The organism is Pseudomonas fluorescens, assembly GCF_002837185.1.
GTDB classification, from domain to species: Bacteria; Pseudomonadota; Gammaproteobacteria; order Pseudomonadales; family Pseudomonadaceae; genus Aquipseudomonas; species Aquipseudomonas fluorescens_AM.
Genome location: NZ_KZ477987.1, coordinates 169,270 through 265,395, shown reverse-complemented (window position 1 = coordinate 265,395; position 96,126 = coordinate 169,270). Strand labels below are relative to the sequence as shown.

Below are 96,126 nucleotides of genomic sequence, written 5' to 3'. Positions count from 1 at the left end.
TTTTGGTTACTTTTGGGGCTCTTTTCCAAAAGTGACCCGCTGTAAAAGCGGAACCCATAGCAGCCGTTACTGCAGAAACGGATATGTACTCGTTCCAATCCAGCATCCTGGTCGGCCCAGAGGCCGCCATCGGGGGCAAGCCCCCTCCCACATTTGGACCTCGGAGTGTCAGGTAGAACCGCGTCGGCTGTCCGGCCGTCACAGGGGCAAGCCCCTCCCACATTTGGACCTCGGAGTGTCAGGTAGAACTGCGTCGGCTGTCCGGCCGTCACAGGGGCAAGCCCCTCCCACATTTGGACCTCGGCGTGTCAGGTAGAACCGCGTCGGCTGTCCGGCCGTCACAGGGGCAAGCCCCCCTCCCACATCTTGGATCGGCGTAAGGCTGCTAGTCTTTTTTCAGCTTTGGATTGGGGAAGAACTGCACCGCTTGCACCTTAGGGTCGGCCGGCGCTTTCAAGGCCGAGGTATTGACCCGCGTACCCAGCTCCCTGGGCACTGACAGCCCCTGGTCATTGAGCGTATCGGTATAGCCGCAGGCCACACATTCGCGGTGCGGCACGTCGTCTTCGGTCCACATCTTCAGCTTGTCCGGCTCGCTGCACGCCGGGCAGACCGCCCCGGCGATGAATTGCTTTTTGGTAATCACAGGCCCTTCACTCATGCTGCCGCGTCCTCACTCAGGCCGCTGTGGCGCAAGAGTGCGTCAATCGACGGCGCCCGTCCGCGGAAGTCGACGAACAACACCATCGGTTCCTGGGAACCGCCCCGTGCGAGAATCGCTTCCCGGAAGGCGCGGCCGGTCTGGGCATTGAGCACGCCGTCTTCTTCGAACTTGGAGAAGGCATCCGCCGAGAGCACTTCGGCCCACTTGTAGCTGTAGTAACCCGCCGCATAACCGCCGGCGAAGATATGCGCAAAGCTATTGGGGAAACGATTGTAGGCCGGCGGACGCATCACCGAGACCTCATCGCGCACACCTTCCAGCACCTGCGCCACACTGCGACCGTCGCCGTGGGTGGCGTGCAGTTCGAAGTCGAACATCGAGAACTCCAGCTGGCGCACCATCATCAGGCCGGACTGGAAATTCTTCGCCGCGAGCATTTTTTCCAGCAGGTCCTGGGGCAACGGTTCACCGGTTTCGTAATGACCGGAAATCAGCGCCAGGCCTTCAGGCTCCCAGCACCAGTTCTCCATGAACTGGCTCGGCAACTCCACCGCATCCCAGGCCACGCCGTTGATACCGGATACGCCGGCGTGTTCAACGCGGGTCAACAGGTGGTGCAGGCCATGGCCGAATTCGTGGAACAGGGTGGTGACTTCATCGTGGGTCAGCAGGGCAGGCTTGCCACTGTCGGCCGGGGTGAAGTTGCACACCAGGTTGGCCACCGGGCTTTGCAGCACGCCATCGACGGTGCGGCGGCGGTCGCGGGCGCCGTCCATCCAGGCACCGCCACGCTTGTTGGCGCGGGCATACAAGTCAAAGAAGAAGCGGCCGACGTGCTGGCCGTTTTCCTTGATCTCGAACAGGCGCACGTCCGGGTGCCAGGCGTCGAAACCTTTCTGCTCGGCGATTTCGATGCCATACAGGCGCTGCACAATGGCGAACAGGCCGCCAAGCACCTTGTCGATCGGGAAGTAGGCGCGCAGGGCTTCCTGGGACACGCTGTAGCGCTGCTCGCGCAGTTTTTCGCCGTAGAAACCGCTGTCCCAACTTTGCAGGTCGGCACAACCTTGTTCGGCGGCGTAGGCCTTGAGCTGCTGCAGGTCCTGGGTCGCGAACGGCTTGCTGCGCCGGGCCAGGTCGCGCAGGAAACTCAGCACCTGATCGCTCGACTCGGCCATTTTGGTGGCCAGGCTCAGTTCGGCAAACGACGCGTAGCCCAGCAATTGAGCCAGTTCCTGACGCAAGTCGAGGATCTGTTCCATCACCGGGCCGTTATCGTTCTGACCGGCATTCGGGCCCTGGTCCGACGCGCGGGTGCAGTAGGCCGCGTAGACTTCTTCACGCAGGGTACGGTCCTGGGCGTAGGTCATTACCGCGTAATAGCTCGGAAATTCGAGAGTGATCAGCCAGCCATCGAGACCTTTGGCCTGGGCGGCGGCGGCCATTTGCGCGTTGGCCGAATCGGTCAGGCCGGCGAGGGTGGCTTCGTCGCTGACGTGCCGGGTCCAGGCCTGGGTAGCGTCCAGCAACTGGTTGGAGAATTTGCTGCCCAGCTCCGACAGCTTGCTTTGCACTTCGGCGTAGCGCTTCTGCTGCTCGGGCGGCAAATCGATACCCGACAGGCGGAAGTCGCGCAGGGCGTGTTCCAGGATGGTTTTTTGCGCCACATCGAAACCAGCGGCCTCCGGGCTGTTGGCCAGGGCTTCGAAGGCCTGGAACAGTTCACGGTTCTGCCCCATCTCGGTGGAATAGGCGCTCAATGCCGGCAGGCACGCCTCATAGGCTTCGCGCAGCTCGGCGCTGTTACACACCGCATTGAGGTGGCTGACAGGGCTCCAGGCCGCGCCGAGGCGATCGTTGAGCTCGTCCATGGCCAGGACCAGACCCGCCCATGTCGGATTTTTGCCCTGGCTTTGCAGGATGTCTGCGATCGCTGCACGGTTGTCGGCCAGGATCTGTTCGATGGCCGGCTGGACATGCTCGGCACGGATCGCCGAGAACGGCGGCAGGTCGTAGGGCTGCAGAAGGGGGTTGTTCGCGCTCACGGTTGGCACCTTGGCTGAAGAAACAGATAAGACAAAGATGGGGCCATCTTAATTACAATCAACACCCACCGCAGCTATCAGTACAACAGAGAGAGGCTATCGTGACCCTTCGCACCTATCAGAATCACACGCCAACCCTGGGCACCGGGGCTTTTGTCGATGTTTCGGCGGTGGTGATCGGCGATGTCGAAATCGGCGCCGACAGCTCGGTCTGGCCATTGACGGTTATTCGCGGCGACATGCACCGTATCCGTATCGGTGCGCGCACCAGCGTGCAGGACGGCTGTGTCCTGCACATCACCCACGCCGGCCCGTTCAACCCGGACGGTTTCCCGCTGTTGATCGGTGACGACGTCACCATCGCTCACAAAGTCATGCTGCATGGCTGCACCGTGGGCAGCCGCATCCTGATTGGCATGGGCAGCATCGTCATGGACGGCGCAGTGGTGGAGGATGACGTGATCATTGGGGCCGGCAGTCTGGTGCCGCCGGGCAAGAAACTCGACAGCGGCTTTTTGTATGTCGGCAGTCCGGTTAAACAGGTCCGCCCACTGACCGACAAGGAGCGTGCCTTTTTCACCTACAGCGCGGCGAACTACGTGAAGCTCAAAGACCTGCACATCGCGCAAGGATTCGACCAATGACCCTGCACCACCAGACCGTGCTGTTCGACCTGGATGGCACCCTCACCGACCCGCGCGAGGGCATCACCCGGTCGATCCAGTACGCCCTCGGCAAACTGGGCATCGACGAGCCGGACCTGACCCGGCTCGAACACTTCATCGGCCCGCCGTTGCTGCAGGCGTTCATGCAGTTCTATGGCTTCGACGAGGCCAAGGCGTGGGAAGCGGTGAATTTCTATCGCGAGCGCTTCAAGGTCACCGGACTTTATGAAAACCAGATATTCGACGGCGTGATGCCCTTGCTGGAAGAACTGAACCGCCAGGGCCGCCAACTGTATGTGGCGACATCCAAGCCGTGGGAATTCGCCCGCGAGATCGCGCGGCATTTCGACTTTGCCAAGCACTTCAAGGTGATTTACGGCAGCGAGATGGATGGCACGCGCACCAACAAGGTCGAGCTGATCGCCCACCTAGTGCGTGAAGAAGGGCTGGACCCGGCCACCACCTTGATGATCGGTGATCGCAAGCATGACCTGATCGGCGCGCGCAGCAATGGGCTCGACTCGGCGGCGGTAGGCTATGGGTTTGGCAGCTTTGAAGAGCTGAATGCCGAAGCGCCGACCTGGCATTTTGAGACGTTGGCAGACATGCATCAGGCATTTTTGCAGCGGCCTTGAGGCCGCCATCGGGGGCAAGCCCCCTCCCACAATTGACCTGTGTACACCGCTCAAAATGTGGGAGGGGGCTTGCCCCCGATGAGGCCCTAAAGAGCAGCTTTCTCCAACTGCCTCAACACCGCCCTGCGCTGCTCCACCGGCAACCCTCCCAACTTCTCCACCGCCCCATAGAACTTCACCCAATCCCGTCCCTCCTGCGCAAACAACGCCGCAAACGCCGGCACCCACTGGTCGTACAGCCCGAACGGCAGCAGCCGCGCGTTGTTCATCGGCTGGTTGATCCACGCGTCGTAACGCTTGTCGCCGCCCCACTGGCTGTCGCGCAGTTGGCGGTACTCCCTGCGCAGGCGTTCGAACTGCGCGGCCTTGGCCTGGCGCATCACATCGGCCGCCAACGGCTGGGCGTAGAGGTTTTCCAGGCGTTTGCGGGTATCGAGTATCAACTGGGTAAACTGGTCGCGCTGCTGCAACGTCGCATCGCTCAGCGGCGCCAGGCCACGGGCGGCGCGCCATTGTCGCGTACCTTCCTGCTCGACAAAGCTGGCGAATGACTCATTGAATTCGGTGTCGTCCTTCACGTAGACGCGCTGATGCGCCAGCTCGTGGAAGATCAGCGTGGCCAAACGCTCATCGCCCCAGTTCATCATCGAACTGATGATCGGGTCGTTGAACCAGCCCAGCGTGGAATAGGCTTCGACGCCGCCAATCGCCACGTCCATGCCTTGTTGGCGCAGCAACGCCGCCTCGCCACGCGCCGCACCCTGGCTGTAATAGCCGCGGTAGGCCACGCAACCGGCGATGGGGAAGCAGTGGTTTTGCGCAGACAAAGAAAATTCCTGCGTGGCGAAGACATTCCACACCACATAGGGTCGACCAATATCGGCATACAGCCGGTAGCTTTGATTGTCGGGCAAGTGCAGCTGTTCGCTGGCGAACGCGCGGGCCTTCTGGGATTGAAGCAGATGCTCACGCAACGATTGAGGACGGGCCGGATCGGCGATGACCTCGGCCACCGGTTCCCGCGCCCGCAGCAGTTGCCACTGGCCACTTGCTAACTGGCCGTAGTAACTGACGCTGGAGCAGCCGCTGAGCAACATAACCATCAACCCTGGAAGAAAACGCCTGATCATGCCGCGACTGCTCCTGGGTAGTGGGTGCGCTTGAATTGAATTTGAATGTTCCGCGTGATGGCGTGTTTATACTCAAAATATCTTCTCGCGTTGAGTACCTGCCATGCGCCAGCTTTTGTATCCCGTCGCCGCCCTGTTGCTCAGCGCTTGCGCATCGACGCCGATCCCACCCGTGGACCCGCAGCAGGCCTGGGTGGATTTCACCACACCCACCCCGGGCGCCAAATTGGTCATGGCTCAGCGCCTGGACGGGAAAAACCTCGAAGACGGGCGCTATTTCCAAATGCCGCCCGGGGCCCACGAACTGATGGTGCGCTTCGACTTCGAAGTGCCCGCCGGTGGTGGGTTGGGGGGGCTCAGCCAGATGATGTACCGAACCTGCTTCATGACCTTGCAGTACGACCACTTCCAGGCCGGCCAGCGCTACGTACTGGAAGGGCGCTCACTGGCGTTCACGCCCAACATCCGCCTGTATGACTCGACGCGCCAGTTGCTGGCTGAAGAGCGCAGCGTGAACTGCATCTGATCAGTCGTTGTTCTTCTGGTAGAGGATGCGCTTGGTGCCGTTTTCGCACGTGCCGACGATCATGGCGCTGTCGTGATTCTTGGCTTCCTCGGCCGTGATGATTTCCAGGGTATAGGACGGGATCGCCTTGGCCTGGATGTTTACTTCGATTTCCTTGCGGAGCTCTTCGCAGTCTTTTGGCGCGGCCACAGCCGAAGTGGCCAATACGCCGCAGATGACCGCCAAAGCAAAACGTTTCATGTGTGTAGCTCCCTGAATGCATTGCGCACGGGTGTGCGTCTAGGCTGCATAGGCTATAGGACCACATTTAGGAAACACGAGTTCTTATTTAACGCAGAACAAAAAATGTGGGAGAGAGCTTGCTCCCGACAGCGGTGCATCAGTCATATATGCGTCGACTGACACTCTGCTATCCGGAGCAAGCCCCCTCCCACACGATCCTGGGGTTAGCTCACCAGCGTGGCATCCAGGGTGATGGTTGCGTTCAGCACTTTGGATACCGGGCACCCTTCCTTGGCCTTTTTGCTCAGTTCGTCGAACTGCGCCTGGCTGGCGCCCGGAATCTTGGCTTTAAGCACCAGATGCACAGCGGTAATCGCAAAACCGCCCTCGACCTGATCGAGCGTCACCTGGGCTTCGGTGTCGATGCTGTCAGCCTTAAGGCCTGCATCGCCGAGAATCATGGAAAACGCCATAGAGAAACAGCCGGCGTGGGCCGCACCGATCAGCTCTTCAGGGTTGGTACCCTTGCCGCCTTCGAAACGTGCCTTGAAGCCATAGGGCGCTTCGCGCAGCACGCCGGTCTCGGTGGAAATGGAACCCAGGCCGGTCTTCAGATCACCTTCCCAATGCGCGGATGCCTTTTTAACGATACTCATAGCTTTCTCCTCGAACGGTGGTTTTGCGTCGGTAAGGTTCTGAGGATAGACGCCATGGCAAAGTTCATCTTGTCGGAAAGACCTACCAAATAAGTAGGAAATTTCATAACTGCTATTGAATCTCGGGTATATGCCCTCATTGCATAGAACATGCACATGAAGCGGCAGGTTTTGGTTCGTCTAAGAAGCCTGCGCCCCTATTGGAGAAGCAGGCTATGAAATCGCTGTCCGACGTAAAGTTCTCGACCCTCGACCTGGTGCCCGTGCGCGCCAATGGCAGTGCGGCGCAATCGCTGCGCAATTCCCTGGACCTTGCCCAGCATGTGGAAAAGCTCGGCTATAACCGTTTCTGGGTGGCCGAACACCACAATATGGACGGTATCGCCAGCTCGGCCACGTCGGTGTTGCTCGGCTACCTGGCCGGTGGGACCTCGACTATCCGTGTCGGCTCCGGCGGGGTGATGCTGCCCAACCACGCGCCGCTGGTGATCGCCGAGCAGTTCGGCACCCTGGAGAGCCTGTACCCTGGCCGTATCGACCTGGGCCTTGGCCGTGCGCCCGGTTCCGACCAGATGACCGCCCGCGCCCTGCGCCGTGAACGCTCCGGCAGCGCGGACGACTTCCCGCAAGACGTGGCCGAGCTGATGGCCTACCTCGGACCGCGCACGCCCGATCAGCGAGTGATCGCGGTACCGGGCACCGGCACCAACGTGCCGGTATGGTTGCTGGGCTCGAGCCTGTTCAGCGCGCAATTGGCCGGTGAACGTGGCTTGCCCTACGCCTTCGCCTCACATTTCGCACCGCGCCTGATGCATGAAGCGATTCGGGTGTACCGCAATCACTTCACGCCGTCGGCCGTGCTGGACAAGCCCTACGTGATGCTCGGCATTCCGCTGGTCGCCGCTGACACCGATGAACAGGCCGACTACCTGGCCACCTCGGTGTACCAGCGCATTCTCGCGCTGATGCGTGGGCAAAGCCTGGTGCAGCGCCCGCCGGTGAAAAGCATGGACGGCCTGTGGCTGCCCCACGAGAAAGAGGCGGTGGGCAGTTTCCTCGGCCTGGCGATGGTGGGCAGCCCGGCGAAAATCCGCGCCAAACTGCAGGTGCTGATCGAACAGACCGGCGCCGACGAACTGATCTTTACCTGCGACCTGTATGAGCATGCCGATCGGATTCATTCCTACGAGCTGCTGGCGCAGGTGATGAAGGGCTAAACCCCCAGACGAAAAAAAACCGACGCGCCTGCGTCGGTTTTTCAGGTCTGCAACACGGGATTAACCGCGCTTGTAGACGATTTCCTTGGTGCCGCCTTCGCAACTGCCAATCACTTGGCCATCGGCGGCAGCGCCTTTGTCCACAACATCCAGCGAATAGTGCTGAACGCCCTTGGCATCAAGCTTTGCCGTGAGGTCGCTTTTCAGCTCGTCACAAGGTTTGCCCGCCGCCAGGGCCGTACCTGCAATGCTCAACAAACCTACCGCCAACAAGAACTTCTTCATCCGATACTTTCCTTGCGCTGGTCGAAAAGAGCATGCCGACGCTTAAGGCGTCGGCATGCATTGGGTGTAGCGCAGGTTATGGCAATCGGCCAGCGATCAAAGTTCCACGCGCCCGATCAACTAGTGGCAATTCGGAATCCCACCTTGAGAGTGACCTGATAGTGCGCGACCTTGCCATTCTCGATATGCCCACGTGTTTCAGTCACTTCAAACCACTCCAGATGCTTGAGGCTTTTGCTGGCTTCGGCCAGGGCATTCTGGATCGCATCTTCGATGGTGGTGGTGGATGAGCCGACCAATTCGACTTTCTTGTAGGTGTGATGTTCACTCATGGCATTTCTCCTAGGGTCGTCAATCAAGACTAGCAGTGAATATTCGTACTGCTTGAGGCGACCGCTTGGCTACGAAAGTTCAGATTTAATGCACTTTCTGAAACGGCCGCAGTCGGTATCTACACACGCCACTCAATCACTTCAGGAGATGTCCACATGGCCAACACTTCTTTACGCAAAGCGTCGCTGGAAAGCATGGAAGCCGAGATTTCGAGCCTGCTCAAATCCCTCGAGAGCCTCAAGGACGACGCATCCGATGAGTCGCGCAAAACGCTGAAGGCCCTCAAAAGCAATGCCGAGAATGCCCTCAAGCACTCTCGCCACCTGATCAGCGATGCCTACGAAGAAAGCAAAGTCAAAATCCGCGAAACCGGCGTTGCCACTCGCGACTACGCACAAGAGCACCCATGGACCACAGCCGGCGTCGCTGTCGGTGCACTGGGTCTGCTGGCGGCTTACCTGCTGTGCAAGCGCGGCGACTAAACGATTTGGCGCGCCAGCTCAGCCTTGAGCCACTGCGCCAATTGCCCGGCGCGCCCATCTGCGGCGCGCTTGGGTAGCCACAACGCCAGGTGCGCCGGAGTTTCACTGAAGCCCCACGGCGCTACCAGCCGACCCGCTCGCAGGTCCTCTGCCACCAGCGGTTGTGGCGCAATCGCCACGCCCAGGCCCGCCACGGCTGCCTCCAGCAAATAATACAAATGTTCAAAACCCTGGCCGAATTTCAGCGCGCCGGGCTCGATCCCGTGTTGCTGCGCCCAGCTGGGCCAGGCCTGCGGGCGCGATGTGGTGTGTAACAAAGGCTCGCCACGCAAGGCCTGGGCGGGTGCCTGGCGCAGGCGCTCGTAACCGGCGAATCGTGGACTCATGACCGCGCCGATGCGCTCGCTGGCCAGCTCATACACCTGCATATCCGCCGGCCACGGTGGCTCGGCGAATACCAGCAAGGCATCAAGGCCGGGGCGCCTGGGGTCGAGATCGCCGTCACCCGCCGACAGGTGCAGACGCAAGTCCGGCAAGTCGGCATTCAAGCGCCCCAGACGCGGGATCAACCAGCGGGCCAGCAGGCTGCCCGAGCATCCCAGTACAAACGGTGCGTCGGCGCTGCGCTGGGTGAGTTCGGCACACACATCGCGCAGACGCTCGAACGCCTCGGCGCTGGCGTCGCGCAACCTTGCCCCCGCATCTGTGAGTTTAAGGCCGCGCCCGTCTTTGACGAACAGGCTGACCCCCAAGTGTTCTTCCAGCACTTTCAACTGGCGACTGACTGCGCCATGGGTGACATGCAATTGCTCCGCAGCTTGGCTGACGCTGCTGAGACGGGCGGTGGCCTCAAACGCGCGCAGCGCATTGAGCGGCGGAAGATCTCGACTCATATGTGAGTTTTCCTGACAGGTTGCGGCGATCTTATCGGTTTTCAGCCCGCAGCGGCAGGGGTAGAGTGGTCCTCATTGTTTTCCACACCCCTTCATTCCTGGAGCGTCCCATGACTCAGTCCCAGACCGACCTGCGCAACGGCCCTGACGTCAACGGCCTGTTTGGCGCGTTCGGCGGCCGCTACGTCGCTGAAACCCTGATGCCGTTGATCCTCGAGCTGGCCCGTGAATACGAAGCAGCCAAGATCGATCCGGCGTTCAACGAAGAATTGGCCTACTTCCAGCGCGATTACGTCGGACGCCCAAGCCCGCTGTACTTCGCTGAACGCCTGACCGAGTTCTGCGGCGGCGCCAAGATCTACCTCAAGCGCGAAGAGCTGAACCATACCGGGGCGCACAAGATCAACAATTGCATCGGCCAGATCCTGCTGGCTCGACGCATGGGCAAGAAGCGCATCATCGCCGAGACCGGCGCCGGCATGCACGGCGTGGCCACTGCCACCGTCGCCGCGCGCTTTGGCCTGCAATGCGTGATCTACATGGGCACCACCGACATCGAACGCCAACAGGCCAACGTGTTTCGCATGAAGCTGCTGGGCGCTGAAGTGATCCCGGTGGTCGCCGGCACCGGTACCCTGAAAGACGCAATGAACGAAGCCCTGCGTGACTGGGTCACCAATGTCGACAGCACCTTCTACCTGATCGGCACCGTGGCCGGCCCGCACCCGTACCCGGCCATGGTGCGCGATTTCCAGGCCGTGATCGGCAAGGAAACCCGCGACCAATTGCAAGCCCAGGAAGGCCGCCTGCCGGACAGCCTGGTGGCGTGCATCGGCGGCGGCTCCAATGCGATGGGCTTGTTCCACCCGTTCCTGGATGACACCAGCGTCGAAATCATCGGCGTTGAAGCAGCCGGCCATGGCATCGAAACCGGCAAGCATGCCGCCAGCCTCAATGGCGGGGTACCCGGTGTATTGCACGGCAACCGCACCTTCCTGCTGCAGGACGATGACGGCCAGATCATCGACGCGCACTCGATCTCCGCAGGCCTGGACTACCCCGGCATCGGCCCTGAACACGCCTGGTTGCACGACATCGGCCGCGTCCAGTACACCTCGGTGACCGACGATGAAGCCCTCGACGCCTTCCACAAATGCTGCCGCCTGGAAGGGATCATTCCAGCACTGGAAAGCGCACACGCCCTGGCTGAAGTCTTCAAACGCGCACCGACCCTGCCCAAGGACCACCTGATGGTGATCAACCTGTCCGGCCGGGGCGACAAAGACATGCAGACCGTCATGCACCATATGGAACAGTCCCAGCAGGAGAAACATTGATGAGCCGCCTGCAAACGCGCTTCGCGCAACTCAAAGAGCAGAACCGCGCCGCCCTGGTGACCTTCGTCACCGCCGGCGACCCGGGTTATGACGCCTCGCTGGCGATCCTCAAAGGCCTGCCCGCTGCCGGAGCCGACGTGATCGAGCTGGGCATGCCCTTCACCGACCCGATGGCCGATGGCCCGGCCATCCAATTGGCCAACATCCGTGCGCTGGAGGCCAAGCAGAACCTGGCGAAAACCCTGCAGATGGTTCGCGAGTTCCGCAAAGACAACAACGACACGCCGCTGGTGTTGATGGGCTACTTCAACCCGATCCACAAGTACGGTGTGCCGCAATTCATCACCGATGCCAAGGCAGCTGGCGTAGACGGCCTGATCGTGGTGGACATGCCGCCTGAACATAACGGCGAACTGTGCGATCCGGCCCAGGCGGCGGGTATCGACTTTATCCGCCTGACCACGCCGACCACCGACGACGTACGCCTGCCGACGGTGCTCAACGGCAGCTCCGGCTTTGTGTACTACGTGTCGGTGGCGGGTGTGACCGGTGCCGGCGCGGCCACCCTGGAGCACGTCGAAGAAGCCGTGAATCGCCTGCGTCGCCACACCGACCTGCCGATCAGCATCGGCTTCGGCATCCGTACGCCGGAGCAAGCGGCGGCCATTGCGCGCCTGGCGGACGGGGTGGTGGTGGGGTCTGCGCTGATCGATCACATCGCCAGCGCCGGCAGCGACCAGCAAGCGATCGATGGTGTATTGAGCCATTGCGCAGCGCTATCGGAAGGCGTGCGTAACGCTCGTCGGTAAGCGCGCCTGTCTGGATTCTTGCGCTAGGCTTGTGGGGTGACATGCAGTCATCCCACAAGCACTTCATGCGTCTTGTCGTCTAACCGCCTCCGCAAGCCCCCCGCAGTTCTTGCCTCTCGGTTGTTAAGTTAGCTGCATCAGAAGTCATCCTTGGCTCTTAAGGAGTACATCATGGCATTTGATCTCATCACGTCTTCAGACCCCCGTCATTCCACCTTGCAAAAAGGCTTCAACCTGCGCTGGCCATTGGGCAACCAGCAGGGCGAGTCGTCGCCCAATGGCGCCAATCGCATCTACCTCTGCCACAGTCCCCAGGACATCGTCGACGCCGCCGCCGAGGCGCTGGCCGTCACCGATGGGCGTATCACGGTTCGAAGCGGTGGTCACTGTTACGAAGGTTTCGTCTCCAACAAGATGCCCGGCAACGGCGACGAGGTGTTATCGATCCTGGATATCAGCCCTCTGAACCAAGTGGTCTACGCTGCCGATGGGCAAATCGCTTCCCAGCTGGTGCCGGCGCGGCCCGAGCGCTACGGTTTTCGCCTGGAGGCGGGTGCGCAGAACTGGGACGCCTACGTCAGGTTGTACAAGCTGGCCAATAAAACACTGCCGGGGGGCTCATGCTATTCGGTCGGGCTGGGCGGGCATATCTGCGGGGGCGGCTATGGGTTGTTGTCACGCAAGCATGGCCTGGTGTGCGATTGGCTGCACGGTGTGGATATGTTGGTGCCCAATGCACAGGGAACCGGCCTGACACCTGTGCATGTCTCGCGAGACAGCACAGACCCTGACGAGCTCGACCTCTTCGCGGCGTGCTGCGGCGCAGGCGGTGGTCAATTCGGCATCATCACCAGCTACTACTTCAAGGCACTGCCCGAGGCGCCGAAGGAAGTGCTATGGCTGGTGCTGGAATGGGATTGGTCGCTGCTGACCGATAAGTCCAGGCTCGACAACCTGCTTATCGCCTATCAAAACTGGTTCGCCGTTAACCAACGCAATCCCGACACCTGGGGGTTGGCCACCAAACTGGAAATGCGCCATCTGCACACCGGTAATGTGACCCTGGGCATCCACTACGTCGATCGGGACGGAGGGCTGGAGGACCAGGCGCCCTTCGTGGATTTCGTCGCAAAAATGCTCGCGGCCATTGGCCTGCCCGCGACGGAATGCCTGGTGCCGTTTTACGTTGTGCATATGCCAAGCGGCGGCGCCAGCGGACGCACCATCAGTGCATTGCCAGACGCATTAGCGGCCACGCGGCGCCTGGATTGGCTGGTGTGCCAGCAAACCTTGAATGGTTCAGGGGACAATCTGCGAGGGCGCTACAAGTCGGCCTATCAGAAGGGTGAATTCACCCCTCAGGTGCTCCAGGCGATCTGGGACACGCTGCACCTGGACGCCCCCGAGGAACACTTGACCCAGAGCCTGATACAAATCCAGTCGTTTGGCGGGCGCATCAATGAGCCCTCACCGGCGGTGCGCAAGGAGTCGTCGGTTTCGCAACGCTCCTCCTATCTGAGGTGGCAGCCCCAATGTTATTGGCACGATGCCAGCGAGGCGGCGGATCAGGCCCACGCCCGATGGATTCAGGGACTGTTTTTCCAAGCGTTCGTCAATGACCAGGGAGTACCGATCAATGACCAGTTCGAGGGCTGCTATATCAACTATCCGGACCTCGACATGACCCACGTCGGCGGTGATCCGGCCAACCCTAAAAACCCCTTTTGGTACAAGATTTTCTGCCCCGAGACGCCGATAGAAAGTCGCCTGCGCCGCACCAAGCGGCATTGGGACCCGCACAATGTGTTCCGTAACGAGATGTCCGTGCCGTAGACAAATAAAAAAAGGCGACCTTACGGTCGCCTGATTTCACAGCTCAATGCGCTCGACCTTGCCCACCAGCAACACGTAGGAAAGCGCGCCAAGCAACGCCAGCACTGCGATATAGGTAATCGCCGGCGCAAACGAATCACCGCTGGCGAGAAAACCAATCACGATCGGCGTGGCAATGGCTGACAAGTTGCCGATGAAGTTGAACACGCCACCGGTCAGCCCCAGCAAGCGCGCAGGCGCCAGCGTGGACACCAGCGACCAGGTGATCGATGCCAGGCCATTGCCGAAAAACGCCACCGCCAGGAACGCAATCACCCAGGCGGTGGAGTCCACGTAGTTGGCGCCGATGATCGCGGTGGAAATCAGCAGCCCGCCAATGATCGGCAACTTGCGCGCAAAGCCCACCGACGCGCCCCGGCGGATCAGCCAGTCGGAAAAAATCCCGGAGCACAGGACACCGACGAACGCCGCCAGAAACGGCAGTGAGGCGAGCAGACCGGACTTGATGAAATCCATGCCGCGATACTTCACCAGGTAGGTCGGGAACCAGGTCAGGAAAAACCACAGGGTGGAGTTCAGGCAGAACTGCCCCAGGTAGATGCCCCACAATTTGCGCTTGCTCAGCACAATGCCCAGGTCAACCCAGCTGAACGGCGCCTTGGCCGTGTGTGCCTGCATATCCACCAGGCCACCGCCGTCACGGATCAGCTGGATTTCCGCCGCGTTGGCGCCTTTGAAATCCTTGGGCTCGCGGTACACCGCGTACCAGATCACCGCCCATAAAATGCCGACGCCACCGGTGGCGACGAACACCATGTGCCAGCCGAACGCATGCTGCAGCCACGCCAGCACGGGGGTGAGAAACGCCAGCCCGACGAACTGCCCGGAGGTGTAGACGCCAATCGCCGTGGCGCGCTCACGCTCGGGAAACCAGGTGGTCACGACCCGGCTGTTGATCGGATAAGCCGGGGCTTCCAGGGCGCCGACAGCCATGCGCAACACGAACAATGCGATGAAGCTTGCGGCAAAGCCAAGCATGACGGTGGCGATGGACCACAACAGCAGGGCGACGGTGTAGAGAATGCGCGGGGGCACACGGTCGACCAACCAGCCGCCAGGGATCTGCATCGCGGCATAGGTCCAGCCGAACGCCGAGAAAATCAGCCCGACATGGACCGGGTCGATGCCCAGCTCGCTGGTCAGCGCGGGAGCGGCAATCGACAGGTTGCTGCGGTCGAGGTAGTTGATCACCACGGTGATGAACAGCAGCACCATGATGAAGAAGCGCTTTCGGCTGGGCGTGACTAAAGAAGCCTGTCCGGTGAGGGGTTCAGGGTGCATGGGGAAGTGCCTCTTTTTATGTTTATTGAGGTCTGAAAAACTGAGCTGTCTGAAAAAACCGAATCAAATGTGGGAGGGGGCTTGCCCCCGATTGCGGTGTGTCATCCACTGATGTACTGGCTGTTCCACCGCCATCGGGGGCAAGCCCCCTCCCACATTTTTGACCACATTTTAGCCAGTCAACATCACCACTCGGCGAAACTGCCGTCGGCATGGCGCCAGATCGGGTTGCGCCAGCGATGGCCGATGGCCGCGCGCTCGACCACGTATTCCTCGTTGATCTCGATGCCCAGGCCCGGCCCGTTGGGGATCTTCACGAAGCCCTGGTCATAATCGAACACGCCCGGGTCGCGCACGTAGTCGAGCAGGTCGTTGCTCTCGTTGTAGTGAATGCCCAGGCTTTGTTCCTGGATAAACGCGTTGTAGCACACCGCATCCAATTGCAGGCAGGCCGCCAGCGCAATCGGGCCCAGCGGGCAGTGCAGGGCCAGGGCCACGTCATAGGCTTCGGCCATGTTGGCGATCTTGCGGGTTTCGGTGATGCCGCCGGCGTGGGACGCATCCGGCTGAATGATGTCGACATAACCTTCACTGAGCACTCGCTTGAAATCCCAGCGCGAGAACAACCGCTCGCCCAGGGCAATCGGGGTGCTGGTCAGCGGTGCCAGTTCCTTGAGGGCCTCGTAGTTTTCGCTGAGCACCGGCTCTTCGATGAACATCAGCTTGTACGGGTCCAGTTCCTTCATCAGGACCTTGGCCATGGGCTTGTGCACGCGACCATGAAAATCGACGCCAATGCCGACGTTAGGTCCGACCGCATCACGCACGGCAGCGACGTTGGCCAGGGCCAGGTCGACCTTTTCGAAGCTGTCGACAAACTGCAGCTCTTCGGTGCCGTTCATTTTCACCGCAGTGAAGCCACGGGCCACGGCCTCTTTGGCGGCGCGGGCGGTGTCGGCGGGGCGGTCGCCACCAATCCATGAATACACGCGGATCTTGTCACGCACCTGGCCGCCCAGCAGGTCGCTGACGGACACGCCCAGGGCCTTGCCCTTGATGTCCCACAACGCCTGGTCGATACCGGCGAGGGCGCTCATGTGCACAGCGCCACCGCGGTAGAAACCGCCGCGATAGAGCACAGTCCAGATGTCTTCGATATTGCGTGGGTCTTTACCGATCAGGTAGTCGGACAATTCTTCGACGGCAGCGGCCACGGTGTGGGCGCGACCTTCAACCACGGGCTCACCCCAGCCGGTGACGCCCTGGTCGGTTTCGACTTTGAGGAAGCACCAGCGCGGCGGGACGATGAAGGTCGTCAGTTTGGTGATTTTCATCTGTTGTCTCTCTTATAGATGCAGCGCCAGCAGGCGCGGAACTTGAAATCAGCTCAGGGCTTTCCAGGCCGCGACATAAGCCTGGGCGCGGCTCGCAACCTGCTCTACGGTCATACCCGGCTTGAACAACCCGGACCCCAGCCCGAAGCCCTTGGCACCGGCGTCGGTGAACACTTGCATGTTGTCCGGCGTAATACCGCCCACCGGCAGCAGCAACGTGCCCGCCGGCAATACCGCAAGCCACGCCTTGATGACCGCCGGGCCCATTTGCTCGGCCGGAAACAACTTCAATACATCGGCACCTTCGGCCAGTGCGGCAAAGGCTTCGGTCGGCGTGGCGACGCCCGGCGACAGATACAAGCCGGCTGCTTTCGCCGCCCGCAATACCTTGGCATCGCTGTGGGGCATCACGATCACCTGGCCGCCGGCGGCCTTGACCTGCTCGACCTGCTCGGGCGTCAGCACCGTCCCGGCACCAATCAGGCAATCGGCGGGCAGGCTGTCGCGCAGGGTGCGGATGCTGGTGTAGGGGTCCGGCGAGTTAAGCGGCACTTCGATGACGCGAAAACCGGCCTGGTACAGCGCCTGGCCGACGGCTTCGGCTTCGTCCGGGCGCACACCGCGCAGGATCGCGATCAGACCGTTTTGTGCAAGTGCTCTTTTAAGCATGTCAGGCCTCCGTTACAGGTTGAGTGAGCCCGGCCGCCACGGCCAGTTGCCACAAACCGCGCTCGCTGGCTGCCTGCGCCAGGCTGACGTCGGCGAAGCCGCAAAGCGCGAGGGCACGTTGATAGCGGGCGCAGAGGGGGGCGGCACCGACCAGGACGATCGGCTTGGGTTTTGCGCTGTCGGGTAAACCGGCGAGTTCATGACCGATCAGCAGGCCGGACAGGTAGTCGGGCTGCTGCTCAGGCGTCAGTTGGGCGGTCAGGCCGAGGGTGCGGGCACTGAACAGGGTCGAGAGCACGCCGCGCTGGCCGTCCGCCGAAAGCGCCACATGCACGCCGCGATCAAACGCCTCGGTCTGGAAATGTTCCGATGATTTCTGGGTGCGTCCCAGGATGCTGTGCTGGCTCAATACGGCGAACAGCTCACCGGTCATGAACGTGTCGAAGTGAGTGATACATCCCTCGACCACCTCGACCCATTTGGAATGGCTGCCCGGCAGGCCGATCAGCACTTCGCTCGCAAGCCCGTGCAGCACACCGAGCACCTGGGTTTCTTCGCCGCGCATCACATTGGGCAGGCCGACCTGTTCGATCACGCCCGGCACAATATGCACATCAACGCCACGCACGCTGCGCACCTTATGCAGCGCCTGGCCCAGGCTGGCCACATCCACCGGGGTGTTGCGATAAGCCGCTTCGCTCCACCCCTGTGCGCTGCCGACCATGCCGCAGGCAATCACCGGCAGTTCGGGCTGGGCGTCGAGCCAGTCCCCACACGCGGTGTCGAAGGCCAGCTCGAAACCATTGCTGCAGCGCACGCCCGCAATGTCACGCGGTTCGTTGGGCAAATGCATGATGCCCGACGCCAGTGAGCGTTGCTCCAGCACCACGCCGGCGGGGCCTAGTTTGTAAGCACGAAGGGAGCTGGTTCCCCAATCGAGCGCGATCAATTGCGCCTGCATCGCTTCACCTGAAATGAGTGGGTGCTGAAAAAAGCAGATGGGCGAATATAAACCTAAGCTTTGTAATATCTCAATATATAAATATCAGTCCCATATATTGGGAGATTGCCGCAAGAAATCCTACGCATTCTTGGGAAAATGAGCATTGCAGCCGCCTGGACAGGTTAAAAAATCGACAAATCCAGCTCGCGCATCGCACCCATCCAGATCGCGTAATCGGTGTGATCCTTCAGGTCATCGCCAGTCTCGGGGTGCAGGAACACCACCAGGCCGTTGCGATGCAGCGCCAGCCACGGCAATACCACGCCAATGTATTCCGGCTCGAATGCCAACTGGCAGCTCCAGTCCGGGTGCGGGCCCACCGGACGCTCATGCACACGCCCCATGCGCAGCGGGAACAGCGCTGCCGCGTCTTCACACAAGGTGCGTGCCTGGTCGAGGGTGTTGGCGTCGAAGTAGATATGGGCGTGGTAGCCCTTGATACGTTGCATGACGGACTCCGGATCCACTGTGCGCCGATCCTAGACCGCAATCGACGGCAGGGCCAGCCCGGTCAATGACTGCGCACTGCTGGCCTGCTCTGCCATCAGCCAATCGACAAACCGTTCGACCAACTGCCCGCGACGCTTGCGCTGGGGCTGCACCACGTAATAGCCCAAGCGCGAGACCACCGTGTCGCTGATCGGTCTGCACAGCCAGTTCTGCTCCAGCAGGTTATCCACCAGGTGGCGCCAGCCGATCGCGACGCCCTGGCCGGCAATAGCCGCCTGAATCAGCAGCGTGTAATTGTCGAAACGCAACTGGCCAGGGGTGGGCGCGGCGCTGATCCCCAGCTCGCGAAACACACCGGCCCAATCGAACCATTGACGATTGTTTTCCTGACGCAGGTGCAGCAGGGGGTAGTCCGGCAGGGTCTGTACGGTCAGCGCAGTGGCCTGGTTGTTGAGCCACTGCGGGCTGCACACCGGGAACACTTCCTCGTTGAACAACCAAAGGCTGTCGCCTTGCTTGAAGCGTCCATCGCCAAACAGCACGGCGACGTCGATGTCGCTGCGCAGGCTGGCGTGGTTGCGCTCGCTGGTCACCAGGCTCACGTCAACCTGCGGGTTGTCCTGGTGGAAGCGATGCAGGCGCGGCATCAGCCAGTAGGCGGCAAAGGCGAAGTCAGTGGCCACTTGCAGCACTTCGTGCTGGTCCTGCTGGGTGACGGTGCCCAGGCCCAGGTGGATGGTTTGCAGGCCGGCCTGCACGTGTTCGAACAGCAGGGCGCCGGCGTCGGTCAATTCGATGCCACGGTAGATGCGATCGAACAAGCGGATCGCCAACTGCTCTTCAAGCCGTTTGATCTGCTGGCTGATGGCCGGTTGGGTGGTACCCAGTTCCATCGCCGCGGCGGTGAAACTGCGCCGCCGCGCAGCCGCTTCGAACGCGCGCAGCAGGTCGAGTGAGAGGTCACCCAGCGCTTCATACATAAGCTGTGCTTATCCTAGGCATTGTTCTTCATGGGCTTTACCACGTTTTTCATGGACCGCATGCTCATTGGCATAAACACCGCCTATGGAATGCCGAGAAACCATGAAGCGCAAGAACATTCTTTTCATCATGGCCGATCAAATGGCCGCGCCGCTGCTGCCGTTCTACGGACCTTCCCCGATCAAGCTGCCGAACCTGAGCCGCCTCGCCGAGCAGGGCGTGGTCTTCGACGCGGCCTACTGCAACAGCCCGCTGTGCGCGCCTTCGCGCTTTACGTTGGTCAGCGGCCAGCTGCCGAGCAAGATTGGCGCCTATGACAACGCGGCAGATTTCCCCGCTGATGTGCCCACCTACGCCCACTACCTGCGTCGCCTCGGCTACCGCACGGCGCTGTCGGGCAAGATGCATTTCTGCGGTCCCGACCAGTTGCACGGCTATGAGGAGCGCCTGACCAGCGACATCTACCCGGCCGACTATGGTTGGGCGGTGAACTGGGACGAACCGGATGTACGCCCCACCTGGTATCACAACATGGCCTCGGTGCTGCAAGCCGGGCCATGTGTGCGCACCAACCAGCTGGATTTCGACGAAGAAGTGGTGTTCAAGGCCCAGCAATATCTGTTCGATCATGTCCGCGCGGACGGCGCGCAGCCGTTCTGCCTGACCGTGTCGATGACCCATCCCCATGACCCCTACACCATTCCCAAACCGTTCTGGGACCTGTACGACGACAACGACATCCCACTGCCTGAAACACCGGCACAGGGCGATCTCGACCCGCACTCCCAGCGTTTGCTCAAGGTCTACGACCTGTGGGACAAGCCGCTGCCTGTGGATAAGATCCGCGATGCACGCCGTGCCTATTTCGGCGCGTGCAGCTACATCGACAGCAATGTTGGCAAGCTGCTGCAAACCCTGGAAGACACCGGGCTGGCCGATGACACCATCATCATCTTCTCCGGCGATCACGGCGACATGCTGGGCGAACGCGGCCTCTGGTACAAAATGCACTGGTTCGAAATGGCCGCCCGCGTGCCGCTGTTGGTCAGTGCGCCGGGGCAATTTGCGGCGCACCGTGTGTGCCAGGCCGTCTCGACCGCCGACCTGTTGCCCACCCTGGTAGAGTTGGCCGGCGGCGAGCTGGACCCGCGCCTGCCCCTGGATGGCCGTTCGTTGCTGGCGCACCTGCAAGGCGAGGGCGGGCACGACGAAGTGTTTGGCGAATACATGGCCGAAGGCACCATCAGCCCGCTGATGATGATTCGCCGGGGCGCCTACAAATTCATCTACAGCGAAGACGACCCTTGTCTACTGTTCGATGTACACAACGACCCGCACGAGCGGGAGAACCTCGGTCAGTCACCTGAACACCGGCCACTGTTCGAGGCGTTTTTGGCTGAGGCGCGGGCCAAATGGGACATCCCGGCGATCCACCAACAGGTGCTCGCCAGCCAACGCCGCCGTCGCCTGGTATTCCAGGCACTGTCCCAGGGCAAGCTCAAGAGCTGGGATCACCAGCCACTGGTGGACGCCAGTCAGCAGTACATGCGCAACCATATCGACCTCGACGACCTGGAGCGCAAGGCACGTTATCCACAACCCTGCCAAAACCAGTAAATACAGAGGGAAGGCCATGCAAAAGTTAACGGTAGTGCTGGGCATGCTGGCGTTGAGCAGCGCCAATGCATACGCGGACCCCAGCTGTGAAACGGTAAAAATGGCCGATCCCGGCTGGAGCGACATTGCGGCGACCAACGCCATCACCGGTTTTCTGCTGACCGGCATGGGCTACAAGCCCAAGGTCGACACCCTCGCCGTGCCGATTACCTTTGGCGGGCTCAAGGATGGTCAGGTTGACGTGTTCCTGGGCAACTGGATGCCGGCGCAGCAGGGCTTCTATGACAAGTTCGTGGCCAATGGCGATGTCGTACAGCTGGCGAAGAACCTCGACGGCACCGAGTTCACCCTTGCCGTACCGGACTACGTGTGGGACGCGGGTGTGCATGATTTTGCCGATCTGAATAAATTCGCCGACCAGTTCGGCAAGAAGATCTACGGCATCGGCTCCGGCGCGCCGGCGAATATCTCGCTGCAGGAGATCATCAAGAAGAATGACTTTGATCTCGGCCAGTGGAAGCTGGTGGAGTCGAGTGAACAGGCGATGCTCGCCGAAGTCTCGCGAGCGGTGAAGAAACAGCGCTTCGTCACCTTCCTCGGCTGGACGCCGCACCCCATGAACGTGCAGCTGAAAATGCACTACCTCAAAGGCGGCGAGCAGTATTTTGGCAGCACCGGCAGCGTCTATACCCTGACCCGCAAGGGCTATGCGCAAGCCTGTCCGAATGTGGGCAAACTGCTGACCAACCTGAGTTTCACCCAGGAGATGGAGAACAGCATCATGGCTGACGTGGCCAACAATAAGGTCAGCAATGCCGAAGCAGCCAAGGCGTGGATCAAGGCCAATCCGGCGGTATTGGACAAATGGCTCGATGGCGTGAAAACCGTTGATGGCAAGGATGCGTTGGCAGCGGTAAAAGCCAACCTCTAAGACACACCACGATCCAAATGTGGGAGGGAGCAAGCCCCCTCCCACAAGGATCAGCATGTGCTGATACCCTGAGCCCAACCTTTGAATCCGAGCCTGCGATGCCCCGGCCCAACCGCCACACCCTGTTCCCTTTCCTCGATTGGCTCCCGCGCCAAACCTGCGGCAGCGTCGGCCGGGATGCCATCGTCGGCCTCAGCGGCGCCGTACTCGCGCTGCCACAATCGATTGCCTACGCGCTGATTGCCGGGCTCCCACCGGAGTACGGCCTGTACGCGGCCATTATTCCAGTGTTGATCGCTTGCCTGTGGGGCTCGTCCTGGCACCTGATCTGCGGTCCTACAGCGGCAATTTCCATTGTGCTCTACGCCAGCATCAGCCCGCTGGCGGTGCCGGGTTCCCAGGATTACATCACCTTGATCCTGCTGCTGACCGTCCTGGCCGGCGTGTTCCAGTGGTTGCTGGGTCTGCTGCGCTTCGGCGCGCTGGTGAATTTCGTCTCCCATTCCGTGGTGCTTGGTTTCACCTTGGGTGCCGCAGTGGTCATCGCCCTCGGTCAGTTGCCCAACCTGCTGGGGCTGGACCTGCCGAGCCAGGCCACCGCGATCAACAGCCTGCTGGCGCTGCTCGAGCATGCCGGCGAGTGGGATCACGCCTCGCTTGCCCTGGGCATGAGTACCTTGCTGGTGGGCGCGCTGCTCAAATACCTGATGCCACGCTGGCCGAGCCTGTTGATCGCCCTGGCCCTGGGCAGCCTGGCCACGTGGCTGTGGCCGGCGCTGTTCGGGCATGTGGCGCTGGTCAGTTCGTTCATCGGCAAGCTGCCACCCTTGCGCCCGTTGCCAATGGACCTGGATACGATCCTGCGCCTGCTGCCGAGCGCGGTGGCGGTGGGCATGCTGGGACTGGTGACCAGCCTGTCTATTGCCCGTTCATTGTCGGCCCGTTCGCAGCAACTGCTCGACGCGAATCAGGAAGTTCGCGCCCAGGGTTTATCCAATATCGTCGGCGGGTTTTTCTCCGGGTATTTGTCGGCAGGCTCCTTCACCCGTTCCGGCCTCAGTTATGAGGCGGGTGCCCGCTCGCCATTGGCCGGCGTGTTTTCCGCACTCTGGGTGGCGCTGTTCGCGCTGTATGGCGCAGGGTTGATCGCCCACATCCCGATCCCGAGCATGGCGGCAAGTATCCTGTTGATCTGCTGGGGGCTGGTGGACCACCGAGGCATTCGGGCGTTGTTGCGCGTGAGCCGCGCCGAATTCGTGGTGATGGCGCTGACGTGTGTCGCTACCTTGCTTCTAGAACTGCAAACGGCGATTTATGCCGGGGTACTCGCGTCGCTGTTTTTCTACCTCAAGCGCACCTCGCAACCCCGGGTGCAGCAATGGCGCGACGGCGACGAGGATGTCTTGCGCGTGGGTGGCTCGATCTTTTTTGGCGCCAGCCACTACCTGCAGGTGCGCCTGCAACGTTTGCAGGGCGAGCGGGTGGTGATCGAGGCCCAGCAGATCAACTTTATCGACTATTCCGGGGTGGAGATGCTGCACCAGGAAGCGCGGCGGCTGGCGGGGTTGGGGCGTAGCCTGAGATTGCGCGGGGCTCGGCCGCAGGTGGTGGATGAGTTGAAAAAGCTGGAGGGGCCAGACAGGTGCCCCATCCATTTCGAGGACTGAATACGGTCAAAACTGTGGGAGGAGGCAAGCCCCCTCCCACAGTTGGATGTATGTCAGGCCAACTGGCGGCGCAGCTCGGCCAGTACCGGCGCCGACTCCGGGCGAACGCCGCGCCACAGGAAGAAGGCCTGCGCCGCCTGTTCAACCAGCATGCCCAGGCCATCCATCGCTACCGCTGCACCTTGCTCATCGGCCCAGCGACAGAAGGCGGTCGGCTCCTTGGCGTACATCATGTCGTAGCAGAACGTCTTGCCCGGTTCGATCAAACTGCCCGCAATCGGCGGTACGTCGCCTGACAAGCTGGCGGACGTGGCGTTGATAATCACGTCCACCGGCTCACGCAGCCAATCGAAACCACTGGCGGACACCGGCCCCAGGTCGTCGAACAGCTCGGCCAGCCCTTCGGCTTTTTCCACGGTGCGGTTGGCAATGATCAGCGAGGCGGGCTTCTCGGCCAGCAACGGCTCCAACACGCCGCGTACCGCGCCACCGGCGCCCAGCAACAGGATGCGCTTGCCTTGCAGGTCCAGCCCGGCGTTGACCTTGAGGTCGCGCACCAGGCCTGCGCCGTCAGTGTTGTCACCGATCAACGTGCCATCGGCCAGCTTGCTCAGGGTATTCACCGCGCCGGCGCGTTGGGCGCGTTCGGTGAGCGTGTCGGCCAGCCGGAAAGCGTCTTCCTTGAACGGCACGGTGACATTCGCCCCACGGCCATGTTGAAAGAATTCACGGGCGCAGCCGATGAAATCCTCCAGCGGCGCGAGCAACGTGCTGTAGTCCATCTGCTCGCCGGTCTGCTCGGCGAACAGGCGGTGAATCAACGGTGATTTGCTGTGGCCGATGGGGTTGCCGAAGACGACATAGCGATCCATCACACCACCACCTTGGGCGCAGCCAGGCCGAGCCAGTCGCGGTCTTGCAGAAAATAGTCGGTAAGGCGCGCTTCTTCGCTGCCGGCTTCGGCTTTCCAGTCGTAGCTCCAGCGCACCTGCGGCGGCAGCGACATCAGGATCGACTCGGTACGCCCGCCCGACTGCAGGCCGAACAGGGTGCCACGGTCATAGACGAGGTTGAACTCAACGTAGCGGCCCCGGCGGAACTCCTGGAACTGGCGCTGCTGTTCGGTGTAAGCCATCGCCTTGCGGCGCTGCATGATCGGCAGGTAGGCGTCGATGTAGGCATCACCGATGGCGCGGATGAAGGCAAAGCAGGTGTCGAAGCCCCATTCGTTCAAGTCATCGAAAAACAGGCCGCCGATGCCACGCGGCTCGTTGCGGTGCTTGATATGGAAATAGGTGTCGCACCAGGCTTTATAACGCGGGTAAACGTCCGCACCGAACGGCGCACAGGCCTGCTCGGCCACGCGATGCCAGTGGATGCAGTCTTCGTCGTTGCCGTAATAGGGCGTCAGGTCAAAGCCGCCGCCAAACCACCACACCGGCTCTTCGCCTTCTTTTTCGGCAATGAAAAAGCGCACATTGGCGTGGGAAGTCGGCACGTGCGGGTTGTGGGGATGGATCACCAGCGACACGCCCAGCGCCTCGAAGCCGCGCCCGGCCAGTTCAGGGCGATGCGCACTGGCGGACGGTGGCAAGCCGCTGCCAAACACGTGGGAAAAGTTGACGCCGCCTTTTTCGATGACCGACCCGTTCTCAATCACACGGGTGCGACCGCCACCACCCGCAGGCCGGGTCCAGGCGTCTTCGATAAAGCGCGTGTCCGTTTCGAAGGTTTCCAGGGCGCTGCAAATGCGGTCTTGCAGGTCGAGCAGGTAGGCTTTTACAGCCTCGGTGCGAGTAGTCATGGCATCACCTTGAATCGGGCAAAGCTACGCGAGGCCATTGGGCGTCGGCGGCAAATGGGCGCACAGGATACCACCCCACCCCGTGTCGTCGCAGTTGACGAAGATCAAGCTTAGGAGTCCGATAGGAGCCTTCGTTTATTCGACCCAAGGAGAAGGTAGATGGCCAAACGTATCCAGTTCAGCGCCCACGGCGGCCCCGACGTGCTCGAGTATGTGGACTACACACCAGCGGAGCCAGGCCCACAGCAGGTTCGGGTGCGCAACGAAGCCATTGGCCTGAACTTCATCGACACTTATTTTCGCAGCGGCCTCTACGCGCCACCGTCCTTGCCCTCGGGACTGGGGGCCGAAGGCGCCGGTGTGGTCGATGCCGTGGGCAGTGAAGTCAGCCAATTCAAGGTCGGCGACCGCGTGGCCTATGGCAGCGGCCCGCTCGGCGCCTACAGCCAGCTGCACGTGTTGCCCGCCGCCAATCTGGTGCATCTGCCGGACGAGATCAGCTTCGAACAGGCCGCCGGTGCCATGCTCAAGGGCCTGACCGTGCAGTACCTCTTACGCCAGACCTATGAGTTGAAGGGCGGCGAAACCATTCTGTTCCACGCCGCCGCAGGCGGTGTGGGCTCCCTGGCTTGCCAATGGGCCAAGGCGCTGGGCGTCAAGTTGATCGGCACGGTGAGCTCACCGGAGAAAGCCGCCCTGGCCAAATCCCTCGGCGCCTGGGAGACCATTGATTACAGCAAGGAAGATGTCGCACAGCGCGTGCTGGAACTGACTGACGGTAAAAAGGTGCCGGTGGTGTATGACGGCGTTGGCAAGGACACTTGGCTGACGTCGCTGGACAGCGTGGCACCGCGTGGCTTGGTGGTGAGTTTCGGGAATGCGTCGGGCGCGGTGGATGGGGTGAACCTGGGGATTCTGTCGGCGAAGGGGTCGCTGTATGTCACCCGGCCGACGCTGGCGACCTACGCGAGCAATGCGAAGGATTTGCAGGCGATGGCCGATGACCTGTTCTCGATGATCAAGAGCGGCAAGGTGCGCATTGATATCAACCAGCGCTATGCACTGGCGGATGCGGCCAAAGCGCAGACCGAGTTGTCGGCGCGGCGCACGACCGGCTCGACCATTCTGCTGCCTTAAGCAAGTCATCGGGGGCAAGCCCCCTCCCACCCTTGACCGAGGTGTCACGACGAACACCAATCAAATGTGGGAGGGGGCTTGCCCCCGATAGGCGCGACTCGGTCTCAGGAAGGCCGCACCACATCCCCCGTCGCCAGGTCACGGATCAGGCTCGGGTTCTTGCGCCCCCCCAGGGCGCCGCCCAACACAAGGTCCACCTGCCCCCGGAAATACTTCTCCACCCGAATCCGCGTACGCGCGGCCGGGCGGCCCTGGGGGTTGGCCGACGTGGAAATCAACGGCCCGACCTGGGCGCACAAATCCCGTACCAGCGGATGGTCACTGACCCGCAGCGCCACGGTGTCATGCACACCCGTGACCCATTCCGGCAGCAAGTCCTGATGGGGCACCAGCCAGGTATTCGGCCCAGGCCAGGTGCTGGCCATGCGCTCGATCCAGGTGTCGGGAAAGTCTTCGAACAGGAAGTCGAACTGGCGAATATTATCGGCCACCAGGATCAGGCCCTTATCCACTGAGCGATTCTTGATCGCCAGCAACCGGTCCACCGCTGCTTCATTCCACGGGTCGCAGCCCAGGCCCCAGACCGCTTCGGTCGGATAGGCAATCACCGCACCAGCGCGAATTTCTCGTGCGGCTTCCAGCACACGCCACCTGTTGACCATTGTTTACTCTCCGAACTAAAGCTCTGGGCAGTTTACCGATCTTCGTTGCAAAACCCAGCTACAACCGCTCGCCACGCGCAAGCCAGCGCCCACTTTCACAGATCACCTGGCCTTCGAGTTCCAGCTCGGTAAGGCTCGCCAGCACCTGGGCCAGCGGCCGTCCACTGGCAAGCGCCAGGGCTTCGCTGGTATGCGGGGCCGCATGCAACAGGGCCACCAGTGGATGCACAACCGGCACCGGGGCCGGGCGTGACAATGCCTGCCAACCGCGCAAGCCTTCAAGAATATGCTCGATGGTTTCCACCAGCACCGCGCCATCGCGGATCAACTGATGACAGCCCTTGGCCGCCGGATGATGGATGGAACCCGGAATGGCGTACACCTCGCGCCCTTGTTCCGCCGCCAGCCGTGCGGTAATAAGCGAACCGCTGGCGATGCTGGCTTCCACCACCAAAACGCCCAGGGACAAACCGCTGATAATACGATTGCGCCGTGGAAAGTTACCGGCCTGGGGTGGCGCGTCCAGTGGAAACTCGGAAACCACGGCGCTGCCCTGGGCGATCATGGTGGCGGCGAGCGTCTTGTGGCGCTGTGGATAAAGTTTTTCCAGGCCGGTGCCGAGTACACCGATGGTATGACCGCCCACGTCCAATGCCGCCTGATGGGCCGCACCATCGATACCCAACGCAAGGCCGCTGGTGATGACGAAACCGGCGCTTGCCAGGCTGCGGGAAAAGGCGGCGGCGGTGTCCATGCCGGGGCGGGAGGCACGACGACTGCCCACTACGGCCAACTGCGGTTTTTCCAGCAGCGTGGGGTCGCCGGCAACGAATAACAGCGGCGGAGCACCCTCAATCTGGCCTAGCAGCGCAGGGTAATCGGGCTGGTCCCACATCAGTAAATGCTGGCCCGGACGGGCCAGCCAGGCCAATGCCGCACTGGCCCCATCGCGAATATCCGGACTGCGCCGGGCATCGGCACTGACCGCCGGCAACCCGAGCGCACGCCAGGCACTGGCAGGTGCACTGATGGCTTTGGACGCAGAGCCGAACGCCTTGATCAACCGGTGAAAACGCCTGGGGCCCAGTTCCGGCAACCTGTGCAAGCGTAGCCGGGCTTCCAGCTCTGCCGGGGAAATCTGAGTGCTGTTTATCGGAAACATCTGATCATCCTTGATCGGAACAAGCTGTGGATAACTCTGTTGGTAACTTATTTAGCAGGCTATTTATTGCGATTGATCGTCAGTCTCGAAACGATCCATGACCGCCAACGGGCGGGACGCGCTGAGAACCAGGGCGTAGCTGAGTTTTTCATAGGTGCGAAATACCAGCAGGGTGCCAGCACGCACATCCGGGAGTCGGGTCGGGGCACCTGTAAGCGCATCGCGTACCGAGGCGCCAGCCCTGATCACCGTGAGCAATTGGCCTTCGACTACGCCGTCCCGGCGCCCCTTGTTCAAGGTCACCGCATCCAGCACGCCGATTTGCGTGACGCCCTTGGGGATATCGATGATGTGACCCTCAACGAAGGGTGCATGGGCAGCCGTTTTCAGATCGGCCAGGCTGACGCCAGGTTCGGCGCGAAGCAAACGGTCGCCTGGACGCACTTCCTGGGTAACCCTTTGCACGGCCAGGGTGGTGAGATCATCGGTCAGCAAAAAACGCGCGGTGCCGATGTCGTCGGCATTGATTCCAAGCAGTTCCCGGGTGTCGGGGTCGGTATAGACCCTGCCTCGGCGGAAGATCCCGTAATTCGGCTGGGTCGGGTCCAGACTGCCCCTGGCGTAGACGCGCTCGCCATTGGCGCCCAGCACGCGTCCGGCCTCGGCGGCGACGATATAGGGTGCGTTGTCCAGGTCCTTGGGGGAATCGAGCAGGCGATTGTGCAGCAAGAAGCTCTGTATCGCCTTTTGCGTGACAGGGTCCAGGCGCTGGCCGGGCTGTGGAATCAGCGCCATGGCCAGCGGGGCCCATAGCAGCAAGACGAGTAGCGATTTCCTCATGGGGTCAATCTCCTTTATTATGTGCGTTCGCGTGAAACGCCATAGCCTTCGCGGCTTTCGAACGTTTCACACCGGCTGCCTGGGTCCATCCCACCGCCGATTTGCCTCTACCTCACATGTGCAGCAATTACGCTTATGGCTATTTTGAACATCCTCGAATTTCCCGACTCGCGCCTGCGCACGATCGCCAAGCCGGTGGCCGTAGTGGACGACAAGGTTCGTCAGTTGGTCGATGACATGTTTGAAACAATGTATGAAGCTCCGGGCATCGGCCTCGCCGCGACCCAGGTCAACGTGCATCTGCGCGTCGTGGTCATGGACCTGTCCGAAGATCGCAGCGAACCCCGGGTGTACATCAACCCCGAGTTCGAAGCGCTGACCGACGAGATGGGCGAATACCAGGAAGGTTGCCTGTCGGTGCCGGAGTTCTACGAGAACGTCGAACGCCCATTGCGCGTGAAGATCAAGGCTCTGGACCGCGACGGCAAGCCGTTCGAGTTGATTGCCGAAGGCCTGTTGGCGGTGTGCATCCAGCACGAGTGCGACCACCTCAACGGCAAGCTGTTTGTCGATTACCTGTCCACGCTCAAACGTGACCGGATCAAGAAGAAGCTGGAAAAAAAGCATCGCCAGCAAGCTTGATGCCCTCCTTCCAAAGGCTTGCTGCGGCAAGCCTTTTTCTTTTGTGACTGCTTTTAACCGAGAACTCCGATGACCGAGCCACTGCGCATTGTTTTTGCCGGTACACCCGAATTTGCCGCCGAACACCTCAAGGCGCTGCTTGCCAGCCCCTATGAAATCGTCGCGGTGTACACCCAGCCGGATCGCCCGGCCGGGCGCGGGCAAAAACTGATGCCCAGCCCGGTCAAGCAACTGGCGCTCGAGCACAGTATCGCCGTGCTGCAACCACCGACCCTGCGCAATGCGGATGCCCAGGCGGAACTGGCCGCGCTCAAGCCGGACCTGCTGGTGGTCGTCGCCTACGGCTTGATCCTGCCTCAGGCCGTACTCGATATCCCACACCTGGGCTGCATCAACAGCCACGCTTCGTTGCTGCCACGCTGGCGCGGAGCGGCGCCGATCCAGCGCGCCGTGCAAGCAGGCGACAGCGAAAGCGGCGTGACGGTCATGCGCATGGAAGCAGGGCTGGACACCGGCCCGATGCTGCTCAAAGTCACCACGCCGATCACCGCCGAGGACACCGGCGGCAGCCTGCACGACCGTCTGGCTGAAATGGGCCCGCCCGCCGTCATCCAGGCCATCGCCGGGCTTGCTGCGGGCACCCTGGAAGGCGATGTGCAGGACGACAGCCTGGCCACCTACGCGCACAAACTGAACAAAGACGAAGCCCGCATTGACTGGAGCCGCCCGGCCGTGGAGCTTGAGCGCCTGGTGCGTGCGTTCAACCCATGGCCTGTCTGCCACAGCACGCTCAACGGCGAAGCCTTGAAAGTGCTGGCTGCCACCCTGGCCGACGGTGAAGGCGCGCCCGGAGAAATCATCGGCGCCAGCAAGGACGGCCTGCTGGTCGCCTGCGGTGAACAGGCGTTGTGCCTGACACGTCTGCAACTGCCCGGTGGCAAGGCGCTGAATTTCAGCGACCTGTTCAACAGCCGCCGGGAGCAATTCGCTCCGGGCACGATCCTCGGGGTGAGCGCTCAATGAACCCACGTCTGGCCGCCGCCAAGGCGCTCGCCGCCGTACTCAACGGCAAGGCTTCGCTGAACAGTTCACTGCCTGTGCAGTTGGACAAGGTCGAAGACCGTGATCGCGGTTTCACTCAGGACCTGGCGTTTGGCACGGCGCGTTGGCAGCCAAGGTTGTCGGCGTTGGCGGCCAAGTTGTTGCAAAAACCGTTCAAGGCAGCTGATGCCGATGTTGAAGCGCTGCTGCTGGTCGGTCTCTATCAACTGCTCTATACCCGCGTACCGGCCCATGCCGCCATTGGTGAGACGGTGGGTTGCGCCGACAAACTGAAAAAACCCTGGGCCAAGGCCTTGCTCAATGCCGTGTTGCGCCGCGCCCAGCGCGAAAGCGAAGGGCTGTTGGCCGAGCTGGAACATGACCCGGTGGTGCGCACCGCGCATCCGCGCTGGCTGCAAAAATCCCTGAAGGCGTTCTGGCCGCAGCAATGGGAAGCCATTTGCGCGGCGAACAATGCCCATCCGCCGATGATCCTGCGGGTCAACCGCCGGCATCACAGCCGCGACGCCTACCTGCAATTGCTCAGCGAAGCGGGCATCGACGCCGCGCCGTGCGTGTACAGCATCGACGGTATCGTGCTCCAGGCTGCCACAGACGTGCGCAGCCTGCCGGGCTTTGCCGAGGGCTGGATCAGCGTGCAGGACGAAGCCGCACAACTGGCCGCCGACCTGCTCGACCTGGCACCCGGCCAACGCGTCTTGGACGCCTGCTGCGCGCCTGGCGGCAAGACCTGTCACATCCTGGAAGTCGAAAAGGACCTGGGCGGTGTGGTAGCGGTCGACCTGGAAGCCAAGCGTCTGGTGCGCGTACGGGAAAACCTCGCACGCCTGGGTTTGAGCGCCGAATTGATCGCCGCCGACGGCCGCGACACCGCCACCTGGTGGGACGGCAAACCGTTCCAGCGCATCCTGCTGGATGCGCCCTGTTCGGCCACCGGCGTGATCCGCCGCCACCCGGATATCAAGCTGACGCGCCAACCCGACGACATCGCCGCCCTGGCCGTGTTGCAAGGCGAACTACTGGACGCGCTGTGGCCCACCCTGGAAGTCGGCGGCATTCTGCTTTACGCCACCTGCTCCACCTTGCCCACCGAGAATACCGAGGTTATCGAAGCCTTCCTCGCCCGCACCAGCGGCGCACGGGAACTGGACCTCGCGACCACGGCCGGCATCAAGCAACTGCACGGTCGCCAATTGCTTGCGCAGGAAGGCGGGCATGATGGCTTCTACTACGCCAAACTGATCAAGATCGCCGCCGCGCGCGGCTGAATGGTTTTAAGGGAGTGACCGGATGAAAATCATCATCCTCGGGGCAGGGCAGGTCGGTGGCACGCTGGCTGAACATTTGGCCAGCGAAGCCAACGACATCACCGTGGTCGATACTGACGCAGAGCGCCTGCGCAATCTGGGCGACCGCCTGGACATCCGCACGGTGCAGGGCCGTGCGTCGTTCCCGACTGTGCTGCGCCAAGCCGGTGCCGACGATGCCGACATGCTCGTCGCGGTCACCAACAGCGACGAGACCAACATGGTCGCCTGCCAGGTCGCCCACACGCTGTTCCACACCCCGACCAAGATCGCCCGTGTGCGCGAAGCCGCCTACCTGACCCGCGCCGGCCTGTTCGATAACGATGCCATTCCGGTGGACGTGCTGATCAGTCCGGAACAGGTGGTTACGCACTACATCAAGCGCCTGATTGAAATTCCGGGTGCCTTGCAGGTGATCGACTTCGCCGAGGGCAAGGCGCAACTGGTCGCGGTGAAGGCCTACTACGGCGGGCCGCTGGTGGGTCAGCAATTGCGTCAATTGCGCGAACACATGCCGAATGTGGAAACCCGCGTCGCCGCGATTTTCCGGCGTGACCGGCCCATCCTGCCCCAGGGCGACACCGTGATCGAAGCCGATGACGAAGTGTTTTTCATCGCGGCCAAGGCGAATATTCGTGCGGTAATGAGCGAAATGCGCCGGCTCGACGAGACCTATAAACGCATCGTCATCGCCGGCGGCGGGCAGATCGGTGAGCGCTTGGCGGAGGCCATCGAAAGTCGCTACCAGGTGAAGATCATCGAGATGAGCCCCACGCGCTGCCGGCACTTGTCCGACACGCTCGACAGCACCGTGGTGCTGCAGGGCAGTGCCTCGGACCGCGACCTGCTGATGGAAGAAAACATCGCCGATGCCGATATCTTCCTGGCGCTGACCAACGACGACGAGGCCAACATCATGTCCTCGCTGCTGGCCAAGCGGCTGGGGGCGAAGAAGGTGATGACCATCATCAACAACCCGGCCTATGTCGACCTGATCCAGGGCGGCGATATCGACATCGCCATCAGTCCGCAATTGGCAACCATCGGCACGTTGCTCGCTCACGTGCGCCGTGGCGACATCGTCAGCGTGCACTCCCTGCGCCGTGGCGCGGCGGAGGCTATCGAGGCGATTGCCCATGGCGACTCCAAATCGAGCAAGGTCATCGGCAGGGCCATCCGCGATATCGGCTTGCCGCCGGGCACCACCATTGGCGCGATCATTCGCGATGAAGAAGTGATCATCGCCCACGACGATACGGTCATCGCCACCGGTGACCATGTGATCTTGTTCCTGGTGGACAAGAAACATATCCGCGACGTGGAGAAGCTGTTCCACGTGGGCTTGAGCTTTTTCTGATCAAACGGAGTGACCGACATGCTCGAATCCCTGGAAAAAATGCTCGCCAAGGGCGTGGATAATTCGCTGCTGCGGTTTGGGCTGGGCAAGGGTTATCTAGACCTGAAGGACAACGCCAAGGCGGCGCAGCACCTACAGAAATGTGTCGAGTTCGACCCTAAGTATTCGGCGGCCTGGAAGTTGTTGGGCAAGGCGCAGTTGGGGCAGGATGATAACGCTGGCGCACGATACGCGTGGGAGAGAGGCATCGAGGCGGCCCAGGCCCATGGCGACAAACAGGCCGAAAAAGAGATGACGGTATTCCTGAAGAAACTCGACCGCCAGACCTGAGCAGAACCCAAATGTGGGAGGGGGCTTGCCCCCGATAGCAGTGTGTCAGCCAATACATAGTTGACTGAACCACGGCTATCGGGGGCAAGCCCCCTCCCACATTGTTTTTTGTGGTGATCTTGAGTCAGGTGTCAATCAGTACCACCGCGCCTCACCCGGCGGGCGTTTCTTGAAGCGTTTCATGCTCCACATGTACTGGCTCGGGTAGGCGCCGACATAACGCTCAACCACCTTGCTCATCGCCGCGCAGGACGTGGCGGTATCAGTGCTGTACATGTCTTCCGGGGCCGCTTCCAGGATCACCTTGTAACCCGAGCCGTCCGGCAAGCGCAGGGCATGCAGGAACACGCCCACCGCCTTGTGACCCGCAAGCATGTTCGGCACAAACTTGCTGGTCAGCGCCTGGGTCGCGAAGAACGGTACGAAGATGCCGGCGGATTCAGCCGGCTCGGGGTCGGCAGGGATACCTACCTGGCCGCCTTTACGCACTTCCTTGATCACACTGAGGATGCCTTCCTTGGTGGAGGCGGCCACGCGGTTGCCCAGTTGCACGCGTTGCTTGCGCAACAATTCGTCAACGGCCTTGAGCTTGGGTGGGCGATAGAAAATGATCGGTTTGCACTGGCTGCAATAAAAATGATTCAGCACTTCCCAGTTGCCCAGGTGGCTGGTGATACCCACCACCCCTTTACCCGAGGCCAGGGCCTCGTGGAGCACTTCCAGGCCTTCGACTTCGCGCACCAGGTCGATGGAACGCTGGGCCGGCCAGATCCAGGCGCAAGCGCTTTCGGTCAGGGACTTGCCGATGTCCATCAGGCTGCGGCCCACCAGGCGCTCGCGTTCGACCGGGTCCATGTCCGGGAAGCATTTGGACAGGTTGATCCGCACCGTGTCGCGGGAGCGGTTGGGGGTTTTCCACATGATCCAGCCGATGCCCGTGCCGACGGCCTGAACGGCGCGCCAGGGCAGCAGGGCAAACAACCGAAGAGCGCCTACCAGCAAGGCGCCTTTAAACTTTTCCACAGGTCACTCCTGATCGTGTGTGGTACGCAAAGCGCGCATTCTAACCGGCGTTGACCAGGTCCGCGTAACGGTCGCAGTCCTGGGTGTGGTCCATGACCATGCCCGAGGCCTGCATGAACGCGTAGCAGATGGTCGGCCCGACAAACGTAAAGCCGGCCTTTTTCAAGGCTTTGCTCATGGCTTCGGCTTCGGGCGTAATCGCCGGGACGTCGCTGCGATCCTTGAAGTGATTGACCTTGGGCTTGCCGCCGACAAACGACCAGAGCAACCCCACCGGGTCTTCCAGCGCCAGCCAGGCCGCGGCGTTGCGGCGTGTGGCGTTGAGCTTCAGGCGATTGCGCACGATGCCCGGGTCCTGCATCAGCGCTTCGATTTCAGCGTCGGTCAGCCTGGCCAGACGCTGCGCATCGAAGCCGAACAGCACCTTCCGGTAATGCTCGCGTTTGCGTAAAACGGTGATCCAGGACAAGCCCGCCTGGAACCCTTCGAGCAAAAGCAACTCGAACAGTCCCTGCGCATCGCGCAGCGGCGTTCCCCACTCTTGATCGTGATAAGCCATGTACAGCGGATCTTCAGAACACCAAAAGCAGCGTGGCATAAGGCTCCAGGGAGTGGTGGCGGGGCCGAATCGGGTATACTCCCGCTCTTTAAATCGCAGCCCAAGTAACAGGTGAATTTCGTGAGCCAGCCTACGCCAGCCGTGCGTACCTTCCAAGACTTGATCCTCGCCCTCCAGCAATACTGGGCCGAGCAAGGTTGTGTGGTACTTCAGCCCTACGATATGGAAGTAGGCGCCGGCACTTTCCACACCGCTACCTTCCTGCGGGCCATCGGCCCGGAAACCTGGAACGCCGCTTATGTGCAGCCCAGTCGTCGCCCGACTGACGGCCGCTACGGCGAAAACCCGAACCGTCTGCAGCACTACTACCAGTTCCAGGTGGTGTTGAAGCCCAATCCGGACAACTTCCAGGAACTGTACCTGGGCTCGCTGAAACATGTCGGCCTGGACCCACTGGTCCACGACATCCGTTTCGTCGAGGACAACTGGGAATCGCCGACCCTGGGCGCCTGGGGCCTGGGCTGGGAAGTCTGGCTCAATGGCATGGAAGTGACCCAGTTCACCTACTTCCAGCAAGCGGGCGGCATCGAGTGCTACCCGGTGACCGGCGAAATCACCTACGGTCTCGAGCGCCTGGCCATGTACCTGCAGGGCGTGGACTCGGTCTATGACCTGGTGTGGGCTGACGGCCCGTTCGGCAAAGTCACCTACGGCGACGTGTTCCACCAGAACGAAGTGGAGCAGTCCACCTACAACTTCGAACACGCCAACGTCGACAAGCTGTTCGAACTGTTCGATTTCTATGAAAGCGAAGCCAAGCGCCTGATCGAACTCGACCAGCCGCTGCCGTTGCCGAGCTATGAAATGGTGTTGAAGGCCTCCCATACCTTCAACCTGCTGGACGCGCGCCGTGCCATCTCGGTGACCGCGCGCCAGCAATACATCCTGCGTGTACGTACCCTGGCGCGTTCCGTCGCCCAAGCCTACCTGCTGGCGCGCGCCAAGCTGGGCTTCCCGATGGCACCCCCCGATTTGCGTGATGAAGTGTTGGCTAAGCTGGAGGCTGCACAATGAGTGCTCAAGATTTCCTGGTTGAACTGGGCACCGAAGAGCTGCCACCCAAGGCACTCAACACCCTGGCCGATGCATTCCTGGCCGGTATCGAAAAAGGCCTGCACGGCGCCGGGCTGAAGTTCGCCGCGAAGAAAGTCTACGCCGCGCCACGTCGCCTGGCGGTGTTGCTGACCGCGCTGGAAACCCAGCAGCCGGACCGCAACATCAACCTCGACGGTCCGCCGCGTCAGGCCGCATTCGACGCCGAAGGCAACCCGACTCAGGCGGCACTGGGCTTCGCCAAGAAGTGCGGCGTCGAGCTGAGCGAGATTGACCAGAGCGGGCCGAAACTGCGCTTCAGCCAGGTCATCACCGGCAAGCCGACGGCCAGCCTGTTGCCGACCATCGTGGAAGACTCCCTGAACGACCTGCCGATCCCCAAGCGCATGCGCTGGGGTGCGCGCAAGGAAGAATTCGTACGCCCAACCCAATGGCTGGTGATGCTGCTCGGTGACCAGGTCATCGATTGCACCATCCTCGCCCAGAGGGCAGGCCGTGATTCCCGTGGCCACCGCTTCCACCACCCGGAGAGCGTGCGCATCACCTCGCCGGCCAACTACCTCAATGACCTGCGCGCCGCCTACGTGCTGGCCGATGCCAATGAGCGTCGCGAGTTGATCAGCAAGCGCACCGAAGAGCTGGCCCGCCTGCAGGAAGGCACCGCCATCGTGCCGCCAAGCCTGCTCGACGAAGTGACCGCCCTGGTTGAATGGCCGGTGCCGCTGGTGTGCTCGTTCGAAGAGCGCTTCCTCGACGTACCGCAAGAAGCGCTGATCACCACCATGCAGGACAACCAGAAGTACTTCTGCCTGCTGGACGTGGACGGTAAGTTGTTGCCGCGTTTCATCACCGTGGCCAACATCGAAAGCACGGACCCGCAACAGATCATCGCCGGTAACGAGAAAGTCGTGCGCCCACGCCTGACCGACGCCGAGTTCTTCTTCAAGCAGGACAAGAAGCAGAAGCTCGAAGACTTCAACCTGCGTCTGCAAAACGTGGTGTTCCAGGAAAAACTCGGCAGCGTCTACGACAAAGCCGTACGCGTTTCCAAGCTGGCGGCCTACATCGCGCCGCGCATTGGTGGCGATGCCGCCTGGGCCGCCCGCGCAGGCCTGCTGTCCAAGTGCGACCTGGCCACCGAGATGGTCGGTGAATTCCCTGAGATGCAAGGCGTGGCCGGTTACTACTACGCCCTCAACGACGGCGAACCGGACGATGTGGCCCTGGCACTGAACGAGCAGTACATGCCACGTGGCGCCGGTGCCGAGCTGCCGAGCACCCTGACCGGTGCGGCCGTTGCCATCGCCGACAAGCTGGACACGCTGGTGGGTATCTTCGGTATCGGCATGTTGCCCACCGGCAGCAAAGACCCGTATGCGCTGCGCCGTGCGGCCCTGGGCGTGCTGCGTATTCTGATCGACAAGAAGCTGGACCTCGACCTGACCCAGGCCGTGGTGTTTGCCGTCGGCCAGTTCGGTGCCAAGGTCAAGCAAACGGGCCTGGCCGAGCAAGTGCTGGAGTTCGTGTTCGACCGCCTGCGTGCGCGTTACGAAGATGAAGGCGTGGACGTTTCTGTCTACCTGTCGGTGCGTGCCCTGCAGCCGGGTTCGGCGCTGGACTTCGATCAACGCGTACAGGCCGTACAGGCGTTCCGCAAGTTGCCGGAAGCCGATGCCCTGGCCGCCGTGAACAAACGCGTATCGAACCTGCTGAGCAAGGCCGACAACCTGGGCACTGCCGAAGTGGACCCAAGCCTGTTTGCCGATGCCAAGGAGTTCTCGCTGAACTCGGCCATCGTCAAGGCCGAGAACGCCGTGAAGCCGCTGATCGCCGAGCGTAACTACGCTGAAGCGCTGGCGCGCCTGGCGTCGTTGCGTGAGCCGGTGGATGCGTTCTTTGAAGCGGTGATGATCAATGCCGACGATGCCGGCGTGCGGAAAAACCGCTACGCCATGCTCGCGCGTCTGCGTGGCCTGTTCATCAATATCGCTGACATTTCCGTACTGGGCTGATCATGTTGAAACTGCTGATTCTCGATCGGGACGGGGTGATCAATTACGACTCCGACGCTTACATCAAGTCGGTGGCGGAATGGATTCCACTGCCCGGTTCGATCGAGGCCATCGCGCAGTTGAGCAAAGCCGGCTGGACAGTGGCCATTGCCACTAACCAGTCCGGCATCGCCCGCGGTTATTACGACATTGCCACCCTGGACGCCATGCACGCGCGCTTGCGCAGGCTGGTGGCCGAGCAGGGCGGTGAGGTGGGGCTGGTGGTTTACTGCCCCCACGGCCCGGATGAGGGCTGCGCTTGCCGCAAACCCAAACCTGGCATGCTGAAAACTATTGCAGAACATTACAAGGTGCCCTTGGCTGGGATATGGTTCGTCGGGGACAGTCTCGGTGACCTGGAGGCGGCCAAAGCCGTCGACTCTCAGCCAGTTTTGGTAAAAACCGGGAAAGGCGAAAAGACCCAGGCGAAAAACCTGCCGGTAGGCACTTTGATTTTTGACGATCTGGCGGCGGTTGCCGCAGAACTTATCAACAACTAGCCGCCCTCGACTTCCTGACCAGGGATTGTTCGGGAGTGCGCTTTTAACAGGCGGGCCGTGTCCCGCAACGGTAAATGCCGCCATGTCGATCTTGCAGGCCATCAGAACCTTTTTCTTTTACCTGCTACTGGGCACCAGTTCGTTTCTCTGGTGCACCCTGAGCTTTTTTATTGCACCTTTCCTGCCGTTCAAGGCGCGCTATCGCTTTATCAATGTGTATTGGTGCCGCTGTGCGCTGTGGCTGTCCAAGGTCTTCCTTGGCATTCGCTTCGAGATCAAGGGCGCGGAAAACGTCCCGGAGCAGCCCTGCGTGATTCTGTCGAACCACCAGAGCACCTGGGAAACGTTCTTCCTCTCGGCGTACTTCTCGCCCCTGAGCCAGGTGCTCAAGCGTGAACTGCTGTACGTGCCGTTCTTTGGTTGGGCCATGGCGATGCTGCGTCCGATTGCGATCGACCGTGACAATCCCAAGGCCGCGCTCAAGCATGTTGCCAAGAAAGGCGACGAGCTGCTCAAGGATGGTGTTTGGGTGCTGATCTTTCCCGAAGGTACGCGTGTGCCTTATGGCACCGTAGGCAAGTTCTCGCGAGGCGGCACTGCATTGGCGGTCAACGCCAACCTGCCGGTGTTGCCGATTGCACATAACGCTGGGAAGTTCTGGCCAAAGACCGGTTGGGCCAAACGCGCAGGCACCATTACCGTGGTGATCGGCGAGCCCATGTATGCAGAGGGCGAAGGCCCACGCGCTATTGCCGCCTTGAACGACCGCGCCGCAGCATGGAATGAAGCGCAGCAACGGGCGATGGGTTCATTGCCGCCGGAGCCGGTGGTGATTGATACACCCGTGATCTGATGATCTGTGGATAACCTGTGTATGATTTTCTCTCGAATGGCGCTTTTATCGTCACAACAAGCTGATTTCATTGCATATTTCCCAAGCTCATAAAATCACGTAAAAAGTGCATAAGTTTTTCTGTCGCAGCGTTGCCCGTTACAGGCACCTTTCTCAGAATGGCGCTACACCTATAAAAAAATGCCCCGCATCACTGATGTGGGGCATTTTTTTTTGGCGTGCGGCGTCGGCGCGTACTGACTGCCGTCTACCTCGCCAGCGCCACCCGGCTGGCGTCAACCATAGCGCTCGTCAGCAGCAGATAGCTGTCTTCATCAAGTTGCCCATTGCTCATTTTTTCCGCAAGGCCAGTTGATGCAGCGGAGAACTGATCCTGGTAGCGAAGTCCTAACGCTGCTACGTATCCGCGAGCTTCGTCTACGTTTTTTATCGTTGTTTTCGATGCCGCTTGAGGATCGCTGTTGATTGAAGGGCCAAGCGTTGGGAAGTTAAATTGCGTGTTTATTTCTTTCATGGAAAAACTCCAGGTTGGCAGACTTCATAAGTGGAGAAATCTGCACTTCAGTTCCCGAAGGGTTCTTCCAACAACGGCAGTTTCAAGGTGAAGGTAGTACCTTTTCCTACAACACTCTCGCACCCAATGTAGCCCTTGTGACGCTCTATGACGGCTTTGACCATCGTCAGTCCCAATCCCAAACCCTCGCTGCCCTGCGCAGAATCAAAACGCCGATACTGGCTGAACAGTTCCGGCAGGTCCGCCGCAGCAATTCCCGGCCCCTGGTCACTGATACGACATTCCAACCAACCCTCTACCGTGCTGTGCCTCAATCTGACGGTAGTCCCCGAGGATGAATACTTGATGGCATTCTCCAGGACGTTGAACAGCGCGCGAGTGAGCAGCGACTGGTCTGCCGACACCATGCCTTCGTCCGCTTCATCCAGATCGTGAACCAAACGAATGCCTTTGAGTTGCGCGATAACTGCCACTTGATCGAAAGCATCCATCACCAGCATGGCAAACAGGGTGGGCTGGAAGTGGTAACCGTCAGCCTCCGCTTTCGCCAGTTGCACAAAGGACTCGGTAAGGCTCAGCGCTCGGCGCACCTGTTGTTCGATCTGGCCAAACACGGGCGATTCACTTTCATGCAGATCCAATAGGGCGAGGATTGCCGAATGTGGCGCACGCAGGTCATGGGACAGGAAGCGCAGCATGGTTTCGCGATGCTGTTGGGCTTCGCGTTCCTTGCTTAGATCCGTGAGGCTCAGCAGCCAACCCAGGGCGATGTCACCTTCGGCCGGCAGCAGGGGTGCAAGCTCCATGCGCAAGCTGCGTTGGTGGATATCACGGAACTCGACCAACGCCAATTCGGACAGGGCAGGGCGCACGCCGTTATGCAGCGGCGGATAACCCAGGTCGGCGAGCTGTTCGAGGAGGTTTTCTTGAACCAGGTCGTTGCCGAATACCTCACGAGCAACGCGATTGGCCAACAGGACGCTGCCCCGGGGATCGGTGATCAGGGTCGCGACCGGCAGGCATTCCAGGCCATCCGCCATGAAACGCCGAGTATCGCGCGTACGACTGACCGCCTGCTCGAGGGCGAAGATCCGCCCTTGCAGCACATCGCCCTTGCTGGCCGGCGCACGGCGCCGCTCTGGCAAGACTTTGGGTTCGTTATCCAGGCGTGCAAGCTCCCAGCCGAAGTAGGCGAGGATCACACTCAGGCGTCGCCAGTTCCAGATCAGGTAGCTGAGCAGCAAACCAATCAGACAAGCCGCAGGCGACCACCAGTGGCCTAGGCTCAGCAGCGCCCACGCACCCAGTATCGACGCGACCATGCCGCTCAGGGTCATCCACAGCGCATATCGTGGGCGATACAACAGCAGGCCCAGCAGCAGTGCCACCAGGGACGTCGCCATCAGCGCCGCAAGCCAACCTGGCAGATCGACAATACTGCGCCCTTGCAGTAAGCCATTGAGCACATTGGCCTGAATCTCCACACCCGCTGTCGAGCCGATAGAGGAGAGCGGCGTAACGAAACTCTCGCCCATCCCATAGGCCGTGGCACCGACCAGAATCAGTCGACCGCGCAGCCACTCTGGAGACACCTCGCCACGTAGCACGCTGGCGTAAGAAACACTTGGGAAAGGGTCGTGTGTAGAGGTGAAAGGGACGCGGATCTGATGTTCCTGATGCCACTGCTGACTACCCGGCTCTTGAGGCATGCCCGGCATCCCTGATGTTTGCCCGTTCAACGTGAACGCCAGCCAGGCCAACTGCGGGAGTGCGCTGCCCGGGGGGCCTTCACGTAGATACAGGCTGCGCACGACACCATCATGATCCGATTCGACATTGATATGCCCGATGCCCCTGGCGCACTTGAGCAAGGGCGACAAGGACTCTCCCGTCTGCCTGGACCGTGCGCTGCTGTCCGTCACGATGGGCAGCAATACATTGCCTGCCTTGCATACAGCGTCGGCCAATCGTCGGTCACCCGTGCCTTCGCCGGGTTCACTGAAGATGACATCGAATAGAATACCTGCCGGCTTGGCGGCACTGAGGCGTTCTATCAGCTCCGCATGCACACTGCGCGGCCAGGGCCATGGGCCAAGTTCTTCCAGACTTGGCGCGTCAATGGTTACCAACACAATGCGCGGGTCTACCGGCAGCGGTGCCAACTGGCGCAGGCTGTCATAGAGCGGGTTATTAAGGGCCAGGCCCGGACTCAAGGATAAGTAAGCCGTGAAGGGCAATAAGACCAAGCCGATCAACAGCCACTCTCGTACCAACCCGTGAAACAGCAACTGCGCCCGGGTGGGCTGGCGTTTTTCAGCCTTGCCCCACAGTTTCACAGGGTCACCGCCGCAGACCCGACAAGGCATCGATAACCGTCAGATGAAAGTGTCATAAGCCCCGGTCTCCCTCCAGGTGGTCACGCTGAAACGCATCAGAGGTACTGATACCAGTGAAGCTTATTCCGGTCTTCTTGGAGTATCAGGCAATCACCATACCGTACATCGATCCTTTTCCTCATAGCCAGGAGCCGGTATCTTTCCCCTTGCGTACCGAAGACTTTCGATGGGCTACCGCGCTTCAATACCAGCGTAACGAGAGATTCGAGATTCGGTTTATCCGACCATAATTATTCAGATTCAGAGGCGAGTATCCGCACACGTTGCCTCTGATTAAGCTGCCGTATTTTTTGCAGGAAGGACCCACTCATGCGTGTCGCGATACTGGACGACGAGCCCGCCGAATTGAGACGGGTAGAACAGACACTGCGACAGATTCCCAGCACATTGGAACAGCCCTGGTCCCTGCATTGCTTTGAACGCGGTGAAGACCTGCTGCGCCAACTGCGCCGTGAAACCTTTGACCTGTTGATACTTGACTGGCAACTGCCTGATATCAGCGGAATTGCGTTGTTGCGCTGGACTCGCGAGCACATGGAGTCACCGCCCGCCGTCATCATGCTTACCAGCCGCGATGCTGAGAGCGATATCGTCACAGCGCTCAACAGCGGGGCGGATGACTACGTCGGCAAACCCTTTCGGCCTAACGAACTCAAGGCTCGCGTGACCGCCGTCCTGCGTCGGCATGGGCTGCATAAGTCCGCCAGTAATGAACTGCAAAGCTTCAATGATCTGACATTCGATGATGCCGAGCTGACCGTCACGCGAGCCGGAAAACCAATCAACCTCACCGAACGGGAATACCGCTTGGCCAGTTGCCTGTTTGCCAACCTGGCGCGGCCGCTTTCTCGCGAGTATTTGTATGAGCGATTCTGGACCCACGAAGAAATGGTTTCGTCTCGGCCGTTGGATACGCATATCTACCGTCTGCGCAATAAACTCGGATTGACGGCCGACCGCGGCTGGCAACTGCTGACTATTTATGGGTACGGGTATCGATTGGAGAGTGTGGCAACAGCGGCTGAACACTGAAAAGTGCGATGTTCCACGTGGAGCATTTTTCCGCGCTGACCAAACGCCCACAAAAAAGGCCAACGCTTAGCGTTGGCCTTTTTTGTTTTTGCCGGCTACCGGATCAGAAATCCAGGTTGGAAACCGCCAGGGCATTGCTCTCGATGAAGTCACGACGAGGCTCGACCGCATCACCCATCAGGGTGTTGAAGATCTGGTCTGCGCCAATGGCGTCTTCGATGGTCACGCGCAGCATACGACGCTGAGCCGGGTCCATGGTGGTTTCCCACAACTGATCCGGGTTCATTTCGCCCAGACCTTTGTATCGCTGGATGGTGTGACGCTTGGTGCTTTCAGCCATCAACCAGTCCAAGGCTTCCTTGAACTCCTTGACCTGCTTCTTGCGTTCGCCACGCTGAATGTATGCGCCGTCGTCCAACAGGGTGCTCAACTGCGCGCCGAGGGTGACGACCGTCTTATAGTCATTGCTACCGAAGAAGTCGCGGTTGAAGGTTACGTAGTTCGACAAACCGTGGGAGATCAATTCGATCTCTGGCAGCCATACGTTACGTTCACGGTCTTCGCGCAGGCTGGCTTTATACACCAGGCCAGACTTCTCTACCGTGCGCAGACGCACTTCGTACTGGGCCAGCCAATCCTGCATGTGCGCATGATCGCCCAGCTGTTCCAGGGTGATGGCCGGCAGGTAGATGAAGTGCTCGGTCAGCTCCTGAGGGTACAGGCGCGACAAGCGCTTGAGCGTCTTCATCACCATGCGGAAGTCATTAACCAGGCGCTCCAGCGACTCCCCGGAGATACCTGGGGCTTCGTCGTTCAAGTGCAGGCTGGCATCTTCCAGGGCCGACTGCGTCATGTACTCTTCCATGGCGTCGTCGTCTTTGATGTATTGCTCTTGCTTGCCCTTTTTCACTTTGTACAACGGCGGCTGGGCAATGTAGATGTAGCCGCGCTCGATCAGTTCAGGCAACTGACGGAAGAAGAAGGTCAGCAGCAGGGTACGGATGTGCGAACCGTCGACGTCAGCATCGGTCATGATGATGATGTTGTGGTAGCGCAGCTTGTCGATGTTGTACTCGTCACGGCCAATGCCGCAGCCCAGTGCCGTAATCAAGGTGCCGACTTCCTGGGAGGAAATCATCTTGTCGAAGCGCGCTTTCTCGACGTTGAGGATCTTGCCCTTCAACGGCAGGATGGCCTGGGTGCGACGGTTACGACCCTGCTTGGCGGAACCGCCAGCAGAGTCACCTTCCACCAGGTACAGTTCGGAGAGGGCAGGGTCCTTCTCCTGGCAGTCAGCCAACTTGCCCGGCAGACCGGCGATGTCCAGCGCGCCTTTGCGACGGGTCATTTCACGCGCTTTACGTGCCGCTTCACGGGCACGTGCGGCGTCGATCATCTTGCCGACAACCAGCTTGGCTTCGTTCGGGTTCTCCAGCAGGAAGTCGGAGAAGTACTTGCCCATCTCCTGTTCCACAGCGGTCTTCACTTCGGAAGACACCAGCTTGTCTTTGGTCTGGGAACTGAACTTCGGATCCGGCACTTTTACCGAGATGATCGCAGTCAGGCCTTCACGGGCATCATCACCGGTGGTGGCGACTTTGTGCTTCTTCGCCAAGCCTTCCGCTTCGATGTAGGTATTGAGGTTACGCGTGAGCGCGGAACGGAAACCCACCAGGTGAGTACCGCCATCGCGCTGCGGAATGTTGTTGGTGAAGCACAACAGGTTCTCGTTGAAGCTGTCGTTCCACTGCAGGGCGATTTCAACGCCGATGCCGTCTTCACGCTGGATGTTGAAGTGGAACACCTGATTGACCGCAGTCTTGTTGGTGTTCAAGTATTCAACGAACGCACGCAAGCCGCCTTCGTACTTGAACAACTCTTCCTTGGCGCTGCGCTCATCCTTGAGGATGATGCCGACACCGGAGTTGAGGAACGACAGCTCGCGAATCCGCTTGGCCAGGATGTCCCAGCTGAAGTGGATGTTCTTGAAGGTTTCAGCCGAAGGCTTGAAGTGGATCTGGGTGCCTGTGGTTTCACTGTCACCTACGATTTTCATCGGTTCCTGTGGCACACCGTGAACGTAAGTCTGTTCCCAGATCTTGCCGCTGCGGCGTACGGTGAGTACCAGCTCTTCGGACAGCGCGTTCACTACCGAAACACCTACACCGTGCAAGCCACCGGATACTTTGTAAGAGTTGTCGTCGAACTTACCGCCGGCGTGGAGCACGGTCATGATGACCTCAGCCGCCGAGACGCCTTCTTCTTTATGCACATCTACCGGAATACCGCGGCCGTTGTCGCGCACGGTAATGGATTCGTCCGGGTGGATGATGATGCTGATGTCGTCGCAGTGACCGGCCAGAGCTTCGTCGATGGAGTTATCGACCACCTCGAACACCATGTGGTGCAGACCGCTACCATCATCGGTGTCGCCAATGTACATACCGGGACGTTTGCGTACGGCATCCAAACCTTTCAGCACTTTAATGCTGGTCGAGTCGTACGTGTTTTCTTCGCTCATGCCTTCACTCCCGATGGTCGTGGGTCTGGGTGATACGGCCTTGTTCCACGTGGAACAAAGCGACTGGCGTTTCCGTCTGCCAGCCTTCCCTCAATAATTCGTGGTCTACACAGGTGATAAACACTTGGCAGCGTAAGTCTTCCAATAAGCGGCATAACGCGCGGCGGTGCTGCTCGTCGAGTTCGGACGGCAAGTCATCCACCAGATAAATACACTGACCGCGTCGGGCCTGGCTGACCAGGTGCCCCTGCGCGATACGCAATGCACACACCACCAACTTCTGCTGGCCGCGGGACAGAATATCCGCAGCATTGTGAGCGCCTAATCTAAGGCGCAAATCAGCGCGTTGGGGTCCGGCCTGGGTGTGGCCAATCTGCTGGTCACGCTGCAGGGAGGTCGCAAGCACTGCACTCAGCTCGCGCTCCTTGTCCCAACCACGGTAATAACTCAGCGTCAGCCCCTCGAGGTCCAACAGCTCGCTCAAGGTCTGCTCAAAGACTGGTTTCAAGGCTTTGATATAGGCACGGCGGTATTCATCTATTTCGTCGCTGGCCAGGCAGAGTTCCCGGTCCCAGGCCGCTTGTGAAGCGGCGTCAAGTGTACCATGCCGCAGCCACGAGTTCCGCTGCCGCAGGGCCTTCTGCAGGCGCTGCCACGTGGCCATGAACCTTGGTTCCACGTGGAACACGCCCCAATCGAGGAATTGCCTGCGGATTTTTGGTGCACCTTCCAACAAGCGGAAGCTGTCGGGGTTGATCAACTGCAACGGCAGGATTTCCGCCAACTGCGCAGCACTGCGCGCATTTTGCCCATCGATGCGAATCTGAAACTCCCCGCTGCGATCACGGGATATCCCAAGGGCGCTGTGTCCACCTTCGGCCAATTCAACTTGGCCAAATACCGTGCACGCCAGTTGCTCGTACTGAATCACCGGTAACAGGCGGGCACTGCGGAAGGAACGGGCGAGCCCCAGCAAGTGGATAGCTTCCAGCACGCTGGTTTTGCCACTGCCATTGGCGCCATGAAGAATGTTGATGCGAGGGGAAGGGGAGAAGGTCACCGGGTGCAGATTGCGCACCGCGGTGACAGAGACGCGACTGAGGGACATCTATCTTCTGCTGAGCATGATTACAGACGCATCGGCATAACAACATAAGCCGAGTCGTCGTTATCGGATTCTTGTACCAGCGCGCTGCTGTTGGAGTCCGACAGAATCAGGCGAACCTGTTCGGTGGTCATCACCCCCAGCACGTCCAGCAGATAGCTCACGTTAAAGCCGATCTCCAGGTTGCCGCCGTTGTAGTCGACGCCCACTTCTTCTTCCGCCTCTTCCTGTTCCGGGTTGTTCGCCTGGATCTTCAGCTGACCATTAGCCAGTTGCAGACGAATGCCCCGATACTTCTCGTTGGAGAGAATGGCGGTACGGCTGAACGCTTCACGCAGGGCCTGGCGATCGCCGAGTACCAGCTTGTCACCGCCTTTAGGCAGCACCCGCTCGTAGTCGGGGAACTTGCCGTCGACCAACTTGGAGGTAAAGGTGAATTCGCCGGTCGTCGCGCGGATGTGGTGCTGACCCAGAACGATGCTGACGTTGCCATCCGGCTCAGTCAGCAAACGCGCCAACTCGAGGATACCTTTACGCGGCACGATGACCTGGTGACGATCCGGCTGGCCGATATCGGCGCGCATCGAACACATCGCCAAGCGGTGACCGTCAGTGGCGACCGCACGAATGATCCCTTCGGACACTTCCAGCAGCATGCCATTAAGGTAATAGCGCACGTCCTGCTGGGCCATGGCGAAACTGGTGCGCTCGATCAACCGACGCAGCTTGCTCTGCTCCAGGCTGCAGGTCAGCGAACCTGGACCTTCTTCCACAGTCGGGAAATCGTTGGCCGGTAACGTGGAGAGGGTGAAACGGCTGCGCCCGGCTTTGACAACCAGTTTCGATTCATCAACCTTGATGTCGATCAGCGCGTCGTTCGGCAGGCTCTTGCAGATATCCATCAGCTTGCGTGCCGGCACGGTGATCTCGCCAGGTTCGGCGGGCTCTTCGAGCTGCACGCGGCCAACCAGTTCGACTTCCAGGTCGGTACCGGTCAGGGACAACTGTTGGCCTTCGACCACCAGTAATACGTTGGAAAGCACCGGCAAGGTCTGTCGGCGCTCGACGACGCCTGCGACCAGTTGCAGGGGTTTCAACAGGGCTTCGCGTTGAATGGTGAAATGCATGGTCTAGTCCCTTGCCTTAATAAGCTGCGCTGGTGTCATCAGGTAGTCAGTGTACGCAGCAGGTTCTTGTAGTCCTCGCGAATATCCGCGTCGGATTCCTTAAGTTCGTTGATCTTGCGACACGCGTGCAAAACCGTGGTGTGGTCGCGACCACCAAACACATCACCGATTTCCGGCAGGCTGTGGTTGGTCAACTCTTTGGAGAGGGCCATGGCCACCTGGCGCGGGCGTGCTACCGAGCGCGAACGGCGCTTGGACAGCAGGTCGGAAATCTTGATCTTGTAGTACTCGGCAACGGTGCGCTGGATGTTATCCACACTCACCAGTTTGTCCTGCAGCGCCAGCAAGTCTTTCAAGGATTCGCGAATCAGCTCGATGGTGATGTCGCGCCCCATGAAGTGAGAGTGCGCAATGACCCGCTTGAGCGCACCTTCAAGTTCACGCACGTTGGAACGGATACGCTGGGCGATAAAGAACGCAGCGTCGTGGGGCAGATCGACTTTGGCCTGGTCGGCCTTTTTCATCAGGATTGCAACACGGGTTTCCAGCTCGGGTGGCTCTACAGCGACGGTCAGCCCCCAGCCGAAGCGCGACTTCAAGCGCTCTTCAAGGCCTTCGATTTCTTTTGGATAACGGTCACTGGTGAGGATGACCTGCTGTCCACCTTCGAGCAGGGCGTTGAACGTGTGGAAGAACTCTTCCTGGGAACGTTCCTTGCGCGCGAAGAATTGAATGTCGTCGATCAGCAATGCATCAACGGAGCGATAAAAACGCTTGAACTCGTTGATGGCGTTGAGTTGCAGAGCCTTGACCATGTCAGCCACGAAGCGCTCCGAGTGCAGGTAGACCACCTTGGCATTCGGGTTCTTCTTTAACAGGTGGTTACCCACAGCGTGCATCAAGTGGGTTTTACCCAAGCCGACACCGCCATAAAGGAAGAGCGGGTTGTAACCGTGCTTCGGGTTGTCGGCCACTTGCCAGGCGGCCGCACGGGCCAACTGGTTGGACTTGCCCTCGACAAAATTCTCGAAGGTAAAGGTGCGGTTCAGGTAGCTGGTGTGCTTGAGCGCGCCCTCGACCTGCACTGTGCGCTGTTCGGCACGAACGGGAGCTTGTTGAGAGCTGGCTCCAGCCATGGGATCGAAGCTGTCACGGGACGGCTCTTCGTTCTCTGGTGCATGTTTAGGCGTAGATGATTTGGCGGGCGCCGGTGCAGGCGCTGCAGCTACCGGTGCCGCCTGGGACTGCGATGCAGCAGCAGCCAATGGCGCATTCGGGGCAGCACGAGGTGCGGAGCTGCGTTTGCTGCCTATTAATAAGGAAAGCACGGGCGCGATGCCGTTGCCATGTTCGTCGAGCAATTCGAGAACGCGGCTCAGGTACTTCTCGTTGACCCAGTCGAGAACAAAACGATTGGGCGCGTAGACACGCAACTCGTCGCCTTCGGCTTCGACCTGTAGCGGACGGATCCAGGTGTTGAATTGCTGGGCAGGCAGCTCATCGCGCAAAAGCTCCACGCACTGCTGCCAAAGTTCCACTGACACGGATATCCCCTAAGTTGAAAGCCGGTGAGGCAAAAACAGCCGCCATTGTAGCGGCCAGCCGTCCACTTATCCACATGAAGGTTGCTCACAGGGCACCCAAAATCAACGCCTTAACGGGAATAAAGGCGACCGGCGGTCTGTGAATAAGCTCTGTGGATAACCGTACCTGAGCCCGTTGCACAAGTAGGGGCAAAAGTCTGTGGGTAACTGGCCTGTGGATAACAACCCATTCCACCCACAGCTTATCCGACAGTGCAGCACAGGCAGAGCACCGTTTCTCCCCTGTGTTGTCATTCTCTGTACACCACGTTGAATATGGCCTCAAGTTAGTTATCCACAGAAGAACGCCTCTCTAGCTTTTATAAGCTTTACAGAAAAGCTTTAAATAACTTCCTTTTTTATTTTTATATCTAGTCACTCCTCGTGGAAGTCAGGCGGATGGAAAGGGGGAGGTGGCCTCCAGATATCTAATTGAAGGAAAAGCTGGTTGGAAATTGACCTAGAGGCTTGCTTTCTCTAGAATCGCCGGTCTCTTAAAACGGGGGCCATTCCGGCCCGTTGTGGACGAACCAGGTAACAACGCCATGAAACGTACTTTCCAACCAAGCACCATCAAACGCGCCCGTACTCACGGCTTCCGTGCTCGCATGGCTACCAAGAACGGCCGTGCTGTCCTGTCGCGTCGCCGCGCCAAAGGTCGTGCGCGTCTGGCAGTTTGATAATCCGGTACTGGTGGTGAGTCAGGACTTCAGTCGGGAAAAGCGTCTGCTAACCCCCCGGCACTTCAAGGCAGTCTTTGACTCCCCCACCGGCAAGGTTCCGGGGAAAAATCTCCTGCTCCTTGCGCGTAACAACGATCTTGATCACCCCCGTCTCGGGTTGGTGATCGGCAAGAAGAGCGTAAAGCTCTCCGTTGAGCGCAATCGCCTCAAGCGTCTGATGCGCGAATCGTTTCGCCTCCACCAGGACACTCTGGTTGGTTGGGATATTGTTATCGTCGCGCGCAAAGGCTTGGGGGATGTAGAAAACCCCGAATTGATTCAGCATTTCGGCAAGCTCTGGAAACGTCTGGCGCGTACCCACAAACCAGCACCAGCAGTCAGCACCGAAACTGTAGGGGTAGACAGCCTTGATGCGTAAACTGGCAATCGTTCCGATCCAGTTTTATCGCTATGCCATTAGTCCTCTGATGGCCAGCCACTGTCGTTTCTACCCCAGTTGTTCCTGCTACGCGTTAGAGGCCATAGAAAATCATGGTCTTCTGCGCGGTGGCTGGCTGACCTTTCGTCGTTTAGGTCGCTGTCATCCGTGGAATCCCGGTGGTTATGACCCGGTTCCACCTATCCCTACCTCCCGTTCTTCTTCGATGGCCGAGTAATCATGGATATTAAACGCACAATCCTGATCGTCGCCCTGGCAATCGTGTCCTATGTCATGGTCCTTAAATGGAACCAGGATTATGGTCAGGCTGCCCTGCCGACTCAGAATGTTGCTACCAATCAGGCTGCGCCGGCTATCCCGGACACCCCGCTGGGTAACAATGCGTCCGCGAGTGCCGATGTTCCCAGCGCGAATGGCGAGACAAGTGCCCCGTTAGAAACGCCAGTGGTCACCAACAAAGACCTCATCCACGTTAAAACGGATGTGCTCGACCTGGCGATCGACCCGCAGGGCGGTGATATCGCACAGCTGAAGCTGCCGCTTTATCCACGTCGCCAAGACCACCCGGATGTTCCGTTCCAGCTGTTCGATAACGGCGGTGAACGCACCTATCTGGCGCAAAGCGGCCTGACCGGCACCAATGGTCCGGATGCGCGAGCTACCGGTCGTCCGATTTATTCGACCGAGCAGAAGAGCTATCAACTGGCTGATGGCCAGAACCAGTTGAACGTCGACCTGAAATTCAGCCTCGACGGCGTCAATTACATCAAGCGTTTCAGCTTCACGCGTGGTTTGTACGATTTGAAGGTCACGTACCTGATCGACAACACCAGTGACAAAGCCTGGAGCGGCAACCTGTTTGCCCAGCTCAAGCGTGACGCCAGCTCCGACCCTTCTTCCAGCACCGCCACCGGCACCGCGACTTACCTGGGCGCCGCCCTGTGGACAAGTAACGAGCCCTACAAAAAAGTGTCGATGAAAGATATCGACAAGGGCGCGCTGAAAGAAACCGTTCAAGGTGGCTGGGTAGCGTGGCTGCAGCACTACTTCGTGACCGCGTGGATCCCGAACAAGGGTGAAGCGAACCTGGTTCAAACCCGCAAGGACAGCCAGGGCAACTACATCATTGGTTTTACTGGCCCGGCATTGACCGTCGCACCAGGCGCCAAGGCAGAAACCAGCGCTACCCTGTATGCCGGCCCGAAGAGCCAGGCGGTACTGAAAGAGTTGTCCCCAGGCCTGGAACTGACTGTGGATTACGGCTTCCTGTGGTTCATTGCCCAGCCGATTTTCTGGCTGCTGCAACATATCCACAGCATCGTCGGTAACTGGGGCTGGTCGATCATCTTCCTGACCATGCTGATCAAGGGGATCTTCTTCCCGCTGTCGGCCGCCAGCTACAAGTCGATGGCGCGCATGCGTGCCGTGGCGCCGAAACTGGCTGCTCTGAAAGAACAACATGGTGACGACCGGCAGAAAATGTCGCAGGCCATGATGGAGCTGTACAAGAAAGAGAAGATCAACCCGCTGGGTGGATGCTTGCCGATTCTGGTACAGATGCCGGTATTCCTGTCGCTTTACTGGGTACTCCTGGAAAGCGTGGAAATGCGCCAGGCGCCGTTCATGCTGTGGATAACCGACCTGTCGATCAAGGACCCGTTCTTTATCCTGCCGATCATCATGGGCGCAACCATGTTTATCCAGCAGCGTCTGAACCCGACGCCGCCGGACCCGATGCAGGCCAAGGTAATGAAAATGATGCCAATCATCTTCACCTTCTTCTTCCTGTGGTTCCCAGCGGGCCTGGTACTGTACTGGGTAGTCAACAACGTGTTGTCGATCTCCCAACAGTGGTACATCACACGTAAAATCGAAGCGGCTACCAAAAAAGCCGAGGCGTAATTTACTCTGTGGATAACCACTCAAGACGCCCCCTCGTGGGGCGTTTTGCTTTCCGACACTTTAATTCTGGAACCTGCTGATGAGCGCTCCCCGTGAAACCATCGCAGCTGTCGCGACCGCTCAAGGTCGCGGCGGCGTCGGTATCGTTCGAATTTCCGGGCCGCTCGCCGGCGCGGCCGCCAAGGCGATCAGTGGACGGGAGTTGAAGCCGCGGTTCGCCCATTACGGCCCGTTTCTGGATGCGGACGAAAGTGTGCTGGACGAAGGCTTGGCTCTTTACTTTCCGGGACCAAACTCTTTCACGGGTGAAGATGTACTGGAACTGCAGGGCCATGGTGGTCCGGTTGTCCTGGACATGTTGCTGCAGCGTTGCCTGCAATTGGGCTGCCGCCTGGCCCGTCCGGGTGAGTTCAGCGAGCGCGCATTCCTCAACGACAAACTCGACCTGGCCCAGGCCGAAGCCATTGCCGACCTGATCGAGGCCAGTTCTGCACAAGCTGCACGTAACGCATTGCGTTCGTTGCAGGGGGCGTTTTCCCTGCGTGTGCATAACTTGACCGAGCAGTTGATCAGCCTGCGTATCTATGTCGAGGCGGCCATTGATTTTCCCGAAGAGGAAATTGATTTCCTGGCTGATGGCCATGTCCTCGCGATGCTGGACAAGGTCCGCGATGAGTTATCCACAGTGTTGCGCGAAGCCGGGCAGGGTGCATTGCTGCGTGACGGCATGACCGTGGTGATCGCGGGGCGACCCAATGCCGGCAAGTCCAGCCTGCTTAATGCATTGGCGGGGCGCGAAGCGGCCATCGTTACCGAAATTGCCGGTACCACCCGCGACATCCTGCGCGAACATATCCACATCGATGGCATGCCGTTGCACGTGGTCGATACGGCAGGGTTGCGCGACACCGACGACCAAGTGGAGAAAATTGGCGTAGAACGCGCGCTCAAAGCCATCGGCGAAGCCGATCGTGTCTTGTTGGTGGTGGACGCCACCGCCCCCGAGGCGGTGGATCCTTTTGCGTTGTGGCCGGAATTCCTCGAGCAACGGCCAGACCCGGCCAAAGTGACCCTGATCCGTAACAAGGCCGACCTGACCGGTGAAGCCATTGCGATGGAAACCAGCGAGGATGGCCATGTGACTATCAGCCTGAGTGCCAGATCGGCAGGTGAGGGCCTGGAGTTGCTACGTGACCATCTCAAGGCCTGCATGGGCTACGAGCAGACCTCGGAAAGCAGCTTCAGTGCACGCCGCAGGCATCTGGAGGCGCTTCGCCATGCCAGCGCGGCGTTGGAGCACGGGCGGGCACAGCTGACCCTGGCGGGCGCCGGGGAGCTGCTGGCTGAGGATTTGCGTCAGGCGCAGCAGCTGTTAGGTGAGATTACCGGCGCATTCAGCTCGGATGACCTGCTCGGCCGAATCTTTTCCAGCTTTTGTATCGGCAAATAGCCAGGTTTTACCAGTTGTAGGACACCGTGCCCAACAGGGTGCGGCTGTCACCCCAATAGCAGCGCCCCGCATCGTTGCAACCAGACACATACTCCTTGTCGAACAGGTTCTTGGCGTTCAGATCCACTGACCAGTGCGGGTCGATCTGATACCCCACCACGGCATCCACCAACGTGACACTGCCTGCATCCAACTTCCCGTACAGCGTAGGCGCCGTATAGGAAAAGGTGCTGTCGAAATAGCGCACGCCTCCCCCCACAGACAGGCCCTTGAGTTGACCCTCCAGGAAGCGGTATTTGCTCCATACCGAAGCCTGATTGCGAGGAACACCGGTCATCTGGCGTCCTTCAACCAGGGAAGTGGCGGAATCCTTGGTAATCCGCGCGTCAGTGTAGGTATAGGCCGCCGTCACATTCAGGTTGGGCGTAAGGTTGCTGTTGACTTCAACTTCCACGCCCTTGGCGCGGCTCTCACCCACCTGCCTATAGCTGTTGGTGGTGGCATCCAGGTAAGTGTCGTCCTGTTTGCGCAAGTCATACACCGACAGCGTCATCGCCGTGTCCCAGCCGCTCGGCTCGTACTTCACACCCGCTTCATATTGGCTGCTGGTGATGGGTTTCAACGGGGAGCCAGCGTTGGAAATCTGCTGAACCGGAACGAATGCCGTGGAATAGCTGACATACGGCGTGAGGCCGTTATCGAACTGGTACATCACGCCACCTTGATAGGTGAACTTGCGGTCTTGACTGCCGGTGTTGCTGGCCTTGTTGACCTTGTCGCGAAAATCGCTGTCGACCCAGTCCTGCCGGCCCCCGAGCAGGAACAGCCAGTGGTCATACTTGCTCTGGATCTGGGCGTATGCGCCTTTCATCTGCTGTTCGAGCAAGGTGTTCTGCACCGCGATCGGCGTGAGCGGATCGCGCAGGTACACCGGGTTATACACATTGATGGTACCGGCGAAACCGGCGTCCCAATCCTGGTTGAACGACGTGCGGTCATAACTGGCGCCGAACAACACGGTGTTTTCCAGTGCGCCGATATCGAATTTGCCCTCGAGCTGGTTATCCAGGGAATAAACCATGGATTTGTTGTAGCGGTCGTAGGCGGTCATGTTCAGCTGAGTACCGAAGCCCCGATTATTCAGTGCGCTCGGCCAGGTTTCATGGCGGTTGATGCGTGACTGCATGTACCGGGAATTCTGGCGGAACTGCCAGTCGTCGTTGAAGCTGTGGCTGAACTCGTAACCGGTGCTCCAGGCTTCGCGCTCAAAGGTATTCCAATCCGGGTCGCCGAGCATGGTGTGCTTGGACAGTTTACCGTTGGGATTAGTAAGCAAAGTGCCTGCAGCTGGCAGGCCGAGTTCCAGGTTGGTGTGATCCTTCTGGTAGTTGGCCAAGAGGGTCAGGGTGTTGTAGTCGTCGAAATTCAGGGTCAGGGAAGGGGCGATGTAAACACGATCATCCGGGACATGGTCGGTCTGGGTGTCGGATTTGCGGCCCAGCATCACTAAGCGGCCGAGAATATTCTCGCTGTCATTGAGCGGGCCGGAGATATCCACACCCAGCTGGCGCCGGTTGTTCGAGCCATAGCCCAATTGCACCTCGCCTCGCGGGTTGGCGGTCGGATGTTTGCTCACCAGGTTGACCAACCCGCCCGGGGCATTTTCACCGTAGAGCAGTGAAGAAGGACCGCGAAACACTTCGACCCGCTCCAGGCCATACGGCTCGCTGGTGGTGTCGTAACGATTGCCTTGCACACGTAGACCGTCTCTCAGCAGGCCGTAACCGTAGTCCGTGGCGTTGAAGCCTCGAATAAAGAATAGATCGCCCGCCAGCCCGTCGCCCGCGGCAAAAGGCGGCGCGAAGATGCCGGGGACGTACCCCAGCACTTCGGTCAGTGTCTGCGATTTCTGATCCTTTATACGTTGCCCGGTCACCACCGATACCGAACGGGGTGTCTGCGACAGAGGCGTACTGGTTTTGGTGCCGACCCGGCTATTCTGCGCCTTGTAGCCCGCATCCCCTGCTATGTCCTGATTGAAGCCATCCGGTTGATAAGCACTGACGGTGGTGGGTGCAAGCGTGAGCTGGCCCGTAGGGACTGCTTGCAATCCATAGCTGCCGGGGGCCTGGACGACGGCTTGCAACCCGGAATTCTGCAGCAGCAGGGCAAAACCTTGATCCACCGAATAATCACCATTGAGTCCGGAGGTGGTCAGCCGTGAAGTCTGTTGTGGCGAGAAGGACAGGATCACATTGGCCCTGGCGGCAAACTGGCTCAAGGCACTGTCCAGAGGACCGGCTGCGATAACGTAGTGCTGGGTGGTGCTGGCGGCCATGACCCCTGTGGATAACAAGGTACCGCCCATGCTGGCAAGCATCAGGCCGTAGGTGATGGCATGGCAGGAGAGTCGCTGACGTAGCTGGATGGAAAGGCGCATAGATGGGTAAGCCCTGAGGGTAGCGTCGTGATTACCTGAAGGGCCGTGCGTGATAAAAAAAAGATAACCCCCTGAGGTTATTTTTTTCATCAACCGATTCGGCTGACCGACACCCAGTAGCGCGTGAAGTACTTCACCTGGATCGGCAGGGTCGCTTGCAGGTTGGCCAGTACCGCGTCGGTCGAGTCCAGACGGAACGCACCGGAAACGCGCAGTCGAGCCGAAGCCTGGTCACAGTGCAGCATGCCCGGTCGATAGCGCGCCAACTCATCGATGACATCGCCGAGTCTGGCATCGAGCACGATCAATTGACCGTCCGCCCAGGCGGCTTGCGCCACGCCATATCGCTGGGTGAGGCTAATCGTGTGTCGATCAAAATCAGCGCTTTCCCCAGCTCCGAGGGTCTTGTTGTGGTCGGGTTGATCGCCTGGGGACAAATTGACCCGATCTTCCAGCACACCGACCCGGGTGAAATCCGGCAATTGGCGAACAGTAAACCGAGTACCCAGTGCCTGAACCCGACCGTGGCGAGTCTCCACATACAAGGGCGTGTTGGCGCCACGTTTGCCACTGTGGATAAGTACTTCACCTTCACGCAGGCGAATCAAGCGTTGGCGCGAGTCGAACATCACATCAATGGCTGTGCTGGTGTTGAGATCAACCTGAGTGCCGTCGGCCAGTTCGATCCTTCGATGTTTACCCACAGGCGTGCGGTAGTCGGCCCATACGTTACCCACGGACGTGTGTTGTTGAACATTCCAGCCCAGATACCCGCTGCCGCCCAGTACCAGCATCCACTTGAGCACCTGGCGGCGTTTCTGCGTGCTGGTCAATGCGCGGCGTGTGAAGTCCTGGGGCAGGGCGCCGAGGCTGCGCTGCAATTGCTCCAACTGGTTCCACGCCGCCTGATGGGAAGGGTCGCCATTGAGCCATTGTTGCCAGGCCAGTCGATCGGCCGGCGTCGGCGATTGCGCCTGGAACTGCACATACCAACTGGCGGCCGCCTCGAATGTCTTGCGATCGGGGGCGGGCATTAGAGGCTGGCCATGATCAGCGAACACTCGGTCAACGCGCGGACCATGTGCTTCTTCACTGTGGTCAATGACACGCGCAGTTGATCGGCGATCTGTTGATAAGTCAGACCCTCGATCTGCGACAGCATGAAAATCCGTCGAGCACGCTCGCCCAAGCTGCACAGTGCTTTATCCACAGCCACCAGGGTTTCGATAATGATTGCCTTGTCTTCTTCACTGATGGCGGTGGCTTCGGGACGCTCGGCCAAGCTTTGCTTATAAGCCTGCTCAATGGCGTGCCGGCGATAGCGATCAATCACCAGGCCCCTTGCAATGGTCGCCAGATAATCCCGTGGCTCGAGGATCTGCACGGCGTCGCGTCCACCCAGGATACGCACGAACGTATCGTGGGCCACATCGGCCGCATCGCAGGCGTTATGCAATTTGCCTTTGAGCCACCCGTGCAACCACGAATGGTGTTGCTCATAGATGCGCTGCACAGCTGTCGTGTGTGAAGGAGGGGACATAGGCGCGACGAGGTAGGTTAATGATAATCGCTATTATTAACTGCCCTCGTGTCTTCCCACAATAGCCGTCTTGACCTCGAATCTGCGCTGAATCCATGGGCTGGTCGATAGTGAATCAGCCTTTTCTGTGGATTAAGCCCTGTGAATAACCGCCCTTGTGCCCGGTTGATAACCACGCTTGAAACCTGAGTAAAAACCGGTCTGTGGATAACCACCTGTTTAATCCACAGGCTTAAAGCACTTATCCAAGCCCCTCATTGGCACATGACCACAGACTTTTGAATCCCTGTACACGACGTAGATAAAGGCCTGCATAAATCTATCCACAGAAAAGGTGCCCAGTAGAAATAAACATAAAAACAAAGATTTAATAAATTTCTCTCTTTTAATTTCTATTGTCCGTGATCCATCCACAGCTGGTTAAATTTTGTGCAAAGGGTTCTTTAGGAAGGGCGAAGTCCCTATACTTGCCGCCATAAGCTGCAAAACTCTTTCAACCAACAATTCCTGATTACCTACATAAGCAGGCACGAGGTGCGTGGTGGATTTCCCTTCCCGTTTTGAAGTGATCGTCATCGGCGGCGGTCATGCCGGTACCGAGGCAGCACTGGCGTCAGCACGCATGGGCGTAAAAACCCTGCTGCTGACGCATAACGTGGAAACCCTCGGCGCCATGAGTTGCAACCCCGCCATTGGTGGCATCGGCAAAAGCCACCTGGTCAAGGAAATCGATGCCCTTGGCGGCGTGATGGCCATGGCCACAGACAAGGGTGGTATCCAATTTCGCGTGCTCAACAGCCGCAAAGGCCCGGCCGTACGGGCCACTCGTGCACAAGCCGACCGTATTCTGTACAAGGCCGCCGTACGTGAAACTCTGGAAAACCAGCCAAACCTGTGGATATTTCAACAGGCCGCAGACGACCTGATCGTCGAGCAGGACCAGGTACGCGGCGTTGTCACGCAAATGGGTCTGCGCTTCTTTGCAGAATCCGTGGTGTTGACTACCGGGACCTTCCTTGGCGGACTTATCCACATCGGCATGCAGAATTATTCCGGTGGTCGCGCCGGTGATCCGCCGTCGATTGCCCTGGCACACCGTCTGCGTGAATTGCCGCTGCGTGTGGGCCGCTTGAAAACCGGGACTCCGCCGCGTATCGACGGACGTTCTGTAGATTTTTCGGTAATGACCGAACAGGCCGGTGATACGCCGATTCCGGTCATGTCGTTCATGGGTTCCAAGGAACAGCACCCCAGACAGGTAAGCTGCTGGATCACCCATACCAACGCCCGTACCCACGAAATCATTGCCGCGAACCTCGACCGTTCGCCGATGTATTCCGGGGTGATCGAAGGTATCGGCCCGCGTTATTGCCCCTCGATTGAAGACAAGATCCATCGCTTTGCCGACAAGGAAAGCCACCAGGTCTTTATCGAGCCCGAAGGCTTGACGACTCACGAGCTGTACCCGAACGGGATTTCCACTTCCCTGCCGTTCGACGTGCAAATCCAGATCGTGCAATCGATTCGCGGGATGGAAAATGCCCATATCGTCCGCCCTGGCTACGCCATCGAGTACGACTATTTCGATCCACGTGACTTGAAATACAGCCTGGAAACCAAGGTGATCGGCGGTTTGTTCTTCGCCGGGCAAATCAACGGCACCACCGGTTACGAAGAAGCCGGCGCCCAGGGTTTGCTGGCCGGTACCAACGCTGCACTGCGTGCCCAAGGCAAAGACAGCTGGTGCCCGCGTCGCGATGAAGCGTATATCGGCGTGTTGGTCGACGACCTGATTACCCTGGGCACCCAGGAACCGTACCGGATGTTCACGTCCAGGGCCGAATATCGCCTGATCCTGCGCGAAGACAACGCCGATCTGCGCTTGACCGAAAAAGGTCGCGAGTTGGGTCTGGTCGATGACGCGCGCTGGGCGGCCTTTTGCAAAAAACGCGAGAGCATCACGCTCGAAGAGCAGCGCCTGAAAAGCACCTGGGTTCGTCCGGGCACTGAACAGGGTGATGCGATCGCCGAAAAATTCGGCACGCCGCTGACCCACGAGTACAACTTGCTGAACCTGCTGTCCCGTCCAGAGATTGATTACGCTGGCCTGGTCGAAGTGACCGGCGGCGGCGCGCAAGATCCACAGGTTGCGGAACAGGTGGAAATCAAGACCAAATACGCCGGTTACATTGATCGCCAGCAGGACGAGATCGCTCGCCTGCGCGCCAGTGAAAACACCAAGCTGCCTGTGGATATCGATTACACAGGGATTTCCGGACTGTCGAAGGAAATCCAAAGCAAGCTGGGGATAACTCGGCCGGAAACCCTCGGGCAGGCTTCGCGTATACCTGGCGTCACTCCGGCAGCTATTTCGCTGTTGATGATTCATTTGAAAAAACGCGGCGCGGGCCGTCAGTTGGAGCAAAGCGCTTGAGTTCGTTGGTCACCACGCAACACGCCGAAGAGTTATCCACAGGTGCGCGCCAGTTGGGCGTCGACCTGACTGAAGCCCAGCACGCTTTGCTGATGGGCTACCTGGCCCTGTTGATCAAATGGAACAAGTCCTACAACCTGACCGCAGTGCGCGATCCGGACGAAATGGTGTCGCGCCATCTGCTCGACAGCTTGAGCGTAATGCCGTTTATCGAAAACGGTCGCTGGTTGGACGTCGGCAGCGGCGGCGGCATGCCTGGCATTCCACTGGCCATCCTGTTTCCCGAGTCGCAAGTGACCTGTCTGGACAGCAACGGCAAAAAAACCCGCTTCCTGACCCAGGTCAAACTCGAACTCAAGCTGGACAACCTGCAAGTTGTCCACAGTCGCGTCGAAGCCTTTACGCCTGAGCAGCCCTTCAACGGAATTGTTTCCCGGGCGTTCAGCAGCATGGAGAACTTCAGCAACTGGACTCGCCACCTGGGCGACCACGACACCCGCTGGCTGGCAATGAAGGGCGTCCATCCAAGCGACGAGCTGTTAGCATTGCCGGCAGACTTCCACCTCGATAGCGAACACGCCTTGGCCGTACCCGGTTGCCAAGGCCAACGCCATCTGCTGATACTGCGCCGCACGGCATGATTGGGAACACAAGCAAGAATGGCTAAGGTATTCGCGATAGCGAACCAGAAAGGTGGCGTGGGTAAAACCACCACCTGCATCAACCTCGCAGCATCCCTGGTCGCGACCAAGCGCCGGGTGCTGTTGATCGATCTCGATCCACAGGGCAACGCCACCATGGGTAGCGGTGTGGATAAACACGGCCTGGAAAACTCGGTCTACGACTTGCTGATCGGCGAGTGTGACCTGGGCCAGGCCATGCACTACTCCGAGCACGGCGGTTATCAACTGCTGCCGGCCAACCGCGATCTGACTGCGGCGGAAGTGGTACTGCTGGAAATGCAGATGAAGGAAAGCCGTCTGCGCAGCGCCCTGGCGCCTATCCGCGAGAATTACGACTACATCCTGATCGACTGCCCGCCGTCGCTGTCAATGCTCACGCTCAACGCTCTGGTTGCCGCCGATGGGGTGATTATCCCCATGCAGTGCGAGTATTTCGCACTCGAAGGCTTGAGCGACCTTGTGGATAACATCAAGCGTATTGCCGAATTGCTCAACCCGAACCTGAAAGTCGAAGGCCTGCTGCGGACCATGTATGACCCGCGCTTGAGCCTGATGAACGATGTCTCGGCGCAGCTCAAAGAGCATTTCGGCGACCAGCTCTACGACACAGTGATTCCACGCAACATTCGCCTGGCCGAGGCGCCAAGCTATGGCATGCCGGCGCTGGCCTACGACAAATCATCCCGTGGCGCCATTGCCTACCTGGCGCTGGCCGGTGAGATGGTGCGTCGCCAACGTCGCAATTCACGCACCGCTGCAGCCCAGCCAACTTAAGGAATCCCCATGGCCGTCAAAAAACGAGGTCTCGGACGTGGACTGGATGCACTCCTGAGTGGTCCGACCGTCACTTCGCTGGAAGAACAAGCGGTGCAGGCCGACGAGCGTGAGCTGCAGCACTTGCCGCTGGACCTGATCCAGCGCGGTAAATACCAGCCACGTCGCGACATGGACCCGCAGGCTCTGGAAGAGCTGGCCAACTCGATCAAGGCCCAGGGCGTGATGCAACCGATCGTGGTGCGCCCGATTGGCAGTGGCCGCTTTGAAATCATTGCCGGTGAGCGTCGCTGGCGCGCCAGCCAACAGGCCGGCAAGGAAACCATCCCGGCGATGGTGCGCGATGTGCCGGATGAAACCGCCATCGCCATGGCATTGATCGAGAATATCCAGCGTGAAGACCTCAACCCGATCGAAGAAGCGATCGCCTTGCAGCGTTTGCAGCAGGAATTCCAGCTGACTCAGCAACAAGTGGCCGAGGCGGTGGGCAAATCCCGCGTCACCGTGTCCAACTTGCTGCGCTTGATCGCGCTGCCGGAAGTCATCAAGACCATGTTGTCCCACGGTGACCTGGAAATGGGACACGCCCGTGCTTTGCTCGGTTTGCCGGAAAATCAACAGGTTGAAGGGGCGCGACACGTTGTCGCACGCGGGCTCACCGTTCGTCAGACGGAAGCCTTGGTTCGCCAATGGTTGAGTGGCAAACCTGCACCGGTCGAAACCGTCAAACCTGATCCGGATATCGCGCGCCTTGAGCAGCGCCTCGCCGAGCGCCTAGGCTCTGCGGTGCAAATTCGCCACGGCAAGAAAGGCAAAGGGCAATTGGTTATCGGATATAACTCCCTTGATGAGCTTCAAGGCGTCCTTTCCCACATCCGTTGAAACATTCGCAGAAACATTTGCTCATGTAGCGCGTGATCGGAAATCACTACCCGGCAGTTGAATAGGGGCTGAACCGCCCCTATACTCTGCGCGCATTTTGTCGGCACAAAGTATGCCAAGTTATTGATTTCCGGCAGCCGACCATTGAGGAGCAAGCGTGATGGAAACCCGCACGCCAAACACGTTGCCGTTCCATCGCTTGGCTGTTTTTCCGGTTTTATTGGCGCAACTTGTCGTTTTGCTGATCGCTGCATTGGCGCTTTGGTACTGGCATGGCGTCGTAGCCGGATATTCAGGACTCTGCGGAGGCCTGATAGCCTTGCTGCCCAATATGTATTTTGCTCACAGGGCCTTTCGGTTTTCCGGCGCCCGAGCAGCCCAGGCCATCGTCCGGTCTTTTTATGCCGGCGAGGCGGGGAAACTGATTTTGACGGCAGTGCTGTTCGCACTGACCTTTGCAGGTGTGAAACCATTGGCGCCGCTGGCTGTATTCGGCGTCTTCGTGTTGACCCAATTGGTCAGCTGGTTCGCTCCCCTGCTAATGAAAACAAGACTTTCGAAACCTTAGGGCGTTTGAGGCAACCATGGCAGAAACAACCGCTTCGGGCTATATCCAGCACCACTTGCAGAACCTGACCTTCGGTCAGCTTCCCAACGGCGGCTGGGGCTTTGCCCACACCGCAGCAGAAGCCAAGGAAATGGGTTTCTGGGCCTTCCACCTGGATACTCTGGGCTGGTCGGTCGCATTGGGTCTGATCTTCGTCCTGATTTTCCGCATGGCGGCAAAAAAGGCGACTTCCGGTCAGCCAGGTGCTTTGCAGAACTTCGTTGAAGTATTGGTCGAATTCGTCGATGGCAGCGTGAAAGACAGCTTCCATGGCCGCAGCCCGGTGATTGCACCGCTGGCACTGACCATCTTCGTCTGGGTGTTCCTGATGAACGCCGTCGACCTGATCCCGGTGGACTGGATTCCTCAGTTGGCCATCCTGATCTCCGGCGATGCGCACATTCCATTCCGTGCCGTATCGACCACTGACCCGAACGCGACCCTGGGCATGGCCCTGTCGGTGTTCGCGTTGATCATTTTCTACAGCATCAAGGTCAAGGGCATCGGCGGTTTCATCGGCGAACTGACCCTGCACCCGTTCGGCAGCAAGAACATTTTCGTTCAAGCCCTGCTGATCCCGGTGAACTTCCTGCTGGAATTCGTGACCCTGGTCGCCAAGCCGATTTCCCTGGCCTTGCGACTGTTCGGCAACATGTATGCCGGCGAGCTGGTGTTCATTCTGATCGCTGTGATGTTCGGCAGCGGTCTGCTCTGGCTTAGCGGCCTGGGCATCGTTCTGCAGTGGGCGTGGGCTGTGTTCCACATCCTGATCATCACCCTGCAGGCCTTCATCTTCATGATGCTGACCATCGTCTACCTGTCGATGGCGCACGAAGAGAACCATTAAGACCAGTCTCGACTAGTCTGATGTCCTTCCCGGTCAAACGGGAAGGTGGCCCTCCAGGGCTATGAAACGATTTGTTTTACCGCTTTAAAATCTAAAAAACCTAAACCATACGACGTAAAAGTCGGGAGGAAAGATGGAAACTGTAGTTGGTCTAACCGCTATCGCTGTTGCACTGTTGATCGGCCTGGGCGCCCTGGGTACTGCCATTGGTTTCGGCCTGCTGGGCGGCAAATTCCTGGAAGGCGCAGCGCGTCAGCCAGAAATGGTGCCAATGCTGCAAGTTAAAATGTTCATCGTTGCCGGCCTGCTCGACGCCGTGACCATGATCGGCGTTGGTATCGCACTGTTCTTCACCTTCGCGAACCCCTTCGTTGGTCAACTCGCTGGCTAATCACTCGACTTTTCGAGTGATTGGGGTGATGGACAACGAATGAGCGAGGTGTTGGCGTGAACATTAATGCAACCCTGATTGGCCAATCCGTTGCGTTCTTCATTTTTGTAGTGTTTTGCATGAAGTTCGTGTGGCCTCCGGTCATCGCGGCTTTGCACGAACGTCAGAAGAAGATCGCGGATGGTTTGGACGCTGCCAGCCGTGCAGCTCGCGACCTGGAGTTGGCCCACGAGAAAGTGGGTCAGCAACTGCGCGAAGCTAAAGCACAGGCAGCCGAGATCATTGAGCAAGCCAAGAAACGCGGTAACCAGATCGTCGAAGAGGCTGTTGAAAAAGCCCGCGTCGAAGCTGACCGTGTGAAGGCTTCGGCTCATGCCGAGATCGAACAGGAACTGAACGGTGTCAAAGACGCGCTGCGTGCCCAACTGGGTGCTCTGGCGGTCGGCGGTGCCGAGAAGATCCTCGGTGCCACAATCGATCAAAACGCGCACGCGGAGCTGGTTGACAAACTGGCTGCTGAAATTTAAGCGAGGGCGATCATGGCAGAACTGACCACGTTGGCCCGACCTTACGCTAAGGCAGCCTTCGAGCACGCCCAGGCCCACCAGCAACTGGCCTCTTGGTCAGCCATGCTCGGCCTGGCTGCAGCAGTGTCGCAAGACGACACCATGCAGCGCGTGCTCAAGGCCCCGCGCCTGACGAGCGCAGACAAGGCCGCCACTTTTATTGAAGTGTGCGGCGACAAGTTTGATGTGAAAGTGCAGAACTTCATTCACGTCATTGCCGAAAACGACCGTCTCCCGCTGTTGCCGGAGATTGCCGCTCTGTTCGACCTGTACAAGGCCGAAGCAGAGAAATCGGTAGACGTTGAAGTGACCAGTGCTTTTGCATTGAACCAAGAACAGCAAGACAAACTCGCCAAGGTTCTCAGTGCACGACTCAATCGGGAAGTGCGCCTGCAAGCTTCGGAGGACGCATCCCTGATTGGTGGTGTCGTTATCCGTGCCGGCGACCTGGTTATCGATGGCTCGATTCGCGGAAAAATCGCGAAACTTGCCGAAGCATTGAAATCTTGAGTTTGAAGGGGCAGCAGAGCAATGCAGCAACTCAATCCTTCCGAAATAAGTGAAATTATCAAGGGCCGCATCGACAAGCTCGATGTGACCTCCCAAGCCCGTAACGAAGGCACTGTCGTCAGCGTATCTGACGGCATCGTGCGGATTCACGGTCTGGCCGACGTTATGTACGGCGAGATGATCGAGTTTCCGGGCGGCGTCTACGGTATGGCCCTCAACCTGGAGCAAGACTCCGTAGGTGCCGTTGTGTTGGGCGCATACACCAGTCTGGCCGAAGGCATGAGCGCCAAGTGCACAGGCCGCATCCTGGAAGTTCCGGTTGGTAAGGAACTGCTGGGTCGCGTAGTCGACGCACTGGGTAACCCTGTTGACGGTAAAGGTCCACTGGGCAACACCGAGACCGACGCGGTCGAGAAAGTTGCTCCAGGCGTGATCTGGCGTAAGTCGGTAGACCAGCCTGTACAGACTGGCTACAAGGCTGTCGATGCCATGATCCCAGTCGGCCGTGGCCAGCGTGAGCTGATCATCGGTGACCGTCAGATCGGTAAAACCGCTCTGGCCATCGACGCGATCATCAACCAGAAGAACAGCGGCATTTTCTGCGTCTACGTAGCCATTGGTCAGAAGCAATCGACCATCGCCAACGTGGTTCGCAAGCTGGAAGAAAACGGCGCCCTGGCCAACACGATCATCGTGGCTGCCAGTGCTTCGGAATCTCCTGCGCTGCAATTCCTGGCACCGTACTCCGGTTGCACCATGGGTGAATTCTTCCGCGACCGCGGTGAAGACGCGCTGATCGTTTATGACGATCTGTCCAAGCAAGCAGTGGCTTATCGCCAGATTTCCCTGCTGCTGCGCCGTCCACCAGGCCGTGAAGCCTACCCAGGCGACGTGTTCTATCTCCACTCCCGTCTGCTGGAGCGCGCATCCCGCGTTTCGGAAGAGTACGTAGAGAAGTTCACCAACGGCGCAGTGACCGGCAAAACCGGTTCCCTGACCGCATTGCCGATCATCGAAACCCAGGCTGGCGACGTTTCCGCGTTCGTTCCGACCAACGTGATTTCCATCACCGACGGTCAGATCTTCCTGGAATCGGCCATGTTCAACTCAGGCATCCGCCCTGCAGTGAACGCCGGTGTTTCGGTATCCCGTGTGGGTGGTGCCGCTCAGACCAAGATCATCAAGAAGCTCTCCGGTGGTATCCGTACCGCTCTGGCTCAGTACCGTGAACTGGCGGCATTCGCCCAGTTCGCTTCTGACCTGGACGAAGCGACCCGTAAGCAACTTGAGCATGGTCAGCGCGTTACCGAGCTGATGAAGCAGAAGCAATACGCCCCAATGTCGATCGCTGACATGGCGTTGTCGCTGTATGCCGCTGAGCGTGGGTTCCTGACCGACGTTGAAATCACCAAGGTCGGCAGCTTTGAACAAGCGCTGATTGCTTACTTCAACCGCGATCACGCCGAATTGATGGCGAAGATCAACGTGAAGGGTGACTTCAATGACGATATCGACGCTGGCATGAAAGCCGGTATCGAGAAGTTCAAGGCCACCCAAACCTGGTAAGCCGCAGCGGGAGCCGCAAGGCTCCCGCTTGCTAACCTGATAGGTGTTACATGGCAGGCGCAAAAGAGATTCGCAGTAAGATTGCGAGCATCAAAAGCACGCAAAAGATTACCAGCGCCATGGAAAAAGTGGCGGTCAGCAAAATGCGCAAGGCACAAATGCGCATGGCTGCTAGCCGTCCTTATGCGGAGCGTATCCGCCAGGTAATTGGGCATCTGGCCAACGCCAACCCGGAATACCGCCACCCGTTCATGATCGAGCGCGCCGTCAAGCGCGTGGGTTATGTGGTAGTGAGCAGTGACCGTGGTTTGTGCGGTGGCCTGAATACCAACCTGTTCAAGGCCCTGGTCAAGGACATGGCGGTAAACCGCGAAAACGGCGTCGAGATCGATCTGTGTGTTGTGGGTAGCAAGGGTGCGGCCTTTTTCCGTAACTTCGGCGGTAACGTCGTTGCAGCTATCAGCCACCTGGGTGAAGAGCCGTCGATCAATGATTTGATCGGCAGTGTGAAGGTGATGCTGGATGCGTATCTGGAAGGCCGGATTGACCGCCTGTCCGTGGTATCCAACAAGTTCATCAACACCATGACCCAGCAGCCAACCGTGGAGCAATTGATTCCACTGGTGGCAACTCCGGATCAGGAACTCAAGCACCACTGGGACTACCTCTACGAACCAGACGCCAAAGAGCTGCTTGACGGCTTGATGGTGCGCTACGTGGAGTCGCAGGTGTACCAGGCGGTGGTCGAGAACAACGCAGCTGAACAAGCGGCGCGGATGATCGCGATGAAAAACGCTACCGATAACGCCGGTGATCTGATCAGCGATTTGCAGCTGATCTACAACAAGGCGCGTCAGGCTGCGATCACCCAAGAGATCTCGGAAATCGTCGGCGGCGCTGCCGCGGTTTAACGGTTCAAATATTCAGAGGATCCAGCTATGAGTAGCGGACGTATCGTTCAAATCATCGGCGCCGTTATCGACGTGGAATTCCCACGCGACAGCGTACCGAGCATCTACAACGCGCTGAAAGTACAAGGCGCGGACACTACTCTGGAAGTTCAGCAGCAGCTGGGCGACGGCGTAGTTCGTACCATTGCGATGGGTTCCACCGAAGGCTTGAAGCGCGGTCTGGACGTTATCGACTCTGGCGCAGCCATCTCCGTACCGGTCGGTAAAGCGACCCTGGGCCGGATCATGGATGTACTGGGCAACCCGATCGACGAAGCTGGCCCGATCGACACCGAAGAGCGCTGGGGCATTCACCGCGCAGCACCTTCGTTCGCCGAGCAAGCGGGCGGCAACGACCTGCTGGAAACCGGCATCAAGGTTATCGACCTGGTTTGCCCGTTCGCCAAGGGCGGTAAAGTCGGTCTGTTCGGTGGTGCCGGTGTAGGCAAGACCGTAAACATGATGGAACTGATCCGTAACATCGCCATCGAGCACAGCGGTTATTCCGTGTTCGCCGGTGTGGGTGAGCGTACCCGTGAGGGTAACGACTTCTACCACGAGATGAAGGACTCCAACGTTCTGGACAAAGTGGCACTGGTTTACGGTCAGATGAACGAGCCGCCGGGAAACCGTCTGCGCGTAGCACTGACCGGCCTGACCATGGCCGAGAAGTTCCGTGACGAAGGTAACGACGTTCTGCTGTTCGTCGACAACATCTACCGTTACACCCTGGCCGGTACTGAAGTATCCGCACTGCTGGGCCGTATGCCTTCGGCAGTAGGTTACCAGCCGACCCTGGCTGAAGAGATGGGCGTTCTGCAAGAACGTATCACTTCGACCAAGGAAGGTTCGATCACCTCGATCCAGGCGGTATACGTACCTGCGGATGACTTGACCGACCCGTCGCCAGCCACCACCTTCGCCCACTTGGACGCCACCGTCGTTCTGTCCCGTGACATCGCTTCCCTGGGTATCTACCCAGCGGTCGATCCACTCGACTCGACGTCGCGCCAGCTGGACCCGAACGTGATCGGCCAGGAGCACTACGACACCGCTCGCGGCGTTCAGTACGTGCTGCAGCGTTACAAGGAACTGAAGGACATCATTGCGATCCTGGGTATGGACGAGCTGTCGGAAGCCGACAAGCAGTTGGTAAACCGTGCTCGTAAGATCCAGCGCTTCTTGTCGCAGCCGTTCTTCGTGGCTGAAGTCTTCACCGGTGCCTCGGGTAAATACGTTTCCCTGAAAGACACCATTGCTGGCTTCAAAGGCATCCTCAACGGTGACTACGACCACCTGCCAGAACAAGCGTTCTACATGGTTGGCGGCATCGAAGAAGCGATCGAGAAAGCCAAGAAACTGTAATCCTGGCGCCCGGAAACGGGCGCTCATCAGGTTGAGGCAATCAGATGGCTATGACAGTCCATTGCGATATCGTCAGCGCGGAAGGGGAAATCTTCTCCGGTCTGGTAGAAATGGTGATTGCACACGGCGAACTCGGTGACCTGGGTATTGCCATGGGCCACGCGCCGTTGATCACCAGTTTGAAGCCAGGTCCGATCACTCTGACCAAGCAAGGCGGGGAACGTGAGGTGTTTTACATCTCCGGTGGTTTCCTCGAGGTTCAGCCGAACATGGTCAAGGTACTTGCCGATACTGTGCAACGTGCTGGCGACCTGGATGAAGCCTCCGCTCAGGAAGCCGTCAAGGCTGCCGAGAAGGCGCTGAACGAAAAAGGCGCAGACTTCGACTACAGCGCTGCTGCAGTCCGTCTGGCCGAAGCTGCAGCGCAGCTGCGTACGCTCCAGCAGATCCGCAAGAAGTAAGCGGCTTTGCCGTTACGCTTCACGCGTGATTGATTAAAAAGGGTAGCCTCGGCTACCCTTTTTCTTTTTTGCAAAACACTTCTCTGGTCTGAAGCCGGACCGCCCAGGATTGGTAGCCATTCATGTCTCTTGAAATCGTAATTCTCGCCGCAGGCCAGGGCACCCGCATGCGCTCAGCCCTGCCCAAGGTGCTGCACCCGGTCGCAGGCAATTCCATGCTCGGGCATGTTATCCACAGCGCCCGGCAGTTGGCCCCGCAACGCATTCACGTCGTCATCGGGCACGGTGCCGATGTGGTACGTGAGCGTCTGGCCGCAGACGACTTGAATTTCGTATTGCAGGACAAGCAATTGGGCACTGGCCACGCCACTGCGCAGGCCGTGCCGTTCATTACCGCTGATACCGTGCTGATTCTCTACGGTGACGTGCCGCTGATCGAAGTGGAAACCCTGCAACGCCTGCTCAAGCACGTGGTGCCAGGCCAGATGGGCCTGCTCACCGTTGAGCTGGACGATCCCACCGGCTACGGACGTATTGTGCGCAATGCCGACGGTAAGGTCGCCGCGATCGTCGAGCACAAGGACGCCAGCGAAGCCCAGCGCGCCATTACCGAAGGCAATACCGGCATTCTCGCCGTGCCGGCCGACAAGCTGGGCGACTGGATGAGCCGCCTGTCCAACAACAACGCCCAAGGCGAGTACTACCTCACTGACGTCATCGAGATGGCGGTCAGTGACGGCCTGGTGGTCGCCACCGAACAGCCCCACGACCCGATGGAAGTGCAGGGCGCCAACGACCGCAAGCAGCTGGCGGAGCTGGAGCGCCACTACCAGATGCGCGAAGGCCGCCGCCTGATGGCCCAGGGCGTCACCCTGCGTGACCCGGCGCGTTTCGATGTACGGGGTGAAGTGACGGTCGGCCGCGACGTGTTGATCGATATCAACGTGATCCTCGAGGGCCGCGTGATCATTGAAGACGACGTGGTGATTGGTCCGAACTGCGTGATCAAAGACAGCACCTTGCGCAAAGGCGTGGTGGTCAAGGCCAACAGCCATATCGACGGTGCGGTGATGGGCGAGGGCAGCGATGCCGGGCCGTTTGCGCGGTTGCGTCCGGGTAGCGAGCTGGGGGCCAAGGCCCATGTGGGTAACTTTGTCGAACTGAAAAACGCCCACCTCGGTGAAGGTGCCAAGGTCGGTCACCTGACTTACCTGGGCGATGCTGTCATTGGCGCCCGCACCAATATCGGTGCCGGCACCATCACCTGCAACTACGACGGCGCCAACAAGTACCAGACGACGATTGGCGAAGACGTATTCATCGGCTCCAACAATTCGCTGGTGGCTCCTGTGACCATCGGTGATGGTTCCAACACCGCAGCGGGCTCAACCATCAACCAGGATGTGGATAAGTCGCAACTGGCCGTAGCGCGTGCGCGCCAGCGCAACATCGACGGCTGGAAACGCCCGGTCAAAATCAAAAAAACCTGAGTACCCCAGTCTGACAAGCAACAAAATTCCAATGTGGGAGGGGGCTTGCCCCCGATAGCGGTGCATCGGCCAGGACATAGACTGACTGATACACCGCCATCGGGAGCAAGCCCCCTCCCACATTGGCCTGTGTTATTTCAAAAATAGTGATCGCCACCGCTTGACGATCTTTCGCCAATAGGTTTTGATTGCCTTCGTTATCTTTCGAAACGAAACTTATCACTGCCATGTCGAAACGAAACACCCCCCAACGTCGCCACAACATCCTGACCTTGCTCAATGAACAGGGCGAAGTGAGTGTGGACGAATTGGCCAAGCGTTTCGAAACGTCGGAAGTGACCATCCGCAAGGATTTGGCCGCCCTCGAAAGTAATGGCCTGCTCCTGCGCCGCTACGGTGGTGCAATCACCATGCCTCAGGAACTGGTGGGCGACGCGGCCCAGCCAGTGTCGGCCTACAAGCGTGCGATTGCCCGCGCCGCCGTGGTGCGCTTGCGTGAGCACGCGCGCATCATCATCGACAGCGGCAGCACCACCGCCGCGATGATCCCCGAACTGGGCCATCAACCCGGCCTGGTGGTCATGACCAATTCCCTGAACGTGGCCCGCGCCTTGAGCGAGCTGGAGCATGAACCGGTGCTGCTGATGACCGGCGGCACCTGGGATCCGCATTCGGATTCGTTCCAGGGTCAGGTCGCCGAGCAGGTTCTGCGTTCCTACGATTTTGATCAACTGTTCATCGGTGCCGACGGTATCGATTTGCAGCGCGGTACCACCACCTTCAACGAATTGTTGGGCCTGAGCCGCGTCATGGCCGAGGTCGCCCGTGAAGTCGTGGTGATGGTCGAATCCGACAAGATCGGCCGCAAGATTCCCAACCTGGAACTGCCCTGGAGCAGTGTCCATACCCTTATCACCGATGATCGCCTGCCGCTCGAGGCCCGCGACCAGATCCAAGCCCGCGGCATTACGCTGATATGCGCGGCAGTCATCTAGGAGAAATACCATGTGTGGAATTGTTGGCGCAGTCGCCGAACGTAACGTAACGGCCATCCTGATCGAAGGCCTCAAGCGCCTGGAATACCGTGGCTATGACAGCGCCGGTGTCGCGGTCTTCACCAACGCCGGCAAGCTGGAGCGTATGCGTCGTCCGGGCAAAGTCAGCGAGTTGGACCAGGCCCTGGCCGGCGAGCCACTGGTAGGCCGCCTGGGTATTGCCCACACCCGCTGGGCTACTCACGGCGCACCTTGCGAGCGTAACGCTCACCCGCACTTTTCGGGCGACCTGGCCGTGGTGCACAACGGCATCATCGAAAACCACGAAGTGCTGCGCGAACAACTCAAGGGCCTCGGCTACGTGTTCACCTCGGACACCGACACCGAAGTCATCGCCCACCTGCTCAACCACAAGCTCAAGGACCACAGCGACCTGACCACCGCCCTCAAGGCCACGGTCAAGGAACTGCACGGCGCCTACGGCCTGGCCGTGATCAGCGCCAGCCAGCCTGACCGCCTGGTTGCCGCGCGCAGTGGCAGCCCACTGGTGATCGGCCTGGGCCTGGGCGAGAACTTCCTCGCCTCCGACCAACTCGCCCTGCGTCAAGTGACCGACCGCTTCATGTACCTGGAAGAAGGCGATATCGCCGACATCCGCCGTGAAAGCGTGCAGATCTGGGACGTCAACGGTCAGTCCGTCGAGCGCGAAGCCGTGCAATACCGTGACGGTGCCGAAGCCGCCGACAAGGGCGAGTTCCGCCACTTCATGCTCAAGGAAATCCACGAGCAGCCTTCCGTGGTGCAGCGCACCCTCGAAGGTCGCCTGAGCCAGAACCAGGTGCTGGTCAACGCCTTCGGCCCACAAGCCGCCGAGTTGTTCGCCAAAGTGCGCAACGTGCAAATCGTCGCCTGCGGCACCAGCTACCACGCCGGCATGGTTGCGCGTTACTGGCTGGAAGAACTGGCCGGCATCCCGTGCCAGGTCGAAGTTGCCAGCGAGTTCCGCTACCGCAAAGTGGTGGTGCAGCCCGACACCCTGTTCGTGACCATCTCCCAGTCCGGCGAAACCGCCGACACCCTGGCCGCCCTGCGCAACGCCAAGGAGCTGGGCTTCCTCGGCAGCCTGGCGATCTGCAACGTCAGCATCAGCTCACTGGTGCGCGAATCCGACCTGACCCTGCTGACCCAGGCCGGTCGCGAAATCGGCGTCGCCTCGACCAAAGCCTTCACCACCCAACTGGTAGGCCTGTTGCTGCTGACCTTGTCCCTCGGCCAAGTGCGCGGCACCCTCGCCGAAGGCGTTGAGGCCACCCTGGTGGAAGAACTGCGCCGCCTGCCGACCCGCCTGGGCGAAGCCCTGGCCATGGACGGCACCGTGGAAAAAGTCGCCGAACTGTTTGCCGACAAGAACCACACCCTGTTCCTCGGCCGTGGCGCGCAGTACCCGGTCGCGATGGAAGGTTCGCTGAAACTCAAGGAAATCTCGTACATCCACGCCGAAGCCTACCCGGCCGGCGAACTGAAACACGGCCCACTGGCCCTGGTGGATGACGACATGCCCGTGGTCACCGTGGCGCCGAACAATGAGCTGCTGGAAAAGCTCAAGTCCAACCTGCAGGAAGTGCGTGCCCGTGGCGGCCAACTGATCGTGTTCGCCGACGAAAAGGCCGGCATGACCAACGGTGAAGGCACTCACGTGATCAACATGCCGCATATCCACGACACCTTGTCGCCGATCCTCTACACCATCCCGCTGCAGTTGCTGTCGTACTACGTCGCCGTGCTCAAGGGCACCGACGTTGACCAGCCGCGCAACCTGGCGAAGTCGGTAACGGTGGAATAAACCTGACTGGCGTACCGGAAGGGGTGATCGTAAACATTAAAGTCTGTCTCTGAATATTAAAGTCTGTCTCGCTTGGAGCCTCCGAGGGCTCCAAGCGACGATCTATTTCTCCCGCCTCTCTGGTTCCTTGAATTCCTGGGTGATCCACCTTGCTGCTCACCATCCAACCGCACGAATCCCTACGTTCCTTTATAGAAAGACATTTCTACCTAGATTCTCGATCACCTGAGTCGATCAAGTTCAAGGAAATATCCAGGTACTACATGCGGGGATCGTCTATCGGTTTCATCGCTGAGGTACTTGGCAGATCTGACACATACGGTTTCAATCGTCTGCTCCACGATCACACAAGTTATTCGCAAGTGGCGGTTTTCCCAGACTCCGGCCAGCAAAGCTACACCAGATGGAGTTATCAGACGTCTACTATTAGATTTGAAACTGAGAGTCAGCTTCCCGGAATTTGCATCGACTGTGTAAAAGAGGATATTGATTCGCTTGGTTTCCCCTATTGGAGACGTGACCACAGATATGTGAAGGTTTGCGCGAAGCACAATACGGTACTGCTTAGGAAATGCCCTGTTTGTGGAGCCGATATCAGCCGTCACAGCTTGGGATATGGGCATGACCTTCTATGGAACGGATGTAAAGGTCGTTATATTCATCAATATGAATCAAAGAAAAATCAAGATGAAGGACAGCGATTATTTTCAAGGATTTTTGCGGAAATTGGCGAGTCGAAACTTGCTGTTGATCTTGAATTTGTTCTTGCGCATCTTGCAGATGAGGCTATAACACTTTCCGCTGCTGGGAAAATTTCTGAAGAAAAACTAAACGCAATTTATTGGAGACTTGATGGTGCCAGAAGAATTTCAGATACAAAAATAAATTATCGCCCTGACGTTATTTATAGCCAGAATATTATAGACGTCATAGGAGCTGTATATGGGAGCTTCGCAGGTTTGCTAGATAGGCTGGATAAAGCAGGTGGGTTGGTGCGGAACGTTGATGACCTAATGCGTGTCGAGTACCGGGTCTGCTTTTAGATATTACTTGTCATCCTTATCATCAAAATAATCGCTGAACGCGTTCCCCAAGTCATCATTTGTTGGTTTCCCTAAAGGCGGACGCTTAGGGCGCCTCGGGGTTTGAGCCTTCATGTCGGTATCCAGCTTCAAGCTTTTATGCGTTTCACGCTCCTCAGCCGTCAGCGCACCTTTGAAAACAGCTTGTGCGACACGGTTGTCGCGTTCCTTCCTTACGAACTGCACCACATTAGACCGCGTGGGTGAGCCGAAGGGGCAAATAAGGTCCTCTCGCTTGGATTTGTTTTGAATTGCAATCCGCTCCAGTTCCTCAACGTCTATTCTGTATGAATAATACGCACTTGAGGTATACGCTTGATGAACATCCTCAAGTTTAACCCATGTGCGGTTCGAGGCACGAGCTTGAATATATGCTTGTACCATCAGGTGAATGGCTGCACGCTTAAGCCCATAGCTCCCACGATAAATTTCGTGAGAAAAATCTGCGGGTTCGGCCCGAATTCGACCGTCACTCACAGTAATACATTCATCTATGAAATCAGCCCAGATTTTTGACTCTGGTGCATCCGGCCGCATGATTCTAGGCTCTGCTACTAAACGTTGAGTGTCTTCTTGGTTACGTTTGAGCAGCTTATGCCCCAAGCTGAAGTTCGATACATACACCATGGGTAAGCCGAGGCCGGACATAGTAAGCAGTATGTCGGTCGTTAGGGCTACGCCTTTCCCAGGCGTTAAATGCTGCATTTCCTCAAGCACTGCCAGAGATATACCGCGCTTGTTTGCTTGCTGCTGTGCTCTTAATTTGAGGGTTGCAACGTTCTCACGGGTAGACACTTCAGTGCCAAGGAAATCAGTGAGTAGCTGCTTACCAGACGCTTTACCCTTAGCGCTAGCGTACCAGTAAGAGTCGGCCGTTTGGGGTTCCATGCAATGATCTATTTTGAACTCAGTAGGACCGGGCATTACGCGAAGTAGCGCTTCGATGGTCGCCGATTTACCCACACCCGCTAAGCCAGTCAGACAAACTGGAAACGTTTCTGATGGTGTTGGGTAATACAAACCGTTGACAAAAATTTGTTCTGTTTCGGACCGCATCGTCGAGTGTATCGCTGCTTTTCCTACCAGCTCTGAAATCAGCTCCAAGCTAAATTGATTTGGTAGAAAAATCTGCCTCAGTTTCATATCAAGGAAGTGAGCAGCTAACATTGGAGGTAGTCGATCAATGTCGCCAACGGGTTCTGGGCGGATCGTTACCTTTTTTCGAATGTTCTCGATATCAATCAGACCATCGAATCGCGTCCGCATTCTTTCGATCATGATTTATTACCCATAATTCGTCTTTGATCATGTAAGTCTCGCTGTGCTTCAGGGCTCTTTGCGGCTCGTCCCGGTTTTCTCACACCGGTATGCCACGCCTTGCCTGTCTCTTTTTCATACTCTTGATAGTGATGTTGTTCAATGGCAACTTTTTCGTTCCGGCGTTTTGCTTGAGCTTGGAGTCGTAACTCGTTGATGAACTTAAGGTCTTCCAGCGAAATATCCCCGCTTCCAGGTCTTGTGCTTGCGGTGTAAACGAAACTTAGCTCGTGAAGCCTGCCCTCAACCTCTACCCATATGTGACGCACACACATTGTCATGCTGTATGCTATTACGCGAATCACGCCACTGTGAGCAACGCGGTCAAATATACCGGTATTAGTAAGCTCTTTTGAGTTGTATTTTCTCCCGAAAAAATAAACGCCTTTTTCTTTGATCACCGCAGGCATAGGTGTCAAAAACTCTCTAATGGCTTCTTCAAATGACACCTTAATGCCATGGTTGCGGCCTAGGGCATCGTGGTAATTCCAAACATTCAGAGGGGTTGGTGAGAAACGTTCCAGCCACATATCTCCATCCATCCGGTCGCTTGCGTCGGAGGTCTCGTTGTCCTTGATAACCCTACGTATCTCTCTACGTGCCATCTCAACAAGATTGAGACCGCTATGAACGTGTACCGGCTGATCTTTGAACTGCTTATCCCTCGGGTGGGATGATTCAACTGTGGCTTTTGATTGCCCAGAATGTGTAGGTGTAACTTCCAGTCGGCCTAGCCATTCTTTTGATTCAGAAACGTTCATGTACACTGCAGGGCCTCTATCGAATATCATCTGGCTTGAAAGTCCTTCACAGGGCCACTCCTTTGGCTTGATATCGATACCAAACAGCTCACAGTATTTAACCTTGCCTACTGCTATACAAAATAAGGCCATACGGTATGCCTCTAGACTTTCCCTGCTTCTGGCGAAACCGATACCTACAACCGCCCCTGAAAGTGCACACACTGCTCTTACTACACAAAATGAGTCCAGCGGTGCTCCTTCGATGATTCCCGATATTTTTTCGCTCGGATAATAACCATCGAATTCCAACCGCTGGTTTAGGTTGCCAATCATATGAGCAAAGCTTCCGATGTCTCCAGATTTAGCACGGGCAGCGCTTGGCCCTATCATTTCTTGCGCAAGGGCTGCTGGTTCTGTTTGCCGTTTTACCCAATTCCAGAATTGATTGAAACTTGGAAAAGGCTCACCTTTGGGATGGTAAAACTCTTTTCCCGCTGAACCCTGACGAGTACGGCAACCAAAGGTCTTTCGCAGTGAATCCCCGTAAATATCGTCCTTGGTCTTATCTACCCGTTTGTGTTTCGAGAAGCCGTGCAGAATTTTTTCCTTCATTTCAGGTGTTACGGGATACCCATGATTCTGACCATGGCCGGAGGGGCGACCAAGTTTTTTATCGGTTTTCTCACTCCTGTCCCATTTGCCGCACTGGTCAAAGCGAGGCATCAATGCCCACTTAGTTTGCCCAAATACAAGGTAAGTGAAGAACCATAGCCTGATCCGTGCAGGATGCTGCCTTGGCTTTGAAGCTCTGGCGTGAGCATTGATGATTGCCTCTGGGTCATCTGAGGCCAGTATCTCCGCTCTCTTGGGAATTAGTTCTGCGATGCTCATCAGGCGGCCGTCAACTTTCTCCTCGTATGACTGTTTCGGGCCAACGCGGCGGCTTTCGCGCCATTTGGTTTCGATGCCTGCTGTCGCTCCCAGCCATGGCGGATAATCATGGCTGCCTGCCTCTACGATCTCACCATCCTCTAGCGCCGCTTCAAAGCGCAGCCGGGTCATCGTGTGCAGTTTTGCAGTTGACCCTTTTTCATCGAACTCGACCAGGCGGACACGGTTACATCCACCATCGCTGATGAGAAAGTGGTATTCCTTTCCTTTGATGAGCTCACCGCAGCCCTGGGGAGCGATGAGCCGAGATCCCGCCATCATTTGGTGGCTTCCGAGAAGAAATCCCGATAGTGGTCAATCACTTCGCACCGGGCCTGTCCAAGTGGTTGGTCAATCTGTATATATTGAAATAGGTCTACTGGCAGGGCTCGATTCCAAATATCTTGGTATATCCGTGCGATAAACTGATCCCGATGCCCCCATTTGTTGCTGTAGGCGATGGCTGCCAGCGCAGGAGGGCGACCTATATTAAAGTCCTCTTGCAGTTGATGGCTGAAGTCCTCCAGCAATTGAGAGTCAAGGCTGAGAGGCCGATCATGTAATCCGAAAATCTGATCCAAGTTGGCTACGACAATTGGATCTATATCGTCGAGCGAGAGATTTACTGTTCTGATGCCGGCGCTTGCATAATAAGTTTCTTCTAGGCGAAGACGTAACTCAGCGCGTTCACGATCTTCTCTCCGCGCTTCTAATGATTTCACTTTTGAACGCCGTTTCTCCATAAAATCAAACTTGGAAAGTTTGATGTTCCAGTTTAGAGCATAGGGTGCTGTGCCCGGCTCTCGGAGGTAGATCAGTAGGTCACCCAAGTATGGGTAGGCGGACCACTGGCGTTCGCCGCACGGCGTTTCTATCACCACCTTGGCATGGTCCATCCCTATATCTTTTGCTGCGGCGAGAGTTCCGACTAGAGGACTTAGACTCAAGCCAAGGGCGAAAGGGTGGCCATGCAGGGGATGTACATGCGGCACCGGGTGCAGCATTTTTTGCTCATGAATTTCAAACACTGCTGGATTGAACAACGCTAGTTGTGTGAACACTCGTTCAGGAATAGATAGCAGGTGAAGTGTGCGGCCCAGCTTTCGGCTGTTAAGGCGGCAGATCCTCGAAGTCTTCGGGGCTTCACCTGGTACAGCACAAATGGCGGGAACGTAATCGTCCCCCCACCGGAAATTGCCCTGGCGGTCTCTAATCCGCTTCAGCGTTTTTTCAGAAATCATTATTGTCCATACCCATACCACTTGTTCTGCCAGAGGTGGCCAAGTGGAGTACATGCGTACGAAAGGCGTACGCACACGACCTGGTCCTGTTGGGGCACCCGGATTTACGTTTCAAGGGACGAAGGGGGACTGCAGGGCTTGACGCCCCGCACACGCGGATAGACAATGATTGTGTCAGGGCACTAATCTTGACACAGGGGCTTGGGGTAAAACTCAGGCCTTTGTCTATTCTGGCTCCCCGAAAAGCTAACCAGAATTCTTCATACCGCTTACCTCTTTATATTCTAAATTTGGCTACTTTACTTGGCAGCGAACTTTTTGCTCTAGGCGCATAGCGAAGTTTGGAGACTTAGCATACGCTGCTATCTATGCATTTTTAGATCGATTCGCAGTTAAGCCTATAGCGATTATTACGCATGGTAACGCTATGAAAGCTGTGTTGACAACCTTAAAAGTTTTTTGCAAAGCGCACACAAGATTCCGGTCCCTTCCCTAGCTGCTTGATATAGCGTAAGTTTGTATGGTTGATGTGTGCAAAAGGTTTCAATTGCTCTTCGTTGGATAACTTAGAAGTTATCCACATCGCTAAGGCGTAGCTGAATATCTACGCTATCTGATAGTTCCAAAAAAACTATCCACAACTGCCATCCGGCTACAATAAGTTATCCACAGCACGTATGCGTGCCCGAGAAGCCTTTCGCATGGAGAGGTGCCCATGGCTACCTCTTGTTTTGGACTTTCCCTCGCTTGGCTACCGGGAGAGACGTTCTTCAGTCTTTGCAGTCGTCTGCATTTCCTGTCTGGTCACCTCCGCCCAGCCGCGACTACCGAGCAGCTGTTCAGCCTCTCAGAACGGTGCATCAAGCACGATGTGCCTTGTGGTTTGGATGCTTTCGAGCGGAACACCTCGGGCCTTTGGGGAGAAGCCATCTCCATCATCGAACAGCGCACCATTTTCCCGTTCTTCTCCCCTTTTCAGTCGGATAGCTCAGTCGCCGGCGCCCTTGTTCAAATCAGAGGCCCATCGCTTGGACCGCTGAAGTACCAACTCGGCCTCGTTTGTGGAGGATTTGGTGCTGATCATCCTTTGCGAGCCTGCCGGTCCTGCATGGCTCGGGACCTGGACTCGTGTGGGGTCTCATATTGGCATCTGTCCCATCAGTACCCAGGCGTGGTGGTATGCCCTGAGCACAGTGAAGTGCTTTGCGAATGCAGCCAAAATCGCCGTTGGTGTGGGCGCTTCACTTGGACGATGCCCTGGGCTGGCACATTACGCGATTCGGATTATGGCGTGATCACCTACCTGGAACGGGAACGCCTCGCTCAACTGGCCTCGGCGTGCCGCGAGTTGGGGTCTCTAGGCTTGGCCAAGCACTTTGATCCAGTAGAGGTCGCCCAGCTCTACCGCAAGTGGCTACCAACGGAAAGCGCGGCACACAGCCTGTTGACGCATATCAGCCCCTTGCGAAGGTTTCGTCCATATGGTGGGCTACCATCTACTGAGACCGCCGCCGCCAGCTTCATCAGTCAAATGGTGCGGTCACCACGGCGGCACATTCATCCACTCAAACACCTGATGATGATTACCTGGCTATTCGGCGAGGTTTCGTCCTTTGCGGTATGCCACGATATCGCTTGTGCTCAGCGGAAAGCGCTTTCGGCACTGCCGACGTCACCCCCAGTACCTGACGTTTCAGTATCACCGGCAAACAGAAAGGGCCACGCTCGGCCGAAGCGGCTCAAGCCTGAGCTCAGGGCACTTTTACTGAGCCGACTTGCTGAAGGAACGGCAAAGGATGACATTTGCCGGGAGTTTCAACTCACCATATCCACGGTGAACAAGCTGCTCCGCGCGGAGCGTGGCGTTCAAGCGTCATGGGAGGCTCGACGGATGGCTCTCGATCAGGCTGATCATCGCTTACGATGGGCTGAGCTTCAGTTGCAGTTTCCATCGCATTCTCTCACTGAGCTTCGCCGCGAATGCCAATCGCTTTACACCTGGCTGCATCGTCACGACAGAGAGTGGTTGTATGCGCAAGCTAGTCAAATGCCCAAACCTGCTAGAAACCCTAATCCGCGAGTCGATTGGGAGAGCAGGGACGAGGGACTGCAACGTGAGTTGGAAGCTGAGATTATTCGGCGATTCGGATCGGATCAGAACCTGTGTCTCAAGCAGTCGCAGATTTTCTCCCTACTCCCACGCCTTGCACAGCGTCTGGAGCGTCGAGATCGATATCCGCGAACTCGGGTCTATATGAAGCTGCTGTTCAAACGATAGGGCCGTACTGATCGGCCAGGTGTGCATCATGACCCACATGCAGAAAGCGGCCGATGTGCTGGCAGTAGCCAGGCGAATCGTGTTCTTCACGGGGGCGGGTATATCTGCCGAGAGCGGCATACCGACCTTCCGAGACAAACTCACTGGATTGTGGGCAAAGCATGACCCACAGCGTTTGGAAACCGCTGACGCGTTTCGAGAGAACTCCGCGCTGGTATGGGGGTGGTATCTGTGGCGTCGGCGCCAAGTCACTCTGGCCCAACCTAACGCAGGTCATTACTCAATCCGCAAGTTTGCGAAGGCTGGCTGGGACGTATCGGTGATCACCCAGAATATTGACAATCTACATGAGCGGGCCGGAGTAGATGCAGTTGTCCATCTGCATGGCACCCTGCTGAGCGTGAAATGCTTTGCATGCCACCGTCCGATTGCATTGGAGCTAGAACAGTTGAGCATTCCCAAAGAGGGCGAGTTGGTTGAGCCGCCCAGGTGCAGCCGCTGCAATGGTCGAGCCCGACCGGGAGTAGTCTGGTTTAAGGAGAATTTACCTGAGGATGCCTGGCTGTCGGCTGTGCGGCTCGTCAGGACCTGCGACGTGCTTATCTCCGTAGGGACATCTGGTGTGGTTAGGCCGGCAGCGGACCTGCCTGAGATGGCCATCAAAGCAAAAGCCACCGTGATCCATGTAAATCTTGAGGATGTGAGCCTGGGAGGCGATAGGGAGATCATGTTGATAGGCAGCGCTGCGCAAGTGCTGCCGGAGTTGCTCGGATGCTTGGGAGTGAAGTAGTTATCTTGAGCGACCCAGCGAGCCGAGTTGGGATTAACTCATGTTTCGAAGCGGCTGATCACTACAATGAGAGAGAAACGGATTTAATCTGGCATACAGAGCATTGGGAGGTCAGTCCAATGAGTTCTTCAATCTTGAGACCTCAAACAGGGGCCGCAGCTCAACCGCCGACGTTCCAGTTGACCCATGCTGAGACAGGAAGCTTGAGTCATCTGGACATCCTGCGCCTTGTCCAAGCTGGTTTTGCCCTCAGTGATGTTCAGGCTATGGTCCGCTCATCAAGCCTGTTTAAAGCTCACAAGCTCCTAGAGCGAATCATGGGGAAGTCCGCTCGGACCATCCAACGGCTGAGTAATCTCCAGAACGAAGTCCGATTGAATCCCCAGCAGAGCGCTGTAGCGCTCCAATACGCCCAGGGACTTGAGCTTGCAGTGATGGTCTTCGGCTCTCAAACCCTCGCCGAGAATTGGCTGGGACGGTCATGTAAGCATCTGTCAGGGATTGTTCCTTTCGAGATGCTCAATACCTCGGTGGGTTTCAAGGTTGTGATGGAATACCTGGAGCGCGCTCGCTTGGGTGTTTATCAGTAGCGGCGTGCCCCTCCACGCGAGATATGGTCACTCGGGGATCATCTGATTTCATACGCTTGCTGACGTGAGGAGATAGGAGATGAAAGTTATCGGTAAGGTCGAAATTGATGGTGTCAGAGACGTTGTTTGCGATGTCTGCCGGCTCACCACCAAGGTAAACAACGGTGGGCTTCAATTTGCAACGTTGCAGGCACATTGGGGCTATGGAACGAAGCATGACGGTGAGCGCTACGAGATACACCTGTGTGAAGGCTGCTTTTTCCAAGCTGTTGCCGGCCTCAAGCAAGAGCGGCGTACTCAAGGGCTCTTCGACGATGATGGCAGAATGCCGAATGATGAATTCGGTTTGATTACGAGGGATGATTTCTTCAAGGACAGAGGTTGATGCAGCTTGGCCACAACGGCCGTTTCCGCAGAAGAAAATAGTAGTTCACTTCGATTGCAGGTTCTTGTTCAGAACGCACTAATTAAGAGGGAGCGGACCCATTGATGACCTGGGTCACGATGCGTTCTCTCACGCCACACAAGCTTTTGCCCGAATCCTGAAATCACGACAGATGCTTCGACCATAGTTATCGCAGGCACGCTCGCTTTGACTACTGGTGGCAGTGCTCTTCCGTTTGAACCGCCACCTCTGTCTGCGCCTGCAGAGAAGGGTACTCGGAAGGCACGTTCGTTGAAAGTTTACAAAAACCCGCATTCGGGCGAGATCGTTGAGACCAAAGGTGGTAATCACAAGCTGCTTAAAGCCTGGAAAAATGAGCATGGTTCGGATGTCGTAGAGTCTTGGCTTTCGAAGTGAATTACAGTTAGCAGACGCAAAGGCCCTCAATGAGGGCCTTTTTTTTCGCAGTCCGCTTTGCCATGTCAACGCTTCGTACTAGCTAAAGATCCCACCTACTCGGTACCTAGGCCCCTATCGATACACGGGTACAGGTAAAGCTTTGCTGGTTTCAGCCGAAACATTCCGAACGGAGAAAAAACTGGCTACGGCAGGCTACTACTGAACCATCCTGGGCTCTATCAGACGTCGACTTCATAGAACGTTCGCCTTGGATAGCTTTAAACAACATCTTCAAGCCCTGAGGCCTGCCATGCTTAGAAATGCTCCTTTGAGTACAAAGCTACTGCTTATTTTGATGTTTCCCCTGTTGGGCTTTCTGGTCTTCGCCGGGATTTTTGTAGCTGACAAACGAGAGACACTGAGCGAGATGAACCGAGCGGTCACCGCTACCGGCACCGCGCAGAAACTCAGTGACGTAGTAACCACTATCCAGCGTGAGCGCGGCGCAAGCGGCGTGTTTCTGGGCAGCGGTGGTAAGACGATGCAGGACAAGTTGAAAGTCTTACGCCAAGAAACCGACCGTGCGGTGAGCGCGATGCATGCGCAATCGACCGAGGGTCTTATCGCGCCTGACAAGATGCTGCGCGCAATTGATGGTTTGGCCGGACTGCGTCAGCAGGTGGACACGCTCGCAATCAATAACGGCGAGTCCGGCACCCGATTCACCGATCTTATCAAAAATTTGATCGGCTTCTCTTACTCACTGGAAACCAGCATTGAGGATCCGGAAATCCTGCGTGGGCTGAGTTCACTCAATCAGTTCGTAGACATGAAAGAGCGCTCTGGTCGAGAGCGTGTACTGCTTGGCCTGGCATTCAACCAAAACCGTTTTGATGCGCCGCTGTTGTCACGTTTCAGCCGCAACATGGGCGAGTTCTCCGGCTATTTCGAGGCCTTTCAACGCTGGGCTCCTGCCGTGTTCAAAAATAAGCTGGATGCGGTTCTACAACAGCCCGCATCCGTCGATGTAGCTCGCCTGCAAAAACTCGGATTTGATACGCCTCTAGGCGATCCGCTTAATATCAAACCCGAAGACTGGTTCAACCTTTCCACCAGCCGTATCGACATGATGGCTCAGGTCGAGGCTGAACTGGGCCAGACGGTCGTGAGCCTAGCCAATGTCGCGCGTACCGATGCCCAGCGCAGTCTGTATGTCGCAATAGCCACCGTCATTCTGATGTTGATTGCGGTGCTGTGGCTCGCTTCGGTGATTATTCGCAATATCAAAATCGCTGTGGTCGACGTGAACCGCACCCTTATTTCGCTATCCACGCGTGACCTAACTGCCAGAACCCGTTACACCGGCAGAGACGAGTTTGGCGAGATCTCGCGTAACCTGGATAACATGGCCATACAGATCGGTGAAGTGATCCGTGAGATCGGGAGTGCCACGGCGCAGGTCGCGACCGCCGCCGAGCAGTCTTCGGCTGTGGCCCTGCAAACTAGCAATAACGTCGTCCAGCAGCGTCAAGGCACCGATCAGGTGGTCACTGCCATCAGCGAGATGAGCGCCACGGTCAAAGACGTGGCGCGCAGCACTACCGACGCCGCAGAGATGTCGCAGCGCGTTAATGCCAGCACTATGCAGGGCAAGGCTGAAATCGAGAACACCATCAGCTTGATCAAAGGGCTTGAGGTTCAGGCCGAACAAACATCCCGAATCATTGAGGAGCTCAAGGGTGAAAGCTATTCCATCTCCTCGGTTTTGGATGTGATTCGTGGTGTAGCAGAGCAAACCAATCTGCTAGCTTTGAACGCTGCCATTGAGGCTGCCCGTGCCGGTGAGCAGGGTCGTGGATTTGCCGTGGTCGCCGATGAGGTGCGGAATCTGGCCAAAAAGACTCAGGATTCCACCGTCAGTATCCAGAAGATGATCGCCAATCTGCAATCCGGCTCCGACCGTGCCGCCACTTCCATGCAGGAAACTCTAGGGAAGGCTCAAGAAGGCGCGAGCAACGTAGTGCGCGCAGGGGAGTTGCTAGAAGAAATAGCCGAGGGCATCGCGACCATCAGCGACAGCAACATACAGGTCGCCTCGGCGGCAGAACAACAGAGTCAGGTTGCCGAGGAGATCCACCGCAACGTAAACGACATCAACACTCTGGTTATCCAGGTCAGCGCCGGTGCTGAACAAACCGCCGTCACCAGCCGCGAGTTAGCCCGCTTGGCCGAGCAACAGCAGGGGCTGGTGGGACGGTTCAAGGTGAACTGAGTTACAAGTTTTTTTACCGGATGCTCAAATGCCCGAGAGAATGACTTTCGGGTATTTGAGGATTGGTAGGTGAGAGGGTGACGCGCCTATAAGGGCTACTTTGCTCAACGCGATAAACGAGGCTTTTCATGACGCCGGATGAGGTCAGGCCATGGATTATCAGCCGTCCTACGGCTTTCTGAAGGACTGCTTATACCGTTCTGAGTCATACAAGGTGACTTTGGCAGACGCTTACTGAACATCTTCCTAAACGAAACCACATGACGATTATCGAGCAAGCAGCCATGGGAGACGCAAGTGAAGAGAGCGTTTTATTGGAAACAGAACATTAGCGACTGGGTTTGAACGCCAAAAAGTCTTCCATGGCATGAAACTCCAACTGCTTGGCCTTGCGAGTCGGGGAAAGGTACGCGGCCATCTCTTCGAAGATGCCATCGTGATCCTTCAGGTCGGTATCTGTGTAAACGATGATAGGGATACCCCATTTTCGGAAATAGGCCTTGAGCTTGCGCATCTCCTTCTCGAAGTTCGCCTGAGCCTCTTCATTAATTAGTTTCTGGGTCTTACCGCTGGTTTCTTTCAGCCTGCCGTGGGTTGACCAAGGCGAAATTTCGAAACCGACCTTCGACAAGGTGAAGGGATCAATGATGGTGAAATCTAGGCGGTGCTCATGGTTAGCCACCTTTCCTCCGTAGCGCAGTTCCGGAATCAGCAGCGGTACGTCCAGTGGATGCTCGCTATCGAGCACGAATTGGCAGTAGCGCTTTGTTATTTCCATTTCGTGCGTTGATCCAGAGTTGCGCACTAGGGTCTGGCGGAAGAACTTCAGATATTGATCTACGGAAGAAAACTCAATGCGATCATCTTCGTCGGGTATTACGAAACCAGTCTGCAGGATATGGCCGATGGTCCAGTAATTCGGTTTGAAATGCCGAATCTCGCTCTTATCATTCTCCCAGGCTCCATTTTTGAACCGGGGAGTTACCAGGATGCCATAGGATGCATTTTTCTGACCTATCCAAATTTCGGCGTCCTCTACTTCTGGACGCTTTCGGGCAAGTGCATCGAATTGACGAAGGTAGGTTCGAGTTAGAAACAATTTGAACCAGCGCTCCACAATCTTGGAGTTCTTGATGTGCGCGTGAGCGTCGAAGTAGGGATTGCCGGGCCGTGCGGCAGATCCGAGTTCATCGAGGACTTTGAGGAAACCGCGGACATAGAGCGCGATGAACTGCCCGGGTGAGTCGATGACTTCGTGCTTGATGTCGATGTACTCGGCGTGCTTCCCGCCATAAGTCGCATTCAACGAATGCTCGCTTGGGTAACAGGTGACTTTTAGAACGTTTTCCTTAAGTTCGTTTATTTCCGCCGAAAGCTCAGCAATCCGACGATTGCGCTGTGTTTTTACCGGATCTCTAGGAGCCACTGTTGTTGTTCCTTTCCTTGGTCGCCATGCCGCGAGGCGCTCTTGGCTTTTAGCTCGGAGCCGGAGTGCGGCGCTTCGCTGTTGAGAATCCATGGATTCTCAGTAGTGGTCAACTCATCCCGGAAACTGCGTTAGGTTTTTTCTCAGCTAAGCAGCCGGTGTTGGATGCAAACTAGAATTCTTTTTCAGGCGATATGGCCTGCTCCGCGTCCTCCTATTCCCATTGTGCATAGACATCGCCTAGGATACGGGAAACACAAGGAGTGGCATTTTGCTAATACTTCATCTATCCGGCCTTACAGTGTTTTTGGATAAGAGAGCTTTACTGAATGTCGAATCCCCCACGCAATCATCACTTTATCCCCCAACACTTCCTCAAAGCTTGGCAACACACGAATGGCAGAATTTTCCGCTATCGTCGTTTACCTTCAAGCGGTGCGATGGAAATCAAGACGGTTGCCATAAAGCACACTGCTTCAATTCAGGATTTGTACCGTATCGACTTTGCAAATGGCGGATTTGAGGTCGAATCCAGCTACATCACCCCGATGATTGACGAAGCTGGTCATAAGATTATCGAGAAGGCACGTGGCAGTAGAGTTAACGATTGGAATCTGGCCGATCGTCGGCAACTGGCGAACACCCTTACGTTGTTGGAAGCTCGTCATCCAGACATCCTCAAAGCCATGGATGTTCGCTCAGAACTCGATCTCTTGCGGCAGAGGATGAAGGACGACCAGATCTTCTCGCATCGCTCAATCGATGATGTTATCGACTACTTTAAGTCGAGTGATTCGCTCGGGGTGGTGTCGTTGGTGTTGCTTGCCCAAAACGAGACTTTGCCGTTAATTGACCAGCCGTTCTCAGATGGTCTCGTGGCAGCGCACATGCAGGAGTTCAGCTGGGAGTTACCATGCTTGCTTGCTTCTGATTACCCCGCATCCCGCTGGGGAGACTATCTGAAGAACCTGTTGTTCATCATCGCCATCGCCCCAGGTAAAGCATTGGTATTTTCCGATGATCCGAACGTTATGGTCTTTGGTCGCCTTAAGTCGCATGCTCGTGCTCGACTCATCAACTTATATACCTTGGCGAAGGCGCGCGCTGCTTACTACTGCGACGGTGCGCAAGGTGAGTTCATTAGCTGCCATCTGGGCTGGGCTCTGGACCACCCAACTCTCGCAGAGCAGCGTGAATACGTCTCAAATTTCTTGATGGATGAAGATGCTTGGGATGTTTAGGGCGATTACATCAATTTCGAATACTTTTGAACAGGCTGCCTACGATCAGCAGGCAGCCATTAAACATCAGTGATGAGGTCGCTTGTTGCTCGTCATGCCGTCTAGGTGATGCGAGCTCAGGGATTCATCCTGCTGGCGTAATTCCTCCAAACACTCTGCCGAGGCTTCGCATTGCACCTCGGCATTTTGTCGCTGCGTCAGAGCCTCCAACCATTCAAGATACTGCTGGATTGTCGTAGAGTCAGTCTTGTCCATCGTGGTGGTTTTTGCCTTGTGCTTAGACGGGAAATTGTAGAGTGTTTGATGAATAGCAGTGCTTTGGTCGATGTTAATCAGTGGCCTTGGAGAACTGAACAACACGATAAGTACGAAAAACACAGGTCGAGTCTTTGCAGACGGCCAAGACAATAGCTTAGTTTTCAGAGTCGATTTTTTTTCTCTTGCAGTCATATATGGGATTCTCTTTGCACATTGCATGACACGCGCAGTTAGCGCGATAGCAAAGCGGCGCTTTGCAAAGAGGATTTACAGTTTTGAAATTCAGTGGCTTTGGGCGTGTTCCAGGCGCTCTAGAACGACCCTTTCAACCATCCGAAATGGTTGTTGAGCTGCCTTTAAAAAAAGGCAAGGAACCACTTCGCCCATTGCTCTTGGCAAATAGAATCCTCTGATCGTTTACACTGATGTGGATAAAGCGAAACTCCATCTTGCAGACGGATTTCGCCATTGCTCATAGATGCCGTTCAGAAGGATACCGGTCGGTGAAAATCAGAAAGACCGTGATCAAGAACTTTCGTGGTGTGAATGCGCTTGACTGGAACGTACCGCCAGCTGACATCCTCTGCCTCATAGGTAAAGGCGACTCTTCCAAGTCAACTATCCTGGAAACCCCGCAATAACTGGCGGCTTATGCCGAGGTCAGCGACGCCCGGGAACTGGAAGGCTACGGCGATCTATTGAAGGGCCAGGCGGTCGACGTGCACGATGCTCTGTGGCACAGATGCAGCGGGACGCCGAGCAGATGGCTGAGCGGGCCGCACTTCTGCACCAAGTGTTGGCCGATGTTGACGCGGAACGCCGCGCGGCGGATCTGGAGTAAACACAAAGGAGCTGGCTATTCCATCCAGGAACGGCCAACAGGACGACAAGGAGTAAGGCAATGACAGAGCAGTTCAATCCCGAAAAGAACTACGAGCTTCGCTTTGATCGCCAGTGGATGGGCGTTGTGCGCAAGGGGCTGTATTACGAGGGGGCTGACGCGTGGCGAGTTGGTGAGATTCACGACGGGAGGTTTTACTACAACGGCAAAGCGGCCGGCACCGTCGACGGGCTGATCGTGACCAGGACCGAACCCAAACCGCAAACGCTGCTGCAACTGGTGCCGCTGGAGGAATAAGCGCGCCGCACGGGGATGTCCTGCAGGATTACCAATAAAGCCGCTTATGTAAAAAAGGCCTCCACACTTTGACGATGTGCAGGGACCTTTTTTTGTCCACGGAACGTGACCCGTAACGGTAGGGAAAACAGGCACAAAAAAACCGCCGTTGGAGGGGCGGTTGATTTGTGCGTACCGAATTGGAGTTCGGTTTGCGGTTCGCTGAAAGCGCTGACGAATTGAGCATAAATTACGGTTGCACCATTGCGCAATACGTTCATGGATAATAACGGTGCTTCATCGTAGGTCAGTAAGGCTCATTGAATTGTATAGAAGCCTTCATAGAAACCTCATTGAATCGTTAATGGAAACCAGCGAACTGCGCCGAACTCCACGAAAATGCGGTGTATCTAGCCATATTCGGCTAAATTGAGCCGTCATTGTGAAAATTCCTAGAACGTCACGAGCGCGCGCAGTCAAGGACTTGACGCGAAATTGCATATTTATTTCAAAAAAACACTAAAGTGCTTTTTTCTGTCGTAGGTTTTGCGGTATTACGTAAGTCGTGGGCACGTAATGCCCTGGCCCCTTAACCGCGTCTGGAAAACGCGCCGGGAAGGAAGGGCCGAAAAACACCTGGCTCGCTGAAAGCGCTGACCCCTTTCAGTATCCGTCGCTTTGCCCGGTAAGGGTGACGGTTGTCAGGCTTCTTTGAGGAAGCCGCCTATGCGCCTTTTCAAATTGAGTTGCCGCGCCGCGTGGGGAAGTTTCTGCGCGCTCGTAAAGGTAGCGCAAGGCTACCGGGTTTTTGCCTGGCTGCGTGACCATTACGACGACCTTTGACCGCTGCAGGCCCCGCACATGCGGGGCTTTTTTCTGTGCCTGGTTCACCTGTTACAAACTCTCTCGGGATCACTAAAAGCCCAGGGAAATCACGCCCATTCATCGAATTCGATTGACACAAGTGTCACCTTGTATATGATTGTCCTTGAGCGCGAAACCAGTTGCCTCCAGCGGCTATAACTGGTGTAGGAACCCCGTCGATGGCTGGAACATCAGCGTAGGGTGAGACCTCCACACCCCTGCTTGAGGGTGTGTATATGAATATCAAGCTTAAAATTTCAGGGCTACTTTCCAAGTAGCCCTTTTTCTTTGCCTTCAGAAAAGTGTGTAGCGCTTGTACAGCAGCTGTCCATGGCGATGCTTGTTGAGCGATTTTGCGTCGGTGTGCATGAAGTTCCACAGCATTTTTCCCTCGAAAAACGCAACGCTGACCAGCATCTGCCGTTTGGATTCGTATGCTCCGATAAAAGCCAGGCGATCGCTTCCGTCGGTGAAAGCCACTTTCCATACTTCCAGTGGACCGGTTAGCGTATCTAAAGCCAACCTCACATAGCGCTCACGGGCATCCAGTCGTTTTTCGACAATATGAAAAATGCTGGTGCGCAGAATCGTTACATCGCCCATTGGGGTTTCGACGGTTAGGGACAAGATAGCGGGGTCAATAAATCCTAGGTGTTGAGCCGTCACTTCGATGGCTTCCTCATGGCTAGTCGCCGCAACTACTTCTTCCAGAGCCTGTGTACGCATCTCACGCTCTAGAGTACGGAGGTCTGGAAGATGGCAATCAACCCAAGTGGGCTGGCCCTTTATTTCAGAAATCTTGGGTAGGAGAGTGTCCGTGCTCAAACGTCGTTGCTCAATCTAGGCGGTGGTCAGGTCATCATTGTGCCATGTCTAGAAAAAGACGTTTGCAACAGCCCGGCGCACCGATCAGTTCATGATGTCACTCAGTGCTGCGCGTAGGAGCCTCTGTAACTATTTCCATCGGCGGGGGGCTGCGCTCGGCATCCCTCGTAGGTTGGCAAGCCTAAGCCTCACTGTGTTCCACAGGCCTTGCCGCTGACGCAGTGCAAGGCATCATCCAGCGAGTAGACCCGGGCGGGCTGAAGTAAGCGGATGAACAGCATCTCGATGGGTTGGATACGGCCAACTAGGTGGACAAACACATCGACCGATCCCAATTCCCGTACCAGTGGGCCCAGCCCGGTCAGCGTGGGTGCGCAAGCGACAGGGATGACCCGGTCGACGCCGAAATCGAGCCGATGCAGGTCGACCAGCTCCGGTACGGTGAGCACGGTGACCCGGGCACCGAGCTTGTGCGCTTCGCGAAAGAAGAATGAAGAAACGATCGCCTTGCCCAGTTTGGCGTCCCAGCGGGGAAGCACGATATGCAGGGGTTGGGCAAGGTCGCGAGGTGCCAGCTGACAGTCGACCAGGCAGCGCATCAACAGACGAGCGATAGCCTTTCGATGGTTTTGCAAAATCGACATCAGCTCGTACTTTCGGGAATAGCTGGCGATGATATCTATGGCACTGGGCCGTTAGCCGTCCAGCCCGGGCAATTGCACTCCTGATCTGTTACCTAGGGAAATTCATGCGTTACTTGCACCGCATCCTCTTCTACCCGCTTCTGCTGGTGTCGTTTTTTTGGGGGTTCCTCGCTCTAAGGGTCAACCCTTTCGCACTGCTTTACAATTTTGAGTTTTTTGCCCTGCTCAAAGCTTTTTACATTGTCGGCTTTACGGCATCGTTATGGCCGCTGGCGTATATAGAACTAGTCGACTACGTTCATTCGCGCTTGGGCAAAAATGGTCGGCTTTACCTTGATTACGCTGAATCGCTACAGAAGGATTTGATCGTCGCCGCGATTACGGCGCTGGCATTAGTCGGTGTCTATTGGCTGGATTCGGTGAGCTACGCTTTCTCAGGTATCGACATTGCTTTCGTTGGATTCCCCTTTTTGGTGAATGCCCTGTATACCTTAATCCAATGTATGCAAGTGAGTGTTGCCGGGCAGCCCATACGCAAGAGAGCATTATTACCCATGTTCTGTGTGGTACTGGGAGCGACTACGGCTGTGTATTGGTTGCTGGTGAAAAACTCATCCGGTGAACTGGCTACGGACCAAGCGTTGTACTTGCAGCTGACCATTTTGTTCGGCGGCTTCTGCTTCTTTTTGAGCAGCAATTTTATGCTGCACTGCTGGATGCATGGACGTTTTGAGAGTTCTACTTTTAAGCGCTATTTCTTCACCGAGGTTGTCAGGTCGAAATCGAATTTTTACGGAGACCTGGACAAAGTGCTGGGGCCGTTCAATCAGCAAATGGCACGGCGTAAATCTCAGCACTCTGCAGCTATTCGTCGTCAACAAAAGAACCGTCCCCGAAAGCGTTGATGGTCCACCGCAGATTTGCAGGCGGGCCTAAGTTTCAACTCATGCAAGGATCAAACATAAGTGTTCAAGGATCTTCTAGATGCTTTGGGTAGGATCAAGTCTCGCCCGCTGCTGAACGTGTTTGCAGCGCTGGCTCTTTCGACATTCGTTGACGGGGGAGGGCCGATCAAGGATCCTTTTTCCCTTACCAGCTTGCTGCTGCCCTTCTTTTTATTTTTCGCCTCTGTGATGGTCGTGTCGTGGGTGCACTGTGTAATCAACCTGAACAGCCGCCTTGCCGACCACGATCTTTTCAGCTGGGGGCCCTATTTGGGTGGGGTGGTATTGACGTTCTGCCTGTGCGTAGTTTTTTGGTACGTGTCGAATGTTGCCGATCCCATTAACCTGAAGCTGTTCGGCAGTGTCGAATTTGTGCGGATGTTCGCCCTATACCTGTTTGCCGTCGAAACGATGAATATCAAGCGTTGAGTCGGTACCTGAGCATGGGCCAGCCCACTGGTCAATCAAACCGTACAGCGTGTTTGGTCCGATTGTTTGCGCAATCCTGACACGGTGCTGGTGAACACACCGAAGTCACGTGAAGATGGGACTGGATAGTGCTGTGCTGACTGTGGAGGTGGGATCTGCTCGATTTCTTTGGTTGCAACGATGCCGTCCTCAACGACCGTGGGAGTATGCGAATTCTGGTGTTTGCTCCAGATAGTCAATCCGCCAAGCAATCAGCGTCTTGTAGCACGGCGTGATTGGAATGTGTTGGCTGCGTGTTCACACGCTTTGTGTCCCACACTGCCACGTAGACAAAAGAGTCGATAGGCCAAGCGCGCCATTCGCCTTGGTATGTGATGGCACACAACCGCTGTGCTTGGATCGAATTTCAGCGTCGGGGAAAAAGAGCCTTGCCTATCTTCGCTGCGGCCCCGAATCCATTTTGAGCTTCATTCAAAATGTCACGTGAGAAGTAGTCCGCGAGCCGTGCGCGGCTCTCGATTTCATGGCGGATACAAGCTGAATCGATGTTTGGATAATTTGCACGATAGACGGCGTGGTGAACCAACGCGGCAGCCTGGAAGAGTGCGTCAGAGAGCCTGTGGCCATCCAGCCCCATTGATGCGCACATCTCAAGGATTGCGGCTGCATCACTTTCAACCTGATCTACAAGTCGTTGATCCGGCAAAAAAGAGTGTGCTCGAAGATGCTCTACATAACGGCGCAGAGTCGGAATCGAGAGGCTGACCGTATAATGCCTGCTGTACCAACGTCCGATGATGTCAATTTCTTCCTGCGTGATGGCCATTTCCTGGAAGTAACCTGCCCATGCTTCTTGAATATCCTCATCAATTCGCTCGTCACCGAGGTTGGCTAGGTACTGGTTGAGACGTTTAACCAAACGGAAGTAATCGAGTCGAACAGGTGCTTCACGATGCTCATCCATAATAAGCTCCGAGATGAAGGGCAGGATTGCTCAAGGCAAGGGGATGGAGGATAGTCTGTTTAGGGCCAATGGCAGATGGATATGCGAAAAAAGGTAAGGGGCCAGCTTAGGTTACAGATACTATACCCGCCCGCCGCTTTGGGTTGAATCTTCGTGCCCTTGAG

At 57.9% G+C, this 96,126-nt stretch carries 91 protein-coding genes and 1 pseudogene; 54 read left to right on the top strand and 38 right to left on the bottom strand.

Annotated features, from left to right (window positions below; all coding sequences use genetic code 11):
* Positions 1-385: 385 nt before the first annotated feature.
* Both CIB54_RS04900 and prlC read right to left on the bottom strand, forming a co-directional pair.
* The gene (locus CIB54_RS04900; RefSeq protein ID WP_065953379.1) at positions 386-661 is read right to left on the bottom strand and encodes a YheV family putative zinc ribbon protein; all 276 of its coding nucleotides are present in this window, start codon (positions 659-661) and stop codon (positions 386-388) included.
* Positions 658-2,709, bottom strand: a complete 2,052-nt coding sequence (prlC, locus tag CIB54_RS04895) for an oligopeptidase A (protein ID WP_101218839.1) — start codon at positions 2,707-2,709, stop codon at positions 658-660. The genes CIB54_RS04900 and prlC overlap by 4 nt, the downstream gene beginning before the upstream one ends.
* A 101-nt stretch (positions 2,710-2,810) precedes the next feature.
* Between prlC and CIB54_RS04890 the strand changes: the two genes are divergently transcribed.
* Both CIB54_RS04890 and CIB54_RS04885 read left to right on the top strand, forming a co-directional pair.
* Positions 2,811-3,353: a gamma carbonic anhydrase family protein gene (locus CIB54_RS04890; RefSeq protein WP_065886751.1), complete on the top strand. Its 543-nt coding sequence runs from the start codon at positions 2,811-2,813 to the stop codon at positions 3,351-3,353.
* Positions 3,350-4,009 carry an HAD family hydrolase gene (locus CIB54_RS04885; RefSeq protein ID WP_101218837.1) on the top strand — a complete coding sequence of 220 codons (660 nt, stop codon included), beginning with the start codon at positions 3,350-3,352 and terminating at the stop codon, positions 4,007-4,009. The genes CIB54_RS04890 and CIB54_RS04885 overlap by 4 nt, the downstream gene beginning before the upstream one ends.
* An 86-nt stretch (positions 4,010-4,095) precedes the next feature.
* Here CIB54_RS04885 and CIB54_RS04880 read toward each other — a convergent pair whose 3' ends face one another.
* Positions 4,096-5,139: an aminopeptidase gene (locus tag CIB54_RS04880; protein ID WP_101218835.1), complete on the bottom strand. Its 1,044-nt coding sequence runs from the start codon at positions 5,137-5,139 to the stop codon at positions 4,096-4,098.
* Between the two features lie 103 nt (positions 5,140-5,242).
* Here CIB54_RS04880 and CIB54_RS04875 point away from each other — a divergent pair, with 103 nt between their 5' ends.
* Positions 5,243-5,665, top strand: coding sequence for a PA0061/PA0062 family lipoprotein (locus tag CIB54_RS04875; RefSeq protein WP_065953375.1), 423 nt, complete (start codon positions 5,243-5,245; stop codon positions 5,663-5,665).
* Here the strand turns inward: CIB54_RS04875 and CIB54_RS04870 are convergent, their stop codons facing one another.
* A complete protein-coding gene (locus tag CIB54_RS04870) occupies positions 5,666-5,905 on the bottom strand; it encodes a DUF1161 domain-containing protein (RefSeq protein WP_065953374.1) in 240 nt (79 codons plus the stop codon).
* Positions 5,906-6,111: 206 nt separating this feature from the next.
* Positions 6,112-6,543, bottom strand: coding sequence for an OsmC family protein (locus CIB54_RS04865; RefSeq protein WP_065953373.1), 432 nt, complete (start codon positions 6,541-6,543; stop codon positions 6,112-6,114).
* Positions 6,544-6,758: 215 nt separating this feature from the next.
* On the opposite strand from CIB54_RS04865, the gene CIB54_RS04860 reads away from it, so the two are divergent.
* Positions 6,759-7,760, top strand: a complete 1,002-nt coding sequence (locus tag CIB54_RS04860) for an LLM class flavin-dependent oxidoreductase (protein ID WP_065953372.1) — start codon at positions 6,759-6,761, stop codon at positions 7,758-7,760.
* Between the two features lie 60 nt (positions 7,761-7,820).
* On the opposite strand, the gene CIB54_RS04855 is transcribed toward CIB54_RS04860, so the two are convergent.
* Entirely contained in the window at positions 7,821-8,045 is a 225-nt protein-coding gene (locus tag CIB54_RS04855) for a DUF1161 domain-containing protein (protein ID WP_101218833.1), read from the bottom strand.
* A 116-nt stretch (positions 8,046-8,161) separates the two neighbouring features.
* Positions 8,162-8,377: a dodecin gene (locus CIB54_RS04850; protein ID WP_065953370.1), complete on the bottom strand. Its 216-nt coding sequence runs from the start codon at positions 8,375-8,377 to the stop codon at positions 8,162-8,164.
* Positions 8,378-8,533: 156 nt separating this feature from the next.
* Between CIB54_RS04850 and CIB54_RS04845 the strand changes: the two genes are divergently transcribed.
* Positions 8,534-8,860 (top strand): ElaB/YgaM/YqjD family protein, encoded by a 327-nt coding sequence (locus tag CIB54_RS04845; protein ID WP_003170746.1) that lies wholly within the window; start codon positions 8,534-8,536, stop codon positions 8,858-8,860.
* On the opposite strand, the gene CIB54_RS04840 is transcribed toward CIB54_RS04845, so the two are convergent.
* A complete protein-coding gene (locus tag CIB54_RS04840) occupies positions 8,857-9,753 on the bottom strand; it encodes a LysR family transcriptional regulator (protein ID WP_065953369.1) in 897 nt (298 codons plus the stop codon). The two genes, CIB54_RS04845 and CIB54_RS04840, sit on opposite strands and share 4 nt — an antisense overlap.
* Positions 9,754-9,863: 110 nt before the next feature.
* Here CIB54_RS04840 and trpB point away from each other — a divergent pair, with 110 nt between their 5' ends.
* From trpB to CIB54_RS04825, 3 genes are all read left to right on the top strand, one after another.
* Positions 9,864-11,090, top strand: coding sequence for a tryptophan synthase subunit beta (gene trpB / locus CIB54_RS04835; protein WP_065953368.1), 1,227 nt, complete (start codon positions 9,864-9,866; stop codon positions 11,088-11,090).
* Complete coding sequence (trpA, locus tag CIB54_RS04830) at positions 11,090-11,899, top strand: tryptophan synthase subunit alpha (protein WP_065953367.1); 810 nt, start codon at positions 11,090-11,092, stop codon at positions 11,897-11,899. The genes trpB and trpA overlap by 1 nt, the downstream gene beginning before the upstream one ends.
* A 171-nt stretch (positions 11,900-12,070) precedes the next feature.
* The gene (locus CIB54_RS04825) at positions 12,071-13,732 is read left to right on the top strand and encodes an FAD-binding oxidoreductase (protein WP_101218831.1); all 1,662 of its coding nucleotides are present in this window, start codon (positions 12,071-12,073) and stop codon (positions 13,730-13,732) included.
* Positions 13,733-13,768: 36 nt separating this feature from the next.
* Here CIB54_RS04825 and CIB54_RS04820 read toward each other — a convergent pair whose 3' ends face one another.
* The 6 genes from CIB54_RS04820 to CIB54_RS04795 form a co-directional block, all read right to left on the bottom strand.
* Positions 13,769-15,073 carry an MFS transporter gene (locus tag CIB54_RS04820; RefSeq protein WP_101218829.1) on the bottom strand — a complete coding sequence of 435 codons (1,305 nt, stop codon included), beginning with the start codon at positions 15,071-15,073 and terminating at the stop codon, positions 13,769-13,771.
* Positions 15,074-15,258: 185 nt separating this feature from the next.
* Positions 15,259-16,407: a galactonate dehydratase gene (gene dgoD, locus CIB54_RS04815; protein ID WP_003187297.1), complete on the bottom strand. Its 1,149-nt coding sequence runs from the start codon at positions 16,405-16,407 to the stop codon at positions 15,259-15,261.
* 48 nt (positions 16,408-16,455) lie between these two features.
* Entirely contained in the window at positions 16,456-17,076 is a 621-nt protein-coding gene (locus CIB54_RS04810) for a 2-dehydro-3-deoxy-6-phosphogalactonate aldolase (RefSeq protein WP_065953364.1), read from the bottom strand.
* 1 nt (position 17,077) lies between these two features.
* Entirely contained in the window at positions 17,078-18,037 is a 960-nt protein-coding gene (locus CIB54_RS04805; protein WP_101218827.1) for a 2-dehydro-3-deoxygalactonokinase, read from the bottom strand.
* Between the two features lie 164 nt (positions 18,038-18,201).
* Positions 18,202-18,528 (bottom strand): DOPA 4,5-dioxygenase family protein, encoded by a 327-nt coding sequence (locus CIB54_RS04800; RefSeq protein WP_065953362.1) that lies wholly within the window; start codon positions 18,526-18,528, stop codon positions 18,202-18,204.
* Between the two features lie 30 nt (positions 18,529-18,558).
* Positions 18,559-19,509, bottom strand: coding sequence for a choline sulfate utilization transcriptional regulator (locus CIB54_RS04795; RefSeq protein WP_101218825.1), 951 nt, complete (start codon positions 19,507-19,509; stop codon positions 18,559-18,561).
* Positions 19,510-19,612: 103 nt separating this feature from the next.
* On the opposite strand from CIB54_RS04795, the gene betC reads away from it, so the two are divergent.
* The 3 genes from betC (at position 19,613) to CIB54_RS04780 (ending at position 23,725) form a co-directional block, all read left to right on the top strand.
* Positions 19,613-21,127, top strand: coding sequence for a choline-sulfatase (betC, locus tag CIB54_RS04790; protein WP_065953360.1), 1,515 nt, complete (start codon positions 19,613-19,615; stop codon positions 21,125-21,127).
* Between the two features lie 16 nt (positions 21,128-21,143).
* A complete protein-coding gene (gene choX, locus CIB54_RS04785; protein ID WP_065953359.1) occupies positions 21,144-22,058 on the top strand; it encodes a choline ABC transporter substrate-binding protein in 915 nt (304 codons plus the stop codon).
* Between the two features lie 98 nt (positions 22,059-22,156).
* Positions 22,157-23,725, top strand: a complete 1,569-nt coding sequence (locus tag CIB54_RS04780) for a SulP family inorganic anion transporter (RefSeq protein ID WP_101218823.1) — start codon at positions 22,157-22,159, stop codon at positions 23,723-23,725.
* 53 nt (positions 23,726-23,778) lie between these two features.
* Here CIB54_RS04780 and aroE read toward each other — a convergent pair whose 3' ends face one another.
* Both aroE and hemF read right to left on the bottom strand, forming a co-directional pair.
* Complete coding sequence (gene aroE, locus CIB54_RS04775) at positions 23,779-24,597, bottom strand: shikimate dehydrogenase (RefSeq protein ID WP_101218821.1); 819 nt, start codon at positions 24,595-24,597, stop codon at positions 23,779-23,781.
* Complete coding sequence (gene hemF / locus CIB54_RS04770; RefSeq protein ID WP_065953356.1) at positions 24,597-25,529, bottom strand: oxygen-dependent coproporphyrinogen oxidase; 933 nt, start codon at positions 25,527-25,529, stop codon at positions 24,597-24,599. Before hemF ends, aroE begins: the two co-directional genes overlap by 1 nt.
* Before the next feature lie 159 nt (positions 25,530-25,688).
* Here hemF and CIB54_RS04765 point away from each other — a divergent pair, with 159 nt between their 5' ends.
* Positions 25,689-26,666 carry a quinone oxidoreductase family protein gene (locus CIB54_RS04765; RefSeq protein ID WP_101218819.1) on the top strand — a complete coding sequence of 326 codons (978 nt, stop codon included), beginning with the start codon at positions 25,689-25,691 and terminating at the stop codon, positions 26,664-26,666.
* Positions 26,667-26,770: 104 nt separating this feature from the next.
* On the opposite strand, the gene CIB54_RS04760 is transcribed toward CIB54_RS04765, so the two are convergent.
* The 3 genes from CIB54_RS04760 to CIB54_RS04750 all read right to left on the bottom strand — a co-directional run bounded on the left by CIB54_RS04760 (position 26,771) and on the right by CIB54_RS04750 (position 29,330).
* Positions 26,771-27,328 carry an L-threonylcarbamoyladenylate synthase type 1 TsaC gene (locus CIB54_RS04760; protein WP_101218817.1) on the bottom strand — a complete coding sequence of 186 codons (558 nt, stop codon included), beginning with the start codon at positions 27,326-27,328 and terminating at the stop codon, positions 26,771-26,773.
* 58 nt (positions 27,329-27,386) lie between these two features.
* Positions 27,387-28,490, bottom strand: a complete 1,104-nt coding sequence (dprA, locus tag CIB54_RS04755) for a DNA-processing protein DprA (protein WP_101218815.1) — start codon at positions 28,488-28,490, stop codon at positions 27,387-27,389.
* 63 nt (positions 28,491-28,553) lie between these two features.
* A complete protein-coding gene (locus CIB54_RS04750) occupies positions 28,554-29,330 on the bottom strand; it encodes a peptidoglycan-binding protein (RefSeq protein ID WP_065953353.1) in 777 nt (258 codons plus the stop codon).
* A gap of 135 nt (positions 29,331-29,465) precedes the next feature.
* Here CIB54_RS04750 and def point away from each other — a divergent pair, with 135 nt between their 5' ends.
* From def to CIB54_RS04725, 5 genes are all read left to right on the top strand, one after another.
* Positions 29,466-29,972: a peptide deformylase gene (gene def, locus CIB54_RS04745; protein ID WP_065953352.1), complete on the top strand. Its 507-nt coding sequence runs from the start codon at positions 29,466-29,468 to the stop codon at positions 29,970-29,972.
* A 69-nt stretch (positions 29,973-30,041) separates the two neighbouring features.
* Positions 30,042-30,995, top strand: a complete 954-nt coding sequence (gene fmt / locus CIB54_RS04740; RefSeq protein WP_101218813.1) for a methionyl-tRNA formyltransferase — start codon at positions 30,042-30,044, stop codon at positions 30,993-30,995.
* The gene (gene rsmB / locus CIB54_RS04735; RefSeq protein WP_101218811.1) at positions 30,992-32,302 is read left to right on the top strand and encodes a 16S rRNA (cytosine(967)-C(5))-methyltransferase RsmB; all 1,311 of its coding nucleotides are present in this window, start codon (positions 30,992-30,994) and stop codon (positions 32,300-32,302) included. The genes fmt and rsmB overlap by 4 nt, the downstream gene beginning before the upstream one ends.
* A 22-nt stretch (positions 32,303-32,324) precedes the next feature.
* Positions 32,325-33,698: a Trk system potassium transporter TrkA gene (gene trkA, locus CIB54_RS04730; RefSeq protein ID WP_065953349.1), complete on the top strand. Its 1,374-nt coding sequence runs from the start codon at positions 32,325-32,327 to the stop codon at positions 33,696-33,698.
* Positions 33,699-33,716: 18 nt separating this feature from the next.
* On the top strand, positions 33,717-34,028 hold the full coding sequence (locus CIB54_RS04725; protein ID WP_065953348.1) for a hypothetical protein: 312 nt from the start codon (positions 33,717-33,719) through the stop codon (positions 34,026-34,028).
* Positions 34,029-34,163: 135 nt separating this feature from the next.
* Here CIB54_RS04725 and CIB54_RS04720 read toward each other — a convergent pair whose 3' ends face one another.
* Positions 34,164-35,051, bottom strand: coding sequence for a lysophospholipid acyltransferase (locus CIB54_RS04720; protein WP_065953347.1), 888 nt, complete (start codon positions 35,049-35,051; stop codon positions 34,164-34,166).
* Positions 35,052-35,091: 40 nt separating this feature from the next.
* Positions 35,092-35,649, bottom strand: a complete 558-nt coding sequence (locus CIB54_RS04715) for a DNA-3-methyladenine glycosylase I (protein ID WP_065953346.1) — start codon at positions 35,647-35,649, stop codon at positions 35,092-35,094.
* An 81-nt stretch (positions 35,650-35,730) separates the two neighbouring features.
* On the opposite strand from CIB54_RS04715, the gene glyQ reads away from it, so the two are divergent.
* The 4 genes from glyQ to CIB54_RS04695 all read left to right on the top strand — a co-directional run bounded on the left by glyQ (position 35,731) and on the right by CIB54_RS04695 (position 40,127).
* Positions 35,731-36,684, top strand: coding sequence for a glycine--tRNA ligase subunit alpha (gene glyQ, locus CIB54_RS04710; RefSeq protein ID WP_065953345.1), 954 nt, complete (start codon positions 35,731-35,733; stop codon positions 36,682-36,684).
* Positions 36,681-38,735, top strand: coding sequence for a glycine--tRNA ligase subunit beta (gene glyS / locus CIB54_RS04705; RefSeq protein WP_101218809.1), 2,055 nt, complete (start codon positions 36,681-36,683; stop codon positions 38,733-38,735). Before glyQ ends, glyS begins: the two co-directional genes overlap by 4 nt.
* The gene (gmhB, locus tag CIB54_RS04700) at positions 38,735-39,274 is read left to right on the top strand and encodes a D-glycero-beta-D-manno-heptose 1,7-bisphosphate 7-phosphatase (protein WP_170827553.1); all 540 of its coding nucleotides are present in this window, start codon (positions 38,735-38,737) and stop codon (positions 39,272-39,274) included. Before glyS ends, gmhB begins: the two co-directional genes overlap by 1 nt.
* 82 nt (positions 39,275-39,356) lie before the next feature.
* Positions 39,357-40,127, top strand: a complete 771-nt coding sequence (locus CIB54_RS04695; protein ID WP_065953343.1) for a lysophospholipid acyltransferase family protein — start codon at positions 39,357-39,359, stop codon at positions 40,125-40,127.
* Between the two features lie 247 nt (positions 40,128-40,374).
* On the opposite strand, the gene CIB54_RS04690 is transcribed toward CIB54_RS04695, so the two are convergent.
* Both CIB54_RS04690 and CIB54_RS04685 read right to left on the bottom strand, forming a co-directional pair.
* Positions 40,375-40,641, bottom strand: coding sequence for a hypothetical protein (locus CIB54_RS04690; protein ID WP_065953342.1), 267 nt, complete (start codon positions 40,639-40,641; stop codon positions 40,375-40,377).
* Positions 40,642-40,688: 47 nt separating this feature from the next.
* Complete coding sequence (locus CIB54_RS04685) at positions 40,689-42,977, bottom strand: CHASE2 domain-containing protein (RefSeq protein ID WP_101218807.1); 2,289 nt, start codon at positions 42,975-42,977, stop codon at positions 40,689-40,691.
* 369 nt (positions 42,978-43,346) lie between these two features.
* Between CIB54_RS04685 and CIB54_RS04680 the strand changes: the two genes are divergently transcribed.
* On the top strand, positions 43,347-44,069 hold the full coding sequence (locus CIB54_RS04680) for a response regulator transcription factor (RefSeq protein ID WP_065953340.1): 723 nt from the start codon (positions 43,347-43,349) through the stop codon (positions 44,067-44,069).
* Positions 44,070-44,172: 103 nt separating this feature from the next.
* On the opposite strand, the gene gyrB is transcribed toward CIB54_RS04680, so the two are convergent.
* The 4 genes from gyrB to dnaA are packed head-to-tail and all read right to left on the bottom strand — an operon-like array spanning position 44,173 to position 50,366.
* Complete coding sequence (gyrB, locus tag CIB54_RS04675) at positions 44,173-46,590, bottom strand: DNA topoisomerase (ATP-hydrolyzing) subunit B (RefSeq protein ID WP_065886704.1); 2,418 nt, start codon at positions 46,588-46,590, stop codon at positions 44,173-44,175.
* Between the two features lie 4 nt (positions 46,591-46,594).
* Complete coding sequence (gene recF / locus CIB54_RS04670) at positions 46,595-47,698, bottom strand: DNA replication/repair protein RecF (protein WP_057725758.1); 1,104 nt, start codon at positions 47,696-47,698, stop codon at positions 46,595-46,597.
* 20 nt (positions 47,699-47,718) lie between these two features.
* Complete coding sequence (gene dnaN, locus CIB54_RS04665; RefSeq protein ID WP_065886702.1) at positions 47,719-48,822, bottom strand: DNA polymerase III subunit beta; 1,104 nt, start codon at positions 48,820-48,822, stop codon at positions 47,719-47,721.
* 38 nt (positions 48,823-48,860) lie between these two features.
* Positions 48,861-50,366, bottom strand: a complete 1,506-nt coding sequence (gene dnaA / locus CIB54_RS04660) for a chromosomal replication initiator protein DnaA (RefSeq protein ID WP_065953339.1) — start codon at positions 50,364-50,366, stop codon at positions 48,861-48,863.
* 584 nt (positions 50,367-50,950) lie between these two features.
* On the opposite strand from dnaA, the gene rpmH reads away from it, so the two are divergent.
* The 5 genes from rpmH (at position 50,951) to mnmE (ending at position 54,879) form a co-directional block, all read left to right on the top strand.
* Positions 50,951-51,085, top strand: a complete 135-nt coding sequence (gene rpmH, locus CIB54_RS04655) for a 50S ribosomal protein L34 (protein ID WP_003213577.1) — start codon at positions 50,951-50,953, stop codon at positions 51,083-51,085.
* Positions 51,086-51,098: 13 nt separating this feature from the next.
* The gene (gene rnpA / locus CIB54_RS04650) at positions 51,099-51,506 is read left to right on the top strand and encodes a ribonuclease P protein component (RefSeq protein ID WP_020302575.1); all 408 of its coding nucleotides are present in this window, start codon (positions 51,099-51,101) and stop codon (positions 51,504-51,506) included.
* Entirely contained in the window at positions 51,499-51,744 is a 246-nt protein-coding gene (gene yidD / locus CIB54_RS04645) for a membrane protein insertion efficiency factor YidD (protein ID WP_019816912.1), read from the top strand. Before rnpA ends, yidD begins: the two co-directional genes overlap by 8 nt.
* 2 nt (positions 51,745-51,746) lie before the next feature.
* Complete coding sequence (gene yidC, locus CIB54_RS04640; protein WP_065894368.1) at positions 51,747-53,429, top strand: membrane protein insertase YidC; 1,683 nt, start codon at positions 51,747-51,749, stop codon at positions 53,427-53,429.
* Positions 53,430-53,508: 79 nt separating this feature from the next.
* Positions 53,509-54,879 (top strand): tRNA uridine-5-carboxymethylaminomethyl(34) synthesis GTPase MnmE, encoded by a 1,371-nt coding sequence (mnmE, locus tag CIB54_RS04635; protein ID WP_101218805.1) that lies wholly within the window; start codon positions 53,509-53,511, stop codon positions 54,877-54,879.
* A 7-nt stretch (positions 54,880-54,886) separates the two neighbouring features.
* On the opposite strand, the gene CIB54_RS04630 is transcribed toward mnmE, so the two are convergent.
* The 3 genes from CIB54_RS04630 to CIB54_RS04620 form a co-directional block, all read right to left on the bottom strand.
* Complete coding sequence (locus CIB54_RS04630) at positions 54,887-57,259, bottom strand: TonB-dependent siderophore receptor (protein ID WP_420094152.1); 2,373 nt, start codon at positions 57,257-57,259, stop codon at positions 54,887-54,889.
* 149 nt (positions 57,260-57,408) lie between these two features.
* Positions 57,409-58,353, bottom strand: a complete 945-nt coding sequence (locus CIB54_RS04625; protein ID WP_065953336.1) for a FecR domain-containing protein — start codon at positions 58,351-58,353, stop codon at positions 57,409-57,411.
* Entirely contained in the window at positions 58,353-58,859 is a 507-nt protein-coding gene (locus tag CIB54_RS04620) for a sigma-70 family RNA polymerase sigma factor (RefSeq protein WP_065953335.1), read from the bottom strand. The genes CIB54_RS04625 and CIB54_RS04620 overlap by 1 nt, the downstream gene beginning before the upstream one ends.
* 541 nt (positions 58,860-59,400) lie before the next feature.
* On the opposite strand from CIB54_RS04620, the gene mnmG reads away from it, so the two are divergent.
* From mnmG to CIB54_RS27245, 17 genes are all read left to right on the top strand, one after another.
* A complete protein-coding gene (mnmG, locus tag CIB54_RS04615) occupies positions 59,401-61,293 on the top strand; it encodes a tRNA uridine-5-carboxymethylaminomethyl(34) synthesis enzyme MnmG (protein WP_065953432.1) in 1,893 nt (630 codons plus the stop codon).
* Positions 61,290-61,934, top strand: a complete 645-nt coding sequence (gene rsmG / locus CIB54_RS04610; RefSeq protein WP_101218801.1) for a 16S rRNA (guanine(527)-N(7))-methyltransferase RsmG — start codon at positions 61,290-61,292, stop codon at positions 61,932-61,934. The genes mnmG and rsmG overlap by 4 nt, the downstream gene beginning before the upstream one ends.
* Positions 61,935-61,952: 18 nt before the next feature.
* The gene (locus tag CIB54_RS04605; protein WP_057725767.1) at positions 61,953-62,750 is read left to right on the top strand and encodes a ParA family protein; all 798 of its coding nucleotides are present in this window, start codon (positions 61,953-61,955) and stop codon (positions 62,748-62,750) included.
* Between the two features lie 9 nt (positions 62,751-62,759).
* Complete coding sequence (locus tag CIB54_RS04600) at positions 62,760-63,632, top strand: ParB/RepB/Spo0J family partition protein (protein WP_065953333.1); 873 nt, start codon at positions 62,760-62,762, stop codon at positions 63,630-63,632.
* 160 nt (positions 63,633-63,792) lie between these two features.
* A complete protein-coding gene (locus CIB54_RS04595) occupies positions 63,793-64,200 on the top strand; it encodes a F0F1 ATP synthase subunit I (RefSeq protein ID WP_065886693.1) in 408 nt (135 codons plus the stop codon).
* A gap of 16 nt (positions 64,201-64,216) precedes the next feature.
* Entirely contained in the window at positions 64,217-65,086 is an 870-nt protein-coding gene (gene atpB / locus CIB54_RS04590) for a F0F1 ATP synthase subunit A (protein WP_057725770.1), read from the top strand.
* Between the two features lie 133 nt (positions 65,087-65,219).
* Positions 65,220-65,477, top strand: coding sequence for a F0F1 ATP synthase subunit C (gene atpE, locus CIB54_RS04585; protein WP_002555987.1), 258 nt, complete (start codon positions 65,220-65,222; stop codon positions 65,475-65,477).
* Between the two features lie 56 nt (positions 65,478-65,533).
* Positions 65,534-66,004: a F0F1 ATP synthase subunit B gene (locus CIB54_RS04580; protein ID WP_034116578.1), complete on the top strand. Its 471-nt coding sequence runs from the start codon at positions 65,534-65,536 to the stop codon at positions 66,002-66,004.
* Between the two features lie 12 nt (positions 66,005-66,016).
* Positions 66,017-66,553 (top strand): F0F1 ATP synthase subunit delta, encoded by a 537-nt coding sequence (locus CIB54_RS04575; protein WP_003195833.1) that lies wholly within the window; start codon positions 66,017-66,019, stop codon positions 66,551-66,553.
* Between the two features lie 21 nt (positions 66,554-66,574).
* Positions 66,575-68,119: a F0F1 ATP synthase subunit alpha gene (atpA, locus tag CIB54_RS04570; RefSeq protein ID WP_065953332.1), complete on the top strand. Its 1,545-nt coding sequence runs from the start codon at positions 66,575-66,577 to the stop codon at positions 68,117-68,119.
* 50 nt (positions 68,120-68,169) lie between these two features.
* Positions 68,170-69,030, top strand: a complete 861-nt coding sequence (gene atpG / locus CIB54_RS04565) for a F0F1 ATP synthase subunit gamma (protein ID WP_003195829.1) — start codon at positions 68,170-68,172, stop codon at positions 69,028-69,030.
* 27 nt (positions 69,031-69,057) lie between these two features.
* Positions 69,058-70,434: a F0F1 ATP synthase subunit beta gene (gene atpD, locus CIB54_RS04560; protein WP_065953331.1), complete on the top strand. Its 1,377-nt coding sequence runs from the start codon at positions 69,058-69,060 to the stop codon at positions 70,432-70,434.
* Positions 70,435-70,478: 44 nt separating this feature from the next.
* Positions 70,479-70,895 carry a F0F1 ATP synthase subunit epsilon gene (locus tag CIB54_RS04555; protein ID WP_032885166.1) on the top strand — a complete coding sequence of 139 codons (417 nt, stop codon included), beginning with the start codon at positions 70,479-70,481 and terminating at the stop codon, positions 70,893-70,895.
* A gap of 122 nt (positions 70,896-71,017) precedes the next feature.
* Positions 71,018-72,385, top strand: coding sequence for a bifunctional UDP-N-acetylglucosamine diphosphorylase/glucosamine-1-phosphate N-acetyltransferase GlmU (gene glmU, locus CIB54_RS04550; protein WP_101218799.1), 1,368 nt, complete (start codon positions 71,018-71,020; stop codon positions 72,383-72,385).
* 227 nt (positions 72,386-72,612) lie between these two features.
* Positions 72,613-73,380 carry a DeoR/GlpR family DNA-binding transcription regulator gene (locus tag CIB54_RS04540; RefSeq protein WP_065886690.1) on the top strand — a complete coding sequence of 256 codons (768 nt, stop codon included), beginning with the start codon at positions 72,613-72,615 and terminating at the stop codon, positions 73,378-73,380.
* Positions 73,381-73,390: 10 nt separating this feature from the next.
* Positions 73,391-75,223 carry a glutamine--fructose-6-phosphate transaminase (isomerizing) gene (glmS, locus tag CIB54_RS04535; RefSeq protein WP_057011543.1) on the top strand — a complete coding sequence of 611 codons (1,833 nt, stop codon included), beginning with the start codon at positions 73,391-73,393 and terminating at the stop codon, positions 75,221-75,223.
* Positions 75,224-75,486: 263 nt separating this feature from the next.
* The gene (locus tag CIB54_RS27245) at positions 75,487-76,266 is read left to right on the top strand and encodes a TniQ family protein (RefSeq protein ID WP_157829690.1); all 780 of its coding nucleotides are present in this window, start codon (positions 75,487-75,489) and stop codon (positions 76,264-76,266) included.
* Between the two features lie 3 nt (positions 76,267-76,269).
* Here CIB54_RS27245 and CIB54_RS04530 read toward each other — a convergent pair whose 3' ends face one another.
* Genes CIB54_RS04530 through CIB54_RS04520 form a run of 3 tightly spaced genes read right to left on the bottom strand, consistent with a single transcriptional unit; the run spans position 76,270 to position 80,536 of the window.
* The gene (locus CIB54_RS04530; protein WP_232790527.1) at positions 76,270-77,583 is read right to left on the bottom strand and encodes an ATP-binding protein; all 1,314 of its coding nucleotides are present in this window, start codon (positions 77,581-77,583) and stop codon (positions 76,270-76,272) included.
* The gene (locus CIB54_RS27570; RefSeq protein WP_232790526.1) at positions 77,580-79,577 is read right to left on the bottom strand and encodes a transposase; all 1,998 of its coding nucleotides are present in this window, start codon (positions 79,575-79,577) and stop codon (positions 77,580-77,582) included. The genes CIB54_RS04530 and CIB54_RS27570 overlap by 4 nt, the downstream gene beginning before the upstream one ends.
* On the bottom strand, positions 79,574-80,536 hold the full coding sequence (locus CIB54_RS04520; RefSeq protein ID WP_101218795.1) for a PDDEXK family nuclease: 963 nt from the start codon (positions 80,534-80,536) through the stop codon (positions 79,574-79,576). Before CIB54_RS04520 ends, CIB54_RS27570 begins: the two co-directional genes overlap by 4 nt.
* Positions 80,537-81,251: 715 nt before the next feature.
* Here CIB54_RS04520 and CIB54_RS04515 point away from each other — a divergent pair.
* The 6 genes and pseudogenes from CIB54_RS04515 to CIB54_RS04490 all read left to right on the top strand — a co-directional run bounded on the left by CIB54_RS04515 (position 81,252) and on the right by CIB54_RS04490 (position 87,250).
* Positions 81,252-82,814 (top strand): TnsD family Tn7-like transposition protein, encoded by a 1,563-nt coding sequence (locus CIB54_RS04515; protein ID WP_101218793.1) that lies wholly within the window; start codon positions 81,252-81,254, stop codon positions 82,812-82,814.
* A 28-nt stretch (positions 82,815-82,842) separates the two neighbouring features.
* Positions 82,843-83,604, top strand: coding sequence for an SIR2 family NAD-dependent protein deacylase (locus CIB54_RS04510; protein WP_101218791.1), 762 nt, complete (start codon positions 82,843-82,845; stop codon positions 83,602-83,604).
* 119 nt (positions 83,605-83,723) lie between these two features.
* Positions 83,724-84,194: an antitoxin Xre/MbcA/ParS toxin-binding domain-containing protein gene (locus CIB54_RS04505; protein WP_198557184.1), complete on the top strand. Its 471-nt coding sequence runs from the start codon at positions 83,724-83,726 to the stop codon at positions 84,192-84,194.
* A gap of 79 nt (positions 84,195-84,273) precedes the next feature.
* Complete coding sequence (locus CIB54_RS04500; protein ID WP_101218789.1) at positions 84,274-84,579, top strand: hypothetical protein; 306 nt, start codon at positions 84,274-84,276, stop codon at positions 84,577-84,579.
* 264 nt (positions 84,580-84,843) lie between these two features.
* A pseudogene (locus CIB54_RS27565) lies at positions 84,844-84,996 on the top strand (histone-like nucleoid-structuring protein, MvaT/MvaU family); the annotation flags it as partial.
* 337 nt (positions 84,997-85,333) lie between these two features.
* Complete coding sequence (locus tag CIB54_RS04490) at positions 85,334-87,250, top strand: methyl-accepting chemotaxis protein (protein ID WP_043205934.1); 1,917 nt, start codon at positions 85,334-85,336, stop codon at positions 87,248-87,250.
* 328 nt (positions 87,251-87,578) lie between these two features.
* On the opposite strand, the gene CIB54_RS04485 is transcribed toward CIB54_RS04490, so the two are convergent.
* A complete protein-coding gene (locus tag CIB54_RS04485; RefSeq protein WP_232790525.1) occupies positions 87,579-88,769 on the bottom strand; it encodes a topoisomerase in 1,191 nt (396 codons plus the stop codon).
* A gap of 236 nt (positions 88,770-89,005) precedes the next feature.
* Between CIB54_RS04485 and CIB54_RS04480 the strand changes: the two genes are divergently transcribed.
* Positions 89,006-89,917, top strand: a complete 912-nt coding sequence (locus CIB54_RS04480) for a DUF4238 domain-containing protein (RefSeq protein ID WP_101218785.1) — start codon at positions 89,006-89,008, stop codon at positions 89,915-89,917.
* 66 nt (positions 89,918-89,983) lie between these two features.
* Here the strand turns inward: CIB54_RS04480 and CIB54_RS04475 are convergent, their stop codons facing one another.
* Positions 89,984-90,367, bottom strand: a complete 384-nt coding sequence (locus tag CIB54_RS04475) for a hypothetical protein (RefSeq protein ID WP_157829689.1) — start codon at positions 90,365-90,367, stop codon at positions 89,984-89,986.
* A 709-nt stretch (positions 90,368-91,076) separates the two neighbouring features.
* Here CIB54_RS04475 and CIB54_RS04470 point away from each other — a divergent pair.
* Positions 91,077-91,313 (top strand): hypothetical protein, encoded by a 237-nt coding sequence (locus CIB54_RS04470; protein WP_101218781.1) that lies wholly within the window; start codon positions 91,077-91,079, stop codon positions 91,311-91,313.
* A gap of 1,137 nt (positions 91,314-92,450) precedes the next feature.
* On the opposite strand, the gene CIB54_RS04465 is transcribed toward CIB54_RS04470, so the two are convergent.
* Both CIB54_RS04465 and CIB54_RS27560 read right to left on the bottom strand, forming a co-directional pair.
* Positions 92,451-92,882: a PBECR2 nuclease fold domain-containing protein gene (locus CIB54_RS04465; protein WP_232790524.1), complete on the bottom strand. Its 432-nt coding sequence runs from the start codon at positions 92,880-92,882 to the stop codon at positions 92,451-92,453.
* Positions 92,883-93,169: 287 nt separating this feature from the next.
* Positions 93,170-93,625, bottom strand: a complete 456-nt coding sequence (locus CIB54_RS27560) for a hypothetical protein (RefSeq protein WP_232790523.1) — start codon at positions 93,623-93,625, stop codon at positions 93,170-93,172.
* A gap of 104 nt (positions 93,626-93,729) precedes the next feature.
* On the opposite strand from CIB54_RS27560, the gene CIB54_RS04455 reads away from it, so the two are divergent.
* Entirely contained in the window at positions 93,730-94,530 is an 801-nt protein-coding gene (locus tag CIB54_RS04455; protein ID WP_101218778.1) for a hypothetical protein, read from the top strand.
* Between the two features lie 60 nt (positions 94,531-94,590).
* Positions 94,591-94,998 carry a hypothetical protein gene (locus tag CIB54_RS04450; protein WP_101218776.1) on the top strand — a complete coding sequence of 136 codons (408 nt, stop codon included), beginning with the start codon at positions 94,591-94,593 and terminating at the stop codon, positions 94,996-94,998.
* A gap of 406 nt (positions 94,999-95,404) precedes the next feature.
* On the opposite strand, the gene CIB54_RS04445 is transcribed toward CIB54_RS04450, so the two are convergent.
* Positions 95,405-95,962 (bottom strand): hypothetical protein, encoded by a 558-nt coding sequence (locus tag CIB54_RS04445; protein WP_101218774.1) that lies wholly within the window; start codon positions 95,960-95,962, stop codon positions 95,405-95,407.
* Positions 95,963-96,126: the final 164 nt, after the last annotated feature.

Coding starts and splice junctions, on each gene's coding strand:
- CIB54_RS04900 (WP_065953379.1), bottom strand. CDS start 661: ATGAGTGAAGGGCCTGTGATTACCAAAAAGCAATTCATCGCCGGGGCG.
- CIB54_RS04885 (WP_101218837.1), top strand. CDS start 3,350: ATGACCCTGCACCACCAGACCGTGCTGTTCGACCTGGATGGCACCCTC.
- CIB54_RS04880 (WP_101218835.1), bottom strand. CDS start 5,139: ATGATCAGGCGTTTTCTTCCAGGGTTGATGGTTATGTTGCTCAGCGGC.
- CIB54_RS04875 (WP_065953375.1), top strand. CDS start 5,243: ATGCGCCAGCTTTTGTATCCCGTCGCCGCCCTGTTGCTCAGCGCTTGC.
- CIB54_RS04870 (WP_065953374.1), bottom strand. CDS start 5,905: ATGAAACGTTTTGCTTTGGCGGTCATCTGCGGCGTATTGGCCACTTCG.
- CIB54_RS04865 (WP_065953373.1), bottom strand. CDS start 6,543: ATGAGTATCGTTAAAAAGGCATCCGCGCATTGGGAAGGTGATCTGAAG.
- CIB54_RS04860 (WP_065953372.1), top strand. CDS start 6,759: ATGAAATCGCTGTCCGACGTAAAGTTCTCGACCCTCGACCTGGTGCCC.
- CIB54_RS04855 (WP_101218833.1), bottom strand. CDS start 8,045: ATGAAGAAGTTCTTGTTGGCGGTAGGTTTGTTGAGCATTGCAGGTACG.
- CIB54_RS04850 (WP_065953370.1), bottom strand. CDS start 8,377: ATGAGTGAACATCACACCTACAAGAAAGTCGAATTGGTCGGCTCATCC.
- CIB54_RS04845 (WP_003170746.1), top strand. CDS start 8,534: ATGGCCAACACTTCTTTACGCAAAGCGTCGCTGGAAAGCATGGAAGCC.
- CIB54_RS04840 (WP_065953369.1), bottom strand. CDS start 9,753: ATGAGTCGAGATCTTCCGCCGCTCAATGCGCTGCGCGCGTTTGAGGCC.
- trpB (WP_065953368.1), top strand. CDS start 9,864: ATGACTCAGTCCCAGACCGACCTGCGCAACGGCCCTGACGTCAACGGC.
- trpA (WP_065953367.1), top strand. CDS start 11,090: ATGAGCCGCCTGCAAACGCGCTTCGCGCAACTCAAAGAGCAGAACCGC.
- CIB54_RS04825 (WP_101218831.1), top strand. CDS start 12,071: ATGGCATTTGATCTCATCACGTCTTCAGACCCCCGTCATTCCACCTTG.
- CIB54_RS04820 (WP_101218829.1), bottom strand. CDS start 15,073: ATGCACCCTGAACCCCTCACCGGACAGGCTTCTTTAGTCACGCCCAGC.
- dgoD (WP_003187297.1), bottom strand. CDS start 16,407: ATGAAAATCACCAAACTGACGACCTTCATCGTCCCGCCGCGCTGGTGC.
- CIB54_RS04810 (WP_065953364.1), bottom strand. CDS start 17,076: ATGCTTAAAAGAGCACTTGCACAAAACGGTCTGATCGCGATCCTGCGC.
- CIB54_RS04805 (WP_101218827.1), bottom strand. CDS start 18,037: ATGCAGGCGCAATTGATCGCGCTCGATTGGGGAACCAGCTCCCTTCGT.
- CIB54_RS04800 (WP_065953362.1), bottom strand. CDS start 18,528: ATGCAACGTATCAAGGGCTACCACGCCCATATCTACTTCGACGCCAAC.
- CIB54_RS04795 (WP_101218825.1), bottom strand. CDS start 19,509: ATGTATGAAGCGCTGGGTGACCTCTCACTCGACCTGCTGCGCGCGTTC.
- betC (WP_065953360.1), top strand. CDS start 19,613: ATGAAGCGCAAGAACATTCTTTTCATCATGGCCGATCAAATGGCCGCG.
- choX (WP_065953359.1), top strand. CDS start 21,144: ATGCAAAAGTTAACGGTAGTGCTGGGCATGCTGGCGTTGAGCAGCGCC.
- CIB54_RS04780 (WP_101218823.1), top strand. CDS start 22,157: ATGCCCCGGCCCAACCGCCACACCCTGTTCCCTTTCCTCGATTGGCTC.
- aroE (WP_101218821.1), bottom strand. CDS start 24,597: ATGGATCGCTATGTCGTCTTCGGCAACCCCATCGGCCACAGCAAATCA.
- hemF (WP_065953356.1), bottom strand. CDS start 25,529: ATGACTACTCGCACCGAGGCTGTAAAAGCCTACCTGCTCGACCTGCAA.
- CIB54_RS04765 (WP_101218819.1), top strand. CDS start 25,689: ATGGCCAAACGTATCCAGTTCAGCGCCCACGGCGGCCCCGACGTGCTC.
- CIB54_RS04760 (WP_101218817.1), bottom strand. CDS start 27,328: ATGGTCAACAGGTGGCGTGTGCTGGAAGCCGCACGAGAAATTCGCGCT.
- dprA (WP_101218815.1), bottom strand. CDS start 28,490: ATGTTTCCGATAAACAGCACTCAGATTTCCCCGGCAGAGCTGGAAGCC.
- CIB54_RS04750 (WP_065953353.1), bottom strand. CDS start 29,330: ATGAGGAAATCGCTACTCGTCTTGCTGCTATGGGCCCCGCTGGCCATG.
- def (WP_065953352.1), top strand. CDS start 29,466: ATGGCTATTTTGAACATCCTCGAATTTCCCGACTCGCGCCTGCGCACG.
- fmt (WP_101218813.1), top strand. CDS start 30,042: ATGACCGAGCCACTGCGCATTGTTTTTGCCGGTACACCCGAATTTGCC.
- rsmB (WP_101218811.1), top strand. CDS start 30,992: ATGAACCCACGTCTGGCCGCCGCCAAGGCGCTCGCCGCCGTACTCAAC.
- trkA (WP_065953349.1), top strand. CDS start 32,325: ATGAAAATCATCATCCTCGGGGCAGGGCAGGTCGGTGGCACGCTGGCT.
- CIB54_RS04725 (WP_065953348.1), top strand. CDS start 33,717: ATGCTCGAATCCCTGGAAAAAATGCTCGCCAAGGGCGTGGATAATTCG.
- CIB54_RS04715 (WP_065953346.1), bottom strand. CDS start 35,649: ATGCCACGCTGCTTTTGGTGTTCTGAAGATCCGCTGTACATGGCTTAT.
- glyS (WP_101218809.1), top strand. CDS start 36,681: ATGAGTGCTCAAGATTTCCTGGTTGAACTGGGCACCGAAGAGCTGCCA.
- CIB54_RS04695 (WP_065953343.1), top strand. CDS start 39,357: ATGTCGATCTTGCAGGCCATCAGAACCTTTTTCTTTTACCTGCTACTG.
- CIB54_RS04690 (WP_065953342.1), bottom strand. CDS start 40,641: ATGAAAGAAATAAACACGCAATTTAACTTCCCAACGCTTGGCCCTTCA.
- CIB54_RS04680 (WP_065953340.1), top strand. CDS start 43,347: ATGCGTGTCGCGATACTGGACGACGAGCCCGCCGAATTGAGACGGGTA.
- gyrB (WP_065886704.1), bottom strand. CDS start 46,590: ATGAGCGAAGAAAACACGTACGACTCGACCAGCATTAAAGTGCTGAAA.
- recF (WP_057725758.1), bottom strand. CDS start 47,698: ATGTCCCTCAGTCGCGTCTCTGTCACCGCGGTGCGCAATCTGCACCCG.
- dnaN (WP_065886702.1), bottom strand. CDS start 48,822: ATGCATTTCACCATTCAACGCGAAGCCCTGTTGAAACCCCTGCAACTG.
- rpmH (WP_003213577.1), top strand. CDS start 50,951: ATGAAACGTACTTTCCAACCAAGCACCATCAAACGCGCCCGTACTCAC.
- yidD (WP_019816912.1), top strand. CDS start 51,499: ATGCGTAAACTGGCAATCGTTCCGATCCAGTTTTATCGCTATGCCATT.
- yidC (WP_065894368.1), top strand. CDS start 51,747: ATGGATATTAAACGCACAATCCTGATCGTCGCCCTGGCAATCGTGTCC.
- mnmE (WP_101218805.1), top strand. CDS start 53,509: ATGAGCGCTCCCCGTGAAACCATCGCAGCTGTCGCGACCGCTCAAGGT.
- CIB54_RS04630 (WP_420094152.1), bottom strand. CDS start 57,259: ATGCTTGCCAGCATGGGCGGTACCTTGTTATCCACAGGGGTCATGGCC.
- CIB54_RS04625 (WP_065953336.1), bottom strand. CDS start 58,353: ATGCCCGCCCCCGATCGCAAGACATTCGAGGCGGCCGCCAGTTGGTAT.
- CIB54_RS04620 (WP_065953335.1), bottom strand. CDS start 58,859: ATGTCCCCTCCTTCACACACGACAGCTGTGCAGCGCATCTATGAGCAA.
- CIB54_RS04605 (WP_057725767.1), top strand. CDS start 61,953: ATGGCTAAGGTATTCGCGATAGCGAACCAGAAAGGTGGCGTGGGTAAA.
- CIB54_RS04600 (WP_065953333.1), top strand. CDS start 62,760: ATGGCCGTCAAAAAACGAGGTCTCGGACGTGGACTGGATGCACTCCTG.
- CIB54_RS04595 (WP_065886693.1), top strand. CDS start 63,793: ATGGAAACCCGCACGCCAAACACGTTGCCGTTCCATCGCTTGGCTGTT.
- atpB (WP_057725770.1), top strand. CDS start 64,217: ATGGCAGAAACAACCGCTTCGGGCTATATCCAGCACCACTTGCAGAAC.
- atpE (WP_002555987.1), top strand. CDS start 65,220: ATGGAAACTGTAGTTGGTCTAACCGCTATCGCTGTTGCACTGTTGATC.
- CIB54_RS04575 (WP_003195833.1), top strand. CDS start 66,017: ATGGCAGAACTGACCACGTTGGCCCGACCTTACGCTAAGGCAGCCTTC.
- atpA (WP_065953332.1), top strand. CDS start 66,575: ATGCAGCAACTCAATCCTTCCGAAATAAGTGAAATTATCAAGGGCCGC.
- atpG (WP_003195829.1), top strand. CDS start 68,170: ATGGCAGGCGCAAAAGAGATTCGCAGTAAGATTGCGAGCATCAAAAGC.
- atpD (WP_065953331.1), top strand. CDS start 69,058: ATGAGTAGCGGACGTATCGTTCAAATCATCGGCGCCGTTATCGACGTG.
- CIB54_RS04555 (WP_032885166.1), top strand. CDS start 70,479: ATGGCTATGACAGTCCATTGCGATATCGTCAGCGCGGAAGGGGAAATC.
- glmU (WP_101218799.1), top strand. CDS start 71,018: ATGTCTCTTGAAATCGTAATTCTCGCCGCAGGCCAGGGCACCCGCATG.
- CIB54_RS04540 (WP_065886690.1), top strand. CDS start 72,613: ATGTCGAAACGAAACACCCCCCAACGTCGCCACAACATCCTGACCTTG.
- glmS (WP_057011543.1), top strand. CDS start 73,391: ATGTGTGGAATTGTTGGCGCAGTCGCCGAACGTAACGTAACGGCCATC.
- CIB54_RS27245 (WP_157829690.1), top strand. CDS start 75,487: ATGCGGGGATCGTCTATCGGTTTCATCGCTGAGGTACTTGGCAGATCT.
- CIB54_RS04530 (WP_232790527.1), bottom strand. CDS start 77,583: ATGATCGAAAGAATGCGGACGCGATTCGATGGTCTGATTGATATCGAG.
- CIB54_RS27570 (WP_232790526.1), bottom strand. CDS start 79,577: ATGATGGCGGGATCTCGGCTCATCGCTCCCCAGGGCTGCGGTGAGCTC.
- CIB54_RS04520 (WP_101218795.1), bottom strand. CDS start 80,536: ATGATTTCTGAAAAAACGCTGAAGCGGATTAGAGACCGCCAGGGCAAT.
- CIB54_RS04515 (WP_101218793.1), top strand. CDS start 81,252: ATGGCTACCTCTTGTTTTGGACTTTCCCTCGCTTGGCTACCGGGAGAG.
- CIB54_RS04510 (WP_101218791.1), top strand. CDS start 82,843: ATGACCCACATGCAGAAAGCGGCCGATGTGCTGGCAGTAGCCAGGCGA.
- CIB54_RS04505 (WP_198557184.1), top strand. CDS start 83,724: ATGAGTTCTTCAATCTTGAGACCTCAAACAGGGGCCGCAGCTCAACCG.
- CIB54_RS04500 (WP_101218789.1), top strand. CDS start 84,274: ATGAAAGTTATCGGTAAGGTCGAAATTGATGGTGTCAGAGACGTTGTT.
- CIB54_RS04490 (WP_043205934.1), top strand. CDS start 85,334: ATGTTTCCCCTGTTGGGCTTTCTGGTCTTCGCCGGGATTTTTGTAGCT.
- CIB54_RS04485 (WP_232790525.1), bottom strand. CDS start 88,769: ATGGATTCTCAACAGCGAAGCGCCGCACTCCGGCTCCGAGCTAAAAGC.
- CIB54_RS04480 (WP_101218785.1), top strand. CDS start 89,006: ATGTCGAATCCCCCACGCAATCATCACTTTATCCCCCAACACTTCCTC.
- CIB54_RS04475 (WP_157829689.1), bottom strand. CDS start 90,367: ATGACTGCAAGAGAAAAAAAATCGACTCTGAAAACTAAGCTATTGTCT.
- CIB54_RS04470 (WP_101218781.1), top strand. CDS start 91,077: ATGACAGAGCAGTTCAATCCCGAAAAGAACTACGAGCTTCGCTTTGAT.
- CIB54_RS04465 (WP_232790524.1), bottom strand. CDS start 92,882: ATGCGTACACAGGCTCTGGAAGAAGTAGTTGCGGCGACTAGCCATGAG.
- CIB54_RS27560 (WP_232790523.1), bottom strand. CDS start 93,625: ATGTCGATTTTGCAAAACCATCGAAAGGCTATCGCTCGTCTGTTGATG.
- CIB54_RS04455 (WP_101218778.1), top strand. CDS start 93,730: ATGCGTTACTTGCACCGCATCCTCTTCTACCCGCTTCTGCTGGTGTCG.
- CIB54_RS04445 (WP_101218774.1), bottom strand. CDS start 95,962: ATGGATGAGCATCGTGAAGCACCTGTTCGACTCGATTACTTCCGTTTG.